Below are 115,343 nucleotides of genomic sequence, written 5' to 3'. Positions count from 1 at the left end.
CTGGCGCGGCTTCTCCGCGATCACCCTCGGCAGCCTGGTGGTCCTGCTGCTGGTGCTGCTGCCGGTCGTGTGGCAGCTGCTGCGCCGCCTCGAGCGGCACCAGGAGCACCGCGAACGCCTGCTCCAGCAGGCCCTGTCGGCCTCCGACACCGAGCGCCGGCGCATCGCCGGATCGCTGCACGACGGGCCCGTGCAGGAGCTGGCCGGCGTGTCGTTCGTGGTCAGCGGCGCGGCCCAACGCGCTCGTGACGACGGCGACACGGCCATGGGCGACCAGCTCGACGAGGTCGCCTCGGCCGTCCGGGCCGGCATGGGCGGCCTGCGCTCGCTCCTCGTCGAGGTCTACCCGGCCTCGCTCAGCGCCACCGGGCTCGACGCCGCCCTCCACGACCTCGCCACCGGGCTCGACGGCCGCGACGTCGTCGTCGAGCTCGACCTCGACGCCGACGTCGTCCGCCGCCTCTCCGACGACGACGCGCAGCTGGTCTTCCAGGTCGTGCGCGAGTGCCTGCGCAACGTGGCCAAGCACGCGGCCGCCCGCCGCGTGCGGGTGAGCGTCGCGACGGCGCGACGTCCGGGCACCGGCGCGGTCACCCGGGTCGAGGTGGCCGACGACGGCACCGGGTTCGACGTCGACGCCGTGCTCGCCGACCCCGCGCCCGGTCACCTCGGCGTGCTGCTGCTGCGCGACGTCGCCCGCCGCCACGGAGCCGGGCTCGCCGTCCGCTCCGAGGCCGGCGCGGGCACGACGTGGCGCCTGGACGTGGTCGCATGAGCCCGATCCGGGTGCTGCTCGTCGACGACCACAAGCTCGTGCGCGTCGGCCTAGTCGGCCTCGTCGACAGCGCCCCCGACCTCGAGGTCGTGGGCCAGGCCGCCGACGGCGAGGAGGCCGTCGCCGTCGCCGTCGAGACCCGGCCCGACGTCGTCCTGATGGACCTGTCGATGCCGGTCGTCGACGGCGTCGAGGCCACCCGTCGCGTCGTCGCCGAGGTGCCCGGCGTCCGGGTGCTCGTGCTGACCTCGTTCGCCGAGGTCGACAAGGTGCAGGACGCGCTCGCCGCGGGGGCGTCCGGCTACCTGCTCAAGGACACCGAGCCGGCCACGCTGCTGGCCGCCGTCCGCAGCGCCGCCGAGGGCACGGTGGCCCTCGACCCGCGCGTCACCGCGGCGCTGCTGCGCACGCCGGCCGCGGCCGAGCCGGCGTCGTCCGACGGCGACCCGGGGCTGAGCCCGCGCGAGCGTGACGTGCTGGTGCTGCTCAGCCAGGGCCTGGCCAACAAGCAGATCGCCCGTCGCCTCGACATCACCGAGCGCACGGTCAAGGCCCACGTGGGCTCGGTCTTCCGGCGCATCGGCGTCGCCGACCGCACCTCGGCCGCCCTGTGGGCGCGCGAGCACCTGCGTCCCTGACGTCGGCCACCGCGGGTACTAGGACCATCGACCATCTACTCGACCGGCACCTCCGAGACGGATCGTTGAGCCATCAACCAAACGGCTCGACCCACGGAGGTCACCATGCTTCGACGCACCACTCCCGTCCTCACCCTCGCCGCCGCGTGCGTGCTCGGCGGCGCGCTGAGCGCCGGCCCGGCCATGGCCTCGCACGGCGCCGACGACGGCCCCGACGACAACGGTCACCACGGTGCCACCCACGAGGCGGGCGACGACAACGGCGGCGACAACGGTGGGGGCCGCGATGACGACCGCGTCATCCGGCGCGGCACCTGCTCCGGGCCCGGTTCGGCGACCTGGAAGCTGAAGGTCAAGACCGACGACGGTCGCCTCGAGGTCGAGGGCGAGGTCGACTCCAACCGGACCGGTCAGCGGTTCGCCTGGGTGATCAGCGACAACGGCGACGCCGTCGCCCGCGGCACCGCTCGCACCGCGGGGCGCAGCGGCTCCTTCTCGGTCGAGCGCAAGATCCGCAACCGCGCGGGCCAGGACGCCGTCGTGTTCCGGGCGACCCGGGCGGCGGGCAACGGCCGGGCCGAGGTCTGCGCCGGACGCATCGTCTTCTGATCCCACCTGCCGGGGTGTCGTCCGGCCGCAGCGGGCGCGGCACGGTGGTCGGATGAGCATCTCGCCCCCCGAGGACCCGCAGCCCGCGTCGCCGGACGAGCACCCCGACGTCGTGCCCAGCCTCGACCCCGACGCGCCGATGGCCGACCCGCAGACCAAGCCGGCGCCTCCGACGCCCGAGCCGGCGGAGCACTGACATGGACGCCGTGGGGTGGGTCGTCGTCGGTGTCGTCGCCGTGGTGGTGCTGGCCGCCGTCGTGGTCCTCGTGCTGCGCCGCCGCGACCAGCACGGCGACGAGCGCCGCCTGGCGCAGGCCGAGGAGCTGCGCGGCCGCGCCGCCGAGCACACGCCCGACGTCGCCGCCGCCTCGGCCCGGGCGCGCGACGCCGAGGCCGACGCCGAGCAGGCGCGAGCCCGAGCCGCCCAGGCCGAGCAGACCGCCGTCGAGGCCCACCGCGACCTCGCCCGGGCCGAGGCCGAGCAGGAGGACGTCGTCCGGCAGGCCGACGACCTCGACCCCCGGGTCGACACCCAGGCGCCCGACTACCGGCCGATCACCGGACCGGCCATGAAGACCGGGTCGGGTGCGCCGGTGACCGACGACGAGCAGCAGACCGGCGGCTCCCACCGCGCCTGAACCCGTCCCTTCGGATCAGTGGCTGCCGGCCAGGACCCGCACGGCGAGGTCGGTGGTCGCGACCACACCGAGGTAGCCGACGACGCGTGTCACGGTGGCGGCGTCGAGCGGAAATCCGCCGGGCGAGCGCGGGTCGTCGGCGTCGAGGCCCAGGTCGACGTCGTCGCGGCCGGTCATCATCGCCCGGTTGAACTCGAACTGCTGGCGGGCCTCGGGAGCGGTGAGCCGCTTCAGCACCCCGGCGCCCACCCGGCGTCCACCGGCCTCGAGCGAGAGCGAGTCGACGGCGGCGACCAGGTTGGCGCCACCGGCGTGGTCGATGTCGGCCCAGACCTCTGCCATGGAGCCCATCGCGGCGAGGAGCAGCCCCGCCGACTTCTTGCCGATGCCGGCGACGCCGGGCAGGTTGTCGCTGGCGTCGCCGCGCAGGGCCGCGTAGTCGAGGTAGTGCTCGGCCTCGACGCCGTACATCGTGTGCAGCTTGCGCGGGTCGAGCAGGGGTGAGCCGTGGATGCCGCCGTCGATCAGCCGCAGCACCCGGGTCGAGGCGGACAGGTGCCCGAACGAGTCGCGGTCGGAGGTGACGATGACGCACTGCCAGCCGCGCGCCTCGGCCCAGGTGGCGGCCGACGCGCTGACGTCGTCGGCCTCGAGGCCGGGTGGCGTGACGGTGTGCAGGCCGAGAGCGTCGAGCATCGCCGCGGCCCGGTCGAGCTGGTCGACCAGCTCGGGCTCCTTCTCGGCGCGACCGGCCTTGTAGTCGGGGTAGGTGGTCTCGCGGATCGACGTGGTGCGGTCGTCGAAGCCGAACACGGCGCGGTCGGGGGCGAACCGGTCGATCGCCTCGACCACCTGACGCACCATGCCGTGCAGTGCCCAGACGGGCCGGCCGCTGCGGTCGCGCAGGTCGCTGCCCGAGCGGGCGTGGTAGTTGCGGTGCACCAGCGACGGGGCGTCGACGACGAGCAGGAGGCGGTCGTCGGCGCTGTCGGTCACGGCCCCGACCCTACGATCGCGGCAACACGCGAGCAGACACGGCGCCCATCGGCGCGGCCCGTCCGGCGTGACGTGATGAGGTAGGGGCATGCCACCTGCAGGACGCGACCAGCTGCGCCCGATGCAGCGGCTCGTGCGCATCATGGCCGTGCTCGACCAGGCCGGGTCGCAGGGTGCGACGCGCGAGAAGCTGATCGAGGTCGCCGACTACGGCGACGCCGACCCCGGCACCCAGCTCGCGAAGGACCTGCGGCACCTGCGTGAGCAGGGCTGGCAGATCGACAACCTGGCCGGCGTCGGCGAGAGCGCCCGCTACCGCATGGTCACCGGCGACAACCGGCTCCGGCTGAGCCTCACCGCCACCCAGCTCGGCGCGCTGCAGCGGGCGGTGATCATGACCGAGCGGTCCGACCTCGCCACCAGCCTCGGCGTCCGCGAGGCGAGCCTGCCCGAGGGCGTGGGCACGCACGTGCTCCCGCGCGTGCCCGACACGCAGCTCTCGCAGGTGCTCCAGGCCGTCCGGCTCGCCTGCCTCGTGCGGTTCTCCTACAAGGGCACCGCGCGGGTGGCGAGCCCCGCCGCGGTCCGCTTCCAGGACCACCACTGGTACCTCACCGCCCTCGAGGACGCCGGCGACGTCGTCAAGCACTTCGCCGTCAACCGCATGAGCGACGTCGTGCTCGACCGTCCCGGCACCGCCGCCGCCGTCCCGCAGGCGGTGCCGCTCACCCTGCACCCGCTGCAGTGGGAGGTCGACGAGCCGACCCGGGTCGTCGTCCGGACGCCGGCCGACTACGTGCCCGACGTCGAGCGGTGGCTGCAGGCGCCCGACGCCGCGCGGCCCGGCGACGGGTGGGTCGACCTCGTCTACACCGTCACCAACCGGGCGGCGTTCCGCTCCCGGCTCTACGTGCTCGGCACGCGGGTCGTCGTCCGCGAGCCCGACGACTTCCGGGCCGAGCTGCTCGCCGAGCTGCGCGCCCTCGTCGGCGAGGCGGGTGCCTGATGGCCGCGCCGAAGTTCGTGCAGCGCGTCGCGCGCATCCCCGAGCTGCTCGCGCTCGCCTCCACCTACCCCGACGGGGTCTCGCTCGGCGACCTCGCCGCCCGCTTCGGCACCGACGCCGCGACGCTGCGCGAGGACCTGACGACCTATCTCGACCTCGAGTCGTGGGGGTGGTCGTTCCAGATCTTCCGGCGCTCGCGGGTCGAGCTCGTGCAGCCCGGGGGCGGCGACGGCGACCGCGAGGCCGACGTCGTCGTCCGCGTCGTCACCGACGACGCGTCGGGCCTCGGGGTCGAGCACCTGTCGGCCGGTGACCTCGCGGTGATCTACACCGCCGGCACGGCCCTGCTCGACGTCGAACGCGACGACGACCTCGCCGCCGCGCTCGGCGTCATCGCCCGCACGATGTACGGCGAGGAGATCGCCGCACCGCGCGTGCCCGACCGACACCAGTTCCTCGCCCCGCTCGAGCAGGCCCGCGCCGAGCGCCGCCGCGTGCGGCTGCTCTACTCCCGCGCGTGGCGCGACGGCGTCATCGAGCGCGACGTCGAGCCGTTGCGACTCGTGCAGACCCACCGGGGCTGGGAGCTCGACGCCGGTCCGGTCGGCCCGGAGGGCAACCTGCGCACCTACCTGCTCGCCCAGGTCCGTGACGTCACGCCGCTCGACGACACCTTCGTGCCGCCCTCGCACCTCGACGCACGCCTCTTCGAGCAGCGCGCCACCACCCGGGTGCGCCTCGAGCTCGCCCAGGAGGCCCGCTGGGCGGCCGACGTCTACGCCGAGCACGTCACCGTCGTCTCCGAGGACGACGAGTCGTTCGTCGCCGACCTCAACCTCCTCCCACCCGTCGGCGAGCGCGTCGGGCTCCTGATGCTCGCCGGAGGACCGACCACCCGCGTCGTCCAGCCGGGCTCGGTGCTGCCCGACGCCGTCGCCCTCGTCGAGGAGCTGATCGCGCACCACGACCGCCCGCTCGACTGACGGCGAGTGCGGATCGGCGTGCGCGCCTGCGGCGCGTGGGGTGGCGCCGCTGCCGTGAGGTCCTCTTCCGTGCCGCGCGCGGGGAGTGTCGTGGGCCGGCCCGGTCGGGGCTCGGGTTTGCCAGCGGGCGGTGCGTCGCCCGGGCCTGGGCTTGTTCATCGGCTCCGGCGACGAGGGCGCCACGGCTCTTGAGTGCTGGCGATCGATGCCCCGGGCGTGCCGGTAGCCCGCGGTCGGGGTGGACGGCGGGCTGGTGGGGCGGCCAGGGATGTCGGCGGGCTCGGGTGCCGGGTGGTGGACGTCGGTCGACGGTCTTCTCGACGCCGGTGGGGCTGGTCCAGGCGTAGAGGCCGGGTTCGACCATCCGGTACGACCACCGGCCGTGGGTCTTGGCGCGGTGGTGGCGTCGGCAGAGCAGGGCGAGGTTCCAGGTCGCGGTGATGCCGCCGGACTCCCACGGGACGATGTGGTCGAGGTCGGTACGCCGCCTGCTGCAGTCGGGGAAGACGCAGCACCGGTCGCGGAGCGTGACCCTCTCGCGGATCGCATCGGAGGGTCGGTAGGCGGGTGTCTCGAGGGGTTCGGCGAGGTCGATGACGGGCTTCACGGTGACCTTCGTGCCGGCGGTCTCGCACCAGGAGCGGACCTGCTCGACGAGGAGCGGGGTCTGGGTGTAGTCGAGCAGACCGGGCAGGTCGGGCTGGGTGGCGTCGAGGTGGGCGTAGATCGTGACCCCACGCCCGGTGCCGCTGGTCTCGAGGTCCAACGACAACTGGGTACGGGCCATCACGCCCAGCGCCTGCGACCGACGGACGTCGAGCGTCTCGGTCGACCCGAGGTCGGCGAGGCTCTGCGCGCCGTCGCGCAGGGCGTGTTCGAGGTCGATCGCGTCCGCGGTGTCGAGGGTGGCGATGACGTCGACGGTGCCGTCGGTGGTCGCACCGGCCAGGTACACGGTGACGCGTCGGTCCTCGAGCGCCGCGAGGCGTCGGGCCTCAGCCTCGGCGGGGTCGTGCTCGGCGCGGGCGGCGTCGACGGTCCGGTCGAGCTGGGCGAACGAGCACCGATCCGCCACCGGTGCGATGAACCGGTCGACGTGCCAGGCCGCCGCTTCGGACAGGCTCATGGTCGCGTCGGCGATCTTGAACGCCCGCCACAGCGCGACCTCGTGCTTGACCACCCGCAGGTACAGGCGCGGGAGCCGGTGACGCAGCTCGAGCGCCCGACCGAGGTAGGTCAGCCCGGCGTCGGTCGACATCCCGAGTGACAGGGCGAGGTCGAGCGCGGCGTACTGCGGCACCGCGGGCGCACCCGGGCCGGCCAGGTGCAACGGACGCTCGACCGACTGCAGCAACACGACGACCTCGTCCGAGGTGGCCTCGTTCCGTTCGGCCCACGCCAGCACGGACTTCAGCGTCTCGACCTGTGCGTCAGCCTCAGCGAGGCGACGCCCACGCACGGCAAGCAACAGCGGATCGCTGCTGGTGCGGGTCGAGGTGGCCATAGGCCATGATACCACAAATTCGAACGCATGCTCGATACAATCTCGATCGCCATCCAACCCATCCCCCAGGAACTGGCCGCGCATTTGGCGGGCGGTGCGCCGGAGCTTGCGGAGGCGCCACCGCACGCGCCGGACCAGCACGCCGCGAGAGGCTCGGGGTCAAGGACCAATCCCCGCATCCCCGAGACAGCGAGACGAACGAATTGGTCCTTGAGGCCGAGACGCGGCGTGCTACCGCGCGCGGCCAACCCGACCACGCACAGCAGGCACGTGACAAGAGCGAACGACCTCACCAACCAGAACGCGCCGACCAACCCCTAGACTCGCCAACGATTCTCGTGGCGCAGGAACCCGGTGCGAGTCCGGGGCGGTTCCGCCACTGTGTGCCGGTCGTCAGCCAGACCGGTCAGCCAGACACTGGCCACGGGACTCTCCGCCGACACCTTCGTCACCCAGGGGCGCGAACCCCGAGGAGAACCACCTGATGCGTATCGCTCTGCTGTCGACGTCCGACACCGACCTGCTCTCTGCCCGCGCGGCCAACGCGCTGGGCGCCGACTACGTGTGGGCCAACCCGGCGCGACCCGGGCACCAGTCCATGGCCGACACGCTGGCTGGCTGCGACCTGGTCGTGGGTCGCATCCTCGGCTCGCCCGACGACCTGTGCTCGGGGTTCCGGCGCATCCGCGACACCGGCATGCCGGTCGTGGTGCTCGGCGGCGAGCAGCAGCCGAGCGCGGAGCTGATGGAGATGTCGTCGGTGCCGATGGGCGTGGCCGTCGAGGCGCACGGCTACCTGGCCGAGGGCGGGCCCGAGAACCTGCGCCAGCTGCACGCGTTCCTCTCCGACACCGTGCTGCTGACCGGCGAGGGGTTCGAGGCACCGGCCGCCGTGCCGCAGTGGGGCATGACCGAGAAGGCCGACGACGGCTTGCCGCGGGTCGGCGTCCTGTACTACCGCGCGCACGAGATGTCCGGCAACGCCGCGTTCGCGCACGCGCTGGCCGACGCCGTCGACGCGACGGGCGAGGCGGTCGGCGTGCCGGTGTTCGCGGGGTCGTTGCGCTCGGCGCCCGACGAGCTGTACGCGGCGCTCGGCTCGCTCGACGCGCTCGTCGTCACGGTGCTCGCCGCCGGCGGCAGCACCCCAGCCGGCGCCAGCGCGGGTGGCGACGACGAGGCGTGGGACGTCGAGCGCATGGCCGCCCTCGACATCCCCGTGCTGCAGGGGCTCTGCCTCACCTCGAGCCGCGCGGAGTGGGAGGAGAGCGACGACGGCGTCACGCCGATGGACTCCGCCACCCAGATCGCCATCCCCGAGTTCGACGGGCGCATCATCACGGCGCCGTTCTCGTTCAAGGAGATCGACGAGGACGGCCTGCCGCGCTACGTCGCCGACGCCGAGCGGTGCGACCGCGTGGCCCGCATCGCCGTCAACCACGCCCGTCTGCGGCACACGCCGGTCGCCGAGCGCAAGGTCGCGCTGATGCTGTCGGCCTACCCGACCAAGCACAGCCGCGTCGGCAACGCCGTCGGCCTCGACACGCCCGTCTCGACCATCCGACTGCTGCGCCGCATGCGCGACGCCGGCTACGACCTCGGCCCCGAGGGCGCCATCCCCGGCCTCGAGATGGACGACGACACCCAGGCCGGCGACGCTCTCATCCACGCGCTCATCGACGCCGGTGGCCAGGACGAGGAGTGGCTGACCAGCGCCCAGCTCACCGACGCCCACGTGCGCATCACCAAAGCCGACTACGAGGCCTGGACGGCGGACCTGCCGGCCGACCTGAAGAGCGACGTCGAGGAGGCGTGGGGACCGGCCCCGGGCAACCTGTTCGTCAACGACGCCGGCGAGATCGTGCTCGCCACCATCCAGGCCGGCAACATCGTGCTGCTCATCCAGCCGCCGCGCGGCTTCGGTGAGAACCCCATCGCGATCTACCACGACCCCGACCTCGCGGTCACCCACCACTACCTGGCCGCCTACCGCTGGGTGCGCCACGGTTTCGGCGCACACGCTGTCGTGCACCTCGGCAAGCACGGCTCGATGGAGTGGCTGCCGGGCAAGAACGCCGCGTTGTCGGCGTCGTGCGCCACCGACCAGACTATCGCCGACCTGCCGCTGGTCTACCCGTTCCTGGTCAACGATCCCGGTGAGGGCGCGCAGGCCAAGCGCCGCGCGCACGCCGTCATCGTCGACCACCTCATCCCCCCGATGGCGCGGGCCGAGTCGTACGGCGACATCGCCCGCCTCGAGCAGCTGCTCGACGAGTACGCCAACATCGCCGCGATGGACCCCGCCAAGCTGCCGGCCATCCGCGGCGAGATCTGGACGCTGATGCGCTCGGCCGAGATGCACCGCGACCTCGGCCTCGACGAGCAGCCCGACGACGACGACTTCGACGACTTCATCATGCACGTCGACGGCTGGCTGTGCGAGATCAAGGACGCCCAGATCCGCGACGGTCTCCACGTGCTCGGCCAGGCCCCGGACGGCGAGGCGCGGGTCAACCTCGTGCTCGCCATTCTGCGGGCCGCCCAGGTCTTCGGCGGCCAGTCGCACGTGCCCGGCCTCCGCTCGGCCCTCGGGCTCAAGGAGAACGCCGAGGCCACGAGCGCCGTCGACGAGATCGAGCAGCGCGCCCGCGCCCTGGTGCAGCATATGGACGACGCCGGCTGGGCGCTGTCGGCCGCCGCCACCGCGCACGACGACCCGGTCGTGCAGGAGGTGCTCACCTTCGCCGCCACGCAGGTCGTGCCCCGCCTGGCCCGCACGACCGACGAGCTCGACGCGGTGCTGCACGCCCTCGACGGCGGCTTCGTGCCGGCCGGGCCGAGCGGCTCGCCGCTGCGCGGCCTGGTCAACGTGCTGCCGACCGGTCGCAACTTCTACACCGTCGACCCGCGCGCCATCCCGTCGCGCCTGGCCTGGCAGACCGGCGAGGCGATGGCCGAGTCGCTGCTGACCAAGTACCTCGACGAGACCGGCACCTACCCGCAGTCCGTCGGACTGTCTGTCTGGGGAACCAGTGCGATGCGCACCAGTGGCGACGACGTCGCCGAGGTGCTGGCGCTGCTCGGCGTCCGTCCGGTCTGGGACGCCGCCTCCCGCCGGGTCAACGACCTGCACGTCATCCCGCTCGACGAGCTCGGTCGCCCCCGCGTCGACGTCACGGTGCGCATCTCGGGTTTCTTCCGCGACGCGTTCCCGCACGTCGTGGCGATGCTCGACGACGCCGTCCGGCTGGTGGCCGCGCTCGACGAGCCGGACGAGCAGAACTTCGTGCGCGCCCACACCCGGGCCGACCTCGCCGAGCACGGCGACGAGCGCCGGGCGACCACCCGCATCTTCGGCTCGAAGCCCGGCTCCTACGGGGCCGGCATCCTGCAGCTCATCGAGTCGGGCACGTGGAAGGACGACAAGGACCTCGCCGAGGTCTACACGACCTGGGGCGGCTTCGCCTACGGCCGCCAGCTCGACGGCGTGCCGGCCGCCGACGACATGCGCACCAACTACAAGCGCATCAAGGTCGCGGCCAAGAACATCGACACCCGCGAGCACGACATCGCCGACAGCGACGACTACTACCAGTACCACGGCGGCATGGTGGCCACGGTGCGGGCGCTCACCGGCGCCGACCCCAAGGCCTACGTCGGCGACTCGACCACGCCCGACGCCGTGCGCACCCGCACGCTGCAGGAGGAGACCAACCGCGTCTTCCGCGCCCGGGTGGTCAACCCGCGCTGGATCGGCGCCATGCAGCGCCACGGCTACAAGGGCGCCTTCGAACTCGCCGCCACGGTCGACTACCTGTTCGGCTTCGACGCGACCGCGGGCGTCGTCCACGACTGGATGTACGAGTCGCTGGCCAAGGAGTACGTGCTCGACGAGGCCAACCAGGAGTTCATGAAGACCTCCAACCCGTGGGCGCTGCGGGGCATCGTCGAGAAGCTGCACGAGGCCATCGACCGTGGACTGTGGGCCGAGCCCGACGCCGACGTGCTCGCCGAGATGCAGCAGGTCTACCTCGAGCTCGAGGGCGACCTCGAAGACCGTGGCTGAGCGGGTCCGGGTCATCGGGGTCGGCCCGGGTGACCCCGACCAGGTCACCGTCGAGGCGCTCCACGCGATGCGCAGCGTCGCGTTCTTCGTCGTCTCCGACAAGTCGCCGCGGGGCGGCATGCCCGACCCGCTCGTCGAGGCGCGCGGACGGCTGCTCGACCGCCACCTCGGCTACGAGCCGCTCGTCGTCCGCATCGAGGACCCCGTGCGCGAGCGACGTCCCGAGCGCACCGGCACCGACGAGCAGTACGCCGCCGCGGTCGAGGCCTGGCACGACGCCCGGTCGTTGGCCTACGAGGAGGCGCTGCTCGCGCACGACGGTGACGCCGGCTTCCTGGTCTGGGGCGACCCGGCGTTCTACGACTCGACGATCCGCATCCTCGAGCGGGTCGCGGCCCGGGGCCGGGTCGCCTTCGACCTCGACGTCGTCCCGGGCATCTCCAGCGTGCAGCTGCTCGCCGCCCGTCACCGGCTCGTGCTGCACGAGGTCGGCCAGGCCCTGCACGTGACCACCGGACGCCGGCTGCGCGAGGCGATCGACGGCGGCCAGGACAACCTCGTCGTGATGCTCAACCGGGTCATCGACCTCGACGGCCTCGACGACTGGCAGATCTGGTGGGGCGGCAACCTCGGCACCGGCTCCGAGGAGCTGGTCGCCGGCCGTGTCGCCGACGTCGTGGCGGAGATCGAGGCGGCTCGCGAACGGGCCAGGGACGCCGCCGGATGGGTGATGGACATCTTCCTGCTCCGTCGCCCGGAGGGCACCACGTGACCCGGCCCGACCGCGACGTCATGGTCTGTCGCGACTGCTGCTGCGGTTCGACCTCGAAGCACCCGGCCACCGACCACGACGCCCAGCGCACGAGCCTGGAGGCGACCGCCGGCGGGGGCGTGCGGGTGCGGGTCGTCGAGTGCCTCGACGAGTGCGACCGCAGCAACGTCGTGCTGGTGCGTGACTTCACGCTCGGGCGCCGTCCCGTCGACACCTGGCTCGGCGACGTCCACGGCGACGACGCCACGCGGGCCGTCGTCGACTGGGTCGCCGTGGGTGGCCCGGTGCCCGACGACCTGGCGGGCCACGTCTTCCCCCGACGGCGCGTGCGGTGAGCGGCCTCCTCGTCGCGGGGACGACGTCCGACGCCGGCAAGTCGGTGGTCACGACCGGCCTGTGCCGCGCGCTCGCCCGACGCGGGGTCCGGGTCGCGCCCTACAAGGCGCAGAACATGAGCAACAACTCGATGGTCGTGCTCGACGCCGACGGCCGCGGCGCCGAGATCGGCCGCGCCCAGTGGATCCAGGCGCTGGCGGCACGGGCCACGCCCGAGCCGGCGATGAACCCGGTGCTGCTCAAGCCCGGCAGCGATCGGCGCAGCCACGTCGTCGTGATGGGTCACCCGGCGGGCGAGGTGCACGCCACCGACTTCGTCGACGGACGCCGCCACCTCGCCGTCGCGGCACACGCGGCCTACGACGACCTCGCGGCGCGCTACGACGTCGTGGTCGCCGAGGGCGCGGGCAGCCCGGCCGAGATCAACCTGCGCAGCAGCGACTACGTGAACATGGGGCTCGCGCAGCACGCCGGCCTGCCGACGGTCGTCGTCGGCGACATCGACCGCGGTGGCGTGTTCGCCGCGTTCTACGGCACCCTCGGTCTCCTCGACGACGCCGACCAGCGGCTCGTCGCCGGGTTCGTGGTCAACAAGTTCCGTGGCGACCTCGGCCTGCTGCGGCCCGGGCTCGACGAGATCGAGCGACGCACCGACCGCCGCGTCTTCGGGGTGCTCCCGTGGCACCCCGACCTCTGGCTCGACAGCGAGGACGCGCTCGATCTCGAGGGCCGCCGGGTTGCCTCCACCACGGCGACCAGGCGCGTCGCCGTCGTCCGGTTCCCCCGCATCAGCAACTTCACCGACGTCGACGCCCTCGGCCTCGAGCCCGACCTCGACGTCGTGTTCGCCAGCACCCCGGCCGGGATCTCCGACGCCGACCTCGTGGTGCTGCCCGGCACCCGGGCGACGATCGCCGACCTGGCCTGGCTGCGCGAGCGCGGTCTCGACGCCGCCGTGCTCGCCCACGCCCGTGCCGGTCGCCCGGTGCTCGGCATCTGCGGTGGGTGCCAGATGCTCGGTCGCGAGATCGCCGACCCCGACGGGGTCGAGGGCGGCGCGCAGACCGTGCCCGGCCTCGGCCTGCTCGACGCCACCACGACGTTCGTCGCCGAGAAGGTGCTGCGTCTGCACGAACCGGCCGGCTACGAGATCCACCACGGCCGGTTCGACGGCGAACGCGGCCGCGGCATGGTCACCGGCACGATGGTGCACGGCGCCCTCGAGGACGACGCCAACCGCGACGCCTTCCTGCGCAGCGCCCTCGACGTGCCGAGCCGCGCGTCGTTCCCGGCGGCCCGTGAGCGACGCCTCGACCTGCTCGGCGACCTCGTCGAGGAGCACCTCGACGTCGACGCCCTGCTGGAGCTCGCCCGATGAGGGTGCTCATCCTGGGGGGCACCGCCGAGGCCCGGGCGCTGGCGGCCCTGCTGGTCGCCGACGGCGACGAGGTCGTCACGTCCCTGGCGGGCCGCGTGGCCCGCCCCCGCCTGCCCGAGGGCGAGACGCGCGTCGGCGGGTTCGGTGGTGCGGCGGCGCTCGCGGCCTACGCGCGCGACTTCGACGCCGTCGTCGACGCCACGCACCCGTTCGCGGCGACGATCTCGGCCAACGCCGCGAGCATCGACGTCCCGATGATCCGGCTGGCACGCCCGGGGTGGACGGATCCCGGCGGCTGGCACTGGGCCGACGACCACACCGAGGCCGCCGCCGAGGCGGCCCGGCTGGGGGAGCGGCCGGTGCTCACCACCGGTCGGCAGGCGCTCGGCCACTTCGTCGGACCCCTTGTCCGACATACGGTGCTGGCTCGCGTGGTCGACCCGCCCGACGTCGAGGTCCCGCAGACCTGGCGGGTCCTGCTCGACCGCGGTCCGTACCACCTCGACGGCGAACGAGCGCTCCTCGCCGGGCACCGCGCCGACGTGCTGGTCACCAAGGACTCCGGGGGCGACCACACCCGGCCGAAGCTCGACGCCGCGGCCGAGCTCGGCATCGCCGTGGTCGTCGTCCGACGGCCCGCGCCGCCCGCCGGGGTCAGCCTCGTCGACGACGTCGACGACGCGCGACGGTGGGTGCGAGGGGGAGCAGCGTGACGAGCGAGGCCACCTGCACACGGCGGGCCAGCGCACGCGCCCGCGCGACGTCGTGAGCCGCGGGTGCGCGGCCGTCGCCGAGCACGGCACGGTGCTCGACCCGGCCCGCGTAGTCGTTGGTGCCACCCAGCCGGATGCCGAGGGCGCCGGCGAACGTCGCCTCCACGGGGCCGGCGTTGGGGCTCGGGTGGCCGCCGGCGTCGCGGCGCCAGGCCCGCACGCTCGCGCGGGCGTCGCCGCCGAGCAGCGTCGCGAGCAGCGCGGTCAGCCGGGCGCCCGGCACGTTGAGCACGTCGTCGAGCCGGGCCGCGGCCCAGCCGAACCGCTCGTACCGTGGGCTGCGGTGCCCGACCATGGCGTCGAGGGTGTTGGCGGCGCGGTAGGCGAGCAGGCCCGGCACGCCCGCGACGGCGCCCCACACGAGCGGCGCGACGACGGCGTCGGAGGTGTTCTCGGCCACCGACTCGATCACCGCCCGGGCCACGCCCGCCTCGTCGAGGTCGTCGGTGCGTCGTCCGACCAGCCGCGCCACCTGTTGCCGCGCGCCGGGCAGGTCGCCGACGTCGAGGTAGGCGCCCACGGCGGCCGCCTCGCGGTCGAGCGTCGTCCCCCCGAGCACGGCCCAGGTCGCGACGACCGTCGTCAGGGTGCCGCGGGGGAGCAGGGCACCGACCGCGGCGGCGCCGCCGACGAGCAGCGCCACGTGCCCGGCGCCGTGAGCCCGGTCGTCGGCGTAGGTTCGTCGCTCGAGGGCGGCGGCGAGCGTGCCGAAGCCCGCGACCGGGTGCCAGCGCGCCGGGTCGGCCAGCACACGGTCGGCGGCGAAGCCGAGCACGAGTCCGAGGGAGCGGTTCATCGATGAGGGTCCTGGTCACCGGGGGCGTGCGCTCCGGCAAGTCGCGCCACGCCGAGTCGTTGCTCGACGCCGCGTTGCCGGTGGTCTACGTGGCTCCCGGCCCGACGCGTGACGACGACGACTGGGCCGCGCGGGTGCGGGCGCACCAGGAGCGTCGTCCGGAGGCCTGGACGACGGCCGAGACGCACGACCTGGCCACGGCCCTCACCGTCGAGCCGCCGGTGATCGTCGACTGCCTCGGCACCTGGCTCACCGCGGTGATCGACGACCTCGAGGGCTGGGACGCCCCGGTCGACGAGCTCACCGGCCGGGTGCTCGACCTGGTCGGGACGGCGATCGCCGCCATGGGCCACGACGTCGTGCTGGTGACCAACGAGGTCGGGCTCGGCATCGTGCCGGAGCACCGCTCGGGACGGGTCTTCCGCGACCTGCTCGGCACGGTCAACCAGCGCTTCGCCGAGGCCTGCGACGAGGTGCACCTCGTGGTCGCCGGCCGCGTGCTCGTGCTCTAGAGCGCGCACGCCAGCCCCAGCAGCATCGTCGCGAGACAGGCCTCGATCGCGGCACCCATGACGTCGCCGGTCACGCCGCCGAACCGGCGCACGCACCTCGCTATGAGCACCAGCACGACCAGCGCCGGCAGCACGCCGGTGAGCAGCCCCCCGACGACGGCGGCCGGCACCGGCACGGTGCGGGTGAACGACCCGCCCAGCCCGCCGGACCGGGCCGGCGGCACCGGACGCGCGCACACGATCCAGAGGGCGCACCGCGACAGGCATACCGCGGCCCCGGCGACGAGCGGGTCGTCGAGCAGGGCCGCGAACGCGGCGGCCTGCAGGCCGACGACGAGGACGACCGCGAGCGTGCCCGCCGGGCCCGACGTGCCGGTCTTCATGACCGCCAGAGATCGTTCGGGGTCGTACGACGCCGTGAGCCCGTCGGCGACGTCGGAGACGCCGTCCCAGTGCAGGGCGCGGGTGCCGAGGGCGACGACCGCCACGGCCAGCAGTCCGACGGCCAGCGGCGGTGCGTCCGCGGCGTCGCCGGCCCACAGCACGAGCGCGACGAGCACCCCCAGCGGCAGGACGGCGACAGGCGCCAGGAGCATCGCCCCGCGAGCCGTCGCCGGCGTCACCGCGGTCGGCGGGTCGACGCGGATCGCGGTCAGCGTGCCGACGGACAGCCGCCAGGCGTCACGCACGACTCACCCGGGTGGCAGCAGGTCGGCCAGCAGGGCGACGTCGCGCAGCAGGGCCACCGCGCTGCGCAGCACCGGCACGGCGGCGACGGCGCCGCTCCCCTCGCCGAGCCGCAGGCCGAGGTCGAGCACGGGCTCGAGGCCGAGCTTCTCGAGCGCGAGCGACTGGGCCGGCTCGGTGGAGCGGTGACCGGCCGCAAACCACGCAGCGACGCCGGGCTGAATGCGGTCGGCGACCAGGGCGCAGGCCACGGCCATCAGCCCGTCGAGCAGCACCGGGACGCCGTGCCGGGCCGCGGTGACCTGGAAGGCGGCCGCCGCCGCGAGGTCGGCGCTGCCGAGCGCGGCCAGGCAACGCATCGGGTCGTCGGTGCCTCCTGGGCCGTCGCCGACGCGCCGCAGCGCCTGGTCGACGACCTCGGCCTTGCGGGCCAGTCCGGCGTCGTCGACGCCGGTGCCCCGGCCCACGACCTCCTGGGCCGGCAGGCCGAGCGACGCGGCGACGAGGGCCGCGGCCGGCGTGGTGTTGCCGATGCCCATGTCGCCCGAGATGAGCAGGTCGGCACCGGCCTCGATCTCCTCGAGAGCCACGGCTTCACCGACGGCCCAGGCCCGGCCGAGCTCGTCGGCGGTGAGCGCGTCGTCGAGGTGGATCGGCCGCGAGCCCCGGCGCACCTTCCACGGCCCGGTGGCGTCGTCGTCGACGGCGACGTCGACCACCCGCACGTGCACGTCGTGGGCCCGGGCGAGCGCACTGACGCCGGCGCGGCCGGCCTCGAACGTGGCCACCATCGCGCCGGTGATCGCCGCCGGGTAGGCGCTGACGCCGTGGGCCGCGACCCCGTGGTCGCCGGCGAAGATCGCCAGTCGCACGTCGTCGAGCGGGCGCGGCGGAACGCTGCCCTGGCACGCCGAGAGCCACACGCCGAGGTCGCCGAGGCGCCCGAGCGCGCCCGCCGGGACGGCCAGGCCGGCGAGCCGCTGGGCAGCGGCACGCCGGGCGTCGGGGTCGGGCGCGCGCAGCGGTGTGCTCACAGGCTGGCGGCGAGCTCGCGGCGCGCGGCGGCGGCGCGGTCGGCCTTGGCCAGGCGGTCGACGGCGAGCGCGAGGCCGGCACCGATGACCGCCCACATGGTGGCGAGCGTGAGCAGCGACGAGACGCGGAACGACCAGAGCGTGTCGGCCGGGAAGTCGCCCAGCTCGTTGACGGTGGGCAGCAGCGCCGCCACGACGCCCACGACGACGACGTAGCCGGCGATCGCGGCCAGCGAGGCGCCGAGACCGCCGAGCCGTTCGGCCGTCGTCCGGGCGAGGTGGACGGCGGCGAGTGCCGCCACCACCGAGACCAGGACGAGCAGGAAGTAGTCGGACGTGCGGCTGCCGATGGTGTCGCCCGAGCCCACGGCCGGTGGGGTCGCGGGGTACTTGAGGAACGGCACCAGGGAGTAGGCCACGAAGCCGATGATGGCCACGGCGGCGGTCGACTGGACGGCGGTCATCCGGCCCAGGCGGCCGACGGCGGCTGCGGCGAGCAGGGCCACGAAGCCGCCGAGCACGGTGCCGACGGCGAGGGTGCCGGTGAGCAGGCCCCAGGTGCGCTGGTTGCCGCGGCTCACCTCGGTGCCCTCGTCGGCGTCGTCGGTGTCGGCAGACTCGGCGGGCTCGGCCGCGGCGTCGGCCTCCTCGAGCGCGATCGCGGTCTCGACGTGCGGCTCACCCACCTCGTGCGCGACGAGGAAGGCGGCGAAGCCGGCAAGGAGGCCGACGAGCAGCCCCCGCACCAGCAAGTTGCGGGCGGTCATCTCGTCGTCCGGCCTCAGTGGCAGGGGTAGCCGAGCAGGTGGCGCGCGTCGTGCACCCACTCGTGCACCGCGGTGCCCGAGGGGATGGAGATGCCGCCCTGGTTCGCGCTCACGAAGAACACGACGAGTGCGGCGAAGAGCCCGAAGAACACGGCCCACGGGCCGAGGTCGCGGATCGGGATCGCCGGCGTCTCGATGACGGGCGTGGCAGCGGTCTGGGCCATGAGGTCCTCCTGAGGGATGATGCGTCCCTGTCGTCGTGGATGGCGGACCGTCGGGTCTGACTTCCGACCTCGTCCCGTTCAGGAGATGAAGGTCGGTCACAGTAGCGCGACTGTGCCGGATTCACACCGGCTTCCTCGGGCTCGCTGGCTCACCCTAGGGCATCTCCCGCCGCCACGCGCGTAGTGTCCGCACGTGACCCTCGAGCAGTCCTCCCGCAGCCGTGGCCGCCCGCGCGTCGTCGCGCGCGACGCCATCCAGGTCGCCGCCGTCGAGCTGTTCCTCGACCAGGGCTACGCCGCCACCACGATGGACCAGGTCGCCGTGGCCGCCGGCGTCGGTCGCACCACTGTCTTCCGCTACTTCGCCAGCAAGCCGGCCCTCGTCTGGTGGGACGTCGAGGCCAACTACGACCGCCTCGACGCCGCCCTCCGAGCCTCGGCCACGGCTTCGGCCGAGGCGTCGTCCGGCGGCCCGATCGACGTGATCGACCAGGTGCGGCACGCCGTGCACGTGGCGCTCGTGGAGATCGGCACCTCCAGCGACCTCATGCGCCGCCGGTGGGCCCTCATCGACCAGGACCCCGCCGTCGCGGCCGAGCTCGCCGTCCTGATGATGCGTTGGGCCACGCGGATCGCCGCGCACGTGCGCGAGGTGCTCGGCGACGCCGTCCCCTCGGTCAACGCCGACTCCGTCGGCTACGCCGTGCTCGGCGCGACCGTCGGCGCGAGCCGTCAATGGAGCGTGGACGTCGGCGACCGCTCGCTCGCCGACGTGCTCGACGACGTCATGGCCCCGCTCGGGGTCGCCCTGCGTGCCATGGTCGACCCGCGCTGAACCCCGCTGGTCGAGCCACGCTGACCCCGGTGGGGCTGTCTCGACCGGGCCGTGGTGGTCCAGGTGTGCGGCGGTTGCAAGGGTCTCGACTCGCCGGTGACTTCGTCCCCGGCGGCTCGACCAGCGAGGACACCTCGGTGGTCGAGCCGCCCTGGTTCGCGGAGCGAACCTGGGCGAGTCGAGACCCCGGAGCCGGTATCCCGACTGGACCGGGACCTCAGTCGTTCATGCCGTCCAGGTCGGCGAGCCGCTTGCGTCTTCGTCTGGTCGAGCAGCGCTCGGCGAGCTCCGGCAGATCGTCGTAACGGTGATCGATGAGCGCGATGCGCTTGGCGCGGCCCCACCTCTGGATCTGCTTCTCACGGGCGAACGCATCGGTGATCTGCTCGAACTCCTCCACGTAGACGAGCTCGACCGGACGCCGCCCCCGCCGCTTGGTGTAGGTCGCTCCTTCACCGACCTGGTGCTGCCAGACACGCCGTTCGAGGTCGACGGTGCTGCCGACGTAGAAGGAGCCGTCAGCACACTCGAGGATGTAGACCCAGGCGTTGACCGTCATGGCTGCACTCTGCGCCGCAGCGTGGGCGCGGACCAGGCCGAGCTCGCGTCTTGTGGACAACCTCGGCCAGTTGTTGGTCGAGCCGCCCAGGTTCGCGGAGCGAACCTGGTGAGTCGAGACCTCGGTGGGGTTGTCTCGACCGGGCCGCGGTGTTCCGGTTGTGCGGGGGCGGCCGGGGGTCTCGACTCGCCGGTGACTTCGTCCCCGGCGGCTCGACCAGCGAGGGCGCCCCTGGGGGCTCGACCAGCGGTGAAGGATTCGTGAGGGCTCAGAGATCCACGAGCGCGGTGAGCAGCCGATCGACGACGTCCGGGGGCCGGACGGCGATGCGCACCCAGGCCCGGTCGAGGCCCGGGAAGGTGTCGGCTCGGCGGACGGCGATGCCGGCCTCGCGCAGGCGGGCGTGGACGCCGTCGCCGACCCGGGCGAGGACGAAGGCGGTCGACGACGGCAGGTGGTCGACGCCCAGGTCGGCCAGGCCCTTCTGCAGGTGGTCGCGCCACTCGCCGATGCGGCGGGCCCGGACGTCGGCCTCGGCCCGCGCCTCAGGGGTGGCGAGCACGGTGGCCGCGGCGATCGCCGTCGTCGAGACCGACCAGGGCACCTGCGCGCGCGCCAGGTCGTGCACCGTCGGGGCATCGCCGACCACGTAGCCGGCCCGCACGCCGGGGATCGACCAGTGCTTGGTGAGGCTGCGGACCACCAGGACGCCGGGGGAGCCGAGCACCGACGCCGGTTCGCCGGGCACGGTGTCCATGAACGCCTCGTCGACGACGACGAGCCGGCCCGGACGGCGGAGCGCGAGCAACGCCTCGCGCGGGTGCAGGACGCCGCTCGGGTTGGTCGGGTTGCCGACGACGACGAGGTCGGCGTCGTCGGGCACGAGCGATGGTTCGAGCTCGAAGGGTCTGGGCAGCACGACCGGGGCGACCTCGTGCCCGGCCTGCTCGAGCGCGGCGTGCGGCTCGGTGAACTGCGGGTGCACCACCACCGGACGCCGCCACGGCCGGCGGGCCACGAGTGAGAACGCCTCGGCCGCGCCCGCGGTCAGGAGCACGCGGTCGGCGTCGACCCCGTGGTGGACGGCGACGGCCCGGGTCGCCGCCGACGGGTCGGGGTAGCGGGCGACGTCGTCGAGGCTCGACCGCAGGGCGTCGTCGAGCCACGCCGGTCGCGGGTCGGGGTAGACGTTGACCGCCAGGTCGAGAAGACCCGGCGTCGCCTCGACGTCGCCGTGGTGTCGCAGCGGGTCATCCACCGGTGCCTCCGGCGTGCCGGGCGTGGACGGCGTCGGCAAAGCGCTGCGCGAGCTGCGGGTGACCGGCCCAGTGGGTGTGCACGTAGGAGGCGTGAAGACTCGCGCTGCCGAAGCCGACGGCCTCTCCGTCGACGACCCAGGTCGGCGCGAGGCCGGTGACCGGCTCGACCGTGGTGTGGTGGAACTCGTGGCCGGTCACGACCTCGCCGGCCCGGCCCAGCAGGCTGTCGGCGGGCGCCGTGACCGACGGGTAGCGCAGCGTGAGGCCGACCATGCGCGCGTCGGCCTCGATCGCGCCCACCATCGCCGCGCCGTCGAGCGTGCGGCACAGGTAGAGCAGGCCGCCGCACTCGGCGACGGTCGGCACGCCGGCGGCGACGGCCGAGCGCACCCGGTCGCGCAGCGTGGCGTTGGCGGCGAGGGCCTCGGCGTGCACCTCGGGGAAGCCGCCGCCGAGGTAGAGACCGGACGTGCCGACCGGCAGGTCGGCGTCGGCCGTGGGGTCGAACGGCACGACGTCGCACCCGGCGGCCTCGAGCAGCTCGGTCGTCTCGGCGTAGCGGAACGTGAACGCCGGCCCGGCCGCGACGGCGACGACGGGCCGAGCCGGCGACGGCGGGCTCACGACGTCGGGCGACCACGGCGCGACGTCGAGGTCGCAGGCACTGCGGGCGACGTCGAGGACGGCGTCGAGGTCGACGCACGCGGTGACCCGCTCGGCGAGAGCCGCGACGAGAGCGGCGCTCTCCTCCCGCTCCGCCGCGGTGACGAGACCGAGGTGCCGTGACGGCGTCGCCAGCGAGGCGTCGCGCGGGATGGTGCCGAGCACGGGCAACCGCACCGACGACGCCACCTCGGCGGCGTGCCGGGGCGAGCCGGCCTGGTTGAGGATGACTCCGGCCACGGTGACCGACGGGTCGTACGTCGCCAGCCCGTGCACCACCGCGCCGATGGTGCGCGACGAGCGTGAGACGTCGACGACGAGCACCACCGGCGTCTGCGTGAGCGCGGCGACGTGCGCCGTCGAGGAGAAGCCGTTGCCGCCGATGCGTCCGTCGAACAGGCCCATCACGCCCTCGACGACGGCGACCTCGGCGTCCTGGGCCCCGTGCAGCAGCAGGGGAGCGACGAGCGACTCGCCGACGAGGTGCGGGTCGAGGTTGCGGCCGGGCCGGCCGGTGGCGAGGGCGTGGTAGCCGGGGTCGATGTAGTCGGGCCCGACCTTGTGCCCCGACACCGCGAGTCCGCGCGCGCGCAGGGCCGCCATGAGCCCGGTGGCCACGGTGGTCTTGCCCTGTCCGGTGCTCGGCGCCGCGACCACGAACCGGGGGAGTCGACCGAACGGGGTGGTCACCACTCGATGCCCGCCTGTCCCTTCTGCCCGCGGTCCATCTGGTGCTTGACCTTCGTCATCTCGGTGACGGTGTCGGCGACCTCGACCAGCTTCGGGTGGGCACGGCGTCCGGTGATCACGACGTACTGCCGGCCCGGCCGGTCGCGCAGCGTCTCGACGACGTCGTCGACGTCGACCCAGCCCCACTCCATCGGGTAGGTGAACTCGTCGAGCACGTAGATGTCGTGCCGCTCCTCGGCGATGCGGCGCTTGACCTCGGCCCAGCCCTCGGCGGCGTCGCGCGCGTGGTCCTCGGCCTCGCCGGCCTTGCGCGACCATGACCAGCCCGAGCCCATCTTGTGCCACTCGACCGGCCCGCCCTCGCCGGTCTCGGCGTGCAGCTCGCCGAGCCGCTCGAGCACGGTCTGCTCGCCGATGCGCCACTTGGCCGACTTCACGAACTGGAAGACCCCGACGTCCCACCCGTGGTTCCACGCGCGGATCGCGAGCCCGAACGCGGCGGTGGACTTGCCCTTGCCGTCGCCGGTGTTGACCATCAGCAGCGGCAGGCGACGCCGCTGGGCCGTGGTGAGCCCGTCGTCGGGGACGACGAGCGGCTTGCCCTGGGGCATCAGTGGCTCCCGTACTTCTCGTGGTGGACGGCGTCGGCGAGCGGCCGGCGGGTGCGCCAGCCGTGCCGTTCGAGGTCGGGGACGTCGTGCAGGCGCGACACCGGGCCGAGGCAGAGCCAGGCGATCGGCCGCACCCGCTCGGGGATGGCCAGGAGGTCGCGCAGGAACGGCTCGCGGTAGAACGACACCCAGCCGACGCCGAGGCCCTCGGCCGTCGCGGTGAGCCACAGGTTCTGCACGGCGAGGCAGGTGGAGTAGAGGCCGGCGTCGTCGATGGCGTGACGCCCGAGCACCTGCGGCCCGCCGCGGTCGGGGTCGTGGGTGACGACGACGCCCAGCGACGACTCCAGCACGCCCTCGACCTTGATGCGCGCGAACGTCTCGGCCCGTTCGGGCGGCAGCGTGTCGGCGTACGCGGCTCGCTCGGTGGCGACGTGCTCCTGGAAGCGCTCGCGGGTCGAACGGTCGCGCACGACGACGAAGTCCCAGGGCTGGCTGTGCCCGACGCTCGGTGCCGCGTGCGCCGCGCGGAGCACGCGCGACAGCACGTCGTCGGAGACAGCATGTCCGGTGAACTCGGCGCGGACGTCGCGCCGCCGCTCGATGACGTCGTAGAGGTCCGTGCTGACGGTGGGGGCGCTCACGCGGCACGCACCGCCGACGTCAGCACGGCGGCGCTGACCTCGGCGACGGCGACGTGCTCGGCGCGCAGGTGCTCGGCGAGCGTGCGCGCCAGGCCGAGCCGCATGGGGCCGGCCTCGCAGTCGACGACGAGGCAGGCGACGCCGGCCTCGGCGAGCGCCGTTGCGGCCTGACGGGCGCGGACGACGGGGTCGCGACCGCTGGTCGCGCGGCCGTCGGTGACGACGACGACCAGCGCCCGGCGGCGCGGGTCGCGCACGCGCTCGCGCTCGACGACCCTGAACGCCTCGACGAGGCCCTCGGCCAGCGGCGTGCGGCCGCCGGCGGGCAGGTCGTCGAGCCGGCGGGCGGCGACGTCGATCGAGCCCGTGGGCGGCAGCGCGACCTCGGCCCCGGTGCCGCGGAAGGTGACCAGGCCGACCTTGTCGCGGCGCTGGTAGGCGTCGAGCAGCAGGCTGAGGATCGCGGTCTTCACCTGCTCCATGCGCTTGCGCGCGGCCATCGAGCCCGACGCGTCGACGCAGAACAGGACCAGGTTCGACTCGCGGCCCTCGCGATCGGCCACCCGCAGGTCCTCCGGACGCAGGAGCACCCGGCCGCCGGTGCGTCCCCGGGTGGCCTGGTGCGGCGCGGCGGCGCGGATCGTCTCGAGCAGGTGGACGGCGCCACGCGAGCCCGGTCGCGAGCCGATGCGTCGTCCGGTGTCGGTGACGGCACGGCTGCGTTTGCCGGCCTCGCCGCGACCGGTGCCGGCGACCTGGAAGAGCCGGGCGCGGTAGGGCTGACCGGCCGCGACGTTGCTCGTGGTCGTCGACCCGGCGGCGGTCGAGGGGGCGCCGCTCGGAACGGGGTCGCGGCCGGCCTCGCCGGCGTCGGAGCTGTCCCCGGTGTCGGGGGGCCCGCCCCCGTCGTATCCGCCGTCGCCGCCGTCGCCATCACTGCCGTCACCGCCGTCACCGCCACCCGGGTCGGTCGGGTCGGGCTCGGGCGGGTCGGGCTCCTCCTCGCCCAGCGTCTCGTCGAGGAGGTCCTCGTCGAGACCGGGCGCGTCGAACGGGTTGCGACGGCGCCGGTGCGGCAGCGACAGCCGGGCCGCGACCCGGACGTCGTCGAGGGTGACCTCGGTGCGTCCGTGCCAGGCGGCGTGGGCGGTGGCGGTGCGGGCGGTGACGATGTCGGCGCGCAGGCCGTCGACCTCGAACGCCGCGCACACCTCGGCGATCTTGAGCAGCATCGCGTCGGACAGCTCGACGTCGCCGACGGCCGTGCGAGCGGCGAGCAGCCGGCCCGCGAGCGCCTCCTCGTCGGCCGCCCAGCGGGCGGCGAAACCGGCCGGGTCGGCGTCGTAGGCCATGCGCCGGCGCACCACCTCGACGCGCACGGCCGGGTCGCGCGGTGCGGCGACCTCGACGGTGAGGCCGAACCGGTCGAGCAGCTGCGGGCGCAGCTCGCCCTCCTCGGGGTTCATGGTGCCGACGAGCACGAAGCGCGCGTCGTGCGAGACCGAGACGCCGTCGCGCTCGACCGTGCAGCGGCCCATGGCGGCGGCGTCGAGCAGCACGTCGACCAGGTGGTCGTGCAGCAGGTTGACCTCGTCGACGTAGAGCAGTCCGCGGTGGGCCTTGACCAGCAGGCCGGGCTCGTACTCGGCGACGCCGTCGGCGAGCGCCTTCTCGAGGTGCAGCGAACCGAGCACGCGGTCCTCGGTGGCACCCACGGGCAGCTCGACGAGCGGGACGGCGCGGCCGTCGTCGAGCGGCGGCAGGACGGCGGCGAGGCCGCGCACGATGGTCGACTTGGCCGTGCCCTTCTCGCCGCGCACGAGCACGCCGCCGATCTCGGGCGAGATGGTGGTCAGCAGCAGGGCGAGCGCCATGTCGCCGGGGTCGACCACGGCGGCGAAGGGATAGGTATGACGGGTCTGTTCGGGTGTGTCCGGCACGTGAGGCTCCCGCTCGTGTGGCCAGTGGATGGGGCGCGTCGCGAGGCCGGTCTTCGGACTTCCAGCCCTCGATCGCTCGAGGCGTGGTCACCGCAGCGGGCCTGTGCCGGACTTGCACCGGCTTCCCAGATTCTCCCCGTAGGGCACCTCGCGACGTCCGCACGATAGCGTCGGCGCCCGTGCCCGAGCCGTCCGCCCCCACCGCCGCGCGGCGGGTGACCGTGGTGGGCATCGGCGCCGACGGGTGGGCCGGGCTCACCGAGGCCGCCCGGTCCGTGGTGCTCGACGCACCGGTCGTCGTCGGGTCGAGACGGCAGCTGGCCCTGCTGCCCGACGTCGAGGGCCAGGAACGCCGTGCGTGGCCGAGCCCGTTCTCGCTCGACCCCGTCGACGGCGACCGGTCGACCGTGGTGCTCGCCTCCGGCGACCCCTTCGTCTCGGGCGTGGCGACCAGTCTGCTGCCGCGGCACGGCGAGGTGCTGGACGTCGTGCCGGCGGTCTCCTCGATCGCCCTGGCCCGGGCGCGCATGCTCTGGCCGGCCGAGACGGTCGGCGTCGTCAGCACCGTCGGGCGCAGCCTGCAGCCGCTGGTGCGCGAGCTCGCCCCCGGACGCCGGCTGCTGGTGCTCACCAGCGGCCCCGGCACACCAGCCGACCTCGCCGCTCTGCTCGTCGCGCACGGCTACGGCGCCAGCACGCTCACGGTGCTCGGCGACCTCGGCGCGGCGACCGAGTCACGCATCGACGCCACCGCCGCCACCTGGGACGCCGGGTCGCACGACGTGCCGCCGCTGCACGTCGTCGCGATCGTCTGCGACGGCCCGGCGTCCGGCTCGTGGGTCGCCGGCCTGCCCGACGACGCCTACGAGCACGACGGCCAGCTCACCAAGCGAGACCTGCGCGCCGCGGCCCTCGCCCGCCTCGCGCCCCAGCCCGGCCAGCGCCTGTGGGACCTCGGCGCCGGCGCCGGCTCCGTCGGCATCGAGTGGCTGCGCGCCCACCCGACCTGCCACGCCGACGCCGTCGAGCGCGACCCGGCCCGCGCCGACCGGATCGCCCGCAACGCCGACGCGCTCGGCGTCCCGCGGCTCGACGTGCACCGCGGCGACGCCCTCGACGTCGCCGCCCGGCTGCCCGGCCCGCACGCGGTCTTCGTCGGCGGGGGAGCGACGGCGCCCGGGCTCCTCGACCTGTGCCGCGACCGCCTGCGCCCCGGCGGGCGGCTCGTCGTCCACGGCGTCACGCTCGAGACCGAGCAGGTGCTGGCCGGTGCCTACGCCGAGCACGGTGGCGAGCTGACCCGGCACGCCGTCGAGACCGCCGCGCCCATCGGCACGTTCACCGGCTGGACCCCGGCGCGTGCCGTCACCCAGTGGTCCTGGACCAAGGAGCATCGATCGTGACCGTGCACTTCGTCGGGGCCGGCCCCGGCGCCGCCGACCTCCTCACGCTGCGCGCCGCGCGGCTGGTCTCCGAGGCCGACGTGGTGCTCTTCCCGGGCACCTACCTCGAGGACGGCGTGCTCGAGCACTGCCGCGACGGCGCGGTGCTCGTCGACACCCAGGACCTCGACCTCGACGGCATCGTCGCCACGATCGTGGAGGCCCACGCCGAGGGGCAGGGCGTCGTCCGGCTGACGTCGGGCGACCCGTCAGTCTACTCGGCGCTGACCGAGCAGACCCGCCGCCTCGACGACGCCGGCGTGCCGTGGGACGTCGTCCCCGGGGTCGCGGCCTACGCCGCCGCGGCCGCCGTCGTCGGGCGCGAGCTCACCGTGCCGCTGGTGGCTCAGTCGGTCGTGATCACCCGCCCGCAGGCCCGCTCGACCGAGATGCCGGCGGGGGAGTCGCTCGAGGCCTTCGCCCGCACCGGCGCCACGCTCGCGCTGCACCTCGGCATCACGCGCACCCGCGAGCTCATGACCGACCTCGCGCCGCACTACGGCGACGGGTGCCCGGTCGTCGTCGTCCACCGGGCCTCGCAGCCGGGTGAGCAGGTGCTGGTCGGCACCGTCAACGACATCGCCGACCAGGTCGAGGAGGCCGGGCTGCGCCAGGCCGCGGTCATCCTCGTGGGGCCGGCGCTCGGTCGGGGCGGCGGCGACTCGTGGCTCTACTCGGCCACCCGCGACCGGCAGCCTCGCTGATCGACGACGGGATCAGCGACGGGTCGCGCGGCTGGTCCAGACGCGACCGGACGGGCTGGTCCTCGTCCCCGACGAGCCGATGATCAGCAGGCACTTCATGTCGACGGCGGCCGCGTCGAGGTCGGCGAGGGTGGTGACGGTGATCGACTCCTCGGCGCGGCCGACGTCGCGGCCGACGATCACCGGGCGGTCGGCGGGCAGCTCCTCGAGCAGGATCTTCTGGGCCTCGACGACCTGCTCGGTGCGCGAGCGCGAGGCCGGGTTGTAGATCGCGAGCACCAGGTCGGCGGTCGCGATCGAGCGCAGGCGCTGCTCGATGACCTCCCACGGCTTGAGCCGGTCGGAGAGGCTGACGACGGCGAAGTCGCCGCCGATCGGGGCGCCGGCGCGGGCCGCCACCGCCTGCACCGCGCTGAGGCCGGGCAGCACGCGCACGTCGACGTCGGGGAACTCGTCGGCCACCTCGAACACCGCGGCCGCCATGCCGAACACGCCGGCGTCGCCGCCGGAGACGACCGCCACCCGCTCGCCGGCCCGCGCGAGCCGCAGCGCGTCACGGGCGCGGTCGACCTCGACCGTGTTGCCCGAGGCGTGCCGGGTCAGGCCGGGGCGCTGGGGCACCCGTTTGACGTAGGGCGCGTAGCCGACGACGTGGTCGACCTCGGCGAGCGCCTGGGCGACCTCGGGCGTCAGCCAGCCGTCGGGACCGGGGCCGAGGCCGACGACGAGCAGCTCCGCGGCGGTGGGCGCGTCGGCCGGCTCGACCACGGCGGCACGCGGCCCCGTGTCGCCCGGCACCACGATCAGCGAGAAGTACGGCACCGTGTCGGGGTCGACGTCGGCGACCGGCAGCCACCGCTCGCCGGGGGCCGAGGCCCTCTCGACGTACAGCGCGCCGTCGAGGCGGCCCGCGGCCTCGATCGCCCGGCGCACGGCCGGGAAGGTGCGACCCAGCTTCATGATGATCGCGCCGTCGGTGTCGGCGAGCCGACGGGCGAGCTCGGGCTCGGGCAGGGTGCCGGGCAGCACGGTGAGCACGTCGGTCTGGCGCACCAGCGGGGAGGCGACCGCGGCGGTGGCGGCCGCGAACGCGGGGACGCCGGGCACCACCTCGGTCGGGAAGCGCTCGGCCAGCCGGTCGTGCATGTACATCGCCGAGCCGTAGAACATCGGGTCGCCCTCGGCCAGCAGGACGACGTCGCGGCCGGCCTCGAGGTGCGCGGCCAACCGTGCCGCCGAGGTCTCGTAGAACTCCGCCATCGCGCCGGCGTAGCCGCCCGGGTGGTCGGTGGTGCCGGTGGTCACCGGGTAGCGCAGCTCCTCCTCGACGACGCCGGCGGGGATGAGGTCGGCGGCGATGCGTCGCGCGTGGGAGGTCGTGCGCGTGCCGGCGTGGTAGGCGACGACGTCGGCGGCACCGATGAGACGCGCGGCCTTGAGGGTGATCAGCTCCGGGTCGCCGGGCCCGATGCCGACGCAGGTCAGCCGGCCGCTCATGCCTCGCTCACCGAGGCCAGGGCGTTGACCGCCGACGACGTCATGGCCGAGCCGCCGCGGCGTCCGCGCACGGTGACGAACGGGACGTCGACGCCGTGGGTGTCGGCGAGCGCGGCCAGCGCCTCCTTCGACTCCGCGGCGCCGATGAACCCCACGGGGCAGCCGATGATCGCGGCCGGTCGCGGGGCGCCGTCGACCAGCATCTCCATCAGGTGGAACAGCGCGGTGGGCGCGTTGCCGATGGCGACGACCGCCCCCTCGAGGTGGGGCTCCCACAGCGAGACCGCGGCCGCGCTGCGGGTCGTGGCCCACTGCTGCGCCAGTGCCGGCACCCGCTCGTCGTTGAGGAAGCACATGACCTCGTTGCCGGCCGGCAGCCGTCCGGCGGTGATGCCGACGGCGACCATGCGGGCGTCGGTGATCACCGGCGCGCCAGCGGCCAGGGCGGCGCGGCCGGCCTCGCCGAGGCGCGGGTGGACGACGAGGTCGCGCACCAGGTCGACCTGGCCGCTGCCGTGGATCATCCGGACGGCGACCTGCTCGGCCCCGGCCGGGATGCTGCTGAGGTCGGCCTCGGCCCGGATGGTGGCGAACGAGTCGGCGTAGATCGCCGGGCCGGTGGCGACGTAGTCGAAGCGGCGCGTCGGTGGCGTCGGTGAGGTCACGGGAGCAGGTCCGTCCTGATCAGGGAGTGCCAGGGCGTGACCAGGACCGGCCCGCCCGTCGAGGTCGCGAGCGCGACGTGGTCGGGGGAGAGCACGCCGTCCGGAGCCGTGAGGACGGCGTCGCCGGCGGCGGGCCCGGTGCGCGGGCTCGTGCGCGGGTCGGGCTCGCGCACCGCGGCGAGCGGCGTCGCGAGCTCGTCGACGTGCCAGGGCGCGTCGACGCCGTCGCCACGGACGTCGAGGAAGCGGTGCGCGAGGCCGAGCAGGGCCTGCGGCGCGTCGGCGAGCGGGACGACGTCGCCCCACCCGGCCCCGAGCCGCAGCTGGGCGGTGGCGTCGTCGAGGGCCATCAGCCCGAGGTCGGTCGGCCGTCCGACGACGTCACCGCGACCGTCGTCCAGGGTGACCAGGAAGCGTCCGGGCAGACCGGCCGCGCGGGGGTCGGCGAGCACGAGCGCGTCGAGCGCGGCCACGACGGGGCGCAGGTCGGCGCGCCCGCCGACCCGGCCGGTGAGCGGGGACACGACGACGTTGCGGGCCTGGTCGTGCGCCCGGCTGGGCAGCAGGCCCAGCGCCTCCACGGCGCGCAGGAACGGCTCGCCGTGCTCGACCCCGCGCAGCTGCAGGTTGGCGCGCGAGGTGAGGTGGAGGTCGCCGTCGCCGAAGGTGGCGGCGACCTCGGCGAGACCGTCGAGCGTCGCGGCGGCCAGCTCGCCGCCGGGCACGCGGAGCCGGACCAGTGCGCCGTCGTCGGCCGGCCACGGGCGCACGACGCCGGGGCAACGGTCTCGTCTGGTGCGGGGCACAGGGCTCCTGGGAGGTCTGCGGCCTCCACGCGTCGGCCGGTCACGACCTCGCGGCGGTCGGCCGCAAGGGCCAGCAGGTCTTCGGACTCGGGATCGCACCGACCGTGGACGCCTTCCCAGGTCTTGCGACCCAGTGGCTGCTGCTCCCACTCGGAGCCAGCCGTCCTGCCGATCACCCTCACCGCTGCGCGTCAGTCCCGGAGTCGCACCGGATTCCCGCGCTGGCGGCCCGACGATAGCAATCCGGCCCCTCTCACGGTCGTGCGGGCACGACGTCGAACACGCAGTCGCCGCACAGGCCGGCGTTCGAGGCGAGGTAGAACAGGCAGCAGGTACGCCGGCGCGCCGTGCCGTCGGGGCGCACGTCGAGCTCGCCGGCGAAGCCCGGCCCGGCCAGCAGGCGGTCGACGACCGGTCGCGCCCGGGGCAGGTGGTGCACCCGGGGGACGGCGTGCAGGCTCGCGGCGGCGTTGCCCCACAGCAGCCGCGGCGCGAGGGGGACGGCGTCGACCAGTGGCTCGAGCACGCTGCGCACCGCGGCGTCGAGGTCGTCGTCGGTCGCGTCGGTTCGGCCCCGCGGCTCGTGGACGCCGAGCGTGACCGCGCCGTCGTCGTGCCGGGCGACGAGGCAGCCGGGGTCGACCAGGACGCCGTCGGCGGCGTAGGGCACGACGCTCACCGACCAGAAGCGCGACGCCACGCCCATCACGACGGCCGACCAGCCGACGCGGGCCGGGGCGTCGCCCAGGCGGCGGCACACGGCCCGGGCGAGGTCGGCGAGGTCGAGGTCGACCAGCGGCACGTAGCGCTCGTCGGGCTCGAGGTCAGGCTCCCAGACCAGGATCCGGCGCAGCGCTCGGGTCGGGTCGGTCATGGCGTCCGTCACGCTACCCATCAGCCGTCCGTCGGCGGCGGTGGCCCCACCCGGGTGGTCATGCATGTCCGATCGGACATTTGTGTCCCAGGGGTGTTGGAGGCCCGGCCGGAGGGTGGCCAGGATGGGGGCTCCCCCACGCCTCCCCCGGAGGCCTCCATCCCCCCTGGAGAACCGGTGATCGACGCACCCCCCACGCCGACGGCCCCTGCGCCGACCGCTGTTCCTGCCGACCGCCCGACCGAGGAGTCGGCACGCCGCCGGTTCCTCACGCGCGGCCTCGTGGCGGGCATCGCCGCCCTCGCCGTGTCGTCGGGCGTCGACGGTGGCGGGGCCGACGCCGCCACGGCGGACCGGAAGGCGAGCGCCCGGCGGCGCCACGCCAAGCGGTGCCGGCACTGGCACCGCTGCGCCAAGCACCAGGGCCACACCTGCCGGCGGCTGCACCGGTGCAAGCACCGCTTCCACCGGGCCGCCCCCAGCACGCCCAGCACCCCCAACACCCCGAGCACGCCCAGCACCCCGACGACGCCGGCACCCCCCACGCCGACGACGCCGACTCCCGAGACGCCCACGACGCCGGCACCCCCCACGCCGACGACCCCGACCACCCCGACGACCCCGACCACCCCGACGACGCCCGAGCCCGACCCTGCGTTCGCGTCGTCGCCGATCCCGACCGCGGCCTCGCTGCACCTGGGCAACCGCTTCACCTACGCCATGACTCCCGCGCTGCACGCCCAGATGCGCGCGGCCGGCAGCCCCGAGGCCTGGCTCGCCCGCCAGCTCGAGCCGGCCGCCGTCGCCGACACCGCGGCCGACGCCTTCGAGTCGTGGTGGCCCTCGGTCAACCTCGACGCCGCGACCTTGTGGAAGCGCAACCAGGACGAGGTCGAGGGCGGCTGGCAGGCCATGGAGAACTACTCGCGCTGGTGCCTGCTGCGCCGCATCTACTCCCAGCGCCAGGTGCTCGAGGTGATGACCGAGTTCTGGGAGAACCACCTGCACGTGCCGGTCTACGACGACGGCGTGTTCACCTACCGCGCCGCCTACGGCAAGATGCTCCGCTCCCACGCGCTCGGCCGGTTCGACGAGATGCTCGTCGCCGCCATCACCCACCCGGCCATGGGCATCTCGCTCGACAACGCGACGTCGACCAAGCGGGCCCCCAACGAGAACCTCGGCCGCGAGCTGCTCGAGCTGCACACCGTCGGCCGCGGCAACCACAGCGAGGACGACGTCAAGAACTCCGCGCGCATCCTCACCGGCTACAAGGTCGACATGTGGCGGACCTGGGCGGCCTCCTACAACGCCGCCGACCACTGGACCGGCGAGGTCACGGTGCTCGACTTCACCCACGCCAACACCGCGCCCGACGGGCGGGCCGTCACCACCGCCTACCTGACCTACCTGGCCCACCACCCCAAGACGGCCGAGCGGATCGCCCGCAAGCTCGCCAAGCGCTTCGTCTCCGACACGCCGTCCGCGGCGCTGGTGAGCCACCTGGCGCAGGTGTACCTGACCAGCGAGACGGCCATCAAGCCGGTGCTGCGCGCCCTCGTCGCGCACCCGGACTTCAAGGCGTCGGCGGGCCAGAAGGTCCGCACGCCCACCGACGACGTGGTCGCCACCCACCGCGTGCTGCAGACCAGGATCGACCGGCCCACCTGGCACGGCTCGGCGGCCAACGTGATCCTCTGGCAGACCACCAACCTCGGCCACTCGCCCTTCCAGTGGGGCCGGCCCGACGGGCCTCCCGAGGACAACCGGTCGTGGTCGGGCGCGTCACGCCTGCTCGCCTCGTTCGAGATGCACTACGGCATGGCCGGCACGTGGTGGCCGCAGGAGCAGATGGCCTACCGGCCCTTCGAGTCGTGGCTCCCGACGTCCGGCATGCGGTTCGACGCCTTCGTCGACCACCTGTGCACCCAGCTGCTCGGCAAGCACGCCCCGACCCGCCTGGTGCAGGCCGCGTGCACCGCCACCGGCACCGGTGCCGGTGAGGCGATCACGCCCGCGCACGCCGTCATCCGCTGGAAGATGCCGATGCTCCTCACCACCCTGCTCGACACCCCCGACCACCTGCAGCGCTGACGAGGAACCATGACGACCGAGACCGCGAAGACCCAGACGCCCGAGCCCTGCTGCACCGACTACCGCACGTCGCGCCGCAGCTTCCTCCGTGGCTCCGCGGTGCTCGGCGGGGCTGCCACGGTCACCGCGGCCTACGGCACCGCTATGACCCAGACGGCCTACGCGGCCGGGTCGGCGCAGCAGGTGCTCGTCGTGCTGTCGATGCGCGGCGCGGCCGACGGGCTCAGCCTCGTCGTCCCGCACTCCGACCCGGTCTACTACCAGGCCCGGCCGGGCATCGCCGTCCAGTCGGACCGGCTGCTGGTCAAGAACGGCACGTTCGGCCTGCACCCCTCGCTCGCGCCGCTGCTGCCGATGTGGAACGCCGGCAAGATGGCCAGCATCCACGCCACCGGCCTGCCGGTCGCGAACCGCTCGCACTTCTCGGCGATGGAGGAGGTCGAGGACGCCGACCCGACGTCCGACGCCCGCGTCGGTTGGCTCAACCGCCTCGTCGGCCGCGACGGCACCGGCTCGCCGATCGAGGCCGTGCAGATGGGCGGGGGAGTGCCCAGCGCCGCCGTCTGCGGTCCGCAGCCGGTGCTCGTCACCGGGGGCGTCGACAGCGTTCAGCTCGCCGGCGGCACCGGCACCTCGGAGGTGCCCCGCCGCAACGCCATCAGCCAGGCGTGGGGCTCGGGCGCCAACGACGACCTCGCCCAGGGCATGCGGTCGGCGATGGACGTCGTGGCCGACTTCGCACCGGTGCGGGCGACGTCGGAGACGCCGTCGAACGGGGCCGTGTACCCGCGCGGTGACCTGGGCAGTGCCCTGCAGGCCACGGCCCGCACGATCCGCGCCGACGTCGGCGCCGAGATCATCACCGTCGACCACGGCTCGTGGGACCACCACACCTGGATCGGCACCACCGAGGACGGCCACCTCAAGCGCCTCGCCGACGAGTTCGCCCTCGCCGTGGCCGCGTTCTTCAAGGACATCGGCACGCTCGCCTCGAAGGTGACCCTCGTGACGATCAGCGAGTTCGGCCGACGCGTCGTCGAGAACGCCAACCAGGGTCTCGACCACGGCCACGGCAACGTGATGTTCGCCCTCGGCGCCGGCGTCAAGGGCGGGTACTACGGCACCATGCCGACGCTGACCAAGACCACCGACGCCGACGTGCTGGTGACGACCGACTACCGCGACGTGCTCAACGAGGTGATCACGACCCGCATGGGCGCCTCGACCGCCCAGATCTTCCCGGGCTTCACCGCCGCCCGGGCCAAGGGGTTCATGACCTCGCTCTAGGTGCTCGTGACACCGGCGGTCGTCTGCGTCACATCCGCCGTCCGTTCACCGATTTGCGGGACGCCGTACCGCGGAGCCCACTACGGTCGTGCGTCCGCCCCGAGCCCGGGCGGGTCCACGTCTCGGCTCGAGGGAGCTCCCGCATGCCCACCCACCGTCGTCTGACCGCCGCGCTCGTCGCCGCGTGCCTCGGCTGGTCCCTGCTCGTCGTCGGTCTCGTCACCGCCACCGCCCCGGCGGCCCGCGCGGCCGAGCCGCACGACCCGGCGACCTACTACGCCGGCACCGACGGGCTGACGGCACAGCCGCTCATCGACCGGCTGCGAGTGATCGTGAGCGGCAACACGGCGCTGTCCTACAGTGCCTTGTGGACGGCCCTGCCGAAGACCGATCCGGACCCCCAGGGCCGACCGGCCTACCTGCGCGACTTCTACTCGGGCGCGCCGATCCTCGTCTCCGCCCAGTGCGGCGGCTCGTGCCCGGCCACCAGCTGGAACCGTGAGCACACCTGGGCCCAGAGCCACGGCGAGTTCGGCACGAGCGCCGGGCCCGGCACCGACCTGCACCACATGCGCCCGTCCTTCCCCCGGTCGAACAGCTCGCGCGGCAACAAGGACTTCGACAACGGCGGCACGCTCGGCGTGCCCGAGTGCGCCGCGTGCCGCAGCGACGGCGACTCCTTCGAGCCGCCCGACGCCGTCAAGGGCGACCTGGCCCGCGGCCTCATGTACATGGCCGTGCGCTACCCGGGCTTCCAGCTCAACGACGTGACCTGCAACGGCTCCGGCGCGCCCAACCACGGCAAGCTCTCGACCCTCGTCGCCTGGGCCCAGGCCGACCCGCCCGACGCGTGGGAGCGCGCCCGCAACGACCTCATCGACGGCACCTACCAGGGCAACCGCAACCCGTTCATCGACCGGCCCGACTTCGTGAACCGCATCTGGGGCACGGGTGTCGGTCAGGGCCGGGCCTGCGGCTCGTCGTCCGGGGGAGTGCCGCCGTCCGGACCGGTCGGCACCGAGAACCGGCCGCCGACGACGTCGCCGATGACCCTGACCACGCCCGAGGACACCAGCCGCGCGATCCCGCTCGTCGCCTCCGACCCCGACGGCGACCTGCTGACCTGGACGATCAGCGCGACGCCCGCCCACGGCACCGCCGGCATCGCCGGCACGACGTTGACCTACGTGCCGGCGCCGGACTTCCACGGCTCCGACGTCGTCGGCGTCCAGGTCTCCGACGGACGCGGCCGAACGGCGTCGACCACCGTGACCGTCACCGTGACGCCGGTCAACGACCCCCCGGTGGCCGCCGACGTGAGGACGGCGACCGCGCGCGACGCCGGCGTCGACGTCCGGCTCCTCGGTGCCGACGTCGACGGCGACGTGCTCACCTACGCCGTCGTCACCCCTCCCGCGCACGGCTCCGCGGTCGTCACGGGCGACGTCGCGCGGTACACGCCGGCACCCGGCTACACCGGACCCGATTCGTTCAGCTACGTCGCGCGCGACCCCGCAGGCGCGACGTCGGCGCCGGCCACCGTCTCGATCACCGTGACGGCGACCCAGCGCCCGCCGGTGGCGACCGCCGTCCGGGCCCGCACGCCGGAGGACCTCGCGGTCACGATGACGTTGACCGCCACCGACGCCGACGGCGACGACCTGACCTACGCCGTCGTCGCGCAGCCCGACCACGGCGACGTGGCCCTCGAGGGCACCCGGGCGACCTACACGCCCGACCCCGACTTCCACGGCTCCGACGCGTTCACCTGGTCGGTCAGCGACGGCACCACCACGGTGCAGTCCCTCGCGTCCATCACCGTGACCCCGGTCAACGACCGCCCCATCGCCACGCCGGTCACCGTGACGACGCCCGAGGACGCGTCGGTCACCTTCACGCTGCCCGCGACCGACGTCGACGGGGACGTGCTCACCTACGCCGTCGCAGGCACGCCACGCAACGGCACGGCGGTGATCGACGGCCCCACGGCGACCTTCACGCCGGACAGCCGACGTGACGGCAGCTTCAACTGGACCGTCTCCGACGGCACCGCGATCGTCAGCTCGACCGCCACGATCACGGTGACGCCCGTCGACCACCCGCCGGTCACCACCTCGGTGACGACGTCGACGCCGCGCACCGTCCGCGGCACCCCGACGACGACGACGATCCGCGCCGCGGCCGTCGACGGCCGGGTGCCGACCGGGCGGGTCACGCTCGTGACCGTCGGCCGCACCCTCGGGGCTGCGGTCCTCCGAGCCGACGGCACCGCCGTCGTCGCCTGGACGCCGACCCGCGCCGGCGCGACGGCGCTCGCCGCCTCGTACAGCGGCGACGGCGTCTACGCGCCGGCGGTCTCCGCGGTGGCGTCCACGGCCGTGGCCCGGTCGACGTCCCGGCTCACGCTCTCGGCGGGCGCGCTCCGTCGCGGGCGTCCCGGCGTCGTCAGGGTCGCGGTCACGACCGTGTCCGGGGTCCCGGCGACGGGCCGGCTCACCGTCAGGGTCGCCGGCAAGGCCCGCACCGTCGTGCTGGTCCGGGGCGTCGCGCGGGTCCAGGTGTCGAGGCTGCCGCGCGCCGCTCGCCTGCAGGTGACCGCTCGCTACGCGGGCGACGCGCAGTACGCGTCTGGCTCGGCAGCTCGCGCCCTGCGGATCCGGAGGTAGCCGCGCCGGATCCGTTGTGTCGTAGGTCACAGCACCGCTAGGCTTCCCGCACTTCTGACGATCGTCAGACCGAAGTTGGTCGACGATCGCCCGAAGCCGTCTTCGGGATCCCCAGGAGGAGCCATGGCCGTCCCTCGGCGACGTCGCCGCACCTGCACGGCCCTGGTTGCCGCGCTGGCCCTCGGGCCGGCGCTGGTGAGCGGCTCGTCCGCAGCGACCCCGGTCGCGGTCCCGGTGCCCGTCGCGACGCGCGGTGCGGCCGACGTGCTGCCCGTGGTCCCGACCCGGGTCCCGGTGCCACCGCGCGTCGCGCCCGGGGTCGCCCCGCCGACGAACTCGTGGATCAGCGGCGCGGTCTACGCCGGCGCGGCGGCCGGCGCGATCGACCCGCCCACCTGGGTCGGCGGCGGTCTCGCGTTCCGCTCGCACGACACCGGGTTCGGCGTCGCGCTGCCCGAGGTGCGGGGCTACAGCGACTACGCGCTCCTGCAGTCGTGGGAGGACGGGCAGGCCGTCCGCTTCACCCCGCCCGGCGCCACCACCTACCGGCTCACGCGGTGGGACGACCTGTCCGCCGACCTCACCTGGTACGCCGGCCAGACCGCGATCGGCACGCTGCGGGCGGTCGAGGGGTGGCCCTACGTGGTGTACACCGCCGCGACCGGCCAGTCGGTCGCGGTCGACCGGGCCCTGACGTCGTCCGGTGATCGCCACACGTGGCGGGCGGGCACCGGCCAGGAGCTCTCGGTCGTCACCCCGGGCACGGTCGGGGGCGGCAGGATCGCGCTCGACGCCGGCGAGACCGTGCACGTCTTCGGCACCCCGCAGGGGGCCAGCGCCGCCGACGTCGCGGCGCTGGTCGCCGGAGCGGTGCCCGTGACCGCCACCCGTACCCGGCACGAGGTCAGCGGCGGGCTCGCGCGCGCCACCTTCGAGCTGCAGACCGGCGGACGACCGACCGTGCTCACCCAGCTGCCCCACCAGGACTACGGCCTCCCCACGCTCGACGGCCACTGGGAGAACGCCACCGGCCCGGCCCGCGGCGCGGTCGGCACGTCGTTCACCACCACCGCGAAGGCCTACGACGTCGCCAGCCGGCTCGACCTGTCCCGTCTCGACGACGCGCAGCTCGAGCTGCTGCGCGAGCAGGTCGTCGCCGACGTCGACAGCGTCCTGACGTTCCCTGCCGACACCTACTTCGGCGGCAAGGCGCTCTACCGCGCCGCCAACCTCTACCTGCTCGCCGGTCAGCTCGGCCTGCCCGACGAGGCGTCACGCATCGCCGCGGAGATGACCGACGAGCTCGACGTCTGGCTCGACGCCGACCGCTGCGCGACCGAGCGCCGCGACCGCTGCTTCTCCTACGACGTCGTCACCCGCACCGTCGTCCCCGACGGCGACGCCTTCGGGGTCTCGTCGTCGATCAACGACCACCACTTCCACTACGGCTACTTCCTCTACGCCGTCGGCGTCCTCGCGCGCGACGAGCCCGCCCTGGTCGACCGCTACCGCGTGATGGCCGACGTGCTGGCCGACGACATCGCCGGCCTCGAGACCACCGGCTCGACCATCCAGCGCCGCGCCTTCGACGACTGGCGCGGCCACTCGTGGGCCAACGGCATCGGCGGCGGCATGGACGGCAACGACCAGGAGTCGACGTCCGAGGCGATGAACGCCTGGGCCGGCCTGTCGTTGTGGAGCCAGGTCAGCGGCAACGCAGCGCAGGACGAGCACGCGCGCTGGATGCTGGCCTTCGAGGCGGCGACCGCGCGGGCGTACTGGTGGAACCCCTACCGGGCCGACTCCCTGAAGGCCCCGATCGTCTCCATGGTCTTCCAGGGCAAGTCGACCTACGAGACGTGGTTCTCGCCCGACGCCAGCGCCAAGTCGGCGATCATCGTCATCCCGATGGGTCCGAGCCAGCTGGCGTTCCTGTCGAGCCTGGGGGAGCAGCGCATTCGCGCGGTGACCGAGCCGCTGTTCGCCGTCGACTACGACAACCGGCCGCTCATCGACTGGAACGCGGCGCTGCTCGGCCTGGCCGACCCTGAGCGGGCCCTCGCCATCGCCCGGGGACTGCCGAAGGTCGACGACGGCAACACCCGTAGCTACCTCTACGCCGTCATCATGGCCGGCGCCGCCGAGCTGCCCGAGCCGCCCGAGCCGCCCGAGCCGCCCGAGCCGCCCGAGCCGCCGGTGGTGTCGCCGTCCGCCACCCGGCTGCGGCTCGTCGCCCCCGCCGGCCCGGCCGACGCGGTCGTGCCGCTCGGCCTGGCGCTCGAGACCGTCGACGGCGCACCGGTGCCCGGCGCGCGTCTCGTCGTCGAGCGGATGCGCGACGGCGCCTGGACGCCGGCCGGGGCGGCCGTCACCGACGCGAGCGGCCGCGCCACCGTGCGACCGGTGCGCGCCCGCACCGCGCGCCACAACGACTTCCGGGCGCGGTGGGACGGCGCCGCGGGGTTCACCGCGAGCGCGAGTCCGACGGTCCGCAGCGCCCTGGTGCGCCGCGCATCGGTGCTCAGCGTGCGCGGCCCGTCGAGGGCCCGGGCGGGCCAGCGCGTCGCACTGCGCCTGGCCTGGCGGACGACGTCGGGGCCGCCGGTCGCCGGCGTCGTGCGGGTGCAGCGCTCGACCGACGGCCGCTCCTGGACGCCGGCCGCCACCGTGCGTGCCGATCGGCTCGGCCGGGGCGTCGTCCGGGTGCGGGTCCCACGCACCGGCGCCCGCTGGCGGCTGGTCGCGCCGAGCACCGAGTGGACGACCGGTGCGCGGAGCGCCGTCCACCGGGTGCGGACGGCGCTCGGCTGAGACCTCGGGGATGCTCACACCTCGGTGACAGGGTCGCCACAGGACGGCGCGCGAGGGTGACTGCACCCGTCACCGACCCGAGTGGAGCACCCCATGAACACGTCGACCACCGCCCGCATCGGCATCGCCGGAGCCGTCGCCGGTCTCGGCCTCGCGGCCGCGGGCATGGCCGTCACGCACGCCGAGACCACCGACCCGCCCGCAGCGTCGTCCAGTGCCGGTGACCGCCCGGGCCCCGGCGGCCCCGGCGGCCCCGGTGGCCCGCGCGGCGAGCACGGTGGCCCGGGAATGGAGGCCGCCGCGATCGCCGAGTCGCTCGGCCTCGAGGAGGACGTCGTCGAGCAGGCTCTGCAGGAGGTGCGCGACGCGCTGCGCCCCGAGCCGCCCGAGCCGGACGGCGAGCGCCCGGCGCCGCCGTCCGAGGCCGAGCGCAGTCAGCAGGAGGCCGCCTTCGTGACCGCGCTCGCCGAGAAGCTCGGCGTCACCGAGGACCAGGTCACCACCGCCCTCGAGGCGGCCCGCGAGCAGGCCGACGCCGACCGCGAGGAGCGTCGCGCCGAGGACCGGGGGGCGCTGGCCGAGCGCCTCGACGCCGCCGTCGCCGACGGCACCCTCACCGAGGCCGACAAGACCTCGGTGCTCAAGGCCTACGACGCCGACCTGATCGGCCACGACGGCCCCGGCGGCCCGGGCGCCCACGGACGACCGGGATCCTGACCCCTACGGTGGACGGCGTGAGTCACGACGCCTTCCACCCCGACCTGCACCCGCACCTGCCGCTGCGCCACGTGGCGGCCGGCGACCTCGACGCCGGCACCGCGCAGACCCCGGGCATGCGGCGACTCGCCGCGGTCAGCGCGGCCGTCGGCTCCGAGGGCCTGTGGATGGGCCAGACCCACGTGGGTCCGCAGATGCAGTCGGGCGACCACCACCACGGCGAGGCCGAGACGGCGATCTACGTCGTCAGCGGCCACCCCGAGTTCGTCTTCCTCGACGAGCAGACCGGCGAGGAGGTCCGTCTGCGGCCCGAGCCGGGCGACTACGTGTTCGTCCCGCCGTGGACCCCGCACCGTGAGGAGAACAACCACCCCGACGTCGAGGCGGTCGTCGTCATCGCCCGCAACACGCAGGAGGCCATCGTGGTCAACCTGCCGTCGTTGCGCGGCTGAGGGGCGGCCCGCATGGTGGCGAGCCGCTCGGCCCGGCAGCGGAAGGCAGCGACGGAGGCCGGCCCGCTGGCGCGCGTGCGCATCGACGTCGGCGCCGACCACTCGTTCGTCTACAAGATCGGCTGCACGACCTGCTCCAGCAAGGACGGACGCCCCTGGGCGACGTACCGCCCGGGCGAGAACAACGGCTACCTGGCTGCGATGGACCGCTGGATCCTGCACGTGCACGGCAAGCACCCTGGTGACCAGCCGCCCTGCATGGCTTACCTGCCCGAGGCCCAGGGTCGGCTGCAGGAGCGGCGCGACCGTCGCGAGAGGACCTGACGCCGGAACGCTCTCTTGCAGGTACCGCAACGTCATGTGGTCTGCTCGTCAGACGTCATGCACCACTACGAGAGGCCTGTCTTGCCCCCGTTCCCGGTCCCGCCCCGTCACGTCCTCATCGGCGACGCAGCGGCGTTCGTCGGCGTCACTCCCCGCACCATCCGCCACTACCACCAGGTCGGTCTGCTCCCCGAGAGCGAGCGGGGCGGCGACGGCCGACGCCGCTACGGCTACGCCGAGATCATCCGGCTCCTCTGGATCCGCCGGATGGCCGACGCCGGGATCGCCCTCGACGACATCCGCGACGCGTTCGCCGGAGCCGCACCGGACGCTGCCGTCGGGGAGGACGAGGTCGCCGCCGTCCTGCCACGACTGGAGGAATCCTTGGCCGCCCAGGAGGCCGAGCTGCAGAAGAGGCTCGCCTCGGTGCAGCGCATGCGGGCGCTCGGCAGTCGGCAGGGCCTGCTCGACGACCTCGTGTCGAGCCGACTCCAGGGCGCGCCCGAGGGGTCGCTGCGCCAGAAGGACCTCGACGCCCTCCTCGTCACCGAGCGGATCTTCGGTCCGCTCGGCGCCGTCGTCCAGGCCGGTCACTTCCTGGCCCTGGCTCTCGACCCCGAGCTGCGAGCCGAGTCCGACCGCCTCGACGCCGCCGAGGAGGCGCTCGACGACACGGTTGCCGTCGACGACCCCCGCGTGGCGCAGGTCGCGGCCGAGCGGCACGCCTTCGAGGCCAGGCTGATGCGGGTCATCGCGGAGTCCGGACAGCTCGAGGAGGACGGCGCGACCTTCGACGCCTGGGACGATCGGCCTCTGCCCGAGGACACCGCCACGGCGCCCGGCCAGGCGGACACCTCGCGCGCCAGGTCTGCTGCGGAGATCATCCGGAGCATGCCCTACGACTTCTCCCCGGCCCGGCTCCGCTCCATGGAGCTGGCGGTCGAACTCGGGGCGTCGGCCGCGCCCTTGCCCTGACCGACCGTCCACGGCCGATCCGGCACCATCGGGAGATGACGTGGGAGACGAGCCCGGGCTCCGAGGCCATCGTGATGGGGCTCGAGCGAGAGCTCCAGACGCCGGAGTGCCGTGCCGACGAGAGCCGGCTGCGGGAGCTCCTCGCCCCCGGCTTCGTGGAGATCGGGGCGTCGGGTCGTCGCTGGGACCTCGCCGGCACCCTGGCCATGCTGCGCGAGGAGACCGCCGCCGGCGACCTCGGCGTGATCGAGGTCGCCGACCTGACGGCCCGGATGCTGGCCCCGGGCGTCGTCCAGGTCTTCTGGGAGTCCGAGCGATCGGGACGACGAGCGCGCCGCACGTCGATCTGGTGCGAGCGTGCCGGTCGGTGGCAGCAGACCTACCACCAGGGAACGCTGGTGCCGCCGGGCGCGTGACGCGCGCGTCAGCACGCACGGACGGGCACCGGGACCCGGCGTGGGCGTGTGACAGGCTGGAGGGGATGAGCCTGACTGCAGCCGACTTCTGCGCCGCCGCCAACGGACAGACGTCCGCCTTGAGCTTCGACTACCGCGAAGGCGATGAGGCGCACTCCCTCGCCCTCGCCGGACGGGCTCCGATCACCTTCCCCCGAGATGCCGGAGGGCGGGTCCGGGGCGGATCGGCATCGTGGGTCGAGGCCACCCATCGCGACGGCGCCATCCACGAGCCCGGACTCGTGGGAGCGCTGCTCGCCCTCGACGAGCTCGACCTGCAGCCCCGCACGGTGTTGGACATCGGATCGCTCTACGGGTATGTCTCCTTGCTGGCCCGGTCGATCTTCGACGACGCCGAGGTGCACGCGTTCGAGGCCAACCCCCGCTCGTACCGAGCCCTGCGACGCAACGTCGAGGCCAACCGATCGATCTTCGGCGACTCGGTCGAGGCCCACCTGTGCGCGCTGTCCGACGTCTCCCAGCGAGATGTCGAGGTCGTGGCCCACCTGATGCGGATCGAGACCGAGCCCGGCGCGGCCGACGCGAACCGGCGTCGGGACCACATCGACGTGTGGACGCTCGACGACTTCTGCGCCGAACGCTCGCTGGCGCCCGACCTGGTCAAGATCGACGTCGAGGGCTACCAGGCCAAGATCATCCCGGGCAGCATGGCGGTCATCGAGCGGCACCGGCCCGTCATCCTCCTCGAGTTCGACGGCCGGGGAGCCGCCAACGACTTCGGTGTCACGAACCGCGACGTCATCCGACCTCTCGTCGACCTCGGCTACCACATCGTCTGGGGCCGCCACCGCTCCGCCGGACGCCCCTTCACCCAGCTCGACTGGCACGACCTCGGCGACGAGCACGAGCTGAACTCCCTGGCCGTGCTCCTGCCCTGACCGGTCCCCGCCCGCTCGCTCGTGCCGGGGTGACGTCCACCGCACGGACCGTGGGTTTGGACGTGGCCGGAGCGGGAAGATCCGCATCGCCACTCCACCCCCTACCCCAGGAGCAACCTGTGTCCCTGCGTCGTACGGCCGCTGCCGTCGTCCTCTCCCTCTCCCTCGTCGGCACGGGTGCCGTCACCTCCTCCGGCCCGGCGTCCGCGGCCGCGCCGTCCGACCGCGCAGCCGGCAAGGGCTGCGTCTCGAAGGCCGAGTACCGCAAGATCAAGAAGGGCATGACGATCGCGAAGGTCAAGCGCATCACCGGCACCAACGGCAAACAGGTCAGCAAGACGGCGCTGCCCGGTGGCAAGTTCGTCGTCGGACGCGCCTACAAGGTCTGCACCTCCAAGAAGGGCGGCGTCGGCATCGCCTTCACCAACCAGACGGGCCCGTACAAGGTGGCCTCGAAGGCCGCCGCGTGGCGCTGACCGCGCAGGCCTGATCGGTTACCGGGCGCGAGCCCGGCAACGGCTCTGACGCCGGACGACGGTCCGGCGTCAGGCGCCGTCGATGCTCATCGGCCCGGGTCGTTCGGGCTCCACACCGGGGCGTCGCCGGCAGGAAGCTCGGTGAAGTCGGGCAGCTCCCGCAGCGCCTGCTCCTCGCCGCCGGGTGTGTAGGTGGCGAGAAGGCGCAATGCCTTCCAGCCGGTGTTGAACGTCGAGTGCAGCGTGCCCCGGGGCACCCAGATGGTGTCGCCGGCGACGACGTCGAACTCGGGTCCGTCGCCCACGGTCTGACGGCCGGTCCCCTCGATGACGTAGAGGACCTCGTCGGCGTCCGGGTGCTCGTGGCGGTCGTGCCCCTTCGTGGGGTTGATGACGACCTCGCCGAACGACGAGGTGGCCCCCGGGACGGTGCCGGGGGACACGAACCACTTGATCGATCCCCACTCGAGGACCATCGTCGTCAGGTCGTGTGGTTTCCTGTGCATCACGCGTCCTTCGCAGGGGTGGCGGTCGGTTAGACCGGGAGGCTCTTGAACTGCCGCAGCTGGTCGGCGATCGCCCGTTCGGTGGGCAGGCGTTCCATCGACGAGGCGCCGAAGAACCCGACCACCCCGCTCGTGCGCTCGAGGACGGTGCGCACGTCGTCCGGCTCGGCGATCGGACCGCCGTGGCACAGCACGATGACGTCCGGGTTGACCGCGTGGGCGGCGTCGCACATCGCCTGCACGCGGTCGACCGCCTCGTCGAGGGTGATGGCCGTGGCCGCGCCGATCGAGCCCTTGGTGGTCAGGCCCATGTGGGGCACCAGGACGTCGGCACCGGCCTCGGTCATCGCCGTGGCCTGCTCGACGTCGAAGACGTAGGGCGCGGTCAGCAGGTCGCGCTCGGAGGCCAGCCGGATCATCTCGACCTCCAGGTCGAACCCCATCCCGGTCTCCTCCAGGTTGGCCCGGAACACCCCGTCGATCAGCCCCACCGTCGGGAAGTTCTGGACGCCGGTGAACCCGGTCCGGGCGATGTCGTCGAGGAACTGCGGCATCAGGCGGAACGGGTCGGTGCCGCAGACGCCGGCGAGGACCGGCGTCCGCTCGACGACCGGCAGCACCTCGGCCGCCATCTCCATCACGATCGCGTTGGCGTCGCCGTAGGGCATCATCCCGGCCAGCGAGCCGCGCCCGGCCATCCGGAACCGGCCGGAGTTGTAGATGATGATCAGGTCGGCGCCGCCCATCTCGGCCGACTTCGCCGACAGGCCGGTCCCGGCGCCGGCTCCCACGACGGGCAGGTCCTGCGCGACCTGGCTCTTCAGGGCCGCGAGCGCCTCGGTGCGGTTCATGGGTTGTCTCCTTCGATGAGCGTGTGCAGTCGCTGCGCCATGGCGACGGCGAACTGGGGGTCGTTGATGTTCTCGTCGCGGACGACCACCTCGATGCCGGACCCGGCGAGCGCGTCCTGGAGCGCCACGACCGCGGCGTGGTCGGCCTCCTGGTCCCAGAACGGGCCGCCGTCGGCGTCGATGACCGACGTCCCGCCGGCCGGGACGAAGACGACGGTGGGCCCGGTGCTGCGCGCGACCCGTTCGCCGATGGTGGCGCCGATGGAGCGGGCCTCGTCGGCCGTCGTCCGCATGAGGGTGACGCTGTCGTTGTGCACCAGCAGCGTGCGGTCGCCGAACTCGTCGGGCACCGTGGCACGCGGCCCGAAGTTCACCATGTCGACGGCGCCCAGGCTGACGACCTGGGGCACGCCGAGCTCGGCGGCCCCGGTGAGGCGCCCGGGACCGGCCGAGAGCACGCCGCCCACGACCTCGTCGGCGATCTCGGTCGTCGTCAGGTCGAGCACACCGGCGAAGAAGCCGCTGCGGACCAGCGACTCCATGGCGCGGCCGCCCGACCCGGTCGCGTGGAAGACGATGACGTCGTAGCCGGACGCCTCGAGCTCGGCCTTCGCGGTCTCGACGGCCGGGGTGGTGACCCCGAACATGGTGGCGGCCACGAGGGGGCGGTCGACGCCGTCGGCGGTGGTCGCCCGCGCCGCGGCGTAGGAGCGGGCCATCGCGCCGATCGCGACCGCGGCGTTGCGCAGGATCTCGCGCGAGATCACGTTGAGGCCGGCGAGGTCGACCACGCTGTGCATCAGGGTCAGGTCGGTCTCACCGACGTAGGCCGAGACGTCGCCGCTGGCCATCGTCGACACCAGCAGCTTCGGCATGCCGACCGGGAGGACCCGCACGACCTCGGCGACGACCGACGACCCGCCACTGCCGCCGAGTCCGAGGACGCCCTCGACCTCGCCCCCGTCGACGAGGTCGGCGGTGAGGGCTGCCGCACCTCGGGCCATGGCCCGCAGCGCGGCGCCGCGGTCGCCCGCGGACCGCAGGGCGTCGAGCTGCTGACCGGCCGCGGCGGCGACGGCAGAGGCGTCGAGGTCGGCCGCGACGGGGCTGTCTCCGAGCACGCCGACGTCCATCACCAGGACGTCGGAACCGTCACGGCGCAGACGGTCGCGGACGAACGCGGCCTCGGCCCCCTTCGTGTCGAGGGTGGCGACGACGAGCACTGCCACGGTCGATGTCCTCCCGTCGACGGCGCGACTTGCCCGCGCCGTGTCCCGGTCACCACACTGTGGCCCACGCATTGGCCCGACAAGGGCCAATGCGTGGGCAATGGTCCAAAGACGGTCCGACGACGGAGGCGCGCCACGAACACCACCGGCCGCGTCACGCGCCTCCTCGCGGGCTGGCAGTCCCAGAGCGGTCCTCTCGCGCAGCGCCTCGCGGCCGCCGTCACCGACCTCGTCGACCAGGGCGACCTGCGTGCGGGCGACACGATGCCGTCCGAGCGCACGCTGGCCGGTGCGCTCATGGTCAGCCGGGGGACGGTGACCGCGGCCTACAACCTCCTGCGGGACGCCCGGGTGATCGAGAGCCGGGTGGGCAGCGGGTCGTCCGTCACCTCGGTCGGCGCTCGCGGTGTCGCCGGCCCCCGGGCCGACGCGCGGCTCACCAGCTTCGGCGAACATCCGGTGCAGCGCCACCACGACCTCTCCAGCGGCGCGCCGGGCGGCCTCGACCTCGTGCGCGAGCACACCGACCGGGTGCTGCAGCACCCGCGTCTCGCCGAGCTCGTCGCTGACGACGGCTACGAGCCGGCCGGCCTGCTCGAGCTGCGGACGGCGCTCGCCCGCTACTACGCCGACCTGGGGGTCGCGACGTCCGCCGACGAGGTCCTGGTCACCTCGGGGTCCCAGCAGGGCCTGGCGATGGTCGCGGCCGCCCTGGTCAGGCCGGGCGACGTCGTCCTGGTCGAGGACCCGTCCTACCGCGGGGCGCTGGACGCGTTCCGCGCGCAGGGCGCCCGGCTCGTGCCGGTCCCGGTCGACCACTCCGGACCGGACCTCGAGGTGCTCGAACGACTGGTCCGCCGGCTCGAGCCGCGTCTGTTCTACTCGCTGCCGATCGCCCACAACCCGACCGGCTCGGTGATCACCCCCGACCGGGCCGCCGGCGTGAACCGCATCCTCGCGGGGTCACGGACCATCCTGCTCGAGGACGGATCTCCCGCCGACCTCGTGCTCGACGCGGACCGGCCGCCGACGCCGGTCGGTCACGGCTTGCCCCCCGACCAGTGGGTCGCCCTGGGGTCGGTGTCGAAGCTGTTCTGGGGCGGCCTCCGGATCGGGTGGATCCGGGCCCGGTCCTCCTTCCTGGGGCCGCTGGTGCGCGCCAAGGCCGTGGCCGACCTCGGGAGCTCCCCGCTGACGCAGCTGGTGGCCGCGTCCTGCCTGTCCGTGGTCGACGAGGCTCGCGTCGTCCGCCGACGACAGCTGGAGACGGGTTACGCGGCCGCTTCCGCCATCCTGAACGCCGAGGCGCCGGAGTGGTCCTTCACCCGGCCCGGTGGCGGCAGCGGCCTGTGGGTGCGGGTCCCAGGCCTTGACGCCTCGGCCTTCGGGCAGCACGCACGGCGCCACGGGATCCTGGTCAGTCCCGGCCCGGTCTTCTCGGCCGTCGAGGGATGCCGCGAGTTCCTCCGAATCCCGTTCTGGCGCGAGCCCGACGCGCTCGGTGAGGGCCTCGCCGACCTGATCGCCCTGTGGCGCGACCACTGACATGACGACGGACGGCCAGCGGCGTCCACGAGAGTGGTCCGCGACGGACGCCGAGGTCACGACCCCGAGCGCATCGGCCCCCCCACGAAAGGCACTCCGGTCGCCGGCGGGGTGGGCACGCGAACGGCTCGCCGACCTACGCTCCGAGAGTGAACCGGCAGGCCGCTCTCGATCCCACCCTCGTCGCCCGCTCCGTCGACCTCGCCCGCACCAACGTGGCCGACGGCGGCAAGCCCTTCGCCTGCGTGGTGGTCGACGCCGCCAGCGGCGGGGTGCTGCACGAGGCCACCAACCAGGTCGTCCAGAGCGGCGACAAGACGGCCCACGCCGAGATCACCGCCATCCGCGAGCTCGCGGCCTCGGGCCGCACCGACCTGCGCGGCTGCGACGTCTACGTCACTGCCTACCCCTGCCCGATGTGCCTCGGTGCGCTCTACTACGCCGAACCGGAGCGGATCGTCTACGCCGCGACCCGCGAGCAGGAAGGCGAGCACTACGAGGACGGCGGCCGCTACATGAGCCTCGCCACGTTCTACGACGAGTACGCCGCCGCACCCGACGACCGGGCGATCCCGTCCACGCAGGGCGAGCACGACCACCCGACCGCACCGTTCGAGGACTACGCCGCGCGGCACGGCTCCTGACGTCGGCTTCCCGCGGCCTACAGGCCGGGCTTGAGAGGACCACGGGCGCCGTTCGGGGTTGTCCTAGCGGCAGGCGCCGGGCGGATCAGGCTCGTTTGTCCACCCACGGCCGAAGGTGCTGGACGACGTCGGCGTAGAACGTGGTGCTCACGGTCTTGACCGACGCGATGAGCGTGCCGGTGCCGGCTGCTCGTTTGGCGCCGAGTGGGACGTCCATCGAGATCGTGAAGGACTTGATCTCCCGCTGGTCGTCGGGGATCAGGATCGTGGGGTCGTTGCGGGCTTTGCCGAGCAGCGCTGCGGTCGACGTCGAGCGCGGACCTGCCAGGTGGGCTTCGATCCTCAGTGAGTCCTTGGCGTCGTCGGCGATCTGTCGCAGGAGCCAGGTGATGCGGGTCTGGGCGCGCGTCTCGCCCTTGGGTGCAGGCACCGTGATCGACGCGGTCGCCTTGTCGGAGCGCAGATCGGCGCCGATGACGATGACATCGATCGCGCCGGGCACCTTGAGACGACCGAAGAGCAGACCGGAGTCGGCGAGCTGCTGGCGTCGGCTCGCGTGGTCAGGCGTCTCCCGTGGTGCCAGCGCCTGGACCTCGACGCCGAGGAGGCCCGAGAGGTGGTGACCGAGGTGTTGGACGAGCTCGTCGAAGCGCGCGCTGACCTCCCCGGTGGCCTTGTCGGAGGCGCGGGCGGTCTTGGCCTTCACGGCGTCGCGGACCTTGACCCAGCTCGGGCCCATGTCGCCGAGGCCGCCCATGCCCGAGCGGGCGTGGTTCATGTAGCGGATGAACTCCTCCAAGACCTTGCCCTGGGTCGGGTCGGCGACACCACGGTGTCGGGCGGTCAGGATGGCCTCGGCGCGGATCTGGTCCCAGGACAGGTGGTGCAGGGCGACCTTGCGCAGCTTGCGGCGGTCGATCGCGACCGGGTGGTCAGCGTCGCCGCCGGCGAGCTCGTTGCTGATGGTAATGACGGCGTCGAAGCCCTTGGTGCGCGCGATCTCGACGTAACGGTCGATCTGGGTGGCGTCGAGCTTGCCCGTGGACGTCTTGACCTCGACCAGCGCGGTCCAGGTCTTCTGGCCGCGGGTGATGCGAATGACGCCGTCCGGTCGGTAGGCCTCCTCGTCCTGGCCGAACGGCACCTCGATGAATGTCGCGAGCGATCCTCGCGGGGCACCGCACTTCGAGGTGAGCGCCGTGCCGAACTCGCGGACCATGCTCATGACGGCGAGCAGGGCGGAGGTGGCGCGGCGTTCCTGCTCCTCTCCGCTGCCGATGCCGGCGACGGGGAACAGGCGTGCGGGCTGCCAGTCATTGCCGTCGACGGCTGGGATCGTGGCATTCCAGTCGACCGGCAGCTTCGGGGCGCGAGTGGGACGACGGACCGACACGCCGCGCTTGCTCGGCGCTGCCTCGGCCCCGCGGGGCGCCGCGTCGTCAGCCAGCATCGGCTCGACCTCGGGCGTGGTCTCGACAGACGGATCGTCCTGCGCATCGGTGGGCAGGTCCGGGGTCGCGACGTTGACGCTGTTGCCTGGCTCGTCGGCCGGTTCGGCGTCGTCGGAGGCGACCTCGACCCCGTGCGCGCTCACCAAGGCGCCGAGCCCGTCGGCGTAGCCCTGACCGACGGCGCGGACCTTCCATTCGCCGTTGCGGCGGTAGAACTCGCCGAACAGGAGCGCGAGCTCGCTGCTGGCATCGGTGATGTCGAAGACGAGCAGGTCGGTGGCGTCCGACGTGCGTTGTGCCCGCATGCGGATGTCCGCAGCATCGCCGAACGTCACGCCGGCAGACGGATCGAGGCTCGCGGAGATGACGATGCGCTCGATCTCCTCGGGGACGTCGTCGAGCTCGAGCGTGACGACGTCGGACGACCAACCCTCCGCCGCCTCTGCCGAGTCGGGCGCGGGTCGGACCTTGTCACGCAGGTGCACCGCGCCACTCAGAGCGATCGGCTGATTGTAGAAGACGAAATCCGAGCTCGTGCGCACCTTGCCGCCGGCGTCGAGCAGCAGGACGCTGACGTCGGCGTCGATCTCGGCGCCGTCGTGTCCGCGGCTGTCGAGGAACACCGTCAGGCCGCCGAGCTCGGCTCCGAGCGTCGAGAGCGAGACGTTGGTCCCCTTGGTCAGCTGATGCGCTTCCGAGAGCAGGTTTGTCACGCGGACGAGGATCACACGAGCCCCACGCGTGTGTCGGTAAAACCAAGTGATTAGTGACGGCGCATCGTGCCGGGCGACCGCCGCGAGCATCGCTGTTGAAAGCGCAACGACCCGCCTGCATGTACCAGTGATGTAACAAGCGAACCCCAGAACACGAGAAACGCCGCCGAACGACCCAAAGGTCGGACGGCGGCGTTTCCGCAGGTCAGAGGCGGTTTTCTTCGGTCGTCTGGCGTTGATCGAAGGGCCACCAGCGGCCCGAAATCAGATGTCGTAGTACAGCTCGAACTCGTGCGGGTGCGGGCGGAGCTGGACGGGCGCGATCTCGTTGGTGCGCTTGTAGTCGATCCAGGTCTCGATGAGGTCGGGCGTGAACACGTTGCCCGCCGTCAGGAACTCGTGGTCGGCCTCGAGGGCGTCGAGGACGGCGCCGAGCGAGGTCGGGACCTGGTCGATCTCGGCCATCTCGTCCGGCGGGAGCTCGTAGATGTCCTTGTCGATCGGCGCGGCCGGCTCGATCTTCTTCTGGATGCCGTCGATGCCGGCGAGCATCAGGGCGGAGAAGGCGAGGTAGGGGTTGGCCGAGGGGTCCGGGAAGCGGGTCTCGACGCGCTTGGCCTTCGGGTTCGAGCCCGTGATCGGGATGCGGACCGAGGCGGAGCGGTTGCGCGAGGAGTAGACCAGCGAGATCGGGGCCTCGTAGCCGGGCACCAGGCGGTGGTAGCTGTTGACCGTCGGGTTGGTGAAGGCCAGCAGCGCCGGAGCGTGCTTGAGGATGCCGCCGATGTACCAGCGGGCGAGGTCGGACAGGCCGCCGTAGCCGGTCTCGTCGTAGAACAGCGGCTCGCCGTCGTTCCACAGCGACTGGTGCACGTGCATGCCCGAGCCGTTGTCGCCGAAGATCGGCTTCGGCATGAAGGTGACCGACTTGCCCTGCTCCCAGGCGGTGTTCTTGATGAGGTACTTGAACTTCATCACGTCGTCGGCAGCCTTGAGCAGGGTGTCGAACCGGTAGTTGATCTCGGCCTGGCCGGCGGTACCGACCTCGTGGTGGGCCCGCTCGACCTGGAGGCCGCACGCCTCGAGGTTCTTGACCATGTCGGCGCGCAGGTCGCTGTAGTGGTCGTAGGGCTCGACCGGGAAGTAGCCGCCCTTGAGGCGGGTCTTGTAGCCGAGGTTGTCGCCCTCCTGGCCCGAGTTCCACCAGCCCTCGACGGAGTCGATGTGGTAGTAGCCCTCGTTGACGCCGGTGGAGTAGCGGACGTTGTCGAAGATGTAGAACTCCGCCTCGGGGGCGAAGAACGCCGTGTCGGCGATGCCGGTGGTCGAGAGGTAGGCCAGCGCCTTGCGGGCGATGTTGCGCGGGTCGCGCGAGTAGGGCTCACCCGTGATCGGGTCGTGGATGAAGAAGTTGACGTTGAGGGTCTTCGACTTGCGGAACGGGTCGACGTAGGCCGTCGTCGGGTCCGGGAACAGCGACATGTCCGACTCGTTGATGGCCTGGAAGCCGCGGATCGACGACCCGTCGAAGCCGAGGCCGTCGTCGAAGACGCTCTGGTCGAAGGACGACACCGGGACGGTGAAGTGCTGCATGATGCCGGGCAGGTCGCAGAAGCGGACGTCGATCATCTCGACGCCTTCGTCCTTGATGAACTTGAGCAGCTCATCGCTGTTCTGGAACATTCGTCCTCCTTGGCTGCGGACCACGGCGCAGCCTTCGTGTGGCGGGGTGCGGCGTCGCTGCGTTGCGACGGATGCCCGAAACGTACCTGTCGAGCGGTTTCCCGACCGTATCGAGATTGTTTCCCCGGTGTAACAGGTGTCCGGCGTCGGTCGACTTTCGCGTGCTCCCTATCCTCGACCTGTGAACGAAGCGCTGCCGACCGCCTCCTGGCCACGGCGCATGCTCGCTCTCGCCGTCGACTGGGCCGTGTGCTGGCTCGTCGTGCTGCCGTTCGTCGACCCGCAGGCCGGAGGCCCCGAGGGCTTCGTCGTGCTGGGCGTCTACATCGTCGAGTCGGCGTTCTTCACCTGGCTGCTCGCCGGCTCGTTCGGCAAGATCGTGACCGGCCTGCGCGTCGTCCCGGACGACGGCCGGCTGCGTCCGCACCGGCTCTGGAAGATGGTCGTGCGCCAGGTCCTGGTCGCGCTCGTCGTCCCGCCGCTCGTCTTCCGGGCCGACGGACGCGGCCTGCACGACGTCTTCGCCGGCACCGCGACGGTCGACGTCGCCACGTTCCGCGGCCTGGTCGCCGCGCAGGCCCGCTGACCGACCACCACCGCCACCCAACGGGGGAGTCCACACCATGTACACGCCACGCGTCGGCGAGATGCTCGGCCGCTACCACCTCGACCGGCTCCTGGGGCAGGGCGGCATGGGCCTGGTCTTCGCCGCCACCGACCAGCGGCTGCACCGCACGGTCGCGGTCAAGGTGATCACCGGCGTCCTCGCCCAGAACGCCGAGTTCCGCGCCCGCTTCCAGCACGAGGCCGAGGCGCTGGCCCGGCTCGAGTCGCCGCACGTGGTGACGATCTACGACCACGACGAGATCGACGGGACGCCGTTCATCGTCATGCAGCTCGTCGAGGGCACCGACCTCGCCACGCTGCTCGGCCAGGACGGCGCCCTGCCGGCCCGGACGGCGCTCGCGATCGCAGCCCAGGTCGCCGGCGGTCTCGCCGACGCGCACGAGCGCGGCGTGCTGCACCGCGACGTGAAGCCGGCCAACGTGCTGCTCCGCCGCGACTCGACGTCGCACCCGCAGGCGTTCCTGTGCGACTTCGGCATCGCCCGCTCCGAGGGCATCGACGGCCCGGCGCCCACCGCCACCGGGATGATCGCCGGCACCGGCACCTACCTCGCCCCCGAGCGCGCCGACGGCAAGCCCGCCACCCCGGCCAGCGACCTCTACTCGCTGGGCTGCGTCCTGTGGATGATGCTCACCGGCTCCGAGCCCTACTCGGGCACCGAGATGCAGGTCGCGATCGCCCACCAGCAGGCAGCGGTGCCGCAGCTGCCCGGCCGCGGCCAGGTGGTGCGCCGGCTGAACGCACTGTTCACCACGCTGCTCGCCAAGGACCCCGCCGACCGCCCCGCCGGCGCGGCCCAGGTGCGCGCCGAGCTCGAGGCGCTCGTGCCGCTGGCCCCGGCCGAGCCGCTCGACGTCCCGCGGGTCGACCGCGGTGCGACGACGGCCATCCGGTCGGCACCCGGCGTCGGCGGGGCCGCGACGCCGTCCCGGGCCCCGACCCTGCCGCCGACGACCCCGCTCCGCAGGCGTGGCTGGGTGCTCGGCGCCGCCGTGGTCGCGGCGCTCGCCGTCGTCGGTGGCGGTCTCGCCTTCGCGCTCACCCGCGACGACGACGAGCCCGACGGCACCCCGTCGGACGCCGCCACCGACGAGCCCGAGGCGACCCGCGCCGTGACCGGCGACGTCGACGGCGACGGCCTCGGCGACGCCCAGGTCTTCCAGGACCGCCTCGGCGCGACGTCCCCGCTGTCGGTGTGGACGATGCCGTCGACGGCGATGCGCTTCGGCAGCCCGCAGCGCGTCGGCGCCCTCGAGGGCGTGCCCGTCTGGGGCGACATCGACGGCGACGGTACCGGCGAGCGGCTGTGGATCGACGCGAACACCTCCGACACCGAGCTGCTGATCGGCGTCCAGGCGGTCGACGACACCCAGTCGACGATCAGCCTCCCGGTCGACCCGGCGTTCGGGTTCACCGGCTACGGCACCCGCCTCGCCGACGTCGACGGCGACGGCGACGACGACCTGGTGCTGCTCGGTCAGCCCTCCGGTGCCGAGGACGTCCTGTTCGTCGCGCTCGCCGACGACGGCCAGTTCTCCGCGCCGACCCAGTGGCACCAGGGCGGCACGTCCGGCGGCTACCTCTGGACCGGCGACGTCAACGGCGACGGCGCCGACGAGGTCGTCCTCTACTCCCAGAGCCCGACCCCCGACGGGTTGGACACGCTCACCGTGCTCGAGGCCGACGGCGAGACCTTCGCGGCCGCCGAGCCGCGCGAGCTCAGGGGAGCAGCGGTCAACCCCTACGTGACCACCTGGCTCGTGGGTGACGTCGACGGCGACGGCACCGACGAGCTCGTCGTCGAGTCCGGCATCCGTCGCGGCATCTACGTCTACCGGTTCACCGACGGCGCCATCGGCACGCGCGAGGAGTGGTCGCGCACGGTCCGCGGCGCCGACGAGGCGAGGGAGCAGCTCTACGCCAGCGGCATCCGCTCCTACGTCCTCTCCGACGTCGACGGCGACGGCGCCGACGACCTCGTCCAGCTCTACGAGCCGCTCGAGGGCGAGAGCGACCTGCGGTTCAGCGTCCGGACGTCCGACGGCTCGTCGTTCGGCGACGAGGCCGACTGGGGCCGGTTGCCGTGCGGCGAGGAGTGCACCGACAGCTTCACCTTCATCTCCTGACCTGCGCCGATCGTCGCCTACGCACCCGGCCGCGCGGGTACGGTCGCGGGCATGACTTGGAGATGGCGCGCCGTCGCGCCTGCGCTCCTACTTGCGGCCGGGTCGGTGCTGGCCGGCTGCAGCGACGGTCAGCCCACCGTCGCCAACGCGACCAGCCCGGTCATCCCCGGCTCGACCGTCACCATCGGCAGCGAGCCGGCCGCCGTCCGGACCGCGGAGGCCGAGCCGTCGGAGTCGCCCGGGTCGTCCGAGCCGAGCGAGCCGAGCACTCCGGAGACGTCGTCGTCCCCGCCGGTCGCCGTGACCCTGACGACGGCGAGGCAGCTGCTCGAGAGGGTGGCTGACGGCATGGTCACCTCTGCTGGAGGGGCCTATACGGTGCACGTGTCGATCGGCGACGGTGAGGTGCCGGCGGCCGAGGCCGACCACGTCTACTTCCCGGCGGAGGCCAGCGACTACCAGGCGGCGGTGGGCGCGACGGAGATCCGCCGTACCGGCGGCACCGTCTATGCGCGTAGCGGTCCGGGCGCGCCCTGGGTCAGCGGCGACGGCGTGCCCGACGACCTCGCGGCCTACGCGGCGTGGGACCTCCTCACGGACCTGCGCCTGCCGCTGGAGGCTGCGGAGGGATTCGGCGCAGTGCCCGCCGTCACCGTCGACGGGACGGCGTACGACACCTACACGTTCACCGTCGAGGCCTCCGCCGTCGCCAGCGTCCCGCAGGTGCCGGACGACGCGACCGGAGCGGTCGACGTCACCTTCTCCATCGACGCGAGCGGCAAGCCGGTGCGGGTCGACCTGGCTCTCGCCGACGGATCGCTGGTGCGCACCGACTACACCGGCTACGGCGCACCGGTCGTCGTCGAGGCGCCCGCCGTCGGCTAGGACGACGCGGGGTCCCGCTCGACGGGCAGCCACAGCTCGCCGCTGCCGGTGGCGCGGGTCTCGTCGTAGCGCACGCGCAGCACCTCCGGTCCCGGCACGGTGCGGTAGGGGTTGGCCGGGAACCACGCGCCGTACGCCGAGGCCCACAGCTGCTGCAGGTCGTGCTGCAGCCGGTCGGCCGGCACCTCCTCGGTGGCCAGGACGACCCACTGGTGGGCCGCGACCTCGAGCACGTCGAGGTCGTCGTCGACGTCGCGGCGGGTGGTGGCGACGGCGTGGTGGTAGTCGAACTCGCTGCCGTCGAGCCGCTCCTCGGCGAAGCCGGAGCTGACCGACAGGGTGCCCGAGAGCACAGGGTGGTCGGCGTAGGTCGCGAGGCGGTCGCCGAGGTCGGCGGGCAGGCCGCGGTGGAACTCGGTCAGTGCGGTGTTCTCGCCCTCGAAGACGAGCGGCAGGCGCGCGTGCCGGCCGACGAGGCGAAAGGGGTCGGTGTGCTCGATGCGGTGTCGCACGGTGGTGGCTCCTTCGATGCGCAGGTGGAAGGACAACCGAGGCTGCGAGTGCAGCACCGCGCCGCGACGGCGGGCCTCGACGGGCGAGATCCCGTGCATGGCCCTGAACGCGCGGGCGAACGAGTCACCCGAGCCGTAGCCGTAGCGGACGGCGACGTCGAGGACGCTGCGGCGACCCTCGACGACCTCGGCGGCGGCCACGGTGAGCCGACGCCGTCTCACGTACTCCGAGAGCGGCATGCCGGCCAGGGCCGAGAAGACCCGGCGGAAGTGGTGCTCCGAGGTCGGGACGACGCGTGCCAGCGCCGCGACGTCGAGGCCGGCGTCGTCCGCGTCGACGACCAGCCGGTCCTCGACCAGCGCGATCGCGTCGTTCCAACGGTTCAGCACGGTTGCTCCCTCCGGTTCTCCTACCGAGGAACCTAGGGAGAAAAGACGGCACCGACCCGACGATCGGTGTCCGATGTGGTCGGGTCGGCGGTCGGGTCAGCGGCCACGCAGGTTGCCGCGCATGCCCTTCATCGACGTCGGCACGGGGCCGCGGGGGAGCGGGATCTTGGGACGCTGGGCGTCGAGCGCCTTGATCCGGTTGAGGATGTCGGTCATCTCGGCCGGCTTGACCTGACGACCGAGCTTCTGCACGTGACGCACCAGCTTGGGCAGCGGGACCTGCCCCTCCTCGCGGCCGACGATGATCTCGTGGATCGGGGTCTCGAAGGCGACGCGCTCGTGCTTCTTGCGCTCGGCGGTGAGCAGCTGGCGCAGGCGGTTGGGGTTGCCCTCGCCCACGAGCACGATGCCCGGAGGGCCGACGACCCGGTGCACCATGTCGGGGTTCTGCCGGTTGCCGCCGAAGGCGATCATCTGCTCGGTCTTCCAGCCGCGGCGCAGCATCGTGAGCGCCTGGGCGGCTGCGCCCTGGCGCCCCTCGAGGCGGTTGTACGCCGCCCGCTGGGCGCGCCGGCTGAACACGATCATCATGGCGACGAGGCCGACCATGATGCCGAGCAGGATGGCCACGACCAGGGTGAAGGTGCCCCCGCCGAAGGGGAACCAGAACAGCGAGAACGCGAGGGCGCCGAAGACCAGGAAGAAGCCCAGCATGATGAGACCGAGCCGGGGGTCGGTCTCCTTCGACATCCGGTAGGTCTCGACGATCTGTGCCCGCCGGCTCATCTTGGCGGGGTCGGTCTCCTTGACCTTGGGGGTCTTGGGCTCCTTGGCCATCTGTGCTGCTGCCTCGCTCGTCGCTCAGGTACCGGGTCTCAGACGGACGCGGCGCGCGCGTCCATCGCCTGACGGTACAGGCGACCGGCCCGGTACGACGAACGCACGAGCGGGCCGGAGAGCGCGCCGGAGAAGCCGATCTCGTCGGCCTCGTCCTTGAGCTCGACGAACTCCTCGGGCTTGACCCACCGCTCGACGGGGTGGTGGCGCGGGGAGGGCCGCAGGTACTGCGTGATGGTGACGATCTCGCAGCCGGCCTCGTGCAGGTCGCGCAGCGCCTGCGAGACCTCGTCGCGGGTCTCGCCCATGCCGAGGATCAGGTTCGACTTGGTGACCAGGCCGAAGTCGCGGGCCTGGGTGATCACGTCGAGCGAGCGCTCGTAGCGAAAGGCCGGGCGGATGCGCTTGAAGATGCGCGGCACGGTCTCGACGTTGTGGGCCAGCACCTCGGGGCGCGACTCGAAGACCTCGCGCAGCTGGTCGGGGTTGCCGTTGAAGTCGGGGATGAGGTTCTCGACGCCGATGCCGGGGTTGAGCTCGTGGATCATCCGCACGGTCTCGGCGTAGAGCCAGGCGCCGCCGTCGGGCAGGTCGTCGCGCGCGACGCCGGTGATGGTGGCGTAGCGCAGCTCCATCTTCTGCACCGACTCGGCGACGCGGCGGGGCTCGTCGCGGTCGAGCGGCTGCGGCTTGCCGGTGTCGATCTGGCAGAAGTCGCAACGACGGGTGCACTGCTCGCCACCGATGAGGAACGTCGCCTCGCGGTCCTCCCAGCACTCGAAGATGTTGGGACAGCCGGCCTCCTGGCACACGGTGTGCAGGCCTTCGCCCTTCACCAGCTTCTGGAGCGCCTTGTACTCGGGACCCATCGTGGCGCGGGTCTTGATCCACTCGGGCTTGCGCTCGATCGGGGTCTCGGCGTTGCGGACCTCGAGACGCAGGAGCCGGCGGCCTTCGGGTGCTGGGGAGGTGGTGCTCATCGTCTCGATCCTACGCCGGGGGTCGTCAGGGCTCGCACTCAGCGCTCCGCCGGGTAGCCGGCGCGGAGCAGGTCGACCAGGCTCGGTGCGCTCGGCTGCCAGCCGAGGGCCCGGGCCGCCGTCCCCTTGGTCTGCTGGTCGAGCAGGAGCGCCTCGGCGAACGCCTCGCCGAGGCGGTCGGCGGCCTCGTCGCCGCTGCCGCTCACGACGGCGGGTGCGACGGCCTCGCCGAGGTCTCGGACGGTCGGGTTGGTGCCGTTCGCGCCGACGTACGCCGAGCCGCCCGGCGCCCGGTCGAGGACGAGGAGGTAGAGGTCGGCGAGCTCGTCGACGTGCACCGTCGTCCAGTGCTGGTCGCCGGTGCCGATGAGCGTGAGAGCGCCGTCGTCGTCGCGGGGGCCGGTGGCGAGCAGGTTCGGGATGCCGCCGCCGTGGCCGTAGACGATGCCCGGCCGCACGACGGAGGCCCGGACCCCGGAGGCGAGCAGTCGCGACTCGCCGGCCGGACGCCATGCCGTGATGGCCGGCGGCTGCTGCGGGTCGTCGTCGGCGATGTCGGGGTTGTCGCCGTAGGTCCACACGCCGCCGGTGTGCACGAACGGCTTGTCGGTGCCGCCGAACGCGGCCACGACGGCGTCGATCACCGAGTCGTTGAGCGCGGCGTCGTCGGCGTCACCACCCGCGGCGGTGTGGATGGCGCCCTGCACCGTCTCGAGCTGCCCGCGGAGCCAGTGGCTGTCGAACAGGTCGCCCACCAGGGGCGTCGCGCCCGCCGCACGGACCGCGGCCGCGGCGTCGTCGCTGCGCACGACCGCCGTCACCTCGTGGCCCGTGGCGAGCAACCGCCGCAGCACCGCGTTGCCGATGTAGCCCGTGCCTCCGGTCAGCAAGATCTCCATGCCTGGCCCAACCCGACCACGACGCGGGTATTCCGCGGGCCGCCGGATGTGGGTCAGGGCACGTCGCGGCGGCGGAACGAGACGACGGAGGCACCCGTGGCGACGACCGTGAGCAGACCCAGGTGGAGCAGGCCGCCGTTCAGCGAACGACGCCGCTGCTCGACGCACTCGGGCCGCGGCTCCGCACTCATCTCGGTGTAGCAGGACTCGGGCACGGGGACGAAGTAGTCGGTGCCGTCCTGGATGACGGCCTGGGCGTTGATGGCCGGGTCGACCGGTCCGCGGTCGTCGACCAGGAGGCCGAGGAGGATCGCCCCGGCGACGGCCACGCCGAACAGCAGCCCGATCGTGAACACGGTGCTCCGCGAGAGCATCGTGATCGCGTAGCCGCCGAGCGCCCCGGCCGCCGCGACGCCGGCACCGCGCCAGCCCTGCTGGAGGCTGTCGAGCAGGACGCCGTCGGGGATCGCGATGTCGTCGACCCAGAAGCGGGCGGCGAGCATCAGCCAGAACACCGTCGACGCGACCAACGCCACGGTGCCGGTGCCGAGCACGACCGCGAGCGCCTTCGCCGTCCACACCCGGCCACGGCGCGGCTCGAACAGCAGCTGGTTGCTCATCGAGCCGGTGTTCCAGTCGTGACCGGCGAAGGTCGCCCCGACGAGCATCGCGAGCATGCCGAGCACGACGGCGACCGCGAGCCCGCCGTCGTCGCGGGCGGTGGCGAGGTCGAGCGGGTCGTAGTCGACGAACTGGTCGGCCGTGGGGGTGTTCATCGAGGTGCACTGCTCGAGCACCTCGGCGTCGGGGCCGGTGATGCCGTACTCGTCGGCGTAGCGCACGCAGTCGTCGATGCCCTGCTGCACGTAGGGCTGCCGAGCCTCCTCCGCGGCGAGCACCTCGGCCTGCTCGTAGGCGTCGGGGCCGAGCGGCTCCTGGTCGACGAGCGTGATCACGCCGATGACGACGGGCAGCGCGAGCATGGCGACCAGGAGCACGAGGACGGCGCGCCGGCAGCGCAGCCGGGTCAGCTCGACCCCCAGCAGCCGCATCACGAGGCACCGCCCTGGGCGTCGGTCGCGGTGCCGAGCGTGTCGTCGGCGGTCAGCTCGAGGAAGACCGACTCGAGGTCGCGACGCACCGGCGTCAGCGCGCTCAGCCACAGGCCGGCCTCACCGAGCGTGCGGGTGATCGTGGCGGGGTCGTCGGACTCGACGCGCAGTCCGGCCGGGTGGGTCGCCGACCGGGCGGCCGACATCCCGGCCCGGCCGAGGACGGCGAGCGCGGCGTCGACGTCGGCCACCTCGACCTCGTGCGTGGTGGCTCCGGCGTCGACCAGGTCGCGCACCAGCCCGGAGGCCAGCAGGCGGCCGTTGCCGATGATGGTGGCCGAGTCGCAGACCTGCTGCACCTCGGCGAGGATGTGCGAGCTGAGGAGCACGGTGACGCCGCGCTCGCCGAGCCCGCGGATCGTCTCGCGGATCTCGCGGATGCCGGCCGGGTCGAGGCCGTTGGTGGGCTCGTCGAGGATCAGCAGCTGCGGGTCCTTGAGCAGGGTCGCGGCGATGGCGAGGCGCTGCTTCATGCCGAGCGAGTAGCCCTTGTAGCGGTCGCGGTCGCGCCCGGTGAGCCCGACGGTCTCGAGGGCGGCGTCGACCCGCGACTCGGGCAGGCCGGTGCTGCGGGCGAGCAGCTGCAGGTTGCGTCGTCCGGTGAAGGTGGGGGAGAACTTCGGCGACTCGACGACGGCGCCGACCCGGTCGATCACGGCCGGCAGGAGGGCGGGCACCGGCTCGCCGAAGAGCCTCATCTCGCCGCTCGTGGCCCGGGCCAGGCCGAGCAGCATGCGGATCGTCGTCGTCTTGCCGGAGCCGTTGGGTCCGAGGAACCCGTGCACGCCTCCGGCGGGCACCGCCAGGTCGAGACCGTGCACGGCCACCCGGGTGCCGCGGCGTCCGCGGAACTCCTTGCGCAGACCGGCGGTCTCGATGACCAGCTGACCGGTGTCGTTCACCTCGTGCTCCTTCCCGATCGGGACGGGTCATCAGACCACGACGGCCCGTGCTCGGCGACGGCGACGCGCGGGGTCCGGGCCGTGGTGAACATCTGCTGAACTCCGGCGCGCAGCCCTTCCCCGCACGGTGGGTGAGGAGCAGCGTGCGGAGGGTGACACCGGAGCTGGTCATCCTCGGACTGGTGGTCGTGACGGCGCTGGCCTTCGACTTCACCAACGGATTCCACGACACCGGGAACGCGATGGCGACCTCCATCGCGACCGGTGCCCTCAAGCCCAAGGTCGCGGTGGGCCTCTCCGCCACCCTCAACCTCGTCGGTGCCTTCCTCTCGGTCGAGGTCGCCCTGACGGTGACCAACGCGGTGGTGAAGATCCAGGACTCGGACGGCGCGCCACGGCCGGAGCTGCTGGCCGACGGAGGCGAGGCGCTGCTCGTCATCGTGCTCGCCGGTCTCGTCGGCGGCATCCTCTGGAACCTGCTCACCTGGCTGCTCGGGCTGCCGTCGAGCTCGTCGCACGCGCTGTTCGGCGGTCTGATCGGGGCGACGATCGCCGGTCTGGGCATGGACGGCGTCAACTGGGCCGGCGACGGCAGCAAGCTCGACGGCGTCGTCGGCAAGGTCATCCTGCCCGCGCTGCTCTCACCGCTCATCGCCATCGCCATCGCCGCGGTCGGGACCTGGTTGATCCACGCGATCACCGAGGGCGTCGCCGAGCGCTACCGCGAGAGCGGGTTCCGGTGGGGGCAAATCGGCTCGGCGTCCCTCGTCTCGCTGGCGCACGGCACCAACGACGCCCAGAAGACGATGGGCGTGATCACCCTCGCCCTCCTCGCCAGCGGCGAGTGGACCGACACCTCGACGATCCCGCTGTGGGTCAAGGTCTCGTGCGCCGCGGCGATCGCCCTCGGCACCTACCTCGGCGGGTGGCGGATCATCCGCACGCTCGGCAAGGGGCTCGTGGAGATCTCGTCGCCGCAGGGCATGGCGGCCGAGAGCTCGTCGGCCGCGGTCATCCTCACCTCGAGCCACCTCGGGTTCGCGCTCTCGACCACCCACGTCGCGACCGGCTCGATCCTCGGCACGGGCGTCGGCAAGCGCGGCGCCGAGGTCCGCTGGGGCGTCGCCGGACGCATGGTCCTGGCCTGGCTGATCACGCTGCCCATGGCAGGCGTCGTCGGCGCCCTCGCGTGGTTCGTCGCCGACCTGGCCGGAGGGGTCATCGGTGCCGTCGTGGTGTTCGCGATCCTGGTCGCCGCCTCCGGCGCGATGTACGTCCGCTCGCGTCGCGAACCGGTCGACCACAGCAACGTCAACGCCGACTGGGAGGGCATGCCCGACGCCGTCGGCACCCAGTCCGCGGTCAAGGTCTGAGGGAGGCCGTCATGGAGAACGTGCGGTTCGCGCTCGAGGGCGCCTGGCAGGTGCTGCTCGTCGGGCTGCTCCTCGGTGCCGGCCTGCCGGCCGTGTTCGCCCTGGGCATCCGCTCGCTGGCCTACGGCACCGGCGGCAGCGCTGAGGCCGACGGCGGCGCGCCCCACCCGGTCGGGCGCCTCGTGGCGGTCTGCTGCTTCGCGGTCGTCCTGGCCGGCGTCGCGCTCGGCATCACGATCGTGGTGGCCTCGGGGTTCGGCCACGAGGTCAGCTTCGAGCACGGGTACCCGACCCTCGTCGAGAAGGGCTGAGCCGTGCCCGTCGCCGTCCTCGGGCGCATCGTCGCCTGGCTCCGCGAGGGGTACCCGACCGGGGTGCCCGCCCAGGACTACGTGCCGCTGCTCGCCCTGCTCCGTCGCCGGCTGAGCGACGAGGAGGTCGCGGAGATCGCCCGTGAGCTGGTCGCCCAGCGCATGGTGCCGCCCGACCTGGTCGATGCCGACATCGCGGTGTCCATCACCCAGGTGACCGACCAGCTGCCGTCACCGGACGACGTCGACCGGGTGCGCGACCACCTCGCCTTCCGGGGCTTCCCCGAGGAGGAGTGAGGAGCCGCCGCGGCGCCGTCAGGCGCCGGGTCGGATGAGCTCGATGCGTGGCGCGCGGCCCGGCTCGGGACGCGGCTCGTAGTCGGGGGTGGCCTCGTAGGGGCCCCAGGCCAGGTAGTGGCGCAGGTGCCGCTCGACCGACGGCAGGACGTCGTGCACCGTGACGGCGCGCCCCGTCTCGAGCGAGAGCGTCGTGACACCGGCGTCGTCGATGCCGCACGGCACGAACCGGTCGTACCAGTCGAGATCGACGTCGCAGTTGAGCGAGAAGCCGTGCATGGTGACGCCGCGCGAGACGCGGATGCCGATGGCGGCGACCTTGCGCTCGGGACGACCGCGCTCGACGTCGGCCTGCAGCCACACGCCGCTGCGGCCCGGCACGCGCGCGGTCTCGACGCCGAGGTCGCGGCACACCGCGATGAGCGCCTCCTCGACGCGGCGCACGTAGTCGACGACCTTGACGTGGTCGGGCGTGCGCACGATCGGGTAGCCGACGAGCTGTCCGGGCCCGTGGAAGGTGATCTTGCCACCGCGGTCGACGTCGATGACCTGGGCGCCCCCGGGATCGAGCGGGCGCTCGTGCGCGTCGGTGCGCTTGCCGGCGGTGTAGACGGGCGGGTGCTCGAGCAGCAGCACGGTCGGCGGTCGGGTGCCGGCGACGACGCCGGCGTGCACGTCGCGCTGGAGGTCCCAGGCGGCGAGGTAGTCGACCGCGTCGGCACCGAGACCCGCGACCTCGAAGGTCAGGTCAGTCACGTCGTCCAGGCTAGCGCGCGGCCCGGTCGGACCGGGGGTCGGCGGCCTGTGGACGAGCGCGCGCGCCGACGGGCGATCTGGGCTCTACTGGTCGCGTGCCCGCCACCACCGCCACGCGCCTGCTGCTCTGGGTGCTCGCCGCCGCGTTCGTCGGCATCGGCGTGGTGTGCGTCGTGGTGGCCACCGACGCCGACGATGCACCGCGGGCGGCCGCTCCGGCGCCGACCGCGGCGCCGTCCTCGCCGACGGTCGCCCCGGTGCCGGCGTCACGCCGGGCCCGCGACGTGCTGCGGGCCTGGGACGACGCCCGGGCGGCCGCCTGGACCACCGGCGACCTGCGCGCCCTCCGCACGCTCTACACGCCCACCTCGGCCGCCGGACGCCGCGACGTCGCGATGCTGCGGGCGTGGAACGATCGCGGCTCGCGGCTGTCCACTCTGACGACGCAGGTGCTGCGCCTCGACGTGGTGGCCGAGTCCGGGCGACGCCTGGTGCTCGTCGTCACCGACCGGGTGGCCCACGCGGCGGCCGACGAGGTCGCGCTGCCCGCCGACGCCGCGTCGACGAGGCGGCTGGTGCTCGAGCGGGTCGACGGCGCGTGGCGGATGGCGTCGGTCAGCCCCGAGCGGCGAGCGCGGTCGTGATCAGCGCGTCGACGTCGGCGTCGAGGAACTCGTAACCGGCGTCGAGCAGCGCGGCGGGCCGCACGTTGAGCGAGCCGAGCAGCTCGGGCGCCATCGCCCCGGCGGCCACCTTGAGCACGGGCGCCGGCGCGGGCAGGAACGCCGGGCGCCGGACGGCGCTCGCGAGCGCCCGGGTGAACTCGGCGTTGGTCGGGGCCGTCGGCAGGCACAGGTTGACCGGGCCGGACGTCGTCCCCTCGGTGAGGTGGACGACGCCGCCGACCCAGTCGCGCAGCGAGATCATCGGCATGTACTGACGCCCGTTGCCGAGCCGTCCACCGAGCCCGAGGCGGAACTGCAGCAGCTGCTGCTTGAGGGGTGCCGCCCGACCGTCCATCACCGGCGCGGTGCGCAGCACGGCCACCCGCGCGCCGGCCGCGACGGCCGGGTCGGCGGCGGCCTGCCAGACGCGCGTCACGCGGGTCAGCAGGGCGTGCCCGCGGGTGTCGGAGACCTCGGTGAGCACGGCGTCGCCGTGGTCGCCGTAGTAGGAGATGCCGTTGCCGGCCAGGAACGCCGGCGGCCTCTCGGCCGCCGCGATCGACTCGGCGAGCAGGCGCGTGGTGGTCACCCGGCTACGCTCGAGCTCGCGGGCCCACCGCTTCGAGTGCGGGTTGCCGAGCGTGGGCGAGCCGGCGAGGTTGATCACGACGTCGGCGGTGCGCACCAGCGTGTGGTCGACCTCGCCGGTGTAGGGGTCCCACCGCGACTCGTCGGCACCCGTCGCCGAGCTCGCGTCCCCCCGCACCAGCGAGACGACGCGATGGCCGCGCTCACGCAGCGCGGTGCGCAGGTGGGAGCCGAGGAAGCCGGAACCGCCGGCGAGCACGATCGACAGGTCGCTCATGCCCCCAGCCTCCCAGGTGCGGCCTCACCCCGTGGAGGCGTGGGCCCGCGTCGTCGTGGGTAGAGGTCGCTCATGTCGCGCTCCCTCGCCACTGCCACCGCCGTTGCCGTCGTCTGCCTGCCACTGCTCGCCGCCTGCGGCGACGACGGCCCCGAGGCAGGGGACAAGCCGGTCATCGAGGTCACCGAGACGGGCGCCGAGCCGCGCTCGTCGTTCGCCTACGACGTCGAGGTCGGGCACACCGAGACCACCACCATGGTCCTCGACCAGCGCATCGACGCCGGTCAGGTGGCCGACTCGCCGCCGATCGAGTTCGTGCTCTCGACCGAGGTCACCGAGGTGACCGACGACGAGATCACCGCCGTCACGACCTACACCGACGCTCGCGTGACCGACGACGACGACCCCACCGCCGCCCAGGTCGAGTCCGCGATCGAGCCGATGGTCGGCTACCGGACCACGACGACCTTCAGCCGTCTCGGCGAGCTCGTCGACAGCGAGTCGGAGATCCCGGCGGGGGTGACGGGCCAGGCGCGGGAGATGCTCGAGCAGCTGGGCAGCCAGTCGGAGTCGCTCACCGTGGCCTACCCCGACGAGGACCTCGGCGTGGGCGCGACGTGGACGGCGACCAACGTCCTCGAGCTCAACGGCATCGAGGTCGAGCAGACCGCCCGGTACGAGCTGGTCTCGTTCGAGGGCGAGGAGTACGAGATCTCGGTCGAGGTGACCCAGGAGTACCGTCCCGGCGACGCCGACGGCTTCGAGGTGACGTCGGGCGACGGCCGCACCACCGGGACGATCAGCGGCACGACGGGCTCGCTCTTCCCGGCCTCGTCGGAGTCCCGCGGGTCGACGAGCGTCGACGTCGAGGCAGGCGGCCAGTCGCAGACCGTCACCACCGACACCGAGGTGAGCGTGACCACCGAGGTGGGCTGAGCCGGTTGCGGCCGTCGGGCACGATGGTCGCGTCCACCGAACCACCCCGATCGTGAGGTAACGACACCGATGGCCCTTTGGGACAAGTTCCGCCAGTCGACCAAGACCATGCAGGACCAGCTGATCGCCAAGAAGAACGACCTGCAGAGCGGTGCCTTCCGCGACGCCTCGATGGCCATGTGCGCTCTGGTCGCGGCCGCCGACGGCTCGGTCGACCCGGCCGAGCGGCAGAAGGTCTCGGGCCTCATCACCACCAACGAGGCCCTGTCGAACTTCCCGCCCGACACCCTCAGCCAGCGCTTCGAGGACAACTGCACCAAGCTCGCCGCCGACTTCCAGCTCGGCAAGGTCGAGCTCGTCCAGACCATCGGCAAGACCAAGAAGAAGCCCGCCGAGGCGCGTGCGGTCATCCAGATCGGCATCATCATCGGCGGCGCCGACGGCAACTTCGACGCCCAGGAGAAAGCCGTCGTGCGCGAGGCGTGCCACGCGGTCGGCATCGACCCCTCGGAGTTCGACCTCTGACGCTGGTCGAGCCGGGCGAGCCCGAGTCGAGGCCCCTGTAGGACGACGGCCACGCACCCACCGACGGTGGGGCGTGGCCGTTAACGTCGCGGAGGTCTCGACCCGCGGTCGCGCCCGAGCAAGCTCGGGCGCGCGCTCGCTCGACCTCCTCGGGTCACCGACGACAGCGCCCCCGCGCGAGCAAGCTCGCTGCGGGGGCGCGGTCGTCAGTGCCTCAGACCTCGAAGGCCCCCGACTCGAGGCGCTTCTTGACCTCCTGCAGGAACCGGCCGGCGTCGGCGCCGTCGACCAGGCGGTGGTCGTAGGTCAGCGCGAGGTAGACCATGTGGCGCACCGCGATCGTCTCGCCGAGGTTGGGGTCGTCGATCACGACGGGGCGCTTGACGACGGCGCCCGGGCCGAGGATGGCGACCTGCGGCTTGTTGATGATCGGGGTGTCCCACAGGGCGCCGACGCTGCCGAGGTTGGTGATGGTGAACGTGCCACCACCGAGCTCGTCGGGGCTGATCTTGTTGGTGCGGGTGCGCTCGGCGACGTCGGCGATCTTCTTCGACAGGCCCGCGATGGACAGGTCACCGGCGTCCTTGACGACCGGCGTGAGCAGGCCCTTCTCGGTGTCGACGGCGAACGCGATGTTCTCGCGGTCGTAGTAGGTGATCGTGCCGGCGTCGGTGTCGATGGTGGCGTTGAGCTTGGGGTGCTGCTTGAGCGCGTCGATCGCGGCCTTGGCGAAGAACGGCAGGTAGCTGAGCTTCACGCCCTCACGGGCCAGGAAGTCGGCCTTGGTCTTGTCGCGCAGGCGCGCGACGTTGGTGACGTCGACCTCGACGACCTGGGTGAGCTGGGCCGAGGTCTGCAGCGAGTCGATCATCCGCTCGGCGATGATCTTGCGCAGCCGGCTGATCTTCTCGGTGGTGCCCCGCAGCGGCGACGGCGTGACCGAGGCGGCGGCCGGCGCCGAGGCGGCGGGGGCCGAGGACGCCGGGGCCGACGCGGCGGCGGCCGGAGCGGGCTGCTCGGCGGCCTTGGCGGCGTCGAGGACGTCCTGCTTGCGGATGCGGCCGCCGACGCCCGAGCCGGTGACCGAGGCGAGGTCGACGTTGTGCTGCGCGGCGAGCTTGCGCACGAGCGGGGTCACGTAGCCGGCACCGTCGGTGGTGCTGCCACCGGTGCTCGCGCCGGTGCTGCTGCTCGGCGTGCCGCTCGGGCCGTCGGACTGGCTCTCGGAGGCCGCCGGCGCGGGAGCGGGCTCGGGCTCGGACTTCTCCGCCGGCTCCGGCTCAGGGTCCTTGGCCTTCTCGGGGGTCTCGTCACCGGGGGGCAGCTCGCCCTTCTCCTCGGCGATCTGCTCCTCCTGCTCGGCCTTCTTCTCGGCCTGCTCCTCGTCCTTGGGCTGCGCCTCGGGCTCGGCCGAGCCGCTGGCGTCGGCGGGGGAGGCGCCCTGGTCGCCGATGACGGCGAGCTCGGCACCGACCTCGACGGTCTCGTCCTCCTCGACCTTGATCTCCAGCAGGGTGCCGGCGACCGGCGAGGGGATCTCGGTGTCGACCTTGTCGGTGGAGACCTCGAGCAGCGGCTCGTCGACCGCGACGTCGTCGCCGACCTGCTTGAGCCAGCGGGTGACGGTGCCCTCGGTGACCGACTCGCCGAGCGCGGGGAGCGTGACCGACGTGGCCTCGCCACCGCCCCCACCCGAGCCCGAGCCGGACGAGGCGGCGGGCGCCTCCTCCTTCTCCTTCTCGGGGGTCTCGTCGCCCGCGGGCAGCTCGCCCTTCTCCTCGGCGATCTGCTCCTCCTGCTCGGCCTTCTTCTCGGCCTCGCCCTCGTCGGCGGGCTGCGCCTCGGGCGCGGCGGAGGAGTCGGCGTCGCCGGCGGACTCGCCCTCGTCACCGATCACCGCTAGCACGGCGCCGACCTCGACGGTGTCGTCCTCCTGGGCCTTGATCTCGAGGAGCGTGCCCGCGACGGGGGAGGGGATCTCGGTGTCGACCTTGTCGGTGGAGACCTCGAGCAGCGGCTCGTCGACCGCGACGGTGTCGCCGACCTGCTTGAGCCAGCGGGTGACGGTGCCTTCGGTGACGGACTCGCCGAGTGCGGGCAGGTTGACTTCGGTGGCCATGGGTGGCTGCTCTTCCTTCAGGAGTGGGCGTGCAGGGGCTTGCCGGCGAGGGCCAGGTGGGCCTCGCCGAGGGCTTCGTTCTGCGTGGGGTGGGCGTGCACCAGGGGGGCGACGTCGTCGGCGTGTGCCTCCCACGCATAGATCAGCTGGGCCTCGCCGATCAGCTCACCGACCCGGTCGCCGACCAGGTGGACGCCGACCACGGGACCGTCGGTGCGGCGCACCAGCTTGACGAAGCCCTGGGTCTTGAGGATCTGGCTCTTGCCGTTGCCGCCGAGGTCGTAGGTCAGCGTCTCGACGCCGTCGTCGCCGTAGGTCTCACGGGCCGTGGCCTCGTCGAGCCCGACCGAGGCGATCTCGGGGTGGCTGTAGGTCACCCGCGGGACGGCGGACTCGTCGATGGGCCGCGGGTCGAGGCCGGCGATGTGCTCGGCGACGAAGATGCCCTGGGCGAAGCCGCGATGGGCCAGCTGGAGGCCGGGCACGATGTCGCCGACGGCGTAGACGCCCTCGACGTTGGTGCGGCAGCGGTCGTCGGTGAGCACGAAGCCGCGCTCCATGGCGACGCCGATCCGCTCGAAGCCGAGGCCGTCGGTGACCGGGCCGCGACCGACGGCGACGAGCAGCAGCTCGGCCTCGATCACGTCGCCTCCCTCGACGGTGACGGCGACGCCGTCGTCGGTGGTCTTCACCGACTGGAACGGGGTGCCGGTGCGGAAGGCGATCTTGCGCTTGCGAAAGGCCCGCTCGAGCGCCTTGGACGACGCCTCGTCCTCTGCCGCGACGAGCCGCGGCAGCGCCTCGACGATCGTGACCTCGGCGCCGAAGCTGCGCCACACACTCGCGAACTCGCAGCCGATGACGCCCCCGCCGAGCACGACCACGGAGGCCGGTACACGGTCGAGGCGCAGGGCGTGCTCGGAGGTGAGCACGCGCTCGCCGTCGACCTCGAGGCCGGGCAGCGAACGGGAGTAGGAGCCGGTGGCGAGCACGAGGTGCTTGCCGGTGTGGACCTCGGTGCTGCCGTCGGCGGCGGTGACGGTGACCTCGCGCTGGCCGGTGACCGCGCCGGAGCCCTCGAGGACGGTGATGCCGCGGCCCTTGACCAGACCGGTCAGGCCCTTGAACAGGCGGGTGACGACGCCGTCCTTGTAGGCGTTGACGCCGGCCATGTCGATGCCGTCGAACGTCGCCCGCACCCCGAACTGCTCGGACTCGCGCGCGCTGTCGGCGACCTCGCCGGCGTGCAGCAGCGCCTTGGTCGGGATGCACCCCACGTGCAGGCACGTGCCACCGACCTTGTCCTTCTCGACGAGCCCCACCGACAGGCCCAGCTGGGCTGCGCGCAGGGCGCAGGCGTAGCCGCCCGAGCCCGCTCCGAGGACGAGGACGTCGAAGTCGGTCACGCTGGTCCTTCCGTGCTGGGATGAGCGCTGAGTGTGGGCGCCGGGCACCCATCTTTGCACTACGCGTGACGACGCCGACAAGGGTGCCTCCGGGCGTTGTGCCCACGTTCGGCCGCCGGGCTTGGCAGACTGGACCCATGGGATTCCTCGACCGCTTCCGCCGTGGCCAGAAGACCCGCGTGAGTCGCCCCACCGGCGGCGCCCGCACCGGCAGCACCACGGTCCGCGCCTCCGACAAGGTCGACGCGGAGCACCTCACCACCTGGGTCGCCGAGCGTCACGGCGTCGAGGGCTTCGTCGAGCCCCGCACCGCCGTCAGCGAGGTCACGCTCCTGCTCGTCGCCCACGACGGCGAGTGGACCCGGCGGCGGGTGCCCAACGAGAAGTGGGCGCACGAGTTCTGCAACAAGCACCAGGTGCCGTCCTACGACGCCGGCCTCGTCGGCATCCCGCAGCGGATGCGCGAGTACAACTCGCGCATCAGGGCAGAGCGCCGGCAGCAGGGGTTGTAGCGGGCCGGGCACATCCTCAGGCCGAGAGCGACCGCGCGAACTCGACGAGCGTCGTGACGGCGACGCCGGTGCCGCCGCTGGTCACGTGGCCGTGCGGGCCGCCGGAGTTGAACGACGGGCCGGCGATGTCGAGGTGGGCCCAGGGCAGTCCGGCGGTGAACTGGCGCAGGAAGGCCGCGGCGAACAGGCCGCCGCCCCACCGGATCCAGTCGTGCTGGGCCAGGTCGGCGACCTTGCTGGAGCGGATGCGCTCGTCCATGAACTCCGGGATCGGCATGGGCCAGTGGTCCTCGCCCGCGGCCGTGGCGGCGGCCAGCACGTCGTCGACGACCTCGGGGCTGCCCATGACGCCGCCGACGCGGTCGCCGAGGGCCATGACCATGTGACCGGTGAGCGTGGCGACGTCGAGCACGACGTCGGGCTCCTGCTCGGTGGCCAGCACCAGCGCGTCGCCCAGCACGAGGCGGCCCTCGGCGTCGGTGTTGAGGATCTCGACGGTCGTGCCGCCGTACATCGTGATGATGTCGCCGGGCCGGGTGGCGGAGCCGCTGATCATGTTCTCGGCGAGCGAGGCGTAGGCCGTGACGCGCACCGGGAGGCCGAGGTCGGCGATGGCCAGCGTGGCCGAGACGACGGCGGCCGCGCCGGCCATGTCGGACTTCATCTCACCCATGCTCCCGGCCGGCTTGATGCTGAGGCCGCCGGTGTCGAAGGTGATGCCCTTGCCCACGAGCGCGAGGTGCCTCGGCCCGCTGGCGTCGTCGGGCAGGTCGCCCGGGACGTAGGAGAGCCGGACCAGGCGGGGCGGGGCGTCGGAGGCCCGGCCGACCGCGAGGATGCCGCCGCACCCGAGCTCGGCGAGCTGCTCGTGGTCGAGCACCTCGATCTCGACCTTCGCGGCGCTCCTGGGCCGGGCCGCGACCGCGGCGGCGACCAGGTCGGCGAAGCTCGGCGGGCGCAGGTCGTTGGGCGGGGTGTTGACCCAGTCACGGGTCTGGGCGACGGCGCCGGCGAGCACCTGGGCCTCGGCGAAGGCGGCGACGGCGTCCTTGCGGCGCGCGATCGGACTGAGGACGACGACCTCGGAGGCCCGGCTGTCGCGGTCGGCGTCCTTGGCCCTCTTGTAGGCGGTGAAGGTGTAGCCGCCGAGCGCATAGCCCTCGGTGACGGCGCGCACCAGCTCGGGGGTGTCGGCCGGCAGGGCGAGCGCGACGGAGGTGGCGTTGGCGACCCCGCGGGCCGCGGCGCCGGCGGCGCGGCGGCACGCCTCGGGCGTGGCCTCGGTGCCGAGGCCGACCAGCACGAGCACCGGCGAGCCGATGGTCTTGGACGTCGGCACCTTGACGACCTCGCCGGCGCGGCCCGTGACGCCGAGGCTGGCCAGCATCGGGGCGAAGCGTCGTCCGTAGGCGGCGGCGACGTCGGCCGCGGCCTCGGCGAGCCGGGGCTGCGAGCCGCCCGCCAGCACGCCCGCCACCACCACGTCGGCACGGGTCTTGGCGGGGCTGGCACTGCGCAGGGTCCACGACGTCACCGCGGCAGCCTACGTCCCCGTCGGCCGCGGGCGCGTCGGCGAGGGTAGGTTCGGGCGCATGTCCGAGGACTCACTGCCGCCCGCCCCGTTGCGCTCGCCCCTGCACGACCGGCACGTCGAGCTCGGCGCCAAGTTCGCCGACTTCGGGGGCTGGACGATGCCCCTGCAGTACTCCGGCGTCGTCGAGGAGCACACCGCGGTGCGCACGGCCGTCGGCGTCTTCGACGTCAGCCACCTCGGCAAGGCCGCCGTCACCGGTCCCGGGGCCGCCGCGCTGGTCAACGCGACCCTGTCGAACGACCTCGCCAAGATCGGCCCCGGCCAGGCGCAGTACACGTTGTGCTGCGACGACGAGACCGGCGGCATCGTCGACGACCTCATCGCCTACTACCGCGACGACGAGCACGTCTTCCTCATCCCCAACGCCGCCAACACCGCCGAGGTCGTGCGCCGCCTCCGAGCCGCCGCGCCCGAGGGCGTCGAGGTCACCGACCAGCACCGTGACTTCGTCGTGCTCGCCGTCCAGGGCCCCCGCTCCGACGAGGTGCTCGCCGCCGTCGGCCTGCCCACGGGCCACGACTACATGAGCTTCGTCGAGGCCGACTTCGAGGGCAGCACGGTCACCGTCTGCCGCACCGGCTACACCGGCGAGCGCGGCTACGAGCTGGTCGCGCCCGACACCGTGGGCGTCGCGCTGTTCGACGCCCTGCTCAACGCCGGCGCCCCGCACGGTCTCGTGCCGTGCGGCCTCGGCGCCCGCGACACCCTGCGCACCGAGATGGGCTACCCCCTCCACGGCCAGGACATCCGGATCGACGTCACCCCCAACGAGGCCCGCCTCGGCTGGGCCGTCGGCTGGAAGAAGGACGCCTTCTGGGGACGCGACGCGCTCGTCGCCGAGAAGGAGGCCGGGCCGAGGCGACGGCTCGTCGCCCTCGAGTCGCTCGGCCGCGCGATCCCGCGCCCGCACATGTCGGTCAGCCTCGTGCCCGACGTCCTGCTCGGCGAGATCACCTCCGGCACGTTCTCGCCGACGCTGAAGAAGGGCATCGCCCTCGCGCTCGTCGCGAGCGTGGTCAACCCCGAGGCGCAGGTCGGCGTCGACGTCCGCGGACGCCGGGAGCTGTTCCAGGTGCGGCCGCTGCCGTTCGTCGACACCTCGGTGCGGGGGTCGTGAGCATGAACCTGCCCGAGCAGCCCTCGACCTTCCGCCGCCCGGCGCCGTCCGACCTGCCGTGGCTGTGGCGGCTCGAGACCGCTGACGGCACCGAGGTCGCCGTCGAGGGCGAGCTGGCCGACCAGCGCTTCGCCAGCCAGGCCGACGCCGAGTCGTGGGTCGGCGAGGTGTTCACCGACCTCGCCGCCGCCGGGGTCGACCAGGTCGTGCTGTTCGAGCACGAGCGGCGGGTCTACGGGCCGATGTCGCTGCACCCGTGACGGTCTCGCTGCCGTTCCGCCAGGTCGACGTCTTCTCGCACCTGCCCCTGCTCGGCAACCCGGTCGCCGTCGTCCACGACGCCGACGGCGTCAGCAGTGAGCAGATGGCGGCGTTCGCACGGTGGACCAACCTGTCCGAGACGACGTTCCTGCTCGCCCCGACCACACCCGAGGCCGACTACCGGCTGCGCATCTTCACACCGACCGGCGAGCTGCCGTTCGCCGGACACCCGACCCTCGGCTCGGCCCACGCCTGGCTCGAGGCCGGGGGAGTGCCGCGCGGCGACGACCTCGTGCAGGAGTGCGGTGCGGGGCTGGTGACCGTGCGTCGCGGCGAGCGGCTCGCGTTCCGGGCCCCGCCTCTGGTGCGTTCCGGGCCGGTCGACGACGCCGACCTCGCCACGATCGTCGCCGCGCTCGGCATCGCCGACGACGACGTCGTCGACGCCGCCTGGATCGACAACGGCCCGGGCTGGACCGGCGTCCTGCTGCGCTCGGCCGAGGCGGTGCTCGCCTGCCGGCCGGGCGTCGGGTTCGGTGGGCTCAAGGCGGGCGTGGTGGGGCCCTACCCCGAGGGCACCGACGGCCACGACGGGTGCGCGGTCGAGGTGCGGGCCTTCTACGACGGCTTCGAGGACCCCGTCACCGGCAGCCTCAACGCCGGGATCGCGCAATGGCTCGGCGGTCGGGTGCTGCCGTCGTCCTACGTCGCGTCGCAGGGCACGGTGCTGCAGCGACGCGGGAGGGTCCACGTGACGGGTGGGGGCGGTGAGGTCTGGGTCGGCGGTGACACGTCGACGACGATCACCGGCACCGTCGGCCTGGGCGACTAGCCTGGTCCCGTGCGCGCCTACCTCGACCTGGTCCAGCGGATCCTCGACGACGGCGTCGCCAAGGGCGACCGCACCGGCACCGGCACGCTGTCGGTCTTCGGGCACCAGATGCGCTTCGACCTCACCGAGGGCTTCCCGCTGGTGACCACCAAGAAGATCCACACGCGGTCGGTCTTCGCCGAGCTGCTGTGGTTCCTGCGTGGCGACACCAACGTCAAGTGGCTGCAGGACCGTGGCGTGACGATCTGGGACGAGTGGGCCGACGCCGACGGCGACCTCGGGCCGGTCTACGGCTACCAGTGGCGGTCGTGGCCGACCCCCGACGGCCACCACGTCGACCAGATCGCCCAGGTGGTCGAGCAGCTGCGCGCCGACCCCGACTCGCGTCGTCACGTCGTCTCGGCCTGGAACGTCGCCGACATCCCGCAGATGGCGCTCGCGCCGTGCCACACGATGTTCCAGTTCTACGTGGCCGACGGCCGGCTCTCGTGCCAGCTCTACCAGCGCTCGGCCGACGTCTTCCTCGGCGTGCCGTTCAACATCGCCTCCTACGCGCTGCTGACCCACATGGTCGCCCAGGTGACCGGGCTCGAGGTCGGCGACTTCGTGCACACGCTGGGCGACGCCCACCTCTACACCAACCACCTCGACCAGGCGCGGCTCCAGCTGACCCGCGAGCCCCGGCCCCTGCCGCGGCTCGTGCTCGACCCGTCGGTCACCGACCTCGCCGCCTTCGACCTCGAGCACCTCGCCGTCGAGGGCTACGACCCGCACCCGGGCATCAAGGCACCGATCGCCGTCTGACCGCGCGACGCCGCTGCTGCCCCACCCGCCCCACGAACACCCGGTGCACCGGGTGTTCCTGACGTTCCCGGGCGTTGCAACACCTGAGAGGCGCGAACAGTCCCTGAGAAGCAAGGCAGACCGCCGAGGCGCTCACCGGGCACCTCGGTGTCCGCGCGACGGGCCGAACACTAGGATCGAGGTGTGTCCGAGGTCTCCGTCGTCGCCTACTTCGCCGACGACCCGACCCGTACCTACCAGCTCGTGCAGTGGCTGCCGGTGCTCGAGCTGCTCGACCAGCAGCACCCGGTGGCGCTGGTGCTGCGCGACCCGGCCTCGGCCGACGTCGTCGCGCGGCGCACCGCGCTGCCGATCCGCCTCGTCCCGGGGTTCAACGAGCTCTCCGAGCTGTACGGCGAGCTGGACGCCAAGGTCGCGCTCTACGTCAACAACAGCCCGGCCAACTTCCAGTCGCTCGTCGACGCCCGCATGCTGCACGCGCACATCAACCACGGCGAGTCCGACAAGCAGTCGATGGCCAGCAACAACGCCAAGGCCTACGACCGTGTCTTCGTCGCGGGTGAGGCCGCCGTCCAGCGGCACACCGCCGCGTTGATGGAGTTCGACGCCGCCCGGTTGGTGCGCATCGGCCGGCCGCAGCTCGACCTGCGCACCGAGGCCCTCGTCGACGAGACCGGACGCCGCACCGTGCTCTACGCCCCCACGTGGGAGGGCGACGCCGACTGGAACGACTACACCTCCGTCGCCGCGCTCGGCCGCGAGATCGTCGACGCCGTCCTGGCCGTGCCCGACGCCCGGCTGGTCTACAAGCCGCACCCGAAGATCACCACGAGCCGACGGCCCGACATCCGCGACGCCCACCGCGACCTGCTCGGCAAGGTGGCCGATGCCCAGGAGCGCGAGCCCGACGCCGGCCACCTCGCGATCGTCGCCGGCGACATCCTCGCCGTCATGCCGGTCTGCGACGCGATGATCACCGACGTCTCCTCGGTCGGCCTCGACTGGCTCTACCTGCGCAACGAGAAGCCCATCTTCATCACCGACCCCCACCTCGACGGCGACCGGCTGCGGCTCGACGTGCCCGTCAGCCGCTGCGCCGACGTCGTCGACGCCACCACCGTCGACGGCCTGCGCGACCTGCTCGCCGCCCGGCTCGACGTCGACGAGCACCACCTGGCCCGGGTCGCCATGCGCCACCACTACTTCGACGACGTCCAGGTCGGCGAGAGCACCTCCCGGTTCGTCGAGGCCGTCGGCGAGCTCGTCGCCCTGCGCGACCGGCTGCTGGGCGTCGTCCCCGACGCGGGGCTCACGGCGTGAAGCGGGTCCTCCTCGTCGCCGCGGTCGCGCGCAACGGCGTGATCGGTCACGGGCCCGACATCCCCTGGCGGGTGCCGGGCGAGCAGGCCGAGTTCAAGAAGCTCACCGTCGGTCACGTGCTGGTCATGGGCCGCACGACCTACGAGTCCATCGGCCGGCCGCTGCCCGACCGCACGACGATCGTGCTCACCCGCGACCCCGGCTTCGACCCCGGCCACCCCGAGGTGCGCGTGGCCCGCAGCTTCGAGGCCGCCCTCGGCAAGGCGGCGCTGGTGCCCGAGGGCGAGGTCATCGTCGCCGGTGGCGCCCAGGTCTACGCCGCCGCGATGGGCCTGGCGAGCGAGCTCGTCATCAGCGAGATCCCGCTCGAGCCCGAGGGAGACGTGTTCTTCCCGCGCATCGACCCCTCGCTGTGGGCCGAGGCCGACCGCGAGCGGTTCGAGGGCTACGACCGCGTCTGGTACGAGCGGGTCCACGAGCCCCGCTGACGCCGGCCGGGGGCTCGGCGAGCCCGGACGACCGCGCCTGCCAGGCTGGGGCCATGGACCTGCGCATCTTCACCGAGCCCCAGCAGGGCGCGACCTACGACGACCTCCTCGCGGTGGCGCTGCGCGCCGAGCAGCTCGGCTTCGGCGCGTTCTTCCGCTCCGACCACTACCTCGCGATGGGCGGTGACGGCCTGCCCGGCCCCACCGACGCCTGGACGACGCTCGCCGGGCTCGCGCGCGACACCACCACGATCCGGCTCGGCACGCTGATGACCAGCGCCACCTTCCGGTTGCCGGGGCCGCTGGCGATCACCGTCGCCGGCGTCGACCAGATGAGCGGCGGGCGGGTCGAGCTCGGCATCGGGGCGGGCTGGTTCGAGGCCGAGCACACCGCCTACGGCATCCCGTTCCCGTCGACGGGGGAGCGCTTCGACCGCTTCGAGGAGCAGCTCGCCGTCATCACCGGGCTCTGGGGCAGCGACGGCACCTTCACCCACGAGGGCACCTACTACCCGGTGACCGAGAGCCCCGGCCTGCCGAAGCCGCACCAGGCCAAGCCGCCGGTGATCATCGGCGGACGCGGCAAGAAGCGCACGCCCGAGCTCGCCGCCCGCTACGCCGACGAGTTCAACCTGCCGTTCGCCGACGCCGCGACCACGCGGGAGCAGGTCCAGCGCGTCGCCGCGGCCTGCGAGGCGATCGACCGCGACCCGGCGACGATGGTGTGGTCGAACGCGCTCGTCGTCTGCGTCGGCGCCGACGAGGCCGAGTTCCGGCGCCGCGCCGAGGCCATCTCCCGCGACCCGCAGGAGCTGCTCGAGACGGGGGTCGCGGGCACGCCGGCGCAGGCCGTCGAGGCGCTGCAGCGCTTCGCCGCCACCGGCTCGCAGCGCACCTACCTGCAGGTGCTCGACCTCGCCGACCTCGACCACCTCGACCTCGTCGCCGCGGAGGTCGCACCGCACGTGTGAGCCCGCTGCAGCCTGCCACCCGGGCCGGCGCACCGGCGGAACGCGTCATGCCGTCGAACGGCCCCGGGTGGCGCCGGCGTCCGGGTGGCCCCGGCGACGTGCCGACGCCCTGTCCCCGGTCCGGGGCGGATAGCCTGGTCCCATGACCCAGAGCGCTCCGTTCGGCACCGTGCTCACCGCGATGGCCACGGCGTTCGCACCCGACGGCTCGGTCGACCTCGAGGCCACCCAGGGCATCGCGCGCCACCTCGTCGCCCACGGGCACGACGGCCTGGTCGTCTCGGGCACCACGGGCGAGTCGCCGACCACCACGAAGGAGGAGGACGGCGAGACGCTCACCGCCGTCCGCGAGGCCGTCGGCCCCGACGTCCACCTCGTCGCGGGCGTGGGCACCAACGACACCAGCACCTCGATCTGGCTCGCGCAGCAGGCGCGCAAGTGTGGCGCCGACGGCATCCTGCTCGTCACGCCTTACTACAACAAGCCCGGCCAGCGGGGAATCCTGCACCACTTCCGTCAGGTCGTCGACGCCGCCGAGCTGCCGGTGATGCTCTACGACGTCCCCGGACGCACCGGCAGCGCCATCGACCTCGCCTCCTACGAGCAGATGGCCGGGTGGGAGCAGGTCGTCGCGGTCAAGGACGCCCTCGGCGACTTTCCGCGCGCCGCCCGCATCACCCAGCTCGGCTACGCCCTCTACTCCGGCGACGACGTCAACACCCTCGGCTTCCTGGCCCACGGCGCCTGCGGTGTCGTCTCGGTGGCCGGCCACGCGGCCGGCACCGAGATCGCCCGGATGATCAGCACCTTCCAGTCCGGCGACCACGCCGGCGCCCTGGCGATCTACCAGCGCCTGCTGCCCGCGTTCGCCGCGATCATGGGCGTGCCCAACTACGGCGCCACCACGGCCAAGGCGGCCCTCGAGCTGCTCGGCGTGCTCGACAACCGCCGGGTGCGCTCGCCGCTCGTCGAGCTCGACGACGACGAGGTGGCCGCCCTGCGGGCCGGCCTCGACGCGTCGGGCCTCCTCTGAACCCTCACCCCTGCACGAGACTCGGTTAGGAACACCCCTTGTCGCACCCGCACCCCGAGCTGTCCGCGCCCCCGACGCTGCCGAAGGGCGGGCTGCGCGTCATCCCGATCGGCGGTCTGGGCGAGGTCGGCCGCAACATGACCGTCTTCGAGTACGCCGGCCGGCTGCTCATCGTCGACTGCGGGGTGCTCTTCCCCGAGGACCACCAGCCGGGCGTCGACCTGATCCTGCCCGACTTCGGGCCCATCCGTGACCGCCTGGCCGACGTCGAGGCGCTGGTGCTCACCCACGGCCACGAGGACCACATCGGCGCCACGCCCTACCTGCTGCGCGAGCGCCCCGACATCCCGCTGGTCGGGTCCGAGCTCACCCTCGCGCTGCTCGACAGCAAGCTGCGCGAGCACCGGCTGCGCGAGACCGTGCACCACAAGGTGAAGGAGGGCCAGAAGCTCCTGCTCGGGCCCTACGAGCTGGAGTTCGTGGCGGTCAACCACTCCATCCCAGACGCGCTCGCCGTCGTCATCCGCACCGGCACGGCCACCGTGCTGCACACCGGCGACTTCAAGATGGACCAGCTGCCGCTCGACGGCCGCATCACCGACCTGCGGGCCTTCGCCCGCCTCGGCGACGAGGGCGTCGACCTCTTCCTCACCGACTCCACCAACGCCGAGACGCCGGGCTTCACGCCGTCGGAGAAGTCGATCACCCCGGTCATCGACCAGGTCTTCCGTGACTCCAAGCAGCGCATCATCGTGGCCTGTTTCGCCTCGCACGTGCACCGCGTGCAACAGGTGCTCGACGCCGCCGTGGCCAACAACCGCAAGGTCGCCTACGTCGGCCGCTCGATGGTGCGCAACATGGGCATCGCCCGCGACCTCGGCTACCTCACGGTGCCCGGAGGCACGCTCGTCGACGCCAAGGAGCTCGCCGACCTGCCACCCGAGCGCCAGGTGCTGATCTCCACCGGCAGCCAGGGCGAGCCGATGAGCGCACTCAGCCGCATCGCGCAGCGCAACCACAACTTCGTGCACATCGAGGACGGCGACACCGTCCTGCTCGCCTCGAGCCTCATCCCCGGCAACGAGAACGCCGTCTACCGGGTCATCAACGGCCTCGCCCGCTGGGGCGCCAACGTCGTGCACAAGGGCAACGCGCACGTGCACGTCTCGGGGCACGCCTCGGCCGGCGAGCTGCTCTACTGCTACAACATCGTGCAGCCCCGCAACGTGCTGCCGGTGCACGGCGAGATCCGACACATGCTGGCCAACGCCGAGCTCGCCCGCGCCACCGGCGTCGAGAACGTCGTGGTGGCCGAGGACGGCGTCGTGGTCGACCTGGTCGACGGCGTCGCCTCGATCGTCGGCAAGGTCGAGTGCGGCTACGTCTTCGTCGACGGCCAGTCGGTCGGCGACATCACCGAGGCCGACCTGAAGGACCGCCGCATCCTCGGCGAGGAGGGCTTCATCTCGGTCATCGTCGTCGTCGACTCGGTCTCCGGCAAGGTCAGCGCCGGGCCGGAGATCCACGCGCGGGGCTTCGCCGAGGACGACTCCGTCTTCGACGCCGTCAAGCCCTCGATCGTCGACGCGCTCAACGCCGCCCTGGCCGACGGCACCACCGACACCCACCAGCTGCAGCAGACCGTGCGCCGCACGGTCGGGCGCTGGGTGAGCGGCAAGCACCGCCGGCGTCCGATGATCATCCCGGTGGTCGTCGAGGCCTGAGGATTTCCCGCGGCGGGCCGACACCGTTGCAGAGATTTGACCTTGAACTCCTTCCCAGGAGAGCCGGGATCGGCTTAGTGTCGAGAGGTTGGTCGCAGGGGGAGACCTCTCCCCGACGTGCCGGCACTCTCGAATTCTCGGTTCCTCGGATTCTCGGATTGGAAGGTACGTACGCGTGCGCAGAACTACGCTCGCGCTCGGCTTGGTCACCTCGGTGACGGGCCTGGCGCTGATGATTCCCGGGGCGTCCACCGCCGTCCCGGTCGCCTCGGCGAGCCCGATCGGCTCGGCAGGCACGGCGGGTCCCGACGAGGCCTCCTCGGAGGCCGGCACCCACGTGATGCCCAACCCGCTCAGCGACAAGCAGACGGCGCTGCGCGAGCAGGCCGTCGCCGACGTGATCAGCGGCGCGGCCACCCCGCAGCAGGTCAACGGCACGACCGTCGTCAAGACCGGCCGTGAGCAGTCGGCCGCCTCGGCCAACGGTCAGCGCGGCACCCGCGGCGCCGCCGCCAAGCAGGACCAGTACGTCCAGCTGGAGAACGAGGGCACCGACCGGGTCTTCGTGCTGCTCGTCGAGTTCGGCAACCAGCGGCACCCCGACTTCCCCGACGCCGACGTCGACCCCGCCAAGGAGGGCCCGGTCAAGTTCGACGGTCCGGCCTTCAACGAGATCCCCAAGCCGGGCCCCGACGACAACAGCACCGGCTGGCAGAAGAAGTACACCAAGAAGTATTACCGCGACCTCTACTTCGGTGAGGGCAAGGGCGTCGAGTCGCTCAAGACCTACTACGAGAAGCAGTCCTCGGGTCGCTACAGCGTCGACGGCGACGTCACCGCCTTCGTCAAGGTGCCCTACAACGAGGCCCGCTACGGCCGCCCGTTCAACGGCACCTTCGAGGGCGCGTCCTGCACCGTCACCTCCAACGTGTGCTCCAACACCTGGGCCCTGCTCGAAGACGGCATGAAGCAGTGGGTGGCCGACCAGAAGACGGCCGGCAAGACCGACGCGCAGATCAAGAAGCTGCTCGCCACCTACGACCAGCAGGACCGCTACGACTTCGACGGCGACGGCAACTTCAACGAGCCCGACGGCTACATCGACCGCTTCCAGATCATCCACGCCGGTGGCGACGAGGCCGACGGCGACCCGATCTACGGCGAGGACGCCATCTGGAGCCACCGCTGGTACGCCCGCTACGGCGACCAGGGCCGCACCGGCCCGGCCGACAACAAGCTCGGCGGCATCCAGATCCCCGGCACGGGCATCTGGATGGGTGACTACACCATCCAGCCCGAGAACGGCGGCCTGTCGGTCGTCGCGCACGAGTACGGCCACGACCTCGGCCTGCCCGACCACTACGACACCGCCGCCAGCGGCGACAACCCGGTCAGCTGGTGGACGATCATGGCCCAGAGCCGCGTCTCCGCCGCCGGCGACCAGGGTCTCGGCACCCGTGCCGCCGACCTCGGCGCGTGGGACAAGCTGCAGCTCGGCTGGCTCGACTACGAGACCGTGGTCGCCGGCCAGAACCGCACCCTCGAGCTCGGCCCGCACGAGTACAACTCGGCCAAGGCGCAGGCGGTCACCGTCGTCCTGCCCGACAAGCAGGTCTCGACCTCGCTGCCCGCGCCCTCGGCCGGCAGCAAGCAGTGGTGGAGCGGCGCCGGCGACGGCTACACCGCGACCATGAGCCGCACCGTCGCCGTCCCGGCCGCCGGAGGCACGCTCACCGCCAAGGTGGCCTACAACATCGAGGAGGACTACGACTACGCCTTCGTCGAGGTCCAGGACCCCGCCGGTAGCGGCACCTGGACGTCGGTGCCGACCACCTCGGTCGACCCCGACACCGGCAGCGCGGCCGAGAACGGCATCGACGGTCTCAGCGCCACCTACAAGCCGCTGAGCGTCGACCTCGCCCCCTACGCCGGCAAGAGCATCGGCCTGCGCGTGCGCTACTCCACCGACGGCGCCGTCCGCGGTCAGGACCCCAGCCTGGGCTGGAGCGGCATCCTGGTCGACGAGATCAAGATCGTCTCGGGCAGCACGGTCGTGCTCGACGACGGTGCCGAGACCTCGCCCAACGGCTGGACGCTGAGCGGGTTCACCTCGGTCGGTGCGTCGTTCTCGACGGCGTTCGACCAGTTCTACCTGGCAAGCAACCGCAGCTACGTCTCGTGGGACAAGTACCTGCAGACGGGTCCGTACAACTTCGGCGACCCGGCCCGGCCCGACTACGCCGAGCACTTCCCGTACCAGGACGGCCTGCTCGTCACCTACTGGGACACCTCCTACAGCGACAACAACACCAGCCAGCACCCCGGTAGCGGCCTGATCCTGCCGATCGACGCCAACCCGCGAGTCAACTACAACCTCGAGGGCCAGGCGTGGCGCGGACGCATCCAGAACTACGACGCGCCGTTCGGTCTGCAGAAGTCCGACTCGTTCAACCTGAGCGTCAACGGCAAGCCCAGCTACATCCGGGGCGCCGACGCCGTCCCGCTGTTCGACGACTCCAACCCGAACCGCTACTACCAGCCGTTCGTCGACGGCGGTCTGCCGCGGGTCGGCGTCAAGACGGCCGGAGCCGGTGTGAAGATCCGGGTGCTCGAGCAGAACGGCACCACGATGAAGATCCGGGTCAACTGACCAGGGGTTCGTGACCTGGCTCAGCTGAGCGCATCCTGACGTCGGCCCGTCTCCTGCTGGAGGCGGGCCGACGTGCGTCCCGGGGCCGCCAGGTCCAGGACGGCGTCGACCCGGTCGAGCCCGTGGGCGGTGTGGGTGATCCACACGAGGCCACGACCGGCCTCCCGCAGCGCCAGCAGATGGTCGGACACGGCGTCCGCCGTGGCGTGGTCGAGGTGCGCGGTCGGCTCGTCGAGCACCAGCACGTCGTGCTCGGCCAGCAGCAGGCGGGCCAGGCCGATCCGGGCCCGCTCACCGCCGGAGACGGCGGCCGCCCCGTCGCCGAGCCGCGTGCGGACGCCGTCCGGCAGCTCGTCGAGCCACGGTCCGAGCTGGGCGGCGCGCAGCGCGGCGTCGACGTCGGCGTCGCTCGCGCCGGGGCGGGCGAGCCGGACGTTCTCCAACAGGCTCGTCGCGAACAGGTAGGGGTCGTCGTCGAGCAGCCCCACCCGGCGGCGGACGTCGTCGGCGGCCAGGTGTGCGACGTCGACGCCGCCGAGGCGGTGCTCGCCCGAGGCCGGCGCGAGGAACCGCACCAGCACCGCGGCGAGCGTCGACTTGCCGCACCCGGACGGCCCGACCACACCGACCGCACGCCCGGGTGCCACCTCCAGCGAGGTCGGCCGGAGTGCCGGGGCGTCGTCCCAGGCGGCGGTGACCTCGCGCAGCAGCACGGTGGAGCCGGGCGGCAGGTCGGTCGGGTGTGCGGGGTCGACGACGGCGGGCGGCGCCGCCCCGAGCGCGTCGAGGCGTGTCGTCGCTGCCCGGGTCTCGTGGCGCAGCGCGCCGGCGTCGGCCGCCGGAGCGGCGACCTCGGCGAGCGCGAGCGGGGCGAGCACGAGCAGCGCGAGCACCGGGCCCGAGACGTGGCCGAGCGACACCGCGGCGACGGCGACCATCCCGACCCCGCCGACCAGCACCGGCCAGGCCCGGGCCGCGGCGAGCCAGGCCGCCGTGCCTCGAGTGCCCCTCGACTGCGCCTCGCCGGCGGCGTCGATCGCCACCAGCGCGTCGTCGGTGGCCTGCCAGCGCACCAGCGGCCGTGCGTCCTGCAGGGCAGCCAGCACCCGGTCGGAGACGGCGGCACGGGCCGCGACGCGTCGGGCACCGTGACGACGACTGCCGATCAGGCCGAGGGCGAGCGCCACGGCCCCGGCGACCAGCCCGACGGCGGCGAGCACCAGCGCGGCCGCAGGATCGAACAGCACGGCCAACAGCGTGACGAGCACCGTCGTGCCCAGCCAGGTGAGCAGGGGCAGGCGCACCCGCACGAGGTCGTCGACCTCGGCGTCGACGTCGTCGACGACGGCGGCCAGCACCTCGCCGCGTCGCCGTCCGGAACCCCCGAGCCGGCCGGGCACCAGCGGCACGAGGGCGTCGTAGACCTCGACCCGGCGCCGGGCGAGCTCACGCAGGGCGACGTCGTGGGTGATCAGCCGCTCGACGTAGCGCAGCACCGGCCGGGCCAGCCCGAACGTGCGCACACCGACGATCGCGACCATCAGCATCAGCACCGGCGGGTGCTCCGACGAGCGCACGATGAGCCAGCCGGCGGTGGCGGTCAGGGCCACGCCCGACGTCGCGGCGAGCACCGCTAGCACCACCGCGCCGGCCAGCCGCAGCCGGGTGCGCGCGGTCGCGACCGGTGTGTCGTCGTCGGTGGTGGGGGTCGTGTGCCTGGCACCCGTCCGGGGACCGGCCTCGGGCACACGACCCCCACCCGGCGGCACCGGGCGCCTGGCGCGGGCCGGCAGCGGGACGACGACGTCAGCGGCCTCGACGACGGCGTCGCGGTGCGCGACCACGACCACGCACCGCGTGCGTGCCAGGTCGCGGACGACGTCGAGCACCAGCGCCTCGGTGGCGTGGTCGAGGTGCGCGGTCGGCTCGTCGAGCAGCACGTAGGGCCGGTCGGAGACGAGCACCCGGGCGAGCGCGAGACGCGCGCGCTGGCCGGCCGAGAGGCCGGCGCCGTCCTCGGAGAGCCGGTGGTCGGGCGCCACGTCGAGCCCGACCCGGCGCAGCGCGGTGGCGACCTCGGCGGCGGTCGCCGACGGCCGCCCGAGGCGGACGTTGACGGCCACGGTCGCGTCGAGCAGCCAGGGGCGCTGCTCGAGCAGTGCGACCGAGGTCCGCCACGACGTGACGTCGGCGGCGGGCACCCGCAGCACGCCGGCCGAGACCGGCACCTCGCCGGCGAGGGCGGCGAGCAGCGTCGACTTGCCGCTCCCCGACGGTCCGGTCAAGGCGACCAGGCCCCGCTCGGGGAACGAGAGCGAGACCGGGCCGACGGCGGGCTGGTCGCGTCCGGGCCACGTCACCTCGGTCTCGACCAGGGTCAGCGGCCCACTGGCCACCACCGGCTCGACCACCGCGCGCGAGGTGAGCTCGTGGATCGCCTCGAACGTCGCCGTCCCCTCGGCGGCGGCGTGGAACTCCGCGCCGACACGCCGCAGCGGCCAGTACGCCTCCGGCGCCAGCAGCAGGACGACGAGCGCGGTCTCGAGGTCGAGGCCACCGGCAGCCAGACGCAGCCCGACCAGCACCGCGACCAGCGCCACCGAGAGCGTCGCGATCAGCTCGAGCGCCGCGGACGACGCGAACGCCAGGCGCAGCACGTCGCGGTTGGCGCGGCGGTAGCGATCGGTGACCCCGGCCACCTGGGCCGACTGCGCCCGGGCGCGCCGGTGGGCGACCAGCGTCGGCAGGCCGCGGACGACGTCGACGAAGTGCCCCGACAGCTGGCCGAGCAGGCGCCACTGCCGGTCGACACGCTCCTGGGTCGTCAGGCCGATCAGCGCCGCGAACAGCGGCACCAGCGGCAGCGTGAGGACGACGACCAGCGCGGCCCACAGGTCCTGGGTGGCGATGGCGACGAGGGTCAGGACGGGCAGCACGCCCGCGAGCACGAGCGCCGGCAGGTACCGCGTGAGGTACGGCTCGACGGCGGCGACACCGCGGGTCGCGAGGAGCCCGAGCTCGCCGACCCGGTGCCGGGCGAGCGCGCCGGCGTCCAGGCGCAGGGCCGACGAGACCACCGTGTGCCGCAGGTGCGAGCCGACCCGGGTGGCGGCGCGGGCGGCGGCGACGTCGACGACGACCGACGTCGCGGCCCGGGCGGCCATGACCGCCACGACCGCGACCGCGGGCGTCGTCCACGACCCGTCGGCGACGAGCGCCACCACGAGCGCCGCGACCGCGAAGGCCTGCGCCACGACGAGCAGCGCGGCGACCACGTTGGCGGCCACGACCACGCCCAGCGGCCACCGGGCGGGCCGCAGGTGGGGGAGGACCCGCCGGTCGAGGGCCCTCACGCGTGCGCCAGCTCGTCGGTCGGGATGTGGTGGACGGCGATGCGCTTGCGGAACACCCAGTACGACCAGGCCTGGTAGCCGATCACCAGCGGGGTGAAGACCGCGGCGACCCACGTCATGATCTGCAGGGTGTACGGCGTCGCGGCCGCGTTGGTCGTGGTCAACGAGTAGGCGGCGTCGGTGGTCGACGGCAGCACGTCGGGGAACATGGCGACGAAGAGCCCGGCGACGGCGAGCGCGATCGTGACGAACGTGCCGGCGAACGCCCAGCCCTCGCGCCCGCGTGAGGCGGCGGCAACCGCCAGCAGCAGCGCGACGGCCGCCGCGGCGAAGACGACGGCCGAGACCGGCGTCCCGGTGATCGCCTGCGCCCAGACCAGGAACGCCACGGCGGCGACGGCAGCCGCGATGCCGAACCGGACGGCGAGAGCCCGGGCACGGTGGCGGATCTCGCCGTCGGTCTTGAGCGCGGTGAACATCGCGCCGTGGGTGAGGAAGAGCAGCAGCGTCACGGCGCCGCCGAGCAGCGCGAACGGGTTGAGCAGGTCGAGCAGCGAGGCGGTGACCTCGTGGTCGGCGTCCATCGGCACGCCGCGGGCGAGGTTGGCGAAGGCGACTCCCCACAGCACCGCCGGCACGAACGAGCCGACGATGATGGCGCGGTCCCACCAGGCCTGCCAGGAGGCGTCGGGGCGCTGGTGGCGGTACTCGAAGGCGAGACCGCGCACGATCAGCGCGAGCAGGATCAGCAGCAGGGGCAGGTAGAAGCCGCTGAACAGCGAGGCGTACCACTCCGGGAAGGCGGCGAAGGTGGCGCCACCGGCGACCAGCACCCAGACCTCGTTGCCGTCCCAGACGGGACCGATGGTGTTGATCATGACGCGGCGCTCGCGGTCGTCGCGGGCGAGGACGGGCATGAGCATGCCGACGCCGAAGTCAAATCCTTCGAGTGCGAAGTACCCGACCCACAGGAAGGCGATCACGGCGAACCAGACGGTGGTGAGCTCCATGTCTCTGTCTCCAGTTCCTGACTCAGTAGGCGAACGTGAGCGGCTCGTCGTCCTCGCGGACGCGCCCGGGGTCGGGCGGCTCGACGTGGGGTGCAGCGCCCTGGCGGATCGCCGTCAGCAGCAGCTTCACCTCGACGACGGCGAGCACCGCGTAGAGCGAGGTCAGGGCGACGAGCGAGGTCATCGCCTCGGCGGCCGAGACGCCGGGGGACACCGCGTGGTCGGTGGTCATCAGCCCGAACACCACCCACGGCTGGCGGCCCATCTCGGTGAAGATCCAGCCGAACGAGTTGGCGCCGAGGGCTCCGAGCGGCAGGCCGATCAGCAGCAGCCGGAACCAGCGCCCGGTGGGCGCCCGGCCGCGTCGCGTCGCGAAGAGCACGAGCGCGGCGCCGGCGGCGGCGGTCATGCCGAGGCCGATCATGAACCGGAACGACCAGTAGGTCACCGGGATCACCGGGACGTAGTCGGCGGCCTGGTAGTACGTCGTCCCGGGGTCCTGGCCGTACTCCTCGGCGTAGGCCTCGCGCAGGTCGTCGATGCCCTCGACCCGGCCGTCGAACGAACCGGTGCCGAGGAACGAGAGCAGGCAGGGCACGGTGACGGAGAACTTCTCCTCGCGGCCGTCGGGCGTGCCGAGGGTGAAGACCGAGAAGGGCGCGCACGACTCCTGGGTCTCGTAGAGGCCCTCGGCGGCGGCCATCTTCATCGGCTGCACCTCGGTCATCACCTTGCCCTGGAGGTCGCCGCTGATCGCGACGGCGAGGCCCGAGACGAGCGCGACGGTGGCGCCGATACGGACGGCGCGGCGGTACATGGGCCGGTCCTCGGTCTGGCGGTCGCGCACGTAGAGCCAGCCGGCGACGGCGACCATGAAGACACCGGCGGTGAGGTAGGCGGCCGCGATCACGTGCGGGAACGTGTAGACCTGCACCTTGTTGAACATGACCGCGGCGAAGTCGGTGAGCTCGGCGCGGCCGGTCTCGGCGTCGTAGCGGTAGCCGACGGGGTGCTGCATCCAGGAGTTGGCGGCCAGGATGAACCACGACGAGGCCAGCGTGCCGAGGTGCACGATCCACATGCAGGCCGCGTGCAGCGGGCGGGGCAGCTTGTCCCAGCCGAAGATCCACAGCCCGAGGAACGTCGACTCGAGGAAGAACGCCAGCAGCCCCTCGATCGCCAGCGGTGCGCCGAACACGTCGCCGACGAAGCGGGAGTAGTCCGACCAGTTCATCCCGAACTGGAACTCCTGCACGATGCCGGTCACCACGCCGATGGCGAAGTTGATGAGCAGCAGCTTGCCGAAGAACTTGGTGAGCCGGAGGTACTCGGGGTTGCGGGTGCGCACCCACTGCGTCTCGAGGCCGGCCACGAGGGCCGTGAGGCCGATCGTCAGCGGCACGAAGAGGAAGTGGTAGACGGTGACGATCCCGAACTGCCAGCGAGCGATGTCGACGACGTCCATGGTGGTGGCTCCTCGAGGTCCGGCCGAGCGTGGCCTACGACGATGCGTAGTAGTTACTACCGACTGTAGTACGCGACCGGCCGTAGGTAGAATCGGCGGCATGCCCACCTCGCAGCCGTCCCGCTCCCAGCTCGGCGACCTCGAGCGCGCCGTCATGGAGCAGCTCTGGTCGGCCGCCGACGGCGCGGCCCTCACGGTGCGCGAGGTGCACGCCGCGTTGTCCGAGAGCCGCGACATCGCCTACACGACGGTGATGACGGTGATGGACCGCCTGGCCCGCAAGGACCTCGTCGTCCAGGCCAAGGACGGTCGCGCCTACCGCTACCGCGCTCGCGAGTCCCGCGCGGCGCTCACCGCCGGCCTCATGCGCGACACGCTCGACGACTTCGCCGAGCACGACCGCTCCACGGCGCTCGTGGCGTTCGTCGAGGAGGCCAGCGCCGACGACGTCGCCGCGCTGCGGCGAGCGCTCGCCGACCTCGATGCGCTCGACGGCTCATGACGCCGCTCCTGCTCGGCCTCCTGGCCGGGCTGCTCGCCGGGCCGGCGCCGCGCCTGCTCGCCCGGGTGCCTCGCACGCGGACGACTCCGCGCGCGGCCATGCTGCTGTGGCAGAGCGTCGCCCTCGCCGCGGTGCTCGCGGCGCTCGGGGCCGGGGTCTCGCTGGCCACCGACCGGGCCTGGCAGCGCGACGCCTCCGCCGTCTCGACGGTGGTCGCCGTCGTCGCGCTGGTGGTCACCGGGCTGGTCCTCGGTCGCCTCCTGCTCAGTGCGCACCGCATCGGCACCCGCCTGCGGGCGCTGCGGCGTCGTCACCGCGAGCAGGTCGACCTCGTCGCCCAGCGCGACGCCGCCCGCTCCGGCGGGTCGAGCCGGGTGCTCGTGCTCGACCACGACCTCCCGGTCGCCTACTGCGTGCCCGGCATGGCGCGCTCGCGCGTGGTCGTCTCGGCCGGCGCGGTCGGCCGGCTCAGCGACGTCGAGCTCGACGCCGTCCTCGCCCACGAGCGCGCGCACCTGCGCGCCCGTCACGACCTGGTGCTGGAGGCGTTCAGCGCCCTGCACGCCGCCTTCCCGCGGTGGGTCTCGAGCGCCGCCGCCCTGGCCGAGGTGCGGCTGCTGGTCGAGGTGCTGGCCGACCGCGCCGCCGTCCGCGACGCCGGCCCGCGCCACCTGGGCCGCGCCCTGGTCGAGCTCGCCGACAGCCGAGCCGGCGGCCCGGGCAGTGGCGTGACGCTCGGCAGCGGCGCCACCGGTGGCGACCTCGTCACGCGCGTGCGCCTGCTCGCCGACCGCGACCCGCACCGCCTGCAGGCCGCCGTCGTCCTGGTGCTGGCCGCCGCCGTGCTCGCCCTGCCCACCGGGTTCGTCGTCGCGCCCTGGCTCGCGGGTCTGGTCTGAGGCCGCGGCCCGCTCTCGACACGAGCCGAGGCCCCCGTCGGAACCAGGTCCGACGGGGGCCTCGGCGTGATGCGATGCCGAACAGCTCGCTCAGCGGCGGATGCGGATCTTCACCGTGTCGGAGCTCTTCTTGGTCGTGCCGTTGCCGAAGTAGCGCACCTTCAAGGTGAGGCGGCCCGGGCCGATGTTGCGCTTGACCGAGATCGCGGCCCGCCCGTTCTTCTTCAACGTCGCGACGCCGATCTGCTTGCCCTTGAGGAACACCTTGACCTTGCCCTGGGCCGGGACGGTCTTGCCGGCAGCCTTCTTGGTCACGACGGCGCGGACCTTGAAGTTCTTGCCGTACCGCTTGGTCTTGGGCGCGGTGGCCTTCGTGGTGCTCGCGGCCGGCGGCGTCGCCACCTTGTCGCAGGTGGTGAGCCTCAGGTTGTCGAGGTACCAGCCGTCGATGCCGCCGCAGCCGTCGCGCCCGATGTCGAAGCGCAGCCGGATCTTGTTGCCGGGCTTGATGCCGAGCGCCGACAGGTTGACGATCGAGGTGCCCCAGCTGCCGAAGACCTCGCCACCGTCGGTGCCGGAGAAGCCCTCCTGGCCCGCGAGCGGGCTGGTGGCGCCGGCGTCGACCGTCGTCATCGTCGTGTTGTTCGGGTTGAAGGCGAAGGCCTTCGACGGCACGACGTTGAACCGGCCCTCGTTCACGCTGATCTTCAGGTTGCCGCCGTCGAAGCCCGCCTCGGTGGCCACGTAGTGGTCGAAGGAGAACCTGGCGTTGGCGCCGGCCGGCATCGTGATGACCGGGCTGATGATCGAGTCCCGGCTGCTGAAGTCGGACACGCCGTCGCCGCTGCACTCACCGCGGTCGGGCGCCGGACCGTAGGCGACGCCGCCCTGACGCCCGCCCGGGGCCGACTCGGTGCCGCGCCACGGGGCACCGATGCCGCCCTGGTAGTCACCGAGGTCGGTGAGCTCCTGGTCGCGCTCCCAGCCGGCGAGGCCGTCCTCGAAGTTCTCCGACCACACGGTCTTGGTCTTGAACCCCGGGCCGCACAGGCTGGGCGTGTTCTTCGCGAGCAGCGGGCCGAAGTTGCAGCGCTCGGGAGCCGGGGCGCGCATCTCGGTGGCGGCGATGGCCGCCGTCACCGTCGCGCAGTCGGCCGCGGCGATCGGCGTCGCCGGGGTCGGCGTCGCGTTCGGCGTGGTGTCGAGCTCGAAGATCGGCTGGTCGACCAGGTCGGCGCACGACTGCTCCCACGCGTCGGCGGCGTCGGCGAACTTCGAGGTCGGCGTCAGGTAGGTGCTCTGAGCGCGCCACCAGATGGCGGCAGCCTTGTCGAGCCCGAGGCCCGGAGCAGTCTGGTCGTCGGTCTGGACGCCGTCGACGACGAGCGCGTAGGCGCGGTTGGGCACGCCGGAGTTGCTGTGCACGCCGCCGGAGTCGGTGAGCAGCGGGTCGCACTTGTACTCGGCGTCGGAGACCTTGCCCGGGTCGCCGTAGCAGGTGGGGCTCCACATGTCGCGGATGGCGCCACCGAACGCCGTGGACTTCTCGCCCATCAGCCAGCGGGTGGTGACCTGGCGGTCGGTGACGTCCTCGGCGGTGACCGAGACCGACACGGTGCCGGCGGCCTTGATGCGGTCGCCGTCGGCCTGGCCGACCATGGCGCCGTACATCGTGGCGTCGCCGGTGAAGCCGGCCGGGATGTCGGCGTTGTTGTTGCCGATGACGAGGCCAGTGGCGCCGGCGGCCTTGGCGATGGCGATCTTGGCCGCGAAGGTGCAGGTGCCGCGGTCGACGAAGACCCACTTGCCGCTCACGGCGGCGGCGTTGGTGTAGGCGGTGCAGCCGTCGGTGGTGCTCGGGCCCGCCGCGTCGGCCGGGTCGGTGCCGACGACGAGGTCGGCGGTGACGGCCGTGGTGGTGAAGGGCTTGGCGCCGGTGGCGGCGATCGCGAAGCAGGGCCCCGCGGCGGTGGCCGGTGCGGTGATCTCGAACTCCAGGCCCGGGGGTGCGGCGTCGCCGCACTCGCCCTCCTCGCGCAGGGTCGCGAACTCCTCGTCCTCGTCCTCGCGGCCGTTGACCATGTCGAGGGTCTCGCCCCAGACGTCGGAGTAGGACTCGTTGAGCGCGCCCGGCTGGTACTGGTAGATCAGGCCGGAGGTGTACTCGGTGTAGGCGTGGCCCCACTCGTGGCTGACGACGTCGTCGGAGGTGACGCCGTCGCAGTAGTTGGTGGTGTTGCCGTTCCAGTTGGCGTTGGGGCAGCTGATGGTCGGGTCGTTGTTGACCGTCTTCATCGTCGCGCCGTCGCCGTCGTAGGAGTCACGGGCGAAGGTGTTCTCGAACATCCAGTAGGACTCGCCGGCGGAGTCGACGAGGTTCTTCTGGTCCTCGTTGAGCTCGTCGGTCGGCTCGCCCTCGGACCAGACGAGGTCGGCCGGCTTGGGGCTCTCCTCGTAGAGCTCGCGCTCGAGCGCGGCGTGGATGGTCGACCAGCGGTTGACCGGCTTGTTGGTGTGGGCGTCGACGACGACCATGTCGCGGACGTTGTCGCGGTTGGTGACCTCGACGACGTAGGCGAGCACGGTGGGCCCGTCGACGCCGCGCAGCGCGCCGGTGCGGTAGAGCACGAGCTCGGGGGAGACGGCCGTGATGCCCGTGGTGTCGGCGGCCCGGCCGTCGTCGCCGGTGGGCGGGTCGGAGCGTACGAGCGAGACGGCCCGCTCAGCGGCCTCGGCCGCGGTCTTGGACGGCGTCAGGTCGACGCCGTCGGCGAGGTCGGGCGCGGCGAAGGCGCTGACGGCGCGCAGGTCGCCGGCGTCGTCGACGCTGGCCTTCACGGTGCCGCCGAAGACCGGCACGCCCCGGTAGCGCTGCTCGAAGCTCACGACCCAGCCGTAGCGGTCGGCGATCGTGCCGGTGCGGACCAGCTGGGCCGCGCCGACGCCGAAGGCGGTGCCGAACCGCTCGAGGTAGCTCTCGACCTTGGCGGCGGCGGAGGCGGCGTCGGTGGCCCGGACGCCGGGCAGCAGGTCGGCGTCGTCGCCGCCCCGTGCGCCCACGAAGCCGACCTTGCCGGAGGCCTGGTCCTTGCTGATGCGCACGGTGCCGTCGGCCGCCGCACGCATCTTCGAGGTCACCGACGTGGCGGCCGCGGCCGGCTTGGCGGCGGCCTCGTCGGCGGAGGAGGGCGTGCCGGTGACGGCGAACGTCAGCGTCGACGCTCCCACGGCCAGGCACAGCCCTGTCTTGAGGAATTTCACGTGTCGAACCCTCCCGAGTGGATGAATGGCGGGCGACTGCCGAGCAAACGCGCCGCGTTGGCACCCTAGGGCGCTCTCGACCGGATGGCCACCAGGTGCGGTGGGCGGGCCGCCGGAGGGTTCCGTTCCGGTCCGGTCATGCCCGGGGCGCCTGGTGCTCCCGTGGCGCATGGGGACGACACGCACTGCTGTGGTCCCTGGGCCTGATGTGGCGATCGCCTAGGTTTGGTGGCATGGCGACCCGTACGTCTTCCCCGCCGGGGTCGCGCAGCTCGAACACGTCCTCCCGCAGCAAGCAGACCAGCAAGACCAGCAGCGGACAGGCCAGGTCGGGTCCAGCACCCCGGAACGCACGGAAGACCACCCAGAAGACCGCGAGCTCCCGCAAGCCCGCAGCCCGCAAGCCGGCCACGAAGGGTCCGGCGCGCAAGCCGGCCGCCCGACCGGCCCCGCGGGCGGTGCGCAACGGCACCGGACCGGTCGCCACCACCGCGCTCGCGCTCCTCCGCGGCCTCACCACGGTGTGGCTCGCGATCGCCCACGGCGTCGGGGCCGCCATCCGCGGCGTCGGACGCAGCGCCCGTGACCTCGAGCCCGAGCACCGCCGCGACGGCGCGGGCCTGTTCCTCGTGGGCCTCGCCGTCGTCGTCGGCGCGGCGGTCTGGTTCGCCTCTCCCGGCGGGGTCATGGACCTCGCCCGCACCGCCGTCGTCGGCTCGGTCGGCAAGGTCGGCTGGCTCGTGCCGCTCGCCCTGGTCTGGGCGGGCTGGCGCCTCATGCGCCACCCCGTCGAGCAGGGCCCCGCCGGTCGCCAGGCCGTCGGCTGGACGGCGCTGTTCCTCGGCATCCTCGGCGTCGTCCACGTCGCCTCCGGCAACCCGCAGCCCGTCGAGGGCGACACGACCCCGCTCCGCGAGGGCGGCGGCGCGGTCGGCTACGTCATCTCCTCGCTGCTGCTCGACCTGCTGCAGTCGGAGGCCGTCGTCGTCCCGTTGCTCGTGCTGGTCGCCTTCTTCGGCCTGCTCGTCATCACTGCCACGCCCATCTACCGGGTGCCGGAGAAGGTGCGCGACCTCGTCGACTTCGCTCTCGGCCGCCCGCCCGTCGACGACGACCACCACGCCTACGACGACGAGATCGACCCCGAGATGGGCGACCCGGCCTACGACACCCCGGTGCTGGAGGACCGCGAGGTCACCAAGCGCCGCCGCAAGAAGGTCCAGCAGCCGGCGCTCGCCGAGACCGGCCCCGAGACCGGCCCCGAGACCGAGGTCTTCGACGCCTTCTCGCCCGTCGACGCACCCGCGGACCTCGACGGCGACGCGCTCGACGTCGCGCTCGCCCACGACGCGGCCCCCGAGGCAGGGCACGACGGGCCCAGGCCGGGCGAGCGTCGTCCGGCGGCGACGGCGACCACGGCGGCCACCCGGCGGCCCGAGCCGGTCGCGGACGACGAGATCGAGCCGCCCCCGCACACGCCGATCGAGCCCCGCATGGAGCAGCTCGCGCTCTCCGGCGACGTCGTCTACTCCCTGCCCGGCAACGCCGTGCTCAAGGAGGGCTCGCCGCACAAGGCCCGCTCAGCGGCGAGCGACGAGATCGTCGACCGCCTCACCCAGGTGCTCGACGAGTTCAACATCGACGCCCGGGTCACCGGCTACACCCGCGGCCCCACCGTCACCCGCTACGTCGTCGAGCTCGGGCCCGCGGTCAAGGTCGAGAAGATCACCGGCATCCAGAAGAACATCTCCTACGCCGTGGCCTCCGCCGACGTCCGCATCCTCAGCCCGATCCCCGGCAAGTCGGCCGTCGGCGTCGAGATCCCCAACACCGACAAGGAGATCGTCAGCCTCGGCGACGTCCTGCGCTCCGAGACCGCCCGGGCCAACCACCACCCGATGGTGGCCGGCCTCGGCAAGGACGTCGAGGGCGGCTTCGTGGTCGCGAACCTGGCGAAGATGCCGCACCTGCTGGTCGCCGGCGCCACCGGCTCCGGCAAGTCGAGCTTCATCAACTCGATGATCACCTCGGTGCTGATGCGCTCCACGCCCGACGAGGTCCGGATGATCATGGTCGACCCCAAGAGGGTCGAGCTCAACGCCTACGAGGGCGTGCCGCACCTGATCACCCCGATCATCACCAACCCCAAGAAGGCCTCCGAGGCCCTGCAGTGGGTCGTGCGCGAGATGGACCTGCGCTACGACGACCTCGCCAACTTCGGGTTCCGGCACATCGACGACTTCAACAAGGCCGTGCGGGCCGGCAAGGTCGAGGTGCCGCCGGGCAGCGAGCGCGTGCTCACGCCCTACCCCTACCTGCTGGTGATCGTCGACGAGCTCGCCGACCTGATGATGGTCGCCCCGCGCGACGTCGAGGACGCCGTCGTCCGCATCACCCAGCTCGCGCGTGCGGCCGGCATCCACCTGGTGCTGGCCACGCAGCGGCCCTCGGTCGACGTCGTCACCGGCCTCATCAAGGCCAACGTGCCCTCGCGCCTGGCGTTCGCGACGTCGTCGCTCGCCGACAGCCGCGTCATCCTCGACCAGCCCGGCGCCGAGAAGCTGGTCGGCCAGGGCGACGGGCTCTTCCTGCCGATGGGCTCCTCCAAGCCCATCCGCGTGCAGGGCGCCTGGGTCACCGAGGCCGAGATCGCCCAGGTCGTCAAGCACTGCAAGTCGCAGCTCGAGCCGACCTACGTCGAGGACGTCACCGCCCCCGCCAAGAGCGACAAGGTGCTCGACGACGACATCGGCGACGACCTCGACCTCGTCGTCCAGGCCATCGAGCTGGTGGTCTCCACCCAGTTCGGCTCGACCTCGATGCTGCAGCGCAAGCTGCGCGTGGGCTTCGCCAAGGCCGGACGGCTCATGGACATCATGGAGAGCAGGGGAGTGGTCGGGCCGAGCGAGGGATCCAAGGCCCGTGACGTGCTCGTCAAGCCCGACGAGCTCGATGCCGTCATCGTCACCATCCAGGGGGAGCAGTGAGCACCGATCTCTCGAACCCGCAGCACGACGCCGACCGCCACGACGACGTCGATCCCGACGACGTCCTGTCCGATGAATTCTCGTCCGACGAGGCCCTGCCCGACGAGCCGTACGACGACACCGTCGAGGTCCGTCGCGACGCGCCCCTGCTCGCGCTGATCGGCGGCACCGCCGCCGTCGTCGCGGTCGCCTACCTGTTCCGAGCCGTCGGCACCGGCGGGTCGGTGCTCGACGCCGCGCTGGGCCTGGTCGTCGCGGTCATCGCGGCCGTCTTCCTGGCCGCTTTCGCCGACGCACGGGCGCCGCTCGTGGTCATCGACCACCAGGGTGTCCGGGTGCGGCGTGGTCGCACCTGGCGTGGGGTCGCCTGGGACGACGTCGACCGTATGGAGCACCAGCCGCGCACCTCGCTGCTCGGCGACGGCTCGCTCGCGGTCGTCGACGTCGACGAGCAGGTGCTCGCCGTCCGGCTGTCTCTCTCGACGCGCCTGACCGGCTCCGACTGGCACGAGCTCGGTGACGCGCTGCTCGACCTCAGCGAGGGCCGGACGACGGTCGTCGAGCCCGAGCCGGTCGAGGCGGTCGAGCCCGTCGAGCCGCACGTGCCCGCCGTCCCGGACGTCGAGCGCGAGCTCGCGCCTGCTCGACGTCAGGAGGTCGTGCTCGAGAAGGCGCATCGCGCCCCGCGCGAGACGGCCGACGAGACCGAGGTCATCGCGCTCGCCGCCGTCGCCTCCGACCCGTCCACCACCTCGACCATCGTCATCGCCGCCGACGACGTGCCCGCGACGCCGGTCGACCCGGTCGTCGGGCCCGTGCTCGCGGCCGCCCGCCAGCGCGTCGGCCTGACGGTCGACCAGCTCGCCGAGCGCACCCGCATCCGGCCTCACGTGATCGAGTCGATCGAGCTCGACGACTTCGGCCCGTGCGGCGGCGACTTCTACGCCCGCGGCCACCTGCGCACGCTGGCCCGCATCCTCGGCGTCGACGTCGAGCCGCTGCTCGCCGACTACGACGAGCGCTACGCCGACGCCCCGATCGACCCGCGTCGCGTGTTCGAGGCCGAGCTCGCCACGACGTCCGGCGGCGCGATCCACGGCACCCGTGGCCGGCTCAACTGGTCGGTGCTGGTGGCCGCGGTGATGGCCGCCGTCCTGGTGTGGTCGCTGGCGCGGCTGCTGATGGACGCCCCCGCCACGGTCTCCGACCAACCCGTGCTCAACGGGTCGCCCGGCGGTCGCGCCCAGCTGGCCGGTGCCTCGACCGAGCGCGTCCCGGTCTCCTTCACCGCCGCGACCGGCGGTGCCCGCGTGGTGGTGCGCGACGCCAACCAGAAGGTCGTCTTCGACGAGAACGTCGCCTTCAACCAGACCGCGAAGGTCGACGCCGTCCCGCCCGTGCGGATCAGCTCGACCGACGGCGGGCTCACGGTCACCGTCGACGGCGCCGACCAGGGCGCGATGGGCTCCACGGGCAACGCGGCCCAGCGCACCTACGTGGTGCGCTAGCCACACGCTCGGGCGCCGATTCCGGCCGACCGGCCGGTTCGCGTCATACTCGAAGGTAGCCATGACGACGACCGACGCCACGCCCACCGCGCCCGCGGGCCCCCCGAGCGCCGACCCGCTCACCGTCGCGATGCTCACCCTGGGGTGTGCGCGCAACGAGGTCGACTCCGAGGAGCTCGCCGGCCGCCTGGCCGCCGACGGGTTCCGGCTCGTCGACGACCCCGCCGAGGCCGACACCGTGGTGGTCAACACCTGCGGCTTCGTCGAGCAGGCCAAGAAGGACAGCGTCGACGCGCTGCTCGAGGCCGCCGACCTCAAGGTCGAGCACGGTGGGCGCGCCCAGGCCGTCGTCGCCGTCGGCTGCATGGCCGAGCGCTACGGAAAGGATCTCGCCGAGTCGCTGCCCGAGGCCGACGCGGTGCTCGGCTTCGACGACTACGCCGACATCTCCGGCCGCCTGCGCTCCATCGTGGCGGGGGAGACCCACCACCCGCACACGCCGTCCGATCGCCGGCTGCTGCTGCCGATCAGTCCCGCTGAGCGCCAGGCTGCGCCCTTGGTCGAGGCGACACCGCGGGCGCGGCTCGAGTCCGGACCGATGGCCCCCCTCAAGCTGGCCAGCGGGTGCGACCGCCGGTGCACGTTCTGCGCGATCCCGAGCTTCCGCGGCCGGTTCGTGAGCCGCCGGCCCTCCGACGTGCTGCACGAGGCCCAGTGGCTGGCGGGCGAGGGGGTGCGCGAGCTGTTCCTGGTCTCGGAGAACTCCACGTCCTACGGCAAGGACCTCGGCGACCTGCGCCTGCTCGAGACGATGCTGCCCGAGCTGACCGCGATCGACGGCGTCGACCGTGTCCGGGTCTCCTACCTGCAACCGGCCGAGACGCGACCCGGCCTGATCGAGGCCATCGCGACCACGCCCGGCGTCACCCCCTACTTCGACCTGTCGTTCCAGCACGCCAGCGCGACGGTGCTGCGCCGCATGCGTCGCTTCGGCGACCCCGACAGCTTCCTGGCGCTGCTCGACCAGGTCCGCGCGCACGCGCCCCTGGCCGGCGTCCGGTGCAACGTGATCGTCGGCTTCCCCGGCGAGACCGACGACGACCTGCAGACGCTGTGCGACTTCCTCGAGGCCGCCCGGCTCGACGTCACCGGCGTGTTCGGCTACTCCGACGAGGACGGCACCGAGGCGGCGTCCTTCACCGACAAGCTCGACGACGACGAGGTCTGGGCCCGCACCCAGCACGTCTCGACGCTCGTCGAGCAGCTCACCGCCCAGCGCGCCGAGGAGCGCATCGGCGAGACCGTCTCGGTGCTCGTCGAGAGCACCGACGACGACGGCCTGGCCGAGGGGCGCACCGACTTCCAGGGGCCCGAGGTCGACGGCACCACGACGCTGAGCGAGGGTGCCTTCGCCGTCGGCGACCTCGTGCCGGCGGTGGTCACCGGCTCCGACGGGGTCGACCTCGTCGCCCGGCCCACGGGGCCGGCGCGGTGAGCGGCGCCGCGGCAGGGCCACCCGCCGTCAGCAACTGGAACCTGCCCAACGCGCTGACGTCGCTGCGCATCGTGCTGGTGCCCGTCTACGGCTGGTTCCTGCTCGGCCACGACCACGACTCGGTGCTGTGGCGCTGCCTGGCCTACGTCGTGTTCGCGATCGCGATGATCACCGACAAGATCGACGGCGACATCGCCCGCTCGCGCGGTCTGGTGACCGACTTCGGCAAGATCGCCGACCCCATCGCCGACAAGCTGATGACGGGCATGGCGTTCATCGCCCTGTCGATCGTCGGCGACATCTGGTGGATCGTGACCATCGTCGTCCTGACCCGGGAGTGGTCGGTCACGCTGCTGCGCCTGTCGGTGGCCAAGGACGTCGTCATCGCGGCCGCGCAGAGCGGCAAGATCAAGACGATGCTGCAGGTCTTCGCCCTCGGCGGCCTGACCCTGCCCGGCCGCCAGCTCGACGGCTGGCTCGACGTGCCCGGCGACGTGCTGTTCTACCTCGCCCAGGTGCTGCTCGCCGGCGCGGTGGTCATGACGCTGTGGTCGGGCTACGAGTTCTTCCGCGACTACCGTCGCCAGCGCCGCTCGGGCTGAAACGTTTGTTGCATCCATGCAACAGGATTGCCGATTCGATGCCGTGAGTTTTCCTGAATGTTCGCGGAGTTGGCCGAGACCACTCTCAGGACGCGTTAAGGTCTCTTTACTTTCGGAGCGCGATCTCGGTGTGCTCCGGCATCGGCCCAACCCCACGCGACGGCGCCGATGACCCGCACGTTCCCGTTGTTGTCGTCCCTCGAAGGGCTTTCTCTGTGTCTTCGCACGCCACCCGGCGACGCGGACTGATCGGCACGCTCGTCGCCGGTCTCGTCGCGTCACCTCTCGCACTCGGCTTCACCGCCGCCCCGGCATCTGCCGCCAGTACGACCGTCGTGATCAACGAGGTCTACGTCAACGGCGGCTCGACCGGCGCAGCCTTCCGCAGCAAGTTCGTCGAGCTGCGCAACCTCACCAGCTCCCCTGTCAACCTGAGCGGCATGTCGGTCCAGTACCGCGCCCCGGGCAGCACCGGGAACTCAACCGGCGTGGCGGCACTGACCGGCACCATCCCGGCCAACGGCTACTACGTCGTGGTCGGCGGCTCGAACAGCCCGAATACCGGCGCTGAGGTGCCGGCTTCGCCCGGGCAGACCTCGACCGGCATCAACCCCGGTGGTGGCGGCGGCACCGTGACCCTGGTGCAGGGCACGTCGGGCGTCGACCCGTCGAGCTCTGCCGCGGTCGTCGACAAGCTCGGCTACGGCAACAGCAACACTCCCGAGGGCACGGCCGCGAGCGGCAACTCGGTGACCCAGAGCCTGGGGCGCTCCGGCGCGAGCACCGACACCGACGCCAACGCCGCCGACTTCAGCGCCCAGGCCCCATCGCCGGGCGCCTCGAACGGCGGGGGCGCCGAGCCCGGCGGCCAGCTCGCCGCGACCAGCCCCGGCAACCAGTCCGGCGTGGTCGGTACGGCGTTCTCACTGCCGCTGGCCGCCACCGGTGGCACGGCTCCGTACACGTGGACCGCGGCCCCGCTGCCGGCCGGCCTGACGCTGACCGGCAACACCATCTCCGGCACGCCGACCACCGCGGGCACCACCGCCGTGACGGCAACCGTCACCGACAGCGCCGCCGCGACGTCGAGCACCACGTTCAACATCGTGGTGACCGCGCCCGGCGCGACCCTGTCGATTGCCGAGATCCAGGGCACCGGCGACATGACGCCGTATGCCGGCCAGCAGGTCACGACCGAGGGCGTCGTCACCGCGGCCTACCCGACCGGTGGCCTGAACGGCTTCTACCTGCAGACCGGCGGTCCTGACACGACGCCCGACGCCTCCGACGGCATCTTCGTCTACGGCGGCACCACCGGCTTCGGCACCTCGACGCCGGCGGTCGGCGCCTCGGTGCGGGTCACCGGCACGGCCAACGAGTTCAACACCGTCACGCAGATCACCGCTACCCCGGCCGGCATCACCGCGCTCGCGACGCCGCTCCCGGACCCGGTGTTCAAGACCACGATCCCCGGCGCTGACTGCCAGCTCGGCTCGTGCCCGAGCACCGCCGAGATCAACGCGGCCCGCGAGAAGGTTGAGAGCGAGGCGTTCCTCCCGACCGCCGACTACACCGTCACCGACGTCTACGACGGCTCGGCCTACACCGGTGGCTCGAACAGCTCGGCCATGTTCGGCGAGATCGGCCTGGCCGCTCACAGCGACCTGCCCCTGTTCACTCCCACCGACGTCGTCGACGCGCTGGACACCGCCGCCATCAACGCCCGGGTGGCCTACAACAACGCCCACCGCATCCTGCTCGACGACGGCTCGACCACGAACTACCAGACCGCTGCCAACACCGGCATGCCGTTCCCGTACTTCACGGCCGACCACACCGTCCGCGTGGGCGCGAACATCGATTTCGTGCAGCCGCAGGTGCTGACCTATTCCTTCAGCGCCTGGCGTCTCCAGCCCCAGGCCCAGGTCACCGGCGTGCCCGCCGGCGTGACCATCGAGCAGGACCGCCCGGCCGCCCCGGCCGAGGTCGGTGGCGACGTCAAGCTCGCCACGTTCAACGTCCTGAACTACTTCCCGACCCTCGGCGCGACCTACACCGGTGGCACCTGCACCCGCTACAACGACCGCCAGGGCAACGGGGTCACCGTCAACACCTGCCCGGGCAACGGCCCGCGCGGTGCCTGGGACGCGGCGAACCTCAAGCGTCAGCAGGACAAGATCGTCGACTCGATCAACAAGCTCGACGCTGACATCGTCACCCTGGAGGAGATCGAGAACTCCCGCGTCGTCACCGGCGCCGGCGGCAATCGCGACGCTGCGGTCTCGACCCTTGTCAACGCCCTCAACGCCGCCGCCGGTGGCACGACGCCGCGGTGGGCCTTCGTCGCCTCGCCGGCGACGCTGCCTCAGGCGTCCGAGGAGGACGTGATCCGCAACGCGATCATCTACGACCCCAGCACCGTCCAGCTCGTCGGCGGGTCGCAGATCCTCGTCGACTCGGCGCCGTTCAGCAACGCGCGCGAGCCGTTCGCCCAGGCCTTCAAGGCCACCGGTGACGCCGACGCCGACGGCTTCGCCGTCATCGTCAACCACTTCAAGTCGAAGGGCTCCGGCACCGACGACGGCACCGGCCAGGGCCTGGCCAACCCCGACCGGGTCAACCAGGCCAACGCCCTCGTGGCCTTCGCCGACACGTTCGCGGACTCGCGCGGGGTCGAGAAGGTCTTCCTGACCGGCGACTTCAACGCCTACTCGTTCGAGGACCCGGTCCAGGCCATCGAGGCCGCCGGCTACACCAACCTCGACGCCACCACCGACCCGAACAAGCGCAGCTACAACTTCGACGGCCAGGTCGGCTCGCTCGACCACGTCTTCGCGAACGAGGCCGCTGCCGACGCCGTGTCGGGTGTCGACGTGTGGACCACCAACGGCTACGAGTCGGTGTACTACGAGTACAGCCGCTACAACTACAACGTCACCGACCTCTACGCCCCCGGTCCGTTCCGCGCCTCCGACCACAACCCGGAGATCGTCGGCATCAACACCGGTGACGCCCCGGCTGCCCCGGTCGACGTGCAGATCCTGGCGACGAACGACTTCCACGGTCGCATCGCCAACGACAGCAGCGGGACGCCGGCCGGCGCCGCGGTGCTGGCGGGTGCGGTCAAGCAGTTCAAGGCTGCCAACCCCGCGACGTCGTTCGTGGCGGCCGGTGACCTGATCGGTGCCTCGACGTTCGAGTCGTTCATCGCCGACGACAAGCCGACCATCGACGTCCTCAACGAGGCCGGTCTCGACGTCTCGGCCGTGGGCAACCACGAGTTCGACAAGGGCTACGACGACCTGACCGACCGGGTAATGGCTCCGTACGACGCTCAGACCAACCCCAACGGCGGCGCCGAGTGGCAGTACCTAGGCGCGAACGTGAAGTTCAAGGGCACCAACAACCCGGCGCTCGAGGGCTCGTGGATCAAGGACCAGGGCGGCATCCAGGTCGGCTACGTGGGTGCGGTGACCGAGCACCTCGACGAGCTGGTCGCTCCGGCGGGCATCGCGGACATCGAGGCCACCGACATCGTCGCAGCCACCAACGCGGCGGCCGACGAGCTCAAGGCCGAGGGCGCCGACGTCGTCGTGCTCCTCGTCCACGAGGGCGCGGCGTCGGCCGACTGCGCGACCATCACGGCTGACACGACGTCCGACTTCGGCAAGATCACCGCGGGCGTGAACACGAACGTCGACGCGATCGTGTCGGGTCACACGCACCTGTCCTACAACTGCTCGCTGCCGGTCACGACGTGGGCTGACCGCCCCGTCAAGGAGCGCCCGGTGGTCTCGGCCGGCCAGTACGGCTCGAACCTCAACAAGATCAACTTCTCCGTCGACCCGGCCACCGGCACCGTTCAGGCCAAGACGCAGGCGCTCCTGCCGCTGAAGACGGGCCAGACGGCGAACTACCCGGTCGACCAGCCGACGAAGGCGATCGTCGATGCAGCAGTCGCTCGGGCCGAGGTGCTCGGTGCCGAGGTCGTGGGTCAGATCGGCGGCGCCTTCAACCGCGCGAAGCTGGCCGACGGCACCACCGAGAACCGCGGTGGCGAGTCGACCCTGAGCAACCTCGTGGCCGAGATCCAGAAGACCCAGACCGAGTCCGCGACGACGGGTAGCGCGCAGATCGCGTTCATGAACCCGGGCGGGCTGCGGGCCGACCTCGTCGGCAACGGCACGGACGCCTCGCGCGACGTGACCTTCAAGCAGGCCGCGAACGTCCAGCCGTTCGCCAACACGCTGGTCAACATGGACCTCACGGGTGCGAAGATCAAGGAGGCCCTCGAGCAGCAGTGGCAGCCGACCGGCGCCTCGCGGCCGTTCCTCAAGCTCGGCATCAGCAAGGGGTTCAGCTACACCTACGACCCGAGCGCTGCGGCCGGCTCGCGCATCACCGGCATGTACCTCGACGGCGAGCCGGTCTCGCTGACGACGACCTACTCGGTGACGGTGAACTCGTTCCTGGCCAGTGGCGGTGACAACTTCACCGCGCTCAACGGCACGGGGCGCAAGCAGGACACCGGCGTGACCGACCTGCAGGCACAGGTCGACTACTTCGACGCCCAGCAGGGCGCCGTCCCGGTCGACTACAGCCAGCGCGCCGTCGGCGTGACCTTCCCGGCCGACGCACCGGAGACCTACCCGGCCGGCTCGTCGGTGACCTTCGACCTGTCGTCGCTGTCGATGACCGGCCCGGGCGACACCACCGACTCCGCGGTCACGGTCAGCATCGATGGCACCGACCTGCCGGGCAGCTTCCCGGTCACCACCACGAAGCAGACCGCGCTGCCGGGCTTCGACGAGGTCGGAACCGCCGCCGTCACGGTCACCCTGCCGGCGACCCTGCCGGGCGGCGCGCACGAGCTTCTGGTCAAGGGCGCCACCACCGGCACCGAGGTCCAGGTGCCGATCACGGTGACGGCTGCACCGGTGGTCGAGACCACGGTCACCGGCACTGCCGCCGACGTCGTGTACGGCCAGGCCGGCTCGGTCGAGGTCACGGTGACGCCGGCCAGCGGTGACGCCGCGCCCACCGGCACGGTCACGCTGAGCGACGGTGACACCACCCTCGGCACGGGCACGCTGACCGACGGCAAGGCCACCATCGCCATCCCGGCGCGGGCCCTGGCCGTCGGCGACCACGAGCTGAAGATCGCCTACGCCGGCGACACCGGCTTCGCGGCCAGCGAGGGCACGGTCGACGTCACCGTGGTGAAGGCGGCGACGCGCATCGCGACGTCGATCGTCCCGGCGGTCGTCGAGGTCGGCAAGGGCACGACGCGCATCGTCGTGGCCGTCCGCGCGGACGGCTACCAGCCGTCCGGGACCGTCCAGATCCGCTACGGCTCGGTCGTCATCGGTGCCGGCACGATCAACGCGGCGGGCAACGCCGTCGTCAACCTCGGCCCGTACCCGACGGTCGGCACGTTCCCCCTGGTGGCTGTCTACCTGGGTGACGAGTCGGCGAAGGCTGCGGCCGCCGGCCTGTCGGTACGCGTCACCAAGCAGGCGCCGGTCGTCCGAGTCACCGCACCCAAGACGGTGAAGAAGAACGCCCGTCCCACGGTGCGCGTCGCGGTCTCGGCGACCAACGTGCCCGTGGCCGGCCCGGTGCGGTTCCAGTTCAACGGTCGCACCGTGACGCGCAACGTCGCCGCCAACGGCACGGCGCAGTTCCAGCTGCCCAAGCTGGGCAAGAACACCACCGTGCGTGTGACTTACCTGGGCAACGCCAAGGTGCAGGCCGCCGTCCGGACGGTCACCATCAAGGTGAAGCGGTAGCACCGTGTGACGGTGCAACCGACCACGGCGGCTTGACCGCACAGTGACGGCCCGTCGGCCCGGTCTCAGGACCGGGTCGGCGGGCCGTCCGTCGTTCCCCGGCGGCAGCCGTTCCCGTGGTTGGATCGACTACGTGGCCAATCCGGACGCCGACCTCCCGCAGCGGGTGCAACAGTCGCTCCGGGAAGCCTCCAGCACCCTCGCGACCGCAGAGTCACTCACCGGTGGACGGCTGGCCGCGGCGATCACCGCCGTCCCCGGGGCGTCGGAGGTCTTCATGGGTGGCGTCGTCGCCTACGCGAGCGAGGTCAAGGTCCGTCTCCTCGGAGTACCGCCCGAGGTGGTGGCCGAGCACGGCGTGGTGTCGGCGGCGTGCGCGGCCGCCATGGCCCGCGGCGTGCGCCTGCTGACCGGCGCGACCTACGGCGTCGCCACCACCGGGGTGGCCGGTCCGAGCGAGCAGGAGGGCAAGCCGGTCGGCACCGTGTTCGTCGCCGTCGACGGGCCTCACGGCGGACCCACCCTGGCGCTCGAGCTCTCCGGACGACGCGAGCAGATCGTCGCGAGCACGTGCACCGAGGCACTGGCCGCACTCGCGTCGGTGATCACCCCCGCGGAAGAAACAGGACTCCGGTAGCGTTGCGCCCACACCTGTCACACCTGTCCACCCGACGCCAGGAGATCGCGATGGTGCTGTTCCGACGCCTGCTCGGCGACGTGCTCCGAGACCGACGCGTGCAGCGCGGCCTCACGCTCCGCGAGGTGTCGGCGGAGGCCCGGGTGAGCCTGGGCTACATCTCCGAGATCGAGCGCGGTCAGAAGGAAGCCTCCTCCGAGCTCCTCGCCTCGCTCTGCGGTGCCCTCGACGCGCCGTTGTCCGAGGTGCTCCGCGAGGTCTCCGACGCGGTGGCGCTCGAGGAGGCCGCGCTCGCGCTCACGACGCCCATCGCGGTGCGACCCACGGCGTCCGAGGTCGCGCCGGCTGCCTGACGGCCCTACCTCGGCTGGCAGGTCGGGCACCAGTACGTCGCCCGCTCCCGCTCGGCCGGACCTCGCATTGCGACCCGGACCGGGGTGCCGCAGCGCCGGCACGGCGATCGGTCGCGCCGGTAGACCCACATCCGCTCACGCTCGCGCAGGTTGCCGGTGGTCGACTGCACCGCACGCTCCTTGTTGAGCTCGAGCATCTGCTTCGCCCGGCGGAGCAGCCGCCGCAGGCCCGTGGCCTCACCCACCGGTGCCAGCGGGTGCAGGCCGGAGACGAAGGCGAGCTCGGCGGCGTACATGTTGCCGATGCCCGCCAGGTTGCGCTGGTCGAGCAGCGCCTCGACGAGTGGTCGACCGGGGTCGGCGAGCAGGCGCTCGAGGGCGGCGTCCTCGTCCCAGTCAGGCCCGAGCAGGTCGGGGCCGAGGTGCCCGACGACCGACTCCTCGTCGGCGGTCGGCAGCAGCTCGACGATGCCGAGCGAGAAGCCGACGGCCTGGTGGTCGGCCGTGGTCAGCACGACGCGGGCACGGTGGGCCCCTCGGGGCCAGCGGTCGTGACGACCGAGCACCCGCCAGGCCCCCTCCATCTTGAGGTGGGTGTGCAGGGTGAAGGCGCCGGTCTCGTGGTCGATGCGGGTGAGCAGGTGCTTGCCTCGTGAGACCGTGCGGACGACGGTGCCACCGGCCAGGTCGGTGGTGGCGTGCTGCGGCACCCGGAAGTCGGTGGCGACCAGCTCGTGCCCGCTCAGGTACCGATCGAGCAGCCGGGCCGCCCGGAAGACGGTGTCACCCTCGGGCACGTAGCCTCAGCCCCTGCGGGGTGGCGACGAAGCCTGCGGCACCGAGCGCCTCGCGCAGCGGCGTGGTGCCGCCTCCGAGGATCGCGGCGCCGTCGGCCTTCTCGACGGTGAGGCGGCCGAGCGCACCCCGGCGGGCGGTCTCGGCGAGCGCCTCGGCGGCGGGGTGCAGGACGTCGGGCTCGTCGGTCCAGGTGAGCAGCGTGCGGCCGCCGCGCTCGACGTAGAGCGCGAGGGCGCCGTCGACGAGCACGACGACCGCGCCGGCCTTACGGCCGGGCCGATGACCACCACCGGAGTCGGGCCAGGGCAGCGCCGCGCCGAACGGGTTGGCCGGATCGGTGGCCGCGAGCGCCTGCGCGGTCGGCTTCGTGTCGACCGGGACCTCGCTGAAGGTGCGCAACCGGTCGATCGAGCCGGCGGTGCCGAACTGGGCCGCACCGAGTCCGTCGACGAAGTAGCCGCGACGGCACCGCCCGGAGTCCTCGAAGGCAGAGAGCACCTTGTAGACCGCGGCGAACCCGCCGGGCGGGCGCTCGCTCACCACGGCGCCGCGGATGACGACGCCGTGGCGCTCGAGCATGCGCTCACCGGTGGCGTGCGCGCGGCGGGTGGGGTCGGTGTCGACGGTCGGTAGTGCCGACCAGCGCCCGGCCGTCTCGGGCGGGCCGGTGCGGGCCACGCGCCCGGGACGGGGGGCCGGACGACGCGAGCGGTGCGTGGTGCGGCCACCGCCGACGAGGGCACGCAGGGGAGCGAGGGTGTCGTTGCCGACGCGGCCGGCCCAGACCAGCTCCCACAGGGCCGCGCTGATCGTCTTGTCCTGCAGGGATGCCTTGCCGACGGTGTCGCGGACCCGCTGTGCGAGCTGGTGGAAGAACCAGGCGCCGCCGCCGTCGAGCGCGGCGAGCACGGCCTCCTGCAGCTCGCCCGGCTCGAAGGGTGCCGGCGGGGGGAGCGTCAGGTGAGCCTGGTCGGCGAGGTGGAGCGAGACCCAGCCGTCATTGCCGGGCAGCGCCGAGTGACCGGCCCACAGCACCTCACCGGACGTCGTGAGCTCGTCGAGGTAGGACGGCTCGTAGTCGCGCACGCGCGCCGCCAGGATCAACGACTCGAGCCCCGAGGCCGGCACCGGTGCCCCGGCCAGCTGCTCGACGGCGGTGACGAGGCCGTCGACCCCACGCAGGCCCTTGCCCGTGACGTGCTGCCACGCCCCGAGGAAGCGCCCGAGCGCGGCCGGCTCGACCGGCTCGACCTCCTGGCGGAGCCGGGCGAGCGATCGCCGGCGGAGGCGGCGCAGCACCTCGGCGTCGCACCACTCCGAGCCCGAGCCCGCGGGTCGGAACTCACCGTCGAGCACGCGCCCGTCGGCGGCGAGACGCTGCAGCGTGTGCCGGACGACGGCCGCACCGAGCCCGAGGCGCTCGGCGACGTCGTCGGTGGTGAAGGGGCCGTGGGTGCGCGCGAACCGCGCGACGAGGTCGGCGAGCGGGTCGTCGACCGGCTCGGCGAACACGTCGGGGGTGCCCGGCGGCACCGGGACACCGAGGCCGTCGCGCAGTCGGCCGACGTCTTCGACGACGGCCCAGCGCTCGACCCCGGCCATGCGCACCTGGACGACGCGACGGGCGGCGGAGAGGGCCTCGAGCCAGTGGTCGACGTCGGCGCCGTCGACGGCCCGCTCGCGCACCTCGGCCGTGGACTGCGGGCCGAGGAGACGGAGCAGGTCGACCGCGCCCTCGGCGTCGCGGGCCCGTCGGTCGGGTGCGAGATGTTGGAGCTCGGCCTCGACCTCGACGAGCACGTCGGGGTCGAGCAGCTCGCGCAGCTCGGCGCGCCCGAGCAGCTCGGCCAGCAGGCCCTGGTCGAGCGAGAGCGCGGCGGCGCGCCGCTCGGCGATGGGGGAGTCGCCCTCGTAGACGAACTGGGCCACGTAGCCGAACAGCAGGCTGCGTGCGTAGGGCGAGGGAGTCTGGGTGGCGACGTCGGTGACCGCGACCTCGCGCCGGTCGACCGCGCGCATGAGCGTCAGCAGCGCCGGCAGGTCGTAGACGTCTTGGAGGACCTCGCGCACGGCCTCGAGCACGATGGGGAACGAGGGGTACTTCGACGCGACCTCGAGCAGGGCCGCGGCTCGCTGGCGCTGCTGCCACAGCGGCGAGCGGCGTCCGGGGTCGCGGCGCGGGAGCAGCAGGGCGCGGGCCGCGCACTCGCGGAAGCGCGAGGCGAACAGGGCCGAGCCGCCGACCTCCTGGGTGACCAGCTGCTCGACCTCGTCGGCCTCGAACACGATCAGCTCGCCGGTGGGCGGCTCGGCGTCGGTGTCGGGGATGCGGATGACGATGCCGTCGTCGGAGGCCAGCGCCTGGCCGTCGACGCCGTAGCGCTCGCGCAGCCGGGCGTTGATGGCCAGCGCCCACGGCGCGTGCACCGGCACCCCGAACGGCGAGTGGACGACGAGCCGCCAGTCGCCGAGCTCGTCGCGGAACCGCTCGACGAGCAGCGTGGTGTCGCTCGGCAGCACCCGCGTGGCCTCGACCTGCTCGTGCAGGTAGCCGACGAGGTTGCCGGCCGCCCAGGTGTCGAGCCCGTCGTCGCGGGCGCGCTGCTCGGCCTTCGCGCGGGGCAGCGCGGCGAGCTCGCGGGTGTACTCGCCGATGGCCGCGCCGAGCTCGGCCGGGCGCCCGAGCGTGTCGCCCTTCCAGAACGGCAGACGCCCGGGGATGCCCGGCGCCGGCGTGACGATGACGCGGTCGTGGGTGATGTCCTCGATGCGCCAGCTGGTGGCGCCGAGGGCGAAGATGTCGCCGACGCGCGACTCGTAGACCATCTCCTCGTCGAGCTCGCCGACCCGCTTGCCCGGGCCCTCGCCGCCGGCGAGGAAGACGCCGAACAACCCGCGGTCGGGGATCGTGCCGCCGCTGGTGACCGCGAGCCGCTGCGCGCCGGGACGCCCGGTGAGCGTGCCGGTGACGCGGTCCCAGACGATGCGGGGGCGCAGCTCGGCGAACTCGTCGCTGGGGTAGCGCCCGGCGAGCAGGTCGAGCGTGGCGTCGAAGGCCGAGCGCGGCAGCTGGGCGAAGGGCGCGGCGCGCCGGACGAGCGCGTAGAGCTCGTCGACGTCGACGGGGTCGAGCGCGCAGGATGCGACGACCTGCTGGGCGAGCACGTCGAGCGGGTTGGCGGGGATGCGCAGGGCCTCGATGCCGCCGGTGCGCATGCGCTGGACGGCGACCGCGGTCTGCGCGAGGTCGCCGCGGTGCTTGGGGTAGAGCACGCCGCGCGAGGTCTCGCCGACCTGGTGCCCGGCCCGGCCGACGCGCTGCAGCGCGCTCGCCACCGACGGCGGCGACTCGATCTGGACGACGAGGTCGACCGCGCCCATGTCGATGCCGAGCTCGAGGCTGCTGGTCGCCACCACCGCGGGCAGGCGCCCGCGCTTGAGGTCGTCTTCGATGAGGGCCCGCTGCTCCTTGCTCACCGAGCCGTGGTGCGCCTTGGCGATGACCGTCTCGGCGCCCTTGCTCGCCCCGCTCTGCGCCATCACCTCGGCGGGCGGGCCGTCGCCCTCGGGCAGGGCGGCCTCGGCCCGCGTGGTCGCGATCTCGTTGAGCCGGGCCGTGAGCCGCTCGGCGAGCCGACGGGAGTTGGCGAACACGATGGTCGAGGTGTGCCGCTCGATGAGGTCGACCACGGACTCCTCGACGTGCGGCCAGATGCTGCCGGTGCGGCCGTCGTCGGCGGCGTCGTCGGCATCGACGTCGACGGCGCCGTCGGGCGCCGTCATGTCCTCGACCGGCACGACGACCTCGAGGTCCCAGCTCTTCGACGCCGGTGGGGCGACGATGTCGACCGGTGCGGCGCCGCCGAGGAAGCGCGCCACCTCGTCGAGCGGCCGCACGGTCGCGGAGAGCCCCACGCGCTGCACCGGTCGCTCGAGCAGCGCGTCGAGGCGTTCGAGGCTGAGGGCGAGGTGGGCGCCGCGCTTGGAGCCGGCGACGGCGTGCACCTCGTCGACGATGACCGTGTCGACGGAGCGCAGGGAGTCGCGCGCCTGGCTGGTGAGCATCAGGAACAGCGACTCGGGGGTGGTGATGAGGATGTCGGGCGGCGCGGTGCTCAGCTTGCGCCGGTCGGCCGCGGCGGTGTCGCCCGACCGGACGCCGACCGTCACCTCGGGCACCGTGACCCCCAGCCGGTCGGCCGTGTGCCGGATGCCGGTGAGCGGGGCACGCAGGTTGCGCTCGACGTCGACGCCGAGCGCCTTGAGCGGGCTGATGTAGAGCACGCGCGTGCGCTGCTTCTTCTCCGGCTGCTCGGTGGCCGACAGCAGCCGGTCGATCGACCACAGGAACGCGCTGAGCGTCTTGCCCGACCCCGTGGGCGCCACGACCAGCGCGTTGCGGCCCGCGCCGATCGCCGCCCACGCCCCGGCCTGCGCCGGCGTGGGCGCAGCGAACGCCGCGCGGAACCAGGTGCGCGTGGGCTCGCTGAACGTCGCCAGCGGGTCGGGGGTGGAGGACTTCTCGGGCACCTCGTCAGTCTTGCCTACGCCACCGACAGTCCTGCTCGCCCGAACGGAGTGCGACCGGCGCGGGGGTCAGTCGCCGGCGGCCCGCAGCATCGGCGGCTGGATGGCGGTCGCGGCGCCGCGGCGGTAGAGCAGGGCCGGGCGGCCCGTGCTCCCCTCGGCGGAGCCGTGGGTGTCGGTCGGGACGACGAACCCGTCGGTGCCGAGCACCTTGCGGCGGAAGTTGCCCAGGTCGGGCGCGCTGCCCCACACGGCGGCGTAGACGCGCCGCAGCTCGGGCAGCGTGAACGGCTCGGTGACGAAGTCGAGCGCGAGCGTCGTGTACTCGAGCTTGGCCCGCACCCGCTCGAGCGCGTCGGTGACGATCTCGCGGTGGTCGAAGGCGAGGCCGGGTGCGTCGGGCCCGGAGCCCAGGACGTCGTCGACGACCCACCAGCGCGCGCCCGCGGCGTCGGAGCCGGCCGACGGCTCGGGAAGGTCGGGGGCGAAGGCGACGTGGGCGACCGAGACGACGCGCATCCGTGGGTCACGGTCGGGGGCCGAGTAGGTGCGCAGCTGCTCGAGGTGACCCTCGAACCGCTCGACGCCGGTCTCCTCGACCAGCTCGCGCCAGGCGGCGGTCTCGGCGTCCTCGGCCGGCTCGACGAAGCCGCCGGGCAGCGCCCACGAGCCGGCGAACGGCTCGGCGCCGCGCTCGACGAGCAGCAGGCACAGGGCGCCGTCGCGGATCGTGAAGACGGCGAGGTCGACGGTGACCGCGAACGGCGGGTGCTCGGAGGTGTAGGTCATACCGTCACCCCGGCCTCGGTCATCTCGGCCAGCGCGGCGGCCGACGACGCGGCCGCGACCCCGGCGTGCATGCCGTCG

At 73.0% G+C, this 115,343-nt stretch carries 98 protein-coding genes, 1 pseudogene and 3 riboswitches (2 of these 102 only partly in view); of the genes and pseudogenes, 58 read left to right on the top strand and 41 right to left on the bottom strand.

Annotated features, from left to right (window positions below):
• The 5 genes from ABFT23_RS17670 to ABFT23_RS17650 all read left to right on the top strand — a co-directional run.
• Nucleotides 1–775, top strand: partial view of a sensor histidine kinase gene (locus tag ABFT23_RS17670; protein WP_347897540.1) — the 3' portion only. 602 nt of this gene lie to the left of the window's left edge; the window shows 775 of its 1,377 coding nt (coding positions 603–1,377); the start codon falls outside the window, past its left edge; its stop codon occupies nucleotides 773–775.
• On the top strand, nucleotides 772–1,413 hold the full coding sequence (locus tag ABFT23_RS17665) for a response regulator transcription factor (RefSeq protein WP_347897538.1): 642 nt from the start codon (nucleotides 772–774) through the stop codon (nucleotides 1,411–1,413). The genes ABFT23_RS17670 and ABFT23_RS17665 overlap by 4 nt, the downstream gene beginning before the upstream one ends.
• 105 nt (nucleotides 1,414–1,518) lie before the next feature.
• On the top strand, nucleotides 1,519–2,022 hold the full coding sequence (locus tag ABFT23_RS17660; protein ID WP_347897536.1) for a hypothetical protein: 504 nt from the start codon (nucleotides 1,519–1,521) through the stop codon (nucleotides 2,020–2,022).
• Nucleotides 2,023–2,074: 52 nt separating this feature from the next.
• Nucleotides 2,075–2,218, top strand: a complete 144-nt coding sequence (locus ABFT23_RS17655; RefSeq protein WP_347897534.1) for a hypothetical protein — start codon at nucleotides 2,075–2,077, stop codon at nucleotides 2,216–2,218.
• A gap of 1 nt (nucleotide 2,219) precedes the next feature.
• On the top strand, nucleotides 2,220–2,660 hold the full coding sequence (locus ABFT23_RS17650; RefSeq protein ID WP_347897532.1) for a hypothetical protein: 441 nt from the start codon (nucleotides 2,220–2,222) through the stop codon (nucleotides 2,658–2,660).
• 15 nt (nucleotides 2,661–2,675) lie between these two features.
• Here ABFT23_RS17650 and ABFT23_RS17645 read toward each other — a convergent pair whose 3' ends face one another.
• On the bottom strand, nucleotides 2,676–3,656 hold the full coding sequence (locus tag ABFT23_RS17645; protein ID WP_347897530.1) for a 5'-3' exonuclease: 981 nt from the start codon (nucleotides 3,654–3,656) through the stop codon (nucleotides 2,676–2,678).
• Nucleotides 3,657–3,744: 88 nt separating this feature from the next.
• Here ABFT23_RS17645 and ABFT23_RS17640 point away from each other — a divergent pair, with 88 nt between their 5' ends.
• Both ABFT23_RS17640 and ABFT23_RS17635 read left to right on the top strand, forming a co-directional pair.
• Nucleotides 3,745–4,662 (top strand): helix-turn-helix transcriptional regulator, encoded by a 918-nt coding sequence (locus tag ABFT23_RS17640; RefSeq protein WP_347897528.1) that lies wholly within the window; start codon nucleotides 3,745–3,747, stop codon nucleotides 4,660–4,662.
• Nucleotides 4,662–5,309: pseudogene (locus tag ABFT23_RS17635) on the top strand (WYL domain-containing protein); the annotation flags it as partial. The gene ABFT23_RS17640 and the pseudogene ABFT23_RS17635, both read left to right, overlap by 1 nt.
• Before the next feature lie 184 nt (nucleotides 5,310–5,493).
• Here the strand turns inward: ABFT23_RS17635 and ABFT23_RS17630 are convergent.
• Complete coding sequence (locus tag ABFT23_RS17630; protein ID WP_347897526.1) at nucleotides 5,494–7,149, bottom strand: HNH endonuclease signature motif containing protein; 1,656 nt, start codon at nucleotides 7,147–7,149, stop codon at nucleotides 5,494–5,496.
• A gap of 322 nt (nucleotides 7,150–7,471) precedes the next feature.
• Nucleotides 7,472–7,589, top strand: a riboswitch (cobalamin riboswitch).
• 44 nt (nucleotides 7,590–7,633) lie between these two features.
• On the opposite strand from ABFT23_RS17630, the gene cobN reads away from it, so the two are divergent.
• From cobN to ABFT23_RS17605, 5 genes are read left to right on the top strand one after another with little or no spacing between them, the layout of a single operon-like run.
• A complete protein-coding gene (cobN, locus tag ABFT23_RS17625; protein WP_347897524.1) occupies nucleotides 7,634–11,215 on the top strand; it encodes a cobaltochelatase subunit CobN in 3,582 nt (1,193 codons plus the stop codon).
• Nucleotides 11,208–11,987, top strand: a complete 780-nt coding sequence (cobF, locus tag ABFT23_RS17620) for a precorrin-6A synthase (deacetylating) (protein ID WP_347897522.1) — start codon at nucleotides 11,208–11,210, stop codon at nucleotides 11,985–11,987. The genes cobN and cobF overlap by 8 nt, the downstream gene beginning before the upstream one ends.
• Entirely contained in the window at nucleotides 11,984–12,322 is a 339-nt protein-coding gene (locus ABFT23_RS17615; protein ID WP_347897520.1) for a (2Fe-2S) ferredoxin domain-containing protein, read from the top strand. The genes cobF and ABFT23_RS17615 overlap by 4 nt, the downstream gene beginning before the upstream one ends.
• Complete coding sequence (locus ABFT23_RS17610) at nucleotides 12,319–13,701, top strand: cobyric acid synthase (RefSeq protein ID WP_347897518.1); 1,383 nt, start codon at nucleotides 12,319–12,321, stop codon at nucleotides 13,699–13,701. Before ABFT23_RS17615 ends, ABFT23_RS17610 begins: the two co-directional genes overlap by 4 nt.
• Nucleotides 13,698–14,414 (top strand): cobalt-precorrin-6A reductase, encoded by a 717-nt coding sequence (locus ABFT23_RS17605; RefSeq protein WP_347897516.1) that lies wholly within the window; start codon nucleotides 13,698–13,700, stop codon nucleotides 14,412–14,414. Before ABFT23_RS17610 ends, ABFT23_RS17605 begins: the two co-directional genes overlap by 4 nt.
• Here ABFT23_RS17605 and ABFT23_RS17600 read toward each other — a convergent pair.
• Entirely contained in the window at nucleotides 14,356–15,270 is a 915-nt protein-coding gene (locus ABFT23_RS17600; protein ID WP_347897514.1) for a cobalamin biosynthesis protein, read from the bottom strand. The genes ABFT23_RS17605 and ABFT23_RS17600 overlap by 59 nt on opposite strands.
• A gap of 2 nt (nucleotides 15,271–15,272) precedes the next feature.
• On the opposite strand from ABFT23_RS17600, the gene ABFT23_RS17595 reads away from it, so the two are divergent.
• Nucleotides 15,273–15,782, top strand: a complete 510-nt coding sequence (locus ABFT23_RS17595; protein WP_347897512.1) for a bifunctional adenosylcobinamide kinase/adenosylcobinamide-phosphate guanylyltransferase — start codon at nucleotides 15,273–15,275, stop codon at nucleotides 15,780–15,782.
• Here ABFT23_RS17595 and ABFT23_RS17590 read toward each other — a convergent pair.
• The 4 genes from ABFT23_RS17590 to ABFT23_RS17575 are packed head-to-tail and all read right to left on the bottom strand — an operon-like array spanning nucleotide 15,779 to nucleotide 18,494.
• Entirely contained in the window at nucleotides 15,779–16,471 is a 693-nt protein-coding gene (locus tag ABFT23_RS17590) for an adenosylcobinamide-GDP ribazoletransferase (protein ID WP_347897510.1), read from the bottom strand. The two genes, ABFT23_RS17595 and ABFT23_RS17590, sit on opposite strands and share 4 nt — an antisense overlap.
• Before the next feature lie 3 nt (nucleotides 16,472–16,474).
• On the bottom strand, nucleotides 16,475–17,503 hold the full coding sequence (gene cobT, locus ABFT23_RS17585; RefSeq protein WP_347897508.1) for a nicotinate-nucleotide--dimethylbenzimidazole phosphoribosyltransferase: 1,029 nt from the start codon (nucleotides 17,501–17,503) through the stop codon (nucleotides 16,475–16,477).
• On the bottom strand, nucleotides 17,500–18,270 hold the full coding sequence (locus tag ABFT23_RS17580) for a CbtA family protein (protein WP_347897506.1): 771 nt from the start codon (nucleotides 18,268–18,270) through the stop codon (nucleotides 17,500–17,502). Before ABFT23_RS17580 ends, cobT begins: the two co-directional genes overlap by 4 nt.
• A gap of 14 nt (nucleotides 18,271–18,284) precedes the next feature.
• Nucleotides 18,285–18,494 (bottom strand): CbtB domain-containing protein, encoded by a 210-nt coding sequence (locus ABFT23_RS17575; RefSeq protein ID WP_347897504.1) that lies wholly within the window; start codon nucleotides 18,492–18,494, stop codon nucleotides 18,285–18,287.
• Between the two features lie 193 nt (nucleotides 18,495–18,687).
• Between ABFT23_RS17575 and ABFT23_RS17570 the strand changes: the two genes are divergently transcribed.
• Entirely contained in the window at nucleotides 18,688–19,329 is a 642-nt protein-coding gene (locus ABFT23_RS17570; protein ID WP_347897502.1) for a TetR/AcrR family transcriptional regulator, read from the top strand.
• 217 nt (nucleotides 19,330–19,546) lie between these two features.
• Here ABFT23_RS17570 and ABFT23_RS17565 read toward each other — a convergent pair whose 3' ends face one another.
• From ABFT23_RS17565 to ABFT23_RS17545, 6 genes are all read right to left on the bottom strand, one after another.
• Entirely contained in the window at nucleotides 19,547–19,888 is a 342-nt protein-coding gene (locus ABFT23_RS17565) for a GIY-YIG nuclease family protein (RefSeq protein ID WP_347897500.1), read from the bottom strand.
• A 268-nt stretch (nucleotides 19,889–20,156) separates the two neighbouring features.
• Nucleotides 20,157–21,146 (bottom strand): Rv2231c family pyridoxal phosphate-dependent protein CobC, encoded by a 990-nt coding sequence (gene cobC / locus ABFT23_RS22600; RefSeq protein WP_457623656.1) that lies wholly within the window; start codon nucleotides 21,144–21,146, stop codon nucleotides 20,157–20,159.
• A complete protein-coding gene (locus ABFT23_RS22595) occupies nucleotides 21,139–22,500 on the bottom strand; it encodes a cobyrinate a,c-diamide synthase (protein WP_457623655.1) in 1,362 nt (453 codons plus the stop codon). The genes cobC and ABFT23_RS22595 overlap by 8 nt, the downstream gene beginning before the upstream one ends.
• The gene (cobO, locus tag ABFT23_RS17555) at nucleotides 22,497–23,111 is read right to left on the bottom strand and encodes a cob(I)yrinic acid a,c-diamide adenosyltransferase (protein ID WP_347897498.1); all 615 of its coding nucleotides are present in this window, start codon (nucleotides 23,109–23,111) and stop codon (nucleotides 22,497–22,499) included. The genes ABFT23_RS22595 and cobO overlap by 4 nt, the downstream gene beginning before the upstream one ends.
• The gene (bluB, locus tag ABFT23_RS17550; protein WP_347897496.1) at nucleotides 23,111–23,755 is read right to left on the bottom strand and encodes a 5,6-dimethylbenzimidazole synthase; all 645 of its coding nucleotides are present in this window, start codon (nucleotides 23,753–23,755) and stop codon (nucleotides 23,111–23,113) included. Before bluB ends, cobO begins: the two co-directional genes overlap by 1 nt.
• Nucleotides 23,752–25,647, bottom strand: a complete 1,896-nt coding sequence (locus ABFT23_RS17545) for a VWA domain-containing protein (protein WP_347897494.1) — start codon at nucleotides 25,645–25,647, stop codon at nucleotides 23,752–23,754. The genes bluB and ABFT23_RS17545 overlap by 4 nt, the downstream gene beginning before the upstream one ends.
• Nucleotides 25,648–25,722: 75 nt before the next feature.
• Nucleotides 25,723–25,861: riboswitch (cobalamin riboswitch) on the bottom strand.
• 13 nt (nucleotides 25,862–25,874) lie between these two features.
• Between ABFT23_RS17545 and cbiE the strand changes: the two genes are divergently transcribed.
• Both cbiE and ABFT23_RS17535 read left to right on the top strand, forming a co-directional pair.
• A complete protein-coding gene (cbiE, locus tag ABFT23_RS17540) occupies nucleotides 25,875–27,098 on the top strand; it encodes a precorrin-6y C5,15-methyltransferase (decarboxylating) subunit CbiE (RefSeq protein ID WP_347897492.1) in 1,224 nt (407 codons plus the stop codon).
• Nucleotides 27,095–27,841 (top strand): cobalt-precorrin-4/precorrin-4 C(11)-methyltransferase, encoded by a 747-nt coding sequence (locus ABFT23_RS17535; protein ID WP_347897490.1) that lies wholly within the window; start codon nucleotides 27,095–27,097, stop codon nucleotides 27,839–27,841. Before cbiE ends, ABFT23_RS17535 begins: the two co-directional genes overlap by 4 nt.
• A gap of 12 nt (nucleotides 27,842–27,853) precedes the next feature.
• Here the strand turns inward: ABFT23_RS17535 and cobJ are convergent, their stop codons facing one another.
• From cobJ to ABFT23_RS17515, 4 genes are all read right to left on the bottom strand, one after another.
• Nucleotides 27,854–29,338: a precorrin-3B C(17)-methyltransferase gene (gene cobJ / locus ABFT23_RS17530; RefSeq protein WP_347897489.1), complete on the bottom strand. Its 1,485-nt coding sequence runs from the start codon at nucleotides 29,336–29,338 to the stop codon at nucleotides 27,854–27,856.
• Complete coding sequence (locus tag ABFT23_RS17525; RefSeq protein ID WP_347897487.1) at nucleotides 29,335–30,003, bottom strand: precorrin-8X methylmutase; 669 nt, start codon at nucleotides 30,001–30,003, stop codon at nucleotides 29,335–29,337. The genes cobJ and ABFT23_RS17525 overlap by 4 nt, the downstream gene beginning before the upstream one ends.
• Entirely contained in the window at nucleotides 30,000–30,773 is a 774-nt protein-coding gene (locus ABFT23_RS17520; protein WP_347897485.1) for a nitrite reductase, read from the bottom strand. Before ABFT23_RS17520 ends, ABFT23_RS17525 begins: the two co-directional genes overlap by 4 nt.
• A gap of 112 nt (nucleotides 30,774–30,885) precedes the next feature.
• Nucleotides 30,886–31,027, bottom strand: a riboswitch (cobalamin riboswitch).
• 35 nt (nucleotides 31,028–31,062) lie between these two features.
• On the bottom strand, nucleotides 31,063–31,683 hold the full coding sequence (locus tag ABFT23_RS17515) for a (2Fe-2S)-binding protein (RefSeq protein ID WP_347897483.1): 621 nt from the start codon (nucleotides 31,681–31,683) through the stop codon (nucleotides 31,063–31,065).
• A 177-nt stretch (nucleotides 31,684–31,860) separates the two neighbouring features.
• Here ABFT23_RS17515 and ABFT23_RS17510 point away from each other — a divergent pair, with 177 nt between their 5' ends.
• The 11 genes from ABFT23_RS17510 (at nucleotide 31,861) to ABFT23_RS17460 (ending at nucleotide 44,839) form a co-directional block, all read left to right on the top strand.
• Nucleotides 31,861–33,777: a DUF1800 domain-containing protein gene (locus ABFT23_RS17510; protein WP_347897481.1), complete on the top strand. Its 1,917-nt coding sequence runs from the start codon at nucleotides 31,861–31,863 to the stop codon at nucleotides 33,775–33,777.
• Nucleotides 33,778–33,786: 9 nt separating this feature from the next.
• Nucleotides 33,787–35,064, top strand: a complete 1,278-nt coding sequence (locus ABFT23_RS17505) for a DUF1501 domain-containing protein (RefSeq protein WP_347897479.1) — start codon at nucleotides 33,787–33,789, stop codon at nucleotides 35,062–35,064.
• A 143-nt stretch (nucleotides 35,065–35,207) separates the two neighbouring features.
• Nucleotides 35,208–37,730: an Ig-like domain-containing protein gene (locus tag ABFT23_RS17500; RefSeq protein WP_347897477.1), complete on the top strand. Its 2,523-nt coding sequence runs from the start codon at nucleotides 35,208–35,210 to the stop codon at nucleotides 37,728–37,730.
• A gap of 123 nt (nucleotides 37,731–37,853) precedes the next feature.
• Nucleotides 37,854–40,541: a glycosyl hydrolase gene (locus ABFT23_RS17495; RefSeq protein ID WP_347897475.1), complete on the top strand. Its 2,688-nt coding sequence runs from the start codon at nucleotides 37,854–37,856 to the stop codon at nucleotides 40,539–40,541.
• 93 nt (nucleotides 40,542–40,634) lie between these two features.
• The gene (locus ABFT23_RS17490) at nucleotides 40,635–41,258 is read left to right on the top strand and encodes a hypothetical protein (RefSeq protein ID WP_347897474.1); all 624 of its coding nucleotides are present in this window, start codon (nucleotides 40,635–40,637) and stop codon (nucleotides 41,256–41,258) included.
• A 17-nt stretch (nucleotides 41,259–41,275) separates the two neighbouring features.
• Nucleotides 41,276–41,710 (top strand): cupin domain-containing protein, encoded by a 435-nt coding sequence (locus tag ABFT23_RS17485; protein ID WP_347897472.1) that lies wholly within the window; start codon nucleotides 41,276–41,278, stop codon nucleotides 41,708–41,710.
• A 12-nt stretch (nucleotides 41,711–41,722) separates the two neighbouring features.
• Nucleotides 41,723–42,034, top strand: a complete 312-nt coding sequence (locus ABFT23_RS17480) for a hypothetical protein (protein WP_347897470.1) — start codon at nucleotides 41,723–41,725, stop codon at nucleotides 42,032–42,034.
• An 81-nt stretch (nucleotides 42,035–42,115) separates the two neighbouring features.
• Nucleotides 42,116–43,009: a MerR family transcriptional regulator gene (locus ABFT23_RS17475; RefSeq protein ID WP_347897469.1), complete on the top strand. Its 894-nt coding sequence runs from the start codon at nucleotides 42,116–42,118 to the stop codon at nucleotides 43,007–43,009.
• A gap of 35 nt (nucleotides 43,010–43,044) precedes the next feature.
• Nucleotides 43,045–43,425, top strand: a complete 381-nt coding sequence (locus tag ABFT23_RS17470; protein WP_347897468.1) for a nuclear transport factor 2 family protein — start codon at nucleotides 43,045–43,047, stop codon at nucleotides 43,423–43,425.
• A 65-nt stretch (nucleotides 43,426–43,490) separates the two neighbouring features.
• Entirely contained in the window at nucleotides 43,491–44,363 is an 873-nt protein-coding gene (locus tag ABFT23_RS17465; protein ID WP_347897466.1) for an FkbM family methyltransferase, read from the top strand.
• Nucleotides 44,364–44,482: 119 nt separating this feature from the next.
• A complete protein-coding gene (locus tag ABFT23_RS17460; protein ID WP_347897464.1) occupies nucleotides 44,483–44,839 on the top strand; it encodes a hypothetical protein in 357 nt (118 codons plus the stop codon).
• Nucleotides 44,840–44,925: 86 nt separating this feature from the next.
• Here the strand turns inward: ABFT23_RS17460 and ABFT23_RS17455 are convergent, their stop codons facing one another.
• Genes ABFT23_RS17455 through ABFT23_RS17445 form a run of 3 tightly spaced genes read right to left on the bottom strand, consistent with a single transcriptional unit; the run spans nucleotide 44,926 to nucleotide 47,425 of the window.
• The gene (locus ABFT23_RS17455; protein ID WP_347897463.1) at nucleotides 44,926–45,345 is read right to left on the bottom strand and encodes a cupin domain-containing protein; all 420 of its coding nucleotides are present in this window, start codon (nucleotides 45,343–45,345) and stop codon (nucleotides 44,926–44,928) included.
• A gap of 29 nt (nucleotides 45,346–45,374) precedes the next feature.
• Nucleotides 45,375–46,196: a phosphoenolpyruvate hydrolase family protein gene (locus ABFT23_RS17450; RefSeq protein WP_347897461.1), complete on the bottom strand. Its 822-nt coding sequence runs from the start codon at nucleotides 46,194–46,196 to the stop codon at nucleotides 45,375–45,377.
• Nucleotides 46,193–47,425 carry a Tm-1-like ATP-binding domain-containing protein gene (locus ABFT23_RS17445; RefSeq protein ID WP_347897459.1) on the bottom strand — a complete coding sequence of 411 codons (1,233 nt, stop codon included), beginning with the start codon at nucleotides 47,423–47,425 and terminating at the stop codon, nucleotides 46,193–46,195. Before ABFT23_RS17445 ends, ABFT23_RS17450 begins: the two co-directional genes overlap by 4 nt.
• A gap of 93 nt (nucleotides 47,426–47,518) precedes the next feature.
• Here ABFT23_RS17445 and ABFT23_RS17440 point away from each other — a divergent pair, with 93 nt between their 5' ends.
• Both ABFT23_RS17440 and ABFT23_RS17435 read left to right on the top strand, forming a co-directional pair.
• The gene (locus ABFT23_RS17440; RefSeq protein WP_347897457.1) at nucleotides 47,519–48,970 is read left to right on the top strand and encodes an aminotransferase-like domain-containing protein; all 1,452 of its coding nucleotides are present in this window, start codon (nucleotides 47,519–47,521) and stop codon (nucleotides 48,968–48,970) included.
• Between the two features lie 149 nt (nucleotides 48,971–49,119).
• Nucleotides 49,120–49,614, top strand: a complete 495-nt coding sequence (locus ABFT23_RS17435; protein ID WP_347897455.1) for a nucleoside deaminase — start codon at nucleotides 49,120–49,122, stop codon at nucleotides 49,612–49,614.
• Nucleotides 49,615–49,699: 85 nt separating this feature from the next.
• Here the strand turns inward: ABFT23_RS17435 and ABFT23_RS17430 are convergent, their stop codons facing one another.
• Nucleotides 49,700–51,778 carry a TerD family protein gene (locus tag ABFT23_RS17430; protein ID WP_347897453.1) on the bottom strand — a complete coding sequence of 693 codons (2,079 nt, stop codon included), beginning with the start codon at nucleotides 51,776–51,778 and terminating at the stop codon, nucleotides 49,700–49,702.
• A 264-nt stretch (nucleotides 51,779–52,042) separates the two neighbouring features.
• Entirely contained in the window at nucleotides 52,043–53,461 is a 1,419-nt protein-coding gene (gene glnA / locus ABFT23_RS17425) for a type I glutamate--ammonia ligase (RefSeq protein WP_347897451.1), read from the bottom strand.
• A gap of 181 nt (nucleotides 53,462–53,642) precedes the next feature.
• Between glnA and ABFT23_RS17420 the strand changes: the two genes are divergently transcribed.
• Genes ABFT23_RS17420 through ABFT23_RS17410 form a run of 3 tightly spaced genes read left to right on the top strand, consistent with a single transcriptional unit; the run spans nucleotide 53,643 to nucleotide 57,099 of the window.
• On the top strand, nucleotides 53,643–54,047 hold the full coding sequence (locus ABFT23_RS17420) for an RDD family protein (RefSeq protein WP_347897449.1): 405 nt from the start codon (nucleotides 53,643–53,645) through the stop codon (nucleotides 54,045–54,047).
• A gap of 37 nt (nucleotides 54,048–54,084) precedes the next feature.
• Nucleotides 54,085–56,214 (top strand): protein kinase domain-containing protein, encoded by a 2,130-nt coding sequence (locus ABFT23_RS17415; protein ID WP_347897447.1) that lies wholly within the window; start codon nucleotides 54,085–54,087, stop codon nucleotides 56,212–56,214.
• 51 nt (nucleotides 56,215–56,265) lie between these two features.
• The gene (locus tag ABFT23_RS17410; RefSeq protein WP_347897445.1) at nucleotides 56,266–57,099 is read left to right on the top strand and encodes a hypothetical protein; all 834 of its coding nucleotides are present in this window, start codon (nucleotides 56,266–56,268) and stop codon (nucleotides 57,097–57,099) included.
• On the opposite strand, the gene ABFT23_RS17405 is transcribed toward ABFT23_RS17410, so the two are convergent.
• From ABFT23_RS17405 to ABFT23_RS17380, 6 genes are all read right to left on the bottom strand, one after another.
• Complete coding sequence (locus ABFT23_RS17405; RefSeq protein WP_347897443.1) at nucleotides 57,096–58,001, bottom strand: AraC family transcriptional regulator; 906 nt, start codon at nucleotides 57,999–58,001, stop codon at nucleotides 57,096–57,098. The two genes, ABFT23_RS17410 and ABFT23_RS17405, sit on opposite strands and share 4 nt — an antisense overlap.
• Nucleotides 58,002–58,097: 96 nt before the next feature.
• Nucleotides 58,098–58,838 (bottom strand): DUF4191 domain-containing protein, encoded by a 741-nt coding sequence (locus tag ABFT23_RS17400; RefSeq protein WP_347897441.1) that lies wholly within the window; start codon nucleotides 58,836–58,838, stop codon nucleotides 58,098–58,100.
• A gap of 38 nt (nucleotides 58,839–58,876) precedes the next feature.
• Nucleotides 58,877–59,818, bottom strand: coding sequence for a lipoyl synthase (lipA, locus tag ABFT23_RS17395; RefSeq protein ID WP_347897439.1), 942 nt, complete (start codon nucleotides 59,816–59,818; stop codon nucleotides 58,877–58,879).
• 38 nt (nucleotides 59,819–59,856) lie between these two features.
• A complete protein-coding gene (locus tag ABFT23_RS17390) occupies nucleotides 59,857–60,717 on the bottom strand; it encodes an NAD-dependent epimerase/dehydratase family protein (protein ID WP_347897437.1) in 861 nt (286 codons plus the stop codon).
• Between the two features lie 53 nt (nucleotides 60,718–60,770).
• Nucleotides 60,771–61,772 carry a hypothetical protein gene (locus tag ABFT23_RS17385; RefSeq protein WP_347897435.1) on the bottom strand — a complete coding sequence of 334 codons (1,002 nt, stop codon included), beginning with the start codon at nucleotides 61,770–61,772 and terminating at the stop codon, nucleotides 60,771–60,773.
• Entirely contained in the window at nucleotides 61,769–62,731 is a 963-nt protein-coding gene (locus ABFT23_RS17380) for an ABC transporter ATP-binding protein (protein ID WP_347897433.1), read from the bottom strand. Before ABFT23_RS17380 ends, ABFT23_RS17385 begins: the two co-directional genes overlap by 4 nt.
• Nucleotides 62,732–62,883: 152 nt before the next feature.
• Between ABFT23_RS17380 and ABFT23_RS17375 the strand changes: the two genes are divergently transcribed.
• The 3 genes from ABFT23_RS17375 to ABFT23_RS17365 are packed head-to-tail and all read left to right on the top strand — an operon-like array spanning nucleotide 62,884 to nucleotide 64,712.
• The gene (locus ABFT23_RS17375; RefSeq protein ID WP_347897431.1) at nucleotides 62,884–64,104 is read left to right on the top strand and encodes an inorganic phosphate transporter; all 1,221 of its coding nucleotides are present in this window, start codon (nucleotides 62,884–62,886) and stop codon (nucleotides 64,102–64,104) included.
• An 11-nt stretch (nucleotides 64,105–64,115) separates the two neighbouring features.
• Nucleotides 64,116–64,415, top strand: coding sequence for a hypothetical protein (locus tag ABFT23_RS17370; RefSeq protein WP_347897429.1), 300 nt, complete (start codon nucleotides 64,116–64,118; stop codon nucleotides 64,413–64,415).
• A 3-nt stretch (nucleotides 64,416–64,418) separates the two neighbouring features.
• Nucleotides 64,419–64,712 carry a DUF3349 domain-containing protein gene (locus tag ABFT23_RS17365; RefSeq protein WP_347897428.1) on the top strand — a complete coding sequence of 98 codons (294 nt, stop codon included), beginning with the start codon at nucleotides 64,419–64,421 and terminating at the stop codon, nucleotides 64,710–64,712.
• An 18-nt stretch (nucleotides 64,713–64,730) separates the two neighbouring features.
• On the opposite strand, the gene lipB is transcribed toward ABFT23_RS17365, so the two are convergent.
• Nucleotides 64,731–65,468 (bottom strand): lipoyl(octanoyl) transferase LipB, encoded by a 738-nt coding sequence (lipB, locus tag ABFT23_RS17360; protein ID WP_347897425.1) that lies wholly within the window; start codon nucleotides 65,466–65,468, stop codon nucleotides 64,731–64,733.
• Between the two features lie 95 nt (nucleotides 65,469–65,563).
• Between lipB and ABFT23_RS17355 the strand changes: the two genes are divergently transcribed.
• On the top strand, nucleotides 65,564–66,112 hold the full coding sequence (locus ABFT23_RS17355; protein ID WP_347897424.1) for a hypothetical protein: 549 nt from the start codon (nucleotides 65,564–65,566) through the stop codon (nucleotides 66,110–66,112).
• Here ABFT23_RS17355 and ABFT23_RS17350 read toward each other — a convergent pair.
• Nucleotides 66,084–66,998: a TIGR01777 family oxidoreductase gene (locus ABFT23_RS17350; RefSeq protein ID WP_347897422.1), complete on the bottom strand. Its 915-nt coding sequence runs from the start codon at nucleotides 66,996–66,998 to the stop codon at nucleotides 66,084–66,086. The two genes, ABFT23_RS17355 and ABFT23_RS17350, sit on opposite strands and share 29 nt — an antisense overlap.
• Nucleotides 66,999–67,070: 72 nt before the next feature.
• On the opposite strand from ABFT23_RS17350, the gene ABFT23_RS17345 reads away from it, so the two are divergent.
• Nucleotides 67,071–67,934 carry a DUF6263 family protein gene (locus ABFT23_RS17345; protein WP_347897420.1) on the top strand — a complete coding sequence of 288 codons (864 nt, stop codon included), beginning with the start codon at nucleotides 67,071–67,073 and terminating at the stop codon, nucleotides 67,932–67,934.
• A gap of 69 nt (nucleotides 67,935–68,003) precedes the next feature.
• Nucleotides 68,004–68,459 (top strand): tellurite resistance TerB family protein, encoded by a 456-nt coding sequence (locus tag ABFT23_RS17340; RefSeq protein WP_347897418.1) that lies wholly within the window; start codon nucleotides 68,004–68,006, stop codon nucleotides 68,457–68,459.
• Between the two features lie 214 nt (nucleotides 68,460–68,673).
• Here ABFT23_RS17340 and sucB read toward each other — a convergent pair whose 3' ends face one another.
• Together sucB and lpdA are read right to left on the bottom strand one after the other, a co-directional pair.
• A complete protein-coding gene (gene sucB / locus ABFT23_RS17335; protein ID WP_347897417.1) occupies nucleotides 68,674–70,578 on the bottom strand; it encodes a 2-oxoglutarate dehydrogenase, E2 component, dihydrolipoamide succinyltransferase in 1,905 nt (634 codons plus the stop codon).
• 17 nt (nucleotides 70,579–70,595) lie between these two features.
• Complete coding sequence (gene lpdA, locus ABFT23_RS17330) at nucleotides 70,596–71,984, bottom strand: dihydrolipoyl dehydrogenase (protein WP_347897415.1); 1,389 nt, start codon at nucleotides 71,982–71,984, stop codon at nucleotides 70,596–70,598.
• A gap of 137 nt (nucleotides 71,985–72,121) precedes the next feature.
• Here lpdA and ABFT23_RS17325 point away from each other — a divergent pair, with 137 nt between their 5' ends.
• A complete protein-coding gene (locus ABFT23_RS17325) occupies nucleotides 72,122–72,496 on the top strand; it encodes a hypothetical protein (protein ID WP_347897413.1) in 375 nt (124 codons plus the stop codon).
• Nucleotides 72,497–72,512: 16 nt separating this feature from the next.
• Here ABFT23_RS17325 and ABFT23_RS17320 read toward each other — a convergent pair whose 3' ends face one another.
• On the bottom strand, nucleotides 72,513–74,030 hold the full coding sequence (locus ABFT23_RS17320) for a leucyl aminopeptidase (RefSeq protein WP_347897412.1): 1,518 nt from the start codon (nucleotides 74,028–74,030) through the stop codon (nucleotides 72,513–72,515).
• 58 nt (nucleotides 74,031–74,088) lie between these two features.
• Between ABFT23_RS17320 and gcvT the strand changes: the two genes are divergently transcribed.
• The 10 genes from gcvT (at nucleotide 74,089) to ABFT23_RS17270 (ending at nucleotide 85,290) form a co-directional block, all read left to right on the top strand.
• Nucleotides 74,089–75,207, top strand: coding sequence for a glycine cleavage system aminomethyltransferase GcvT (gcvT, locus tag ABFT23_RS17315; protein ID WP_347897410.1), 1,119 nt, complete (start codon nucleotides 74,089–74,091; stop codon nucleotides 75,205–75,207).
• A 2-nt stretch (nucleotides 75,208–75,209) separates the two neighbouring features.
• Complete coding sequence (locus ABFT23_RS17310) at nucleotides 75,210–75,467, top strand: hypothetical protein (RefSeq protein WP_347897409.1); 258 nt, start codon at nucleotides 75,210–75,212, stop codon at nucleotides 75,465–75,467.
• On the top strand, nucleotides 75,464–76,300 hold the full coding sequence (locus tag ABFT23_RS17305) for a PhzF family phenazine biosynthesis protein (protein ID WP_347897407.1): 837 nt from the start codon (nucleotides 75,464–75,466) through the stop codon (nucleotides 76,298–76,300). Before ABFT23_RS17310 ends, ABFT23_RS17305 begins: the two co-directional genes overlap by 4 nt.
• Before the next feature lie 9 nt (nucleotides 76,301–76,309).
• Nucleotides 76,310–77,104 carry a thymidylate synthase gene (locus tag ABFT23_RS17300; protein ID WP_347897406.1) on the top strand — a complete coding sequence of 265 codons (795 nt, stop codon included), beginning with the start codon at nucleotides 76,310–76,312 and terminating at the stop codon, nucleotides 77,102–77,104.
• 183 nt (nucleotides 77,105–77,287) lie between these two features.
• Nucleotides 77,288–78,424 carry a CDP-glycerol glycerophosphotransferase family protein gene (locus tag ABFT23_RS17295; RefSeq protein ID WP_347897404.1) on the top strand — a complete coding sequence of 379 codons (1,137 nt, stop codon included), beginning with the start codon at nucleotides 77,288–77,290 and terminating at the stop codon, nucleotides 78,422–78,424.
• Nucleotides 78,421–78,912, top strand: a complete 492-nt coding sequence (locus tag ABFT23_RS17290; protein ID WP_347897402.1) for a dihydrofolate reductase — start codon at nucleotides 78,421–78,423, stop codon at nucleotides 78,910–78,912. The genes ABFT23_RS17295 and ABFT23_RS17290 overlap by 4 nt, the downstream gene beginning before the upstream one ends.
• A gap of 53 nt (nucleotides 78,913–78,965) precedes the next feature.
• A complete protein-coding gene (locus tag ABFT23_RS17285; protein WP_347897400.1) occupies nucleotides 78,966–79,883 on the top strand; it encodes an LLM class F420-dependent oxidoreductase in 918 nt (305 codons plus the stop codon).
• 142 nt (nucleotides 79,884–80,025) lie between these two features.
• Nucleotides 80,026–80,916, top strand: a complete 891-nt coding sequence (dapA, locus tag ABFT23_RS17280) for a 4-hydroxy-tetrahydrodipicolinate synthase (protein ID WP_347897398.1) — start codon at nucleotides 80,026–80,028, stop codon at nucleotides 80,914–80,916.
• A 38-nt stretch (nucleotides 80,917–80,954) separates the two neighbouring features.
• Nucleotides 80,955–82,640, top strand: a complete 1,686-nt coding sequence (locus ABFT23_RS17275; RefSeq protein WP_347897396.1) for a ribonuclease J — start codon at nucleotides 80,955–80,957, stop codon at nucleotides 82,638–82,640.
• Nucleotides 82,641–82,815: 175 nt separating this feature from the next.
• Nucleotides 82,816–85,290 carry an immune inhibitor A domain-containing protein gene (locus ABFT23_RS17270; protein ID WP_347897394.1) on the top strand — a complete coding sequence of 825 codons (2,475 nt, stop codon included), beginning with the start codon at nucleotides 82,816–82,818 and terminating at the stop codon, nucleotides 85,288–85,290.
• 20 nt (nucleotides 85,291–85,310) lie between these two features.
• Here the strand turns inward: ABFT23_RS17270 and cydD are convergent, their stop codons facing one another.
• From cydD to ABFT23_RS17255, 3 genes are read right to left on the bottom strand one after another with little or no spacing between them, the layout of a single operon-like run.
• A complete protein-coding gene (gene cydD / locus ABFT23_RS17265) occupies nucleotides 85,311–88,643 on the bottom strand; it encodes a thiol reductant ABC exporter subunit CydD (RefSeq protein WP_347897392.1) in 3,333 nt (1,110 codons plus the stop codon).
• Nucleotides 88,640–89,653 carry a cytochrome d ubiquinol oxidase subunit II gene (gene cydB / locus ABFT23_RS17260; protein WP_347897390.1) on the bottom strand — a complete coding sequence of 338 codons (1,014 nt, stop codon included), beginning with the start codon at nucleotides 89,651–89,653 and terminating at the stop codon, nucleotides 88,640–88,642. The genes cydD and cydB overlap by 4 nt, the downstream gene beginning before the upstream one ends.
• Before the next feature lie 22 nt (nucleotides 89,654–89,675).
• Nucleotides 89,676–91,118, bottom strand: a complete 1,443-nt coding sequence (locus ABFT23_RS17255; RefSeq protein ID WP_347897388.1) for a cytochrome ubiquinol oxidase subunit I — start codon at nucleotides 91,116–91,118, stop codon at nucleotides 89,676–89,678.
• Between the two features lie 100 nt (nucleotides 91,119–91,218).
• On the opposite strand from ABFT23_RS17255, the gene ABFT23_RS17250 reads away from it, so the two are divergent.
• Nucleotides 91,219–91,620, top strand: coding sequence for a BlaI/MecI/CopY family transcriptional regulator (locus ABFT23_RS17250; RefSeq protein WP_347897386.1), 402 nt, complete (start codon nucleotides 91,219–91,221; stop codon nucleotides 91,618–91,620).
• Nucleotides 91,617–92,519, top strand: coding sequence for a M56 family metallopeptidase (locus ABFT23_RS17245; RefSeq protein ID WP_347897384.1), 903 nt, complete (start codon nucleotides 91,617–91,619; stop codon nucleotides 92,517–92,519). The genes ABFT23_RS17250 and ABFT23_RS17245 overlap by 4 nt, the downstream gene beginning before the upstream one ends.
• A 90-nt stretch (nucleotides 92,520–92,609) precedes the next feature.
• On the opposite strand, the gene ABFT23_RS17240 is transcribed toward ABFT23_RS17245, so the two are convergent.
• Nucleotides 92,610–95,780: a M4 family metallopeptidase gene (locus tag ABFT23_RS17240; RefSeq protein ID WP_347897383.1), complete on the bottom strand. Its 3,171-nt coding sequence runs from the start codon at nucleotides 95,778–95,780 to the stop codon at nucleotides 92,610–92,612.
• A 233-nt stretch (nucleotides 95,781–96,013) separates the two neighbouring features.
• Here ABFT23_RS17240 and ABFT23_RS17235 point away from each other — a divergent pair, with 233 nt between their 5' ends.
• The 7 genes from ABFT23_RS17235 to ABFT23_RS17205 all read left to right on the top strand — a co-directional run bounded on the left by ABFT23_RS17235 (nucleotide 96,014) and on the right by ABFT23_RS17205 (nucleotide 109,151).
• Nucleotides 96,014–98,767, top strand: a complete 2,754-nt coding sequence (locus ABFT23_RS17235) for an FtsK/SpoIIIE family DNA translocase (RefSeq protein ID WP_347897381.1) — start codon at nucleotides 96,014–96,016, stop codon at nucleotides 98,765–98,767.
• The gene (locus tag ABFT23_RS17230) at nucleotides 98,764–100,275 is read left to right on the top strand and encodes a helix-turn-helix domain-containing protein (RefSeq protein WP_347897379.1); all 1,512 of its coding nucleotides are present in this window, start codon (nucleotides 98,764–98,766) and stop codon (nucleotides 100,273–100,275) included. The genes ABFT23_RS17235 and ABFT23_RS17230 overlap by 4 nt, the downstream gene beginning before the upstream one ends.
• Nucleotides 100,276–100,336: 61 nt before the next feature.
• A complete protein-coding gene (gene rimO, locus ABFT23_RS17225; protein WP_347897377.1) occupies nucleotides 100,337–101,770 on the top strand; it encodes a 30S ribosomal protein S12 methylthiotransferase RimO in 1,434 nt (477 codons plus the stop codon).
• Nucleotides 101,767–102,372, top strand: a complete 606-nt coding sequence (pgsA, locus tag ABFT23_RS17220; protein WP_347897375.1) for a CDP-diacylglycerol--glycerol-3-phosphate 3-phosphatidyltransferase — start codon at nucleotides 101,767–101,769, stop codon at nucleotides 102,370–102,372. Before rimO ends, pgsA begins: the two co-directional genes overlap by 4 nt.
• A gap of 128 nt (nucleotides 102,373–102,500) precedes the next feature.
• Nucleotides 102,501–108,161, top strand: a complete 5,661-nt coding sequence (locus ABFT23_RS17215) for an ExeM/NucH family extracellular endonuclease (protein WP_347897373.1) — start codon at nucleotides 102,501–102,503, stop codon at nucleotides 108,159–108,161.
• A gap of 133 nt (nucleotides 108,162–108,294) precedes the next feature.
• Nucleotides 108,295–108,798, top strand: a complete 504-nt coding sequence (locus ABFT23_RS17210) for a CinA family protein (RefSeq protein ID WP_347897371.1) — start codon at nucleotides 108,295–108,297, stop codon at nucleotides 108,796–108,798.
• Between the two features lie 50 nt (nucleotides 108,799–108,848).
• Nucleotides 108,849–109,151 carry a helix-turn-helix domain-containing protein gene (locus ABFT23_RS17205; RefSeq protein WP_347897369.1) on the top strand — a complete coding sequence of 101 codons (303 nt, stop codon included), beginning with the start codon at nucleotides 108,849–108,851 and terminating at the stop codon, nucleotides 109,149–109,151.
• Nucleotides 109,152–109,156: 5 nt separating this feature from the next.
• On the opposite strand, the gene ABFT23_RS17200 is transcribed toward ABFT23_RS17205, so the two are convergent.
• The 4 genes from ABFT23_RS17200 to ABFT23_RS17185 all read right to left on the bottom strand — a co-directional run.
• Nucleotides 109,157–109,948 (bottom strand): DNA-formamidopyrimidine glycosylase family protein, encoded by a 792-nt coding sequence (locus ABFT23_RS17200; RefSeq protein WP_347897367.1) that lies wholly within the window; start codon nucleotides 109,946–109,948, stop codon nucleotides 109,157–109,159.
• Entirely contained in the window at nucleotides 109,935–114,479 is a 4,545-nt protein-coding gene (locus ABFT23_RS17195) for an ATP-dependent helicase (protein ID WP_347897365.1), read from the bottom strand. The genes ABFT23_RS17200 and ABFT23_RS17195 overlap by 14 nt, the downstream gene beginning before the upstream one ends.
• 66 nt (nucleotides 114,480–114,545) lie before the next feature.
• Nucleotides 114,546–115,265, bottom strand: a complete 720-nt coding sequence (locus ABFT23_RS17190; RefSeq protein WP_347897363.1) for an NUDIX hydrolase — start codon at nucleotides 115,263–115,265, stop codon at nucleotides 114,546–114,548.
• A protein-coding gene (locus tag ABFT23_RS17185) for an isochorismatase family protein (protein ID WP_347897361.1) crosses the window boundary here: on the bottom strand, nucleotides 115,262–115,343 show its final stretch. 491 nt of this gene lie beyond the right edge of the window; only the last 82 of its 573 coding nucleotides appear in the window; its start codon lies beyond the right edge, outside the window — the gene reads right to left on this strand; the stop codon is at nucleotides 115,262–115,264. The genes ABFT23_RS17190 and ABFT23_RS17185 overlap by 4 nt, the downstream gene beginning before the upstream one ends.

Source organism: Nocardioides secundeburneus (assembly GCF_039939255.1).
Lineage (GTDB): Bacteria > Actinomycetota > Actinomycetes > Propionibacteriales > Nocardioidaceae > Nocardioides.
Note: the sequence above shows the minus strand (reverse complement) of the source record. Positions and strands in the feature narration are given on the sequence as shown.

Excerpts from the sequence above, each read along its gene's own strand:
- ABFT23_RS17665 (WP_347897538.1), top strand. The coding sequence starts at position 772 with ATGAGCCCGATCCGGGTGCTGCTCGTCGACGACCACAAGCTCGTGCGC.
- ABFT23_RS17660 (WP_347897536.1), top strand. The coding sequence starts at position 1,519 with ATGCTTCGACGCACCACTCCCGTCCTCACCCTCGCCGCCGCGTGCGTG.
- ABFT23_RS17655 (WP_347897534.1), top strand. The coding sequence starts at position 2,075 with ATGAGCATCTCGCCCCCCGAGGACCCGCAGCCCGCGTCGCCGGACGAG.
- ABFT23_RS17650 (WP_347897532.1), top strand. The coding sequence starts at position 2,220 with ATGGACGCCGTGGGGTGGGTCGTCGTCGGTGTCGTCGCCGTGGTGGTG.
- ABFT23_RS17640 (WP_347897528.1), top strand. The coding sequence starts at position 3,745 with ATGCCACCTGCAGGACGCGACCAGCTGCGCCCGATGCAGCGGCTCGTG.
- ABFT23_RS17630 (WP_347897526.1), bottom strand. The coding sequence starts at position 7,149 with ATGGCCACCTCGACCCGCACCAGCAGCGATCCGCTGTTGCTTGCCGTG.
- cobN (WP_347897524.1), top strand. The coding sequence starts at position 7,634 with ATGCGTATCGCTCTGCTGTCGACGTCCGACACCGACCTGCTCTCTGCC.
- ABFT23_RS17605 (WP_347897516.1), top strand. The coding sequence starts at position 13,698 with ATGAGGGTGCTCATCCTGGGGGGCACCGCCGAGGCCCGGGCGCTGGCG.
- ABFT23_RS17600 (WP_347897514.1), bottom strand. The coding sequence starts at position 15,270 with ATGAACCGCTCCCTCGGACTCGTGCTCGGCTTCGCCGCCGACCGTGTG.
- ABFT23_RS17595 (WP_347897512.1), top strand. The coding sequence starts at position 15,273 with ATGAGGGTCCTGGTCACCGGGGGCGTGCGCTCCGGCAAGTCGCGCCAC.
- ABFT23_RS17580 (WP_347897506.1), bottom strand. The coding sequence starts at position 18,270 with ATGACCGCCCGCAACTTGCTGGTGCGGGGGCTGCTCGTCGGCCTCCTT.
- ABFT23_RS17575 (WP_347897504.1), bottom strand. The coding sequence starts at position 18,494 with ATGGCCCAGACCGCTGCCACGCCCGTCATCGAGACGCCGGCGATCCCG.
- ABFT23_RS17565 (WP_347897500.1), bottom strand. The coding sequence starts at position 19,888 with ATGACGGTCAACGCCTGGGTCTACATCCTCGAGTGTGCTGACGGCTCC.
- cobO (WP_347897498.1), bottom strand. The coding sequence starts at position 23,111 with ATGCCCCAGGGCAAGCCGCTCGTCGTCCCCGACGACGGGCTCACCACG.
- cobJ (WP_347897489.1), bottom strand. The coding sequence starts at position 29,338 with ATGAGCGGCCGGCTGACCTGCGTCGGCATCGGGCCCGGCGACCCGGAG.
- ABFT23_RS17515 (WP_347897483.1), bottom strand. The coding sequence starts at position 31,683 with ATGACCGACCCGACCCGAGCGCTGCGCCGGATCCTGGTCTGGGAGCCT.
- ABFT23_RS17505 (WP_347897479.1), top strand. The coding sequence starts at position 33,787 with ATGACGACCGAGACCGCGAAGACCCAGACGCCCGAGCCCTGCTGCACC.
- ABFT23_RS17500 (WP_347897477.1), top strand. The coding sequence starts at position 35,208 with ATGCCCACCCACCGTCGTCTGACCGCCGCGCTCGTCGCCGCGTGCCTC.
- ABFT23_RS17495 (WP_347897475.1), top strand. The coding sequence starts at position 37,854 with ATGGCCGTCCCTCGGCGACGTCGCCGCACCTGCACGGCCCTGGTTGCC.
- ABFT23_RS17490 (WP_347897474.1), top strand. The coding sequence starts at position 40,635 with ATGAACACGTCGACCACCGCCCGCATCGGCATCGCCGGAGCCGTCGCC.
- ABFT23_RS17480 (WP_347897470.1), top strand. The coding sequence starts at position 41,723 with ATGGTGGCGAGCCGCTCGGCCCGGCAGCGGAAGGCAGCGACGGAGGCC.
- ABFT23_RS17470 (WP_347897468.1), top strand. The coding sequence starts at position 43,045 with ATGACGTGGGAGACGAGCCCGGGCTCCGAGGCCATCGTGATGGGGCTC.
- ABFT23_RS17465 (WP_347897466.1), top strand. The coding sequence starts at position 43,491 with ATGAGCCTGACTGCAGCCGACTTCTGCGCCGCCGCCAACGGACAGACG.
- ABFT23_RS17455 (WP_347897463.1), bottom strand. The coding sequence starts at position 45,345 with ATGCACAGGAAACCACACGACCTGACGACGATGGTCCTCGAGTGGGGA.
- ABFT23_RS17450 (WP_347897461.1), bottom strand. The coding sequence starts at position 46,196 with ATGAACCGCACCGAGGCGCTCGCGGCCCTGAAGAGCCAGGTCGCGCAG.
- glnA (WP_347897451.1), bottom strand. The coding sequence starts at position 53,461 with ATGTTCCAGAACAGCGATGAGCTGCTCAAGTTCATCAAGGACGAAGGC.
- ABFT23_RS17415 (WP_347897447.1), top strand. The coding sequence starts at position 54,085 with ATGTACACGCCACGCGTCGGCGAGATGCTCGGCCGCTACCACCTCGAC.
- ABFT23_RS17410 (WP_347897445.1), top strand. The coding sequence starts at position 56,266 with ATGACTTGGAGATGGCGCGCCGTCGCGCCTGCGCTCCTACTTGCGGCC.
- ABFT23_RS17400 (WP_347897441.1), bottom strand. The coding sequence starts at position 58,838 with ATGGCCAAGGAGCCCAAGACCCCCAAGGTCAAGGAGACCGACCCCGCC.
- lipA (WP_347897439.1), bottom strand. The coding sequence starts at position 59,818 with ATGAGCACCACCTCCCCAGCACCCGAAGGCCGCCGGCTCCTGCGTCTC.
- ABFT23_RS17390 (WP_347897437.1), bottom strand. The coding sequence starts at position 60,717 with ATGGAGATCTTGCTGACCGGAGGCACGGGCTACATCGGCAACGCGGTG.
- ABFT23_RS17370 (WP_347897429.1), top strand. The coding sequence starts at position 64,116 with ATGGAGAACGTGCGGTTCGCGCTCGAGGGCGCCTGGCAGGTGCTGCTC.
- ABFT23_RS17350 (WP_347897422.1), bottom strand. The coding sequence starts at position 66,998 with ATGAGCGACCTGTCGATCGTGCTCGCCGGCGGTTCCGGCTTCCTCGGC.
- ABFT23_RS17345 (WP_347897420.1), top strand. The coding sequence starts at position 67,071 with ATGTCGCGCTCCCTCGCCACTGCCACCGCCGTTGCCGTCGTCTGCCTG.
- ABFT23_RS17340 (WP_347897418.1), top strand. The coding sequence starts at position 68,004 with ATGGCCCTTTGGGACAAGTTCCGCCAGTCGACCAAGACCATGCAGGAC.
- sucB (WP_347897417.1), bottom strand. The coding sequence starts at position 70,578 with ATGGCCACCGAAGTCAACCTGCCCGCACTCGGCGAGTCCGTCACCGAA.
- ABFT23_RS17325 (WP_347897413.1), top strand. The coding sequence starts at position 72,122 with ATGGGATTCCTCGACCGCTTCCGCCGTGGCCAGAAGACCCGCGTGAGT.
- gcvT (WP_347897410.1), top strand. The coding sequence starts at position 74,089 with ATGTCCGAGGACTCACTGCCGCCCGCCCCGTTGCGCTCGCCCCTGCAC.
- ABFT23_RS17310 (WP_347897409.1), top strand. The coding sequence starts at position 75,210 with ATGAACCTGCCCGAGCAGCCCTCGACCTTCCGCCGCCCGGCGCCGTCC.
- ABFT23_RS17285 (WP_347897400.1), top strand. The coding sequence starts at position 78,966 with ATGGACCTGCGCATCTTCACCGAGCCCCAGCAGGGCGCGACCTACGAC.
- dapA (WP_347897398.1), top strand. The coding sequence starts at position 80,026 with ATGACCCAGAGCGCTCCGTTCGGCACCGTGCTCACCGCGATGGCCACG.
- cydB (WP_347897390.1), bottom strand. The coding sequence starts at position 89,653 with ATGGAGCTCACCACCGTCTGGTTCGCCGTGATCGCCTTCCTGTGGGTC.
- ABFT23_RS17255 (WP_347897388.1), bottom strand. The coding sequence starts at position 91,118 with ATGGACGTCGTCGACATCGCTCGCTGGCAGTTCGGGATCGTCACCGTC.
- ABFT23_RS17250 (WP_347897386.1), top strand. The coding sequence starts at position 91,219 with ATGCCCACCTCGCAGCCGTCCCGCTCCCAGCTCGGCGACCTCGAGCGC.
- ABFT23_RS17245 (WP_347897384.1), top strand. The coding sequence starts at position 91,617 with ATGACGCCGCTCCTGCTCGGCCTCCTGGCCGGGCTGCTCGCCGGGCCG.
- ABFT23_RS17235 (WP_347897381.1), top strand. The coding sequence starts at position 96,014 with ATGGCGACCCGTACGTCTTCCCCGCCGGGGTCGCGCAGCTCGAACACG.
- rimO (WP_347897377.1), top strand. The coding sequence starts at position 100,337 with ATGACGACGACCGACGCCACGCCCACCGCGCCCGCGGGCCCCCCGAGC.
- ABFT23_RS17205 (WP_347897369.1), top strand. The coding sequence starts at position 108,849 with ATGGTGCTGTTCCGACGCCTGCTCGGCGACGTGCTCCGAGACCGACGC.
- ABFT23_RS17190 (WP_347897363.1), bottom strand. The coding sequence starts at position 115,265 with ATGACCTACACCTCCGAGCACCCGCCGTTCGCGGTCACCGTCGACCTC.